Raw genomic sequence first — 114,718 nt, forward strand, 5'->3', positions numbered from 1 at the left:
ACGCCTACGCCCATTTTTTTGAGAATGATAATAAGCCGAGTCATTATTACAACCAGAAAGTTCCAGGCGATTATTACCCATACGGCGGCGAACTGAGCGCATCACAATGGCTTGGCTTATTACTGGATGCTGAATTTTCGCCCGGGTTATCCATCGCCAGTTATTTCAAGCAACAACACATCACCCTGGCCCTGGAGCCGGGCCGTAGTCTTGTCGATCAAGCGGCGATTTCAATATTTCGCGTCACCCGCACCAAGAAACTTGCCGACAACAAAGCCGTTATTTTTGTTGAGGGCAGCAGCTTCAGTGCGTGTGAAACCTGGTTCGGCTCCGAGTATCTGGTTGATCCTTTATTAATCAGCTCACCGCGCCTGCCATGCACTGCGACGCAAGCTTACATCGCCGGCCACAGTTGTCTTGATGATGATGTCATCACCCATCGCCTAATCAACTTTTCCACTACACCACAGCCCGGTGATTTATTGGTTTACGTCAATACCGCCGGTTATCAAATGGACTTGCTGGAGAACGAATTTCATCGCCACCCCCTGCCCCGCCGGTTGACGGCGACCTGTTGTACGCAAGGTAACTATAGGTTTTCACCTGACTACTAAAGGGAATGACTGTAATGATATTGAATAAAGTCTCGGACCTTATTGGTAATACGCCCATCTTAGGCATTGATGTTCCCGGCACTAACGCGCGGTTGCTGCTCAAGATTGAAAAGAACAACCCTGGGGGCAGTATCAAAGACCGCATGGCGCGCAATATGGTGCTGGCTGCACTCAAGTCCGGGCGCCTCAAACCGGGTGGCGTGGTCGTCGAGTCGTCCTCTGGCAACACCGGGATCGGCCTGGCCATGGCTGCCGTCGAGTTCGGCCTGCATTTCATTGCGGTGGTGGATCACCACGCCGCCCAGGACAAGATCGCGGTCATGAAGGCCCTCGGTGCCGACATTCGCTTCGTCAAAGGCACCTACCGCGAAGATGAAGTGGCGGTGGTCGAGCGCCAACGACTTGCCGCAGAACTGGCCAGCCAGATTCCCGGTGCCGTGTTCATGAATCAATCCGACAACGCGGCCAATGCTGGCGGCTACAGTGATTTCGTGCGCGAGACCATTGGCCAGGCCCAAGGCGTTATCGGTGCCTACGTCGGTTGTGTCGGCACCGGCGGTTCGATGACCGGCATCGCTCGCGGCCTGAAGCTACACAACCCCGACACGGTGACCGTTGCGGTGGAGCCTGCCGGCTCGATTGTCTTTGGTCATCCTGGCTACCCCTACTACCAGTCGGGTACCGGCACGCCGGCCGGGGACACCGTCGGCTTGGTGCTCGACTACAGCTGTATCGACCTGGGCGTGCAAGTCACCGACTCCCAAGCGTTCGAAACTGCGCGCTATATCGCCCGCAACCTCGCCTTACTGGTTGGCGGCTCAACCGGCGGGGCGATTTTCAAGGCGCTGGAACTGATCCACAAAGGTGTGTTGAGCGGCAACGTGGTGGTGCCGATTGCCGACGGTGGGGAAAAGTACCTGCACACCGTGTTCGACGATAAATGGCTGCAGGAACGCGACCTGATCGACCCCAGCATCGCCCCCCAACTGGATGCCTGGCTGGGCAAGACCCAATGGCTGGACGCCGTTTCCGCGCCGCTGCAACTGAGCGTCGCATGACCCTACCCTTCACACAGGAACGCCTCTCGATGAATCTGTTGAAAGTTGCCATTTGTGGGGGTGGCAGGACTGGCCACCTCAACGCCATCCTGTTCAAGCAGCTGCCCCATGTTCAGGTTTCGATGCTCACTCGTAATCGCAGCATCATCGAACAACACGCCCTGCAGGTGCCGATGCAGGCGCTGTTGCCCGACGGCTCCACTGTGCAGGCCCGACTGGACCGGGTGAGCACCGATGCAAGGGCGGCCGTTGAAGATGCCGACATCGTCATCATCACCGTGCCGGCCCATGCCCGAGCGCAAACACTGAAAGACATCGCGCCTCACCTCACTACCAGCAAACCGGTTTATATCGGCGCGATTCCGGGCTTCTGCGGTTTCGACTGGCTGGCCGAAGCCACCCTGCCCGACCGCCCGAACCTGGTGATCTGGGGCATGAAGGATGTCCCGCATACCGCGTTCGAGCTGACGCCGGGGCGGTCGATCAAAATGGGCGGCGGCAAGAGCCGGCTGTATGTGGCCACACATGCCAGGGAGCCGCAGTCGGCACAACGACAGCTGGAAAAAATTCTCACCCGACTGTACGGGCCTTGCGTGACGATGCTGGATGATTACCTGGAGATTACGCTGACGCCAGGCAACCCGATCATGCACAGCTCGGTCATTTATGGGCTGATCGGCCCCTACGGCCAATGGCATCGCAAGATCTTTGCGCAGCCCCTGTGTTGGTGGAGCGAGTGCCCGGAGCTGGGCGCCTATTTCCTCGAACGCATGGATCAGGAAAGCCAGGGGTTGTGCGCGGCCATCAGCCAGCGCATGGGCATTAACTTGTCATCGGTCAAGTCGCTGAAACAGGAAATCGTCGAAGCCTACGGCGAGCAGATCCGCGACCCGAGCAGCATGCTCTCAATCCTGCGCACCAATCAGGCCTACAACAATATCCTCGCGCCGATGGTGCCCGCTCCCGGCAACCGCGCCGGCTATGTGATCGAGCGCCAGAGCCGTGCCTTCAACGAAGACGTTGCTTACGGTTTGGTGCTGCTGGTGGAAATGGCCAGGCGCTTGGACTTCAAGGTGCCCTATATGGAAGAAGTCCTGAACTGGAGCATTGGCTACATGCAAGGCCTGGGCGATTGCGCGCTCGACTACTTCCCACACCAATGGCCACGCCCCGCAACCGCTGCGGCCTGAACCCTTTATTCAGATTTTTCGACGAGCAGACCGCAGATATGGATGACTTCAAGACACTGATCGCCTACTCCCGCAAAAACGCCCTGCGACGCCTGATTCGCTGCCTTTTTGCCGAAAACATCCTCGACCGTTCGGCCCTGAGCTTCACCGCTGAGGGCAACCAGGCCACTTACCCACTCAAGGGTGGCCGCGCTCATCTGGTGTTTTGCGAGATCGCCAAAGGCCCGGCGGACACCCTGGTCAACGACGGTGAGGTGGTACTGCTCACCCACGAAGGTACACGCCAGGTCATCACTCACCATCAAGACATGCTGGATGTGCTGCGCGACAGTTTCGACTTCGAGCCTACCGATGAAGGTGTGGCCGGGCTTAAGTCAGACATGGAAAACAGCCTGACCAACGATGCCCACGCCCGCCTGCATCGCCAGCAATGGAACGCCCGCCTGCAACAGGCCGCCCGGGATCAGGGCCTCGACAGCTTTACCGACTACCTACGCCAACATGCAAAAACCAAGGACGCCGCGATCCTGCTCGACCAGTGGGGCTCGCTGGAAGGGCATCCGTACTACCCGACGTGGAAATCGCGCCCGGGGCTGACCGATGCCGAAGTCGAGGAACTGTCTCCCGAGTTCAACGCCCAAGTGCCGCTGCGTATCGCCTCCCTGCGTGCCGACCACGCGATAAGCGAAAGCATGCCCCACGTGCACAGCTACCCCGACTGGTTCGCCAGTAACTTCCCGGCGCAATGGGCACAGTGGAAAGCCTCGCTCAACAGCAAAGGCCTGGACGAGAGCCAGTGGCTGCCGCTGCCGATTCACACCTGGCACCTGCAAGCCTACGTTCTGAAGACGTTCGCAGTGGAAATCGAAGAAGGCATCCTGATTACCGACGGCCCGGACATTACCACCCTGCCAACCATGTCCTATCGCACCATGATGCCGGTGCTGGACCACTGCGCGCCGCTGATAAAACTGCCGATTGCCGTATGGATGACCAGTGAACTGCGCAGCCTGCAAGCCAAGTCGATTCACATGGGGCCGCGCATCAGCACGGTGATAAGCAGCATTCTTGAAGAGGAAAACGGCTTCGCTCAACGCCTGGAGATCTTTGCCGAAGAAATCGGTGTGCGTTACAAGAACGCGGTAACTCAGGACGATCATCCAGGCCGCCATTTGTCGGTGGTCTATCGCGCCAGCAAAGCGGCATTCGAGCGCCACGACGATCGCCTGCCCATTACTGTGGCCTCATTGTTTACCCGTTTGCCGGGCAATGGCCGTCCGTTGTTCACGGACTTGATCGAGCGTGACGGCGTGCGGGCCCAAGCGGGCCAGGTGGAAAACTGGTACCGCGAATACGCAAGAGTCGTGACCCAACCGGTGGTGGCGATCTACCTGTTGTATGGCATCGGCCTTGAAGCGCATCAACAGAACACCATGGTGCTGTTCTCCCCGGACGGCCAGGCACGCAGCCTGCTGATTCGTGATTTTGGCGATGGCCGCACCTACGCGCCGTTGCTGCAAGCGCGCGGCTATAGCCTGCAACCACACGTGCAGCCGGGTATCCTGCCGACGGTTTTTTCGGGTGATATCGAGCCGGTGCGCATGTTTGTGCTGGATGCCACGTACCTCACCCACCTGCACGAGATGGCGCTGTGGCTGACCAAGGAGTACGGGTTGAACAACACCAGGTTGTGGCAAGTATTGCGCGAAGAAACCGACCTGGCCTTCGAGGCCGTGCGCGACCGCGTTGAGCCGGCGTTGTGGGAGGCCGAACACAACGCGTTCGTCGAAGACCCATGGCCGACCCGGTCGTTGCTGCGCATGCACTTGATGCAATACAGCAACTATCGTTTGCAACACACCCTGACCAACCCGCTCGCTAGCGTTTAACCGAGGCTGACTCATGTCCCATGCAGGCGTCATCCAGGGTTCGAGAGTACGAATCCTGATTTATCTTCTATTTGCGATCCAGCTGGTATCGATGGGTGCAATGGAAATGAGCGGGCCGTTCTGGCCTGTCCACCTGCGTGGGCTGACCCCTTCAGAGTCGGTTTTCAGCTTCGCCAGCGTCGCCGTGTATGTCGGGCCGATGCTGGGCATTATTCTGACCAGCGCATTTTGGGGCCGTATCGGCGACCGTTATGGCCACAAGTTGATGATGATCCGCGCGCTCGCCGGGTTGTCGTTGACCCAACTTGGGCTGGCCTTGTGCAGTGATATCTGGGTCATTCTGATCCTGCGCTTCTTGCAAGGCGCGTTCGCCGGTTACATCGCCCCGGCGCAAGCTTATGGCGTGAGCATCGAGGCCCCTTCGCGGCGGGCGCGATTGTTCGCCATTTTGCAGATCTCGACCAATGTCGGTTCGTTGCTGGGCGCTGTGGTCGGGGGGTTGATCCTCGATTACGCGACATTCTTCTGGATCAACATCATTGCCGCGGCATTGTGTGCGGTGTGTACCGTGATCGCCGCCGTGACCTTGCCGGACGTACCGCCGGTGAAGAAAGCCCCGGCCGCCGCCGGCAAGCCGATGCCTGCCGAGCGCCCAGGCAGTCTCTGGCAAGGCTCGCCCCTGCTGTCGCTGCTCGGTGTGATGGGCATTCTGTTGCTGGCGCGGATGCTGCCGCAAACGTCGTTCTCGCTGTATGTCAGCTCGGTGTTCGAGGTCAGCAACACGGTGGTCGGCCTGTGCTACGGGTTGCTGGCACTGGGGTTCATTCTTTCGGCCACGGCGTGGTCGCGCTATTTCGAGCACCGCAGCCAGCAGGACACCCTGCATCGCATGACCTACGTGGTGCTTGGCTGCATCGCCCTGACGGCTGTGGCGGGTGTCACACGTAATCCAGTGGTGTTCGTTGCCGCCTACTTCATCTGGGGCGTGCTGCTCGGCGCGACGACACCGGTGCTGATGGCGCTGGTCTCGAAAACCGCCGATAGCTCGCAACAAGGTCACGTGCTGGGGATTGCCCAAGGCACGGCGCAATTTGCCTCCATCGCGGGGATTTCGGCGGGTGGCTTGCTCAGCCAGGTTTACGGCTTGCAATACACCTACCTGTTCGTTTGCCTGGCCTACGGGGTGGCGTTGCTCCCGATTATCGCGCTGCGCTACTGGCCGGCAGCCATGCAACCCAGCCATGCCCCGCCCGGGGATTGATCCAGGAGCCTGTGCTTTGAACATTGAACAACTGCGCGCCGATACGCCCGCTGTCGCGCAACTGATCCACTTCAACAATGCCGGCGCCGCACTGATGCCGGCGCCGGTGATCGAAACCATGACCCGCCACATTCAGCTCGAAGCCAGCCTGGGCGGGTATGAAGCGGCCGGGCAATGCGCCGCCGAACTGGAGAACGTGTATGGCGCCATAGGGCGGCTTATCAACGCCCAGCCGGACGAAATTGCCGTGATCGAGAACGCGACTCGGGCTTGGGACATGGCCTTCTATTCATTGCCGTTGCAACCCGGTGATGTAGTGCTGACCTCGTCCACCGAGTATGCCGGTAACTACATTCCTTACCTGCAAATGCAGCAGCAGCGCGGTATTAAAGTGCGCGTCATTGCCAACGACGAACACGGCCAGGTGTCATTGCCGGCCTTGAAGACCCTGCTTGAGGAGGAGCGTGTCGCATTGATCTCCTTGCCGGTCATCGCCACCAACGGCGGGCCGGTACAACCGATCGAACAGATCGGCGCCCTCGCCCGCGCTGCCGGTGTGCTGTTTCTACTGGATGCCTGCCAGGCTGTCGGGCAGATGCCGATCGATGTACACAAAATCGGTTGCCACATGCTCGCCGCCACCAGCCGCAAGTACCTGCGCGGACCGCGCGGCATGGGTTTTTTGTATGTGGAACGATCGTTGTGCCAGAACTTGGAGCCGGTGTTTCTCGACCTGCATGCCGCCTCGCTGCAAACCAGCAATACCTACATGATCCGCGCCGATGCCCGCCGCTTCGAGAACTGGGAGTGCAACGTCGCCGCCAAGCTGGGGCTTGGTTGCGCCGTGGAATACGCCTTGGCTCAAGGCATTGAGCCAATGTGGCTACGGATTCAACACCTGGCCGGCTACCTGCGCCAATGCCTGGCGGATCTTGCGGGCGTGACACTGCGCGACACTGGCAGCCTCACCTCGGGCATCGTCACATTCACTCATCAGCGCAACAGCGCCACGCAGATACAGCAGTGGCTGGCGGCACAGGACAAGCGCATCAACGTGACGACCTCGACGTTCCGTTCGACCTTGCTCGATATGCAGCACAGGGGCTTGCGGGAGGTCAGTCGCGCGTCCCTTCATGCCTATAACACCGAAACGGAAATCGACACGATGATCGCGGCACTTGACGGTCTGCCGAGCGTCTGATGGCGACACCAATCCGCGCTTGCGTCGCAGCCGGTTTGTAAACTAGCATTGGGAATACTTCTCAATTGCATAAAAATCTGCAGCCATGAGCCAAACCCTTCCCGCGAATAACGACAATCACCTGCGCGCGATCGAAGCCCTGTACAGCGGCCATCATGGCTGGCTGTACGCGACGCTGAGAAAAAAATTGGGTAACGCCATGGATGCGGCGGATCTGGCGCAGGATACCTTCACCCGCATCCTCGCCTCCCGCGTCACTGTCATCGAGCAGCCCCGGGCATACCTGAGCTGCGTGGCCAAGGGCATCCTGGTCAATTGGTATCAACGCAAGGCTCTGGAACGCGCCTACCTGGACGCCCTCGCGCATCTGCCTGCACCCCAGGTGCCTTCGCCGGAAATGCGCTTCATGGTGCTGGAGACCCTGCACGAAATCGACGCAATGCTCGACGCGTTGCCGCCGCCGGTCAAACGTGCGTTCCTGCTGTCGCAGATCAGCGGCCTGAAATACGACGACATTGCCGAGCAACTGGGTGTCTCGCTGATTACGGTCAAACGCTACATGAAACAAGCCTTCGTCCAGTGCCTGTTGCTGGTGGAGTGAATGCTCACCCAGCGCAATACGTCGCCCCCCGTTCAGCAGGCCCTCGAAGAAGCCGCCGACTGGCTGATCCGCCTGAGTGAGGGCGAACTCAGTGACACGGAACGCGGTGAGTGGGAACACTGGAAAACCAGCACCCCCGAGCGTAGTCGTGCCTGGGCGCGGGCGCAGGTGCTGCAGAGCAAGCTAGGCGGGCTTCCGCCGTCGTTGGCGATGTCCGCGCTCGACCGCCCAAACAGCCCGCAACGCCGGGCCGCGCTGGGCAAATTGGCAATGATCCTGGCGATCCTGCCCGCTGGCTGGGGCAGTTGGAAGCTGGCGCAGTCCCAGCAATGGTCGGCAGACTATCGCACCGCTGTCGGCCAGCGCCGCGAGCTGGCCTTGGCGGACGGTTCGACAATCACCCTCAACACCGACAGCGCCATCGACGTGCTGTTCGACACCCGCCAACGCCTCATCCATTTGCGCGAAGGCGAAATACTGGTGCAGACCGCACCGGACCCCTCACCCTCGCCGCGGCCCTTTCTGGTCAGCACCCGCCAGGGTCGAATGCAAGCGCTAGGTACGCGCTTCACGGTTCGCGAACGGCAACCGCACACTCACCTTGCCGTACTCGAAGGTGCGGTAAAGGTGCACCTGGCAGACAAGCGCCAGGGAACACCCCTGATCGTCAACGCCGGGCAGCGTACCGATTTTTCTGCCCACACCTTTGGCCAGGTCACCGCCGCCGACCGCTATGTCGGCGCCTGGACGCAAGGCATGTTGATGGCCGACAAGATGCGCCTGGCGGATTTCGTCGACGAATTGGCGCGCTATCACCGTGGCTTTGTGCGCCTCGACCCGGCAATCGCTGGCCTGCGTATTTCCGGCGCCTACCCCATCGGTGATACCCAGCGCACCTTGAGCATGCTCGCGCAAACCTACCCGATCCTGGTCAGCGGCCGTCTGGACGGCTTCTGGGTCATGCTGTCTCCCGCCTGAACCGGCGAAAAAGAGCTGGCGAAAAATAACGCCGCAGCGCTGATACTTTTTTTGCTCTCGGCTGGCTACTAGGAAGAAGACCTTTAACCGTCCTGTTCATAGGTTCACCCATTCATGCCTGCTGCACGCCCTCTGCGTCCGGATCGCCAGCTCAAACCAGTCATTTGCAGTGCGTTGCTCAGCCTTGTCCTGATCGCAAGCGTCAGCCCGTTTGCCCTGGCCAACGGGCCGATGCAGCTGGACGCTTTGGCGGTGCGTACCTACAACATTCCTTTAGGGCCGCTCGGCGCGACCCTGTCGAGTTTCGCCGTGGGCGCCGGCATTGCCTTGTCATTTCAGCCCTCGCTGACCGACGGCCTGAGCAGCCCTGCGCTGGTTGGCAGGTTCTCGACCCAGGAGGCTGTCGATCGGCTGCTGCAAGGCAGCGGCCTGGCCATGGTTTTGCGCAGCGATGGCAGCTACACCCTGGTCCAGCACCGGCTGACACTGGGTGAAACGGCGGTGATTGGCACCGATAAACGCAGCGATGCCTTGCCGCCGGTGTATGCCAGTGGCCAAGTGGCCAGCGGCGCGCGCCTGGGCGTCCTCGGCAATACCGATGTGATGGATGCCCCCTTCAGCGTCAGTACCTACACCTCGGCGCTGATAAAGGATCAACAGGCCGTCACTGTCGCCGATGTACTGGAGCGTGACTCCTCGGTGCGCTCCACGGGGCAGACCGGGGGCATCGTCGACTCCTTTTTTGTGCGTGGGTTTCCCGTCGGCGAGGGCAATCTGGGTGAGTTGGCGTTCGACGGCGTCTACGGGGTGGCGCCCAACTACCGGGTGTTCACCGAGTACGCCGAGCGCATCGAACTGGTCAAGGGCCCCGGTGCCCTGCTCTATGGCATGTCGCCCAATAGCGCGGTCGGCGGTGTGATTAACGTGGTGCCCAAGCGCCCCCTGGAGCAAGACCTGACCCGTTTCACCGCCAGCTACGCCATGGACGCGCAACTGGGCGGCCACCTCGACGTCAGCCGACGCTTTGGCCAGGAACGCCGGTTCGGTATACGCCTCAATGGCAGCACACAGGTGGGCGATACCGTGATCGACGATCAATCGCGCCATGTCGATATCGGTGCCCTGGCCCTGGATTATCAGGGTGAACGCCTGCGCATCCACTTCGACTGGCTCAACCAGGAAGAACGGTTCGACGCTGCCTCGCGGCCCTTTCTGATCGCCCCGGACATGGACATTCCCTCGGCGGCCAACGGCCATATCAATGTCAGTCAGCAATGGGGCTGGTCGCGTACTCGGGACAAGTCCGCCCTGCTCAGTGGCGAATACGACGTGAACGACGCCCTGACGGTCTTCGCCCATGCCGGCGGTGGCAAATCGGATGTCGCGCGGATGTCCGACCAGACACCGACCATCGTCAATGCTGCGGGCGATACCTCGTCGATTCCCGGCTATTACAAGTTTGAAGTCGCGCGCTACACCCTCGACGCGGGCGCACGGCTGCGATTCGACACCGGGCCGGTCAGTCATAGCGCGGCCCTGCAAGCCAGCCGTTATCACGACGTGCTGTCGCGCGGGATCAACTCCGGCGCACCGATCCTGTCGAATATCTATCGCCCGGTGGACCGCCCAAAGCCCTCTATCCCCGAGCCGGCCACACCGAAAGTCTCCGAGAGCGAACTGACGGGCGTGGCGCTAAGTGACACGCTGTCGGTGCTCGATGATCGGGTGCTACTGACCTTGGGCCTGCGCCAGCAGAACATCAAGTCCGATAACTACAGCGCCGCCGGTGTGGTCACCAGCGCCTACGACGATGGCCGCATCACGCCGCTGTATGGCGCGGTGTTAAAGCCCTGGGACCACATTTCCTTCTATTACAACTACATCGAAGGCCTGAGCAAGGGCGAGATTGCGCCGTCCACGGCATCGAATGCCGGGCAGATCTTTGCCCCTTACGTTTCCCGTCAGCACGAACTCGGGGTCAAGGCCGACTATGGCACTTTCAGTGCCACCCTCTCCCTGTTCCAGATCACCAAGCCCAGCGGTGAACTGGCCCGCGGGGTGTTTTCGGTACAGGGCGAACAGCGCAACCGTGGCCTGGAATTGAGCCTGTTTGGCGACGTCGCTCCCGGTACTCGCCTGCTCGGTGGCGTCACCCTGCTCGATGCACAACTGAGCAAAACCTCGGTGGCGGGTAACCGGGGCAATAAACCGGTCGGTGTTCCCGACGTGCAAGCCAACCTGTGGGCCGAATGGGACACCTCATGGGTCGAGGGGCTGACGCTGACCGGTGGTGCGATCCACACCGCCAGCCAGTACGTCAACCAAGCCAACACGCAGCAACTCGACAACTGGACTCGCTTCGATGTCGGCGCGCGTTACACCACGCGCATCGACGAACGGGCGACCACGTTTCGCGCCACCGTGCAGAACGTGTTGGACCACGAGTACTGGTCGGGCGTCGCTTCCTATGGCGCGTTCTCTCAAGGCTCACCGCGCACTTTATTACTGTCGGCAACTGTCGATTTCTAAAACGTTCAGCCCGGTGGCGGTGTGGACTGCTGGCCGATCTGACTCTACAAAGGCTTTGACCATGGTGATTTTTAATCGACGCAGCTACGCCTTGGCTGCGCTGCTACTGGTAGGGCTGCTAGGTCTAGCGCGCACCGCTCACGCCACCGAGGTGGACACGGCACGCACCGAGGTGACCGACCTACTGGGGCGCAAGGTCAAGGTTCACCTGCCGGTCAGGCGGGTGATTTTGGGCGAAGGTCGCCAGTTGTACCTGGTGGCGGCCCTGGACACCCATAACCCCATTGAGCGGATCGTGGGCTGGCGCAAGGATTTGATTCAGTCCGACCCGGATACCTACAACGCCTACCTGCGCAAATTCCCCGACATCGCCAAAATCCCCACCTTCGGCGGTTTTGAAGACGGCACCTTCGACCTCGAGCAGGCAATCTCCCAGCGCCCTGACGTCATCATCCTCAACGTCGAGGCGCAACACGCCACTGAAGATGCCCGCTACATCGAAAAGCTCGACGCGCTGGGCATCCCGGTGGTGTACGTCGACTTTCGCAACAACCCGATGCAGAACACCGAGCCGACCATGCGCCTGTTCGGCCAACTGTTGGGCAAGGAACAACGGGCGCAGGCTTTCATCGACTTTCGCAACCAACAGATCCACCGCGTCACCGACGTCATCGAAAAACACCACCCGCCGCGCCCCAGCGTGTTCATCGAGCGTATCGGCGGCTATACCGATGATTGCTGCCTGAGTTTCGGTAACGAGAACTTCGGGCTGTTCGTCGATATGGCCGGTGGTAACAACATCGCCCGGCGCATCATTGCAACCACGTTCGGCCAGTTGAACCCCGAGCAAGTGATCGTCGCCAACCCGGCTCACGTGGTGGTCACCACCGCCAACTGGGAAGCCTTTGCCCCTGGCGGCCACTGGGTCGGTGTCGGTCCGGGCGCGGACATGGATCAGGCACGCAGGAAGCTCGCCTGGTACACCCAGCGTCCTGCCTACGCCGGTATCAAGGCCCAGGAGCCTCAAGCTTTTCACGCCATCTGGCATCAGTTCTACAACAGCCCCTATCAGTTCGTGGCCATCCAGCAGTTGGCGAAATGGTTCCACCCCGAGCTGTTTGCCGATCTCGACCCGGATGCGTCATTTCGCGAACTGCATGAGCGCTTCCTGCCAGTGCCGTATGCGGGCGGCTACTTTGTCAGCTTGCGCGAACCGGGGGGCAAACCATGAGCTCGTTGACTGAGGCCGTGGTTGTCCAGCGCGAGGCTTATCGTCGCCTGGTGACGCGCAAGCGCTTGATCCTGGCTGGGCTGGTGCTCTTGTTGTTATGCAGCGTACTACTCGATTTGGCGCTGGGGCCGGCCAGTTATGGCCTGGGCGAAGTCGTCGGGGCACTGATTTCCCCGGACAGCGCCTCGCCCCAGGTGCGCGTGGTGATGTGGGATATTCGCCTGCCGGTCGCGCTGATGGCCGTCGCCGTCGGTGCGGCACTGTCCTTGGCCGGCGCGCAGATGCAGACCATCCTCAACAACCCGTTGGCCAGCCCCTTCACCCTGGGCATCTCTGCCGCGGCCAGTTTCGGCGCCGCGTTGGGGCTGGCGTTTGGTGTGGCGTTGTTCCCACTGGCGGCGCAGTTCATGGTGCCGCTCAATGCCTTCATCATGGCCATGCTTTCGGCGCTGTTGATCCATTTCCTCAGCATGCGGCGCGGCGTCACGGCCGAAACCATTGTGCTGCTTGGCATTGCGCTGGTGTTCACCTTTAACGCGCTGTTAGCCCTGGTGCAATTCTTCGCCACCGAGCAAGCCGTGGCTGCGGTGGTCTTCTGGACCATGGGCAGCCTGACCAAAGCCACTTGGCCGAAACTGGGGGTAATCTGCGTGGTGATCCTGATTACGCTGCCGATTTTTGCCAAACGCGCCTGGGCCTTGACGGCCTTGCGCCTTGGCGATGACAAGGCGGCCAGTTTCGGCATCAATGTGCGCAGCCTACGCTTTCAGACGCTGATTATGGTCAGCCTGCTCGCTTCGTTTCCCGTGGCGTTCGTGGGCACCATCGGCTTCATCGGCCTGGTCGGCCCTCACATCGCGCGCATGCTTATCGGTGAAGACCAACGCTTCTTTCTACCCGCCTCGTTGCTGACCGGCGCGCTGATTCTGTCGGCCAGCTCCGTGGTCAGCAAAACCTTGATTCCAGGGGCGATCTTCCCCATTGGCGTGGTCACGTCATTGATCGGCGTGCCGTTCTTCATCTCTTTAATCCTCGGCGGGAAGAAAAACTCATGGTGACGCTGCAACTGGAGAACCTCGGTGCCGGTTACGGCCAGCGCGAAATCATTCGCGAGGTATCGACGGCGATGTTTTTCGGCGGTCAGGTCGTCGCGGTAGTCGGGCCTAACGCCGCAGGGAAATCGACGCTGTTCAAACGCATGGCCGGTTTGATCGACGGCCCCGGGCAGGTCATTTTGCAGGGCTCGAAAAAGGGCCCGGCCGCCATCAGCTACATGCCGCAGGGCCTGAATGCCAGTGCGCGGTTGACGGTCTACGAGTCGGTGTTACTGGCGCGCAAACAGTTGACGTCGGGATGGGCGGTTGACGATGACGAGTTGAAGCGGGTGGATGAGATTCTGGCTGCGCTGGGCATCAGTAGCCTGTCCTTTCGCAACCTGGGTGAACTCAGTGGCGGACAACAGCAATTGGTGTCCATCGCGCAAACCCTGGTGCGCGAGCCAGAAATCCTATTGATGGATGAACCCACCAGCGCCCTCGACATGCATCGCCAAGTGCAGGTTCTGAGCTTTATGCGCACACTCGCGCGCCAACAGGAAGCTATTGTGTTCATTGCCATCCATGACCTGAACCAAGCGCTGCGCTTTGCAGACCAAGTGCTGGTCATCGCTGATGGCACCAGCCCAGGTAGCGGGCCCTGCTACGAGGTCATCACCGAGCACATGCTACGCAGCGTCTATAAGGTCCAGGCGCGTATCGAGCAATGCAGCCGGGGGACGTACCACATACTCATCGACGACGTTGTTTAAGCACCCAAACCGGACCCGAAGGCCAAGCTCAATACCTGCGTCTGTGCCGCCCGTCGGATGCAGGGCGTGTCCAGTGGGGCAACAACATTTTCACATCGATAGGATGTTTTCACGACACGCCAAGGTCTACAGTGATATTGAATCGCCATTATCTGGCGATGCTATAAAAAAGAGGCCTACACATGAACATCAGGACATTGAACCTTGCCCCAAGGTCAGCCGTATTTTTCTCTCTCATTGTCCTGGTGGTTTTTGCCCTGGGGATCGTTGCCGTGCTGCAAATGGGCAAGCTGCGAGAGACCGAACAGGATGTCGAAAACAATTGGATGCCCAGCATGCGCGAGATTGGAAAGATGGAGGCCGGTACTCTGCGCCTGCGTCTGGAAAGCCTGCGGATCACCGCCACGGTGGATGAGCAACAGCGCCAAGCCCGCATGGCTGCATTGAGTGGCTATCGCAAGGCACTGGCCAGCAGCGTCAGCGATTATTTACCTCTGATTACGGGGCCGCAGGAGCGTGAGCTGTATGACGCGGTGGCGGCGGATACGCAGGAATATTTCAAACTGCTGGACGTCCTGGAGCCACTGCTGCAAAGCGGCGACAACGCCGCCGCTGTCACGTTGATAAATACCCGTATCAGCCCGTTCACCAACTCCCTGCAAGAGAAGATGATTAAACTGTCGGACTTCAACTCCGAGGGCGCCAAGGCTGCTGGGGTCAATGCCACGTCTATCTATACCAGTGGCGTGACGCTGGTGGGCGCCCTCCTCGCGCTGACCGTGCTGCTGACCGTCGTACTTGCCACGCTGCTGACCCGCAGCATCACCTCACCTATCAGCGTTGCCCTGGCGGTCGCCGAGCGCATCGCGAGCAGCGATTTGTCCAAGGACATTCAAGTCGACGGCGGTGACGAAGCCGGCCGTTTGTTGGCCGCGCTGTCGAAAATGCAGGCGAACTTGCGCCTGACCATCTCGCAGATCGCCGACTCTTCCACGCAACTGGCTTCGGCCTCGGAGGAAATGACCGCCGTGACCGAGGATGCCAGCCGAGGCCTGGTGCGCCAGAACGATGAGGTCAACCAGGCCGCCACCGCGGTCACCCAGATGAGTGCTGCGGTAGACGAGGTGGCGCGCAATGCTGAAGCCGCCGCGCAATCGTCGCGAGAATCCATGGCTTTCACCCATTCCGGCATCGAGAACGTGGCGCAAACCTTGAAGGCCATCGAAGGCTTGGCTGAAAACGTGGCCAGCACCGGTGAGCAGGTCAAGGCGTTGTCCAGCAGGGCTCAAGACATCAGCAAAGTGGTGGAAGTGATCCGCGCGATTGCCGAACAAACCAACTTGTTGGCCCTCAACGCCGCCATCGAAGCCGCCCGCGCCGGTGAGCAAGGCCGTGGTTTTGCCGTGGTGGCCGATGAAGTTCGGGCATTGGCCCACCGCACCCAGCAATCGACCCAGGAAATCGAGCAGATGATTACCGCCATTCAGGTGGACTCATCCCAAGCGGTCAGCGCGATGAGCACCAGTGCGGGGATGGCCAACAACTCTATTACGGTGGCGCAGAGTGCGGATGCGTCGCTCAAACAGATCGCCCAGGCTATTGGCCAGATCAACGAGCGCAACCTGCTGATCGCCACCGCCTCTGAAGAGCAGGCCCAGGTTGCCCGTGAAGCCGACCAGAACCTGACCAGTATTCGCGAGTTGTCTATCCAGAGTGCGGCGGGCGCCAGTCAGACCGCCAGCGCCTGTGGCGAGATGTCCAACTTGGCTATTGAACTGAACCGGTTGGTCGGGCGGTTCAAGGTCTGACCTGGGTTATCCAACAGTGGATGGCGTATGACACAGGTGTCTTGCGCCATCCTCAGCTTGTCGTCGCCGAAGCCGCCGTGCCTTGACACATGACGCGGTTCCTGCCGCTCTGCTTCGCTCGGTAAAGAAGCTCATCAGCCTCTTTAAGCGTGGCATGAACATCCTGCTGATTCGGTACCCAACACGAGACGCCCAGTGAGAGCGTGACATGGCCTGCGGGAGGGAACACCGTTTCTGCCATCGAACGCCTGATCCGTTCCGCGACCTCCGTAGCCTCAGCCAGCGTGGCCGATGGCAGCAGCAGGATGAACTCTTCGCCGCCCACGCGACAGGGAACGTCATGGTCGCGACAGTTCTGGCGCAGCAGGCTGGCGAATGCCTGCAACACCTTGTCGCCGGCATCGTGGCCAAACTCATCGTTGACCCGCTTGAAGTGGTCAATATCCATGCTGATAACCGCGAAGCTTTTATCCAGCAGCTCCCAATCGCGCAGGCAGTCTTCCAGCACCCGCCGGTTCGCCAACCCCGTCAAGGGGTCGCTCAACGCCTGGTGATTGAGCTTACCGATGCGATCCTGGGTGAGCAGCCTGCCCATTATCATGGCCCGGCGGATGCGCCACGCCTCGAAATACCAGGCCCGCACCTTGCGGATGTCCTGGATGTTATCCATGTTCTCTGCCAAGTCCGCCAGCCGCTTCAGGGGTTGGCTGATGCATGCCGCGGCCCACCAGAGCAGGAAAATACCCACCAGGCTCATCGGGATAACCCTCAATACCACTTGGTACATCAGCTCGCGCAACGCGGCGGCCGGGACGCTCATGGGCTGTTGCGAGACCACGCCCCACCCGCTTTTAGGCACCGCCGCATAACCGGCGAGCATCTCCACGCCCTTGGAGTCGACAATGTGCGCGGCGCTACTTTCACCCCGGAGCAAGGCATCGATGGCGGGGTTGGCGCCCACGACCTCGCCAATCCTGCTCGCGTCCGGGTGAAACAGCAGGTGACGCTTATCGTCCACCAGATACACCTGGGAGTTGTCCCATTGGAAATGTCGGCTCGCGACCTCGCTGAGGGCATTGGCCTCACGCAGGTAAATGGTCCCGCCGACCAGCCCCAGGTACTCCCCGCCCGGCCCCCAGATTGGCTGGGAGATAAACACGATCAAATTGCCGGCGAGGGAATTGAAGGCCGGGCTAATCATGCCTTGCCTGCGGGTCAGCGCTTCCTTGAAACGGATGGTTTGGCCTTTGACATTGAGCAATTTTGGAAAGGCGGCCAACACCTCGCCCTGGGCGTTAGCAACGACCGTCGTATTGAAGCTTTGATCCTGTTCGATCAGCCGCCGCACTTCCTCGCTGCGAATCGTTTCGGATGAGAACTGTTGGCCTAAAACCTTGGCGCTGTAATTCAACCGGTCGAGGTCGGCGCCCAGGTTTTGGCCAATGGACAGGGCCACCTTGGCCGCATAAGCCCGGTTGGCTTCCAGGGAGTTACGAACCAGAGCCTCGCGCTGGATGCGGTAGGTGGCGTAGAGGTCATTGAACAGGGTGACAAAACTGGCCAGTAACGAGAACAGTAGGATCAGGGTGCGCAAATTGCACTTAGGGACGGGCCGGGACGACATTTGGGGCATTTCCAATAGAGCGCAAGAAATAGCGGCCCAAGTAATCTCTGGCTCGCAGGTAGGGTGACGAAAACACCGGCCCGACAAAGGCGCCTCCCTGGGTGATGGCTAACCTGCATCCCTGCGCAAGCTATTTTATGTGAGAACGCATGTGGCAGATAGCCATTATTTTCTAAGGTGACGCCCAGCGTTCCAGGCCGTTGTACATCGCCATTCCCGCCATCATCGCCAGGACGAAGAGCAGGATTTGCCAGTGGCCGCTCAATAGCAGCGCTATCGCTGGCCCGGGGCAGATACCGGCGATGCCCCAGCCGATGCCAAAGACGAGGCTGCCGCCGATCAAACGCCGATCAAGGGTTCGTGCCAAAGGCATGCGCATCGGTGAACCCAGCAGCGATCGGGTTTGCCGGGCACTCCATTGCAGCGGCACCAGGGCCGCCCCGATCGCGCCGACCATGACCAGCCCAAGGGAGGGATCCCACGGCCCCGCCAGGTTCAAAAAACCGAGCACCTTGGCCGGGTTGACCATGCCCGACAGCAGCAACCCCAGGCCGAACAGAACCCCGGCACACAACGCCATCAACCCACGCATGCTCAGGCTCCTATCCAGTGACGGGTAATGAACACCACGGCGAAACCGGCGCCCATAAAACACAGCGTCGCGGCAAAGGAGCGTTTGGACAGGCGCGCCAAGCCGCACACGCCATGGCCACTTGTACAGCCTGAGGCATAGCGGGTTCCCACGCCCACCAGCAAGCCGGCCAGCAACAGCCCGGCCCAACCGCTTTGAAACTGCACCAGTGGGCGCCCGGCAATGCTCCACCACAGCACGGCCGACAGCATCAAGCCAAGGAGAAACAGTGCTTTTTCGCCGCGCCCTTCTCCCCGCTTTTCCAGCACGGCACCCAGCAGCCCACTGATGCCGGCGATGCGGCCATTCATCATGGCGAACAGGCTGGCGCCAAGCCCAATCAACGCGCCCCCCGCCAGTGACGTCCAGGGGGTGAAGCTGGCCCAATCGATCATCATTGAGGCTCCTGCGCACAAAACAGTTGGTACAGCGTATTGATAACCGCCAAAGCGGCCGGGCTGTCGATGCGATAAAAAATGTGCTTGCCCTCACGCCGCGTGGCCACCAGCCCTTCACGCCTCAAAACCCCCAGTTGCTGGGACAGGGTCGGTTGCTGGATATCAAGCAAACGCTCCAGCTCGCTGACGCTGCGCTCACCCTCGCTCAACTGGCATAACAACAGCAGCCGCTCGGGATTGCCCAGGGCCTTGAGCAGTTGCCCCGCGGCTTCGGCATTGCTGCGCAGTTGCTGTATATCCATGGCCAAGCCCTCGATCCCATCACCTTGGCGGCGATCCTAATACAAAAACACATTATATGAAAATAAATAATGATTGATCGTTACAGCCCCTCAAATCCATCGCCCCTGTTCCGAATCATTTGGACGATCTTCAGACTCCATTAAGAATCGCCTCCAATACTGCCCCCAACACATTCCTTGGGAGGCACCGTCCAATGCCCGATTTTGACTGGAACATCCCTCTGCCCTTGCACCTGGGCCAGGCAGAGGCTTCACCCCTGAGCCTGGCCAGCGCCATGCCGGGCGACAGCCTGCGGCCTGTCTACGAAGCGTTTATCCAGCAGCGTTTTCACAAAGCCCATGGCGCGCAGATCCAGCACTTCATGCCGCACCTGTTCGGTGTCAGCAGCCCATCGGATGGGCTGTGTGCCGTGGCCGGCGTACGCCTGGCCGGCACCGAGGCGTTGTTTTTGGAGCGCTACCTGGACGCCCCCATAGAACAGCTCATCAGCGCCGCAGACGGGCAGCCGGTCGGCCGCCAGTCCATTGTGGAAGTCGGCAACCTCGCCGCCGCCGATACCGGTAGCGCGCGCCTGAGCATCATCGCAATCACGTATCTGCTGGCGATGGGAGGCCTGGAGTGGGTCGCGTTCACCGGCAGCATTGGCCTGGTGAACAGTTTTCTACGCCTGGGCCTCAAGCCCATCACCCTCTGTGCCGCCGACCCGATGCGTCTGGGCGATGAGCGCCACGCCTGGGGCAGCTACTACGAGAGCCAGCCACAGGTGCATGTTGGCAATATCCGCGCCGGTTTTGCGCACTTGCGCAGCACTGGCCTGTTCAACCGCCTCGGCTTGCCGACCGCCACAGCGCAGGCCTCTCATGTCGCTTGAACTGGAACGCTTCAAACAGGTGCTGCGCAACCATGCCGAGCACAGGCCCAACACGACGGCACTGTGGGGGGATGACTTGAAACTGGACTACGCCACCCTGTACGCCGAAGTCGTCTCGCGCCAACAGCAGTTACGCGCGCAGCAGGCCAACGTGGTCGCACTGGCGCTGGACAATGGCGTGGACGCGCTGCTTTGGGACCTCGCGCTACTGTTCGAGGGGCTGACGTGCCTGCCCCTGCCGCCCTTTTTCAGCCCCGCCCAACGCAGCCATTGCCTGCACCAAAGCCAGGCCGATACGGTGATCGGCGAACCGGCACTCGATGCCGAACTGCAGGCTGCGGGCTACGTCAACCTTGGCGGGTTGTGGCGCAAGCATCGCGCCGGCCCCGGGCGGGTCCCCGCCGGCACGGCAAAGCTGACGTTCACCTCTGGCACCACCGGCACGCCCAAGGGCGTGTGCCTAAGCGCCCACAGCCTGCTGCGTGTGGTGCGTGAGCTGGAACAGGCCAGCCAACCCACCGCACCCCAGCATCACCTGACCCTGCTGCCACTGGCCATCCTCCTGGAAAACCTCGGTTGCTACGCAGCGCTGCTGGCCGGCGCCACGGTGAGCGTGCCCGGCCTCAAAACCCTGGGCATCCAGGGCGCCAGTGGCGTCGATGTGCCTCGCCTGCTCGGTGTCCTGGCCGCCCGCGCACCGCACAGCATGATCCTGGTGCCGCAGTTGCTGTTGTTGCTGGTCAGCGCCGCCGAACAAAACGCCTTCAACCCTCGCTCGTTGCGTTTTGTCGCGGTCGGTGGCGCGCGGGTATCCACGCAACTCCTGGCCCGTGCCCAGCAAGTCGGCCTGCCGGTATATGAAGGCTACGGTTTGTCGGAGTGCGCATCCGTGGTTTGCCTGAATCGACCCCAGGCTTGCCGGCCCGGCAGCGTCGGGCGGCCATTACCGCACCTGCACGTCAAACTGGCCGAAGACGGTGAAGTGCTCATCAAGGGTTCGGCGCTGCTCGGCTACCTGGGCCAGCCTCCCCATACCGACGAATGGTGGCCCAGTGGCGATCTTGGCGAGTTCGACGCCGAGGGTTTTCTCTACCTCAAAGGGCGCAAGAAGCACCAGTTTGTCACCAGTTTCGGGCGCAACGTCAACCCCGAGTGGGTCGAGGCCGAACTGACTCAGGGCCGCCATATCGCGCAAGCCTTCGTCTACGGCGAAGCCATGCCCCACAACCACGCCCTGCTCTGGCCCCATCGTCCCGATTGCAGCGATGCCCAGATGGACGCCGCCGTGGCTCGGGCCAATCAGGGGTTACCCGATTACGCCCAAGTCCACCGCTGGACGCGCCTGGATCAACCGCTCACCGCAAGCAACGGCCTGCTCACTGCCAATGGGCGGCCACGCCGCGACGCCATCGTGGCGCGTTACCACGCCCAACTCACTTGTTTGACCCTCAACGAGGAATTTCCATCATGAGTTTTTTTGAAACCCTGCAAGAAGCCACCCACCACGAACGCCATGAGCTGTTCAACCTGCCCATCATCCGCGACGCCCTGGAGGGCAAGGTCAGCCTGCACAGCTATCGGGCGTTTCTGGCCCAGGCCTACTACCACGTGCGTCATACCGTCCCGTTGATGATGGCCTGTGGCGCGCGCCTGCCCTCGCACCTGGAATGGCTGCGCAAAGCGGTATGCGACTACATCGAGGACGAATACGGCCATGAGCAATGGATCCTCGATGACATCGTCGTGTGCGGCGGTGACCGCAATGCCGTGCGCTATGGCCGCCCGTCACTGCCGATCGAGCTGATGGTCAGCTTCCTTTACGACCTCATCGCCCGGGACAACCCCGTGGGCCTGTTTGGCATGGTCAATGTGCTCGAAGGCACCAGTATCGCCCTGGCCACCCACGCGGCAGGCAGCATCGCCAAACACCTGGATTTGCCGCCCACCGCGTTCAGCTACCTCAGCTCCCATGGCTCGTTGGATATCGAGCATATGCAGACCTACCGCCGTCTGATGGACAGGCTCGAGGACCCGGATGACCAGGCCGCCGTGATCCATGCCAGCAAAGTGGTGTACCGGTTGTACGCCGATATGTTCCGTGGCCTGCCGCACGATGGGGAGCACCACCATGCGCCTGTGTGAAGCCCGAGTCATCCTGACCGGCGCCAGCGGCGGCATCGGTGTGGCCATTGCCGCCGCCCTGTGTGCCAGTGGTGCCCGCGTGCTGGCGGTGGCGCGGCGCGGGGAAGCGCTGGCGCCGTTGATCGAGCAGTACCCACAGCACTTGTGCTGGGTCAGCGCCGACCTGACCCAGCTTACCGATCGACGCAAGGTACTGAGCGCGGCCCAGGCCGTTGGCGGCATCAACCTGCTGATTAATGCCGCTGGGGTCAACCATTTCGCCATGCTCGAACAGCTGGAGGACAGCGAGATCAACACCCTGCTGGCGGTGAACGTCAGCGCCCCGATCTGCCTCACCCGGCTCCTGCTGCCGCTGCTCAAAGAGGCCGATAGCGCCATGGTGGTCAATGTCGGTTCCACCTATGGCTCCATCGGCTATCCCGGCTACGCCACCTACTGCGCCACCAAATTCGCCCTGCGCGGGTTTTCCGAGGCGTTGCGCCGAGAGCTGGCCGATACCCGGGTCAATGTGCTCTATGTCGCCCCGCGCGCCACTCGTACCAGCATGAACGGCGCGGCGGCCCGGGCTTTGAACGAAGCCCTCAAAGCCAATGTCGACGACCCGCACACCGTGGCCAACGCCGTGATCCATGCCATCAGCGGTGATCGTCGCGAACTGTACCTGGGCTGGCCGGAACGGTTCTTTGTGCGCCTGAACAGTTTGCTACCCCAGTTGGTGGACCGCGGCTTGCGCAAGCAATTGCCGCTCATCCGCCACCTGAGCCATAAAACCGACCCTGAGAACCTCAAGCCATGAAAAAACGTGTCGCGTGTTTACTGCTGGGGGCGCTGAGCCAGGGCGCTTGGGCCCTGGACAGCGCCTGTCAACAGCGCCTGGACAACATCCAGCAACGCTGGGCGCACATCCAATACCAATTGCCCGCCGAGCAGCGAGCCCAGGCCTTCGAGCAACTGTCCGGCCAAGCCTTGGCATTTACCCAGGAGCGCCAGTGCGCCGCGCCAGCGTGGATCTGGTCGGGCATTGTTCGCAGTAGCTGGGCCGGCGCCCAGGGCGGCTTGGGCGCGCTGAGCAACGTCAAGGCGGCCAGGGCCGACCTGGAGCACGCTCTGGCCTTGGACCCAAAAGCCCTGCAAGGTTCGGCTTACACCAGCCTGGGCGCGCTGTACGACCGCGTACCCGGTTGGCCCATCGGTTTTGGGGACGCCGACAAAGCCGAGCAGTTGCTCAAGCAAGCGTTGCAACTCAACCCCGATGGCATCGACAGCCTGTACTTCTGGGGCGATCACCTCTACCGTCAAAAGCGCTACAGCGAGGCCAAGGCGGCCCTACTCAAGGCGTTGCAAGCAGCGCCACGCCCCGGCCGGGAAACCGCCGACAACGGGCGGCGCAAGGAGATCGAGGCGTTGCTGGTGGACGTCAACGCAAAACTCAACTGACGGGAGCTGCTGTGCGCGTATTACTGATCGAAGACGACGTAGCCCTGGGCGAAGGCCTGCATCAGGCCCTGGGGCGCGAGGGCTACACCGTTGACTGGCTCAAGGACGGCAGCAGCGCCCTGCACGCGCTGCTCAGTGAAACCTTCGACCTGGCGGTGCTCGACCTCGGCTTGCCACGCATGGGCGGCTTGGAGGTACTGCGCCGCTTGCGCCAGAGCGGTTCCAACTTACCGGTGCTGATCCTCACCGCCCGCGATGCGACCGATGACCGCATCGCCGGGCTGGATGCCGGCGCCGATGATTACCTGATAAAACCCTTTGACCTCGCCGAGCTCAAAGCCCGCCTACGGGCGCTGCTGCGGCGCAGTGCCGGGCGAGCACGGGTGCTCATCGAACATCGGGGCATCAGCCTGGACCCCAGCACCCAGCAGGTCACCTACCAGGGTGAGGCCGTGGTCCTGACCCCCAAGGAATATCAACTGCTGTACGAATTACTGTCGCCGCCGGGGCGGGTAATGACCCGCGAGCGCTTGATGCAACTGCTGTATGGCTGGAATGAAGAGGCGCAAAGCAACACCCTGGAAGTGCACATCCACAACCTGCGCAAAAAATTCGCCAGTGATCTGATCCGCACTGTGCGCGGTGTTGGCTACTTGGTGGAGGAGCGCCCGTGACCTCCATTCGGCGCCGCACCTTGACGCTGATGATTGGCCTGATGCTCACCGGCCTGCTGATCCTCAGCGTGTTCAACCTGCACGACAGCAATCACGAAATCGCCGAAGTGTATGACGCCCAATTGGCGCAGAACGCCCGTTTGCTGCAAGGGGTGATGCGCATGCCGCTGGCCGGCAAGGAGCACGCCGAACTGTATCAGGCGTTCAATAAAGCGCTGAGCGAGGCGGCGCCTAAGGTCAACGGCCACCCCTACGAGAGCAAAATCGCCTTCCAGGTCTGGAACCTGCAAGGCGAAGTCCTCGTGCATACCGCCAGCGCCCCCACCTTCACTTCGCCCCCGGCGACAGCGGGCTTCAGCGACATTGTGGATTTACACCAGCGCCAATGGCGCGCATTCATGCTGCAAGACAGCAGCAACAACCTGCGCATCTGGGTCGGTGAGCGTGAGGATGTGCGCTCGGACCTGGTGGGCCGGATCGTGCGCCATACCCTGTGGCCCAACATACTCGGCAGCCTGATTCTGGCGGCGATGGTCTGGCTGGCCATCGGCTGGGGCCTCAAGCCCCTGGAGGATATGGCGGCCACCTTGCGCGCCCGTCACTCGGGTTCGTTGGAGCCATTGCACCTGATGCCCTTGCCGACAGAACTTGAACCCATGCAAGCGGCCCTGAACCGGATGCTCGCGCAAATCCAGGAAGTGCTGGGCCGCGAGCATCGCTTCATCGCTGACGCGGCCCATGAGATGCGCACGCCACTGGCGGTGCTGAGGGTTCATGCGCAGAACCTTTTGGAAGCAGGCACCGAGCAAGAACGCCGCGAGTCATTGCAGCACCTAATCAGTGGCGTGGATCGTACCAGTCGCCTGGTCAACCAATTACTGACCATGGCCCGCCTCGAACCACAAGCCGCGAGTGCCACCTCCCTGCCCTGCATCGACCTTAAGGCCTCCATACGCGACAGCCTGGTGCAAATGACCCCTTGGCTGTTGAGCAAAGGGTTGGAGCTGGAGTTCGAGTCCCAGGACGGCACCTATCTGACCCACGTCGATGCAGCCGCCATCGACATCGCACTGAACAACCTGCTGACCAACGCCGCTAACTTCTCGCCTGAACAAGGGGTGGTCACCGTCACGCTCAAGCAGGACAACGACCACTTTGAACTTACGGTCGAGGACCAGGGACCGGGCATCGATGAATCGAAAAGCGAACGCTTGTTCGAGCGGTTTTATAGCCGGGGCAATGACGAAGGCGCGGGCTTGGGGCTGACGATAGTGCAGGCCATTGCCGACCGCATGGGGGGCCAGGTCACGTTGGAAAACCGCTCTGGCACGGGCCTGCGCGCGACCCTGGCCTTTCCTCGGGCCTAGATCGAGCTTAATGGCGCCAGGCGTTTATTTACCCGGCGGCCATTAAAAAACATTAGGTAAGTTAGCTAGCTACACAATAATTAGTCCTGATCGTTACCCGCTTACTTAAACGACCAAAGGTACTCGAAGAAGAAAATGTAAAAATTTACTTCACGGCGTTTTCACATCTCGCTTACTATGATTTCAATGTGCCATGTATGTTGGCTACCTAAAGCGAGGGGAACATATGACTGGGGTGATGGCGTCAATCGACAGTCGTACACAACTGGTAGGCCAGAACCGCCTGGAACTCCTGCTTTTCCGGTTTAATGCGAATCAGTTATATGGAATCAATGTATTCAAAGTTCGCGAAGTTATTCGCTGCCCTCGCCTGTCCATACTACCTAAGTCGAACCCCAACATATGTGGCGTAGCCAATATACGGGGAACTTCGATACCGATCATGGACTTGGCCATGGCCACCGGGTTACCGGGCGTAGAACACCCTGAATCGGCGTTCGTCATCATTACCGAGTACAACACCCGTACCCAGGGCTTTTTGGTGTATGCGGTAGAACATATCGTTAACTTGAACTGGGAGGATATCCATCCGCCACCCAAGGGCAGTGGCGACGACAACTACCTAACGGCGGTGACCCGCTGCGGCGATCAATTGGTCGAGATCATCGATGTCGAAAAAGTGCTGGCCCAGATCTCCCCTACCAGCGAAGAAATTTCAGAAGGCGTGGTCAATACCGCCGTGACCGAACTGGCGCGCACACTGCGGGTGCTGACCGTGGACGATTCATCGGTGGCCCGTAAGCAGGTCACCCGTTGCCTGGAAACCGTCGGGGTTGAGGTCGTCGCATTAAATGATGGTCGACAGGCTCTGAACTACCTGCGGGCGATGCTGGATGAGGGGCGCAAACCCGAAGAAGAGTTTCTGATGATGATCTCGGACATCGAAATGCCCGAAATGGACGGTTACACGCTCACCGCAGAGATTCGCAGCGACCCGCGCATGGCGGGTTTGCACATCGTCTTGCACACTTCGCTGTCGGGCAGCTTCAACCAATCGATGGTCAAGAAAGTGGGGGCCAGCGACTTTCTCGCCAAGTTCCGCCCCGACGATCTGGCCGGCCGGGTCGTTGCCCGCATCCGCGAAACCACTCAGCCGTAAATACTCAACTTCAATTGAAACCAAGGACGTTTTAAAGGGGAACAGGGACGCGAACACACCGGGGGTGTGCCATGTTGAAACTCAAAGAGCTCAGTGACCCATGCCAAGGGATACCCAAGGGTGAACGGTGCGACTCGTGTTCCGAATCGCCCTATTGGCAGGGCCAACAGCGCCCTACCCCTGAATCGAGCACCGCTGCGGGCGAGGCGCCTGAGCCGTGCCACATAGCGCCGGTAACACTGGAAGAAGAGTTGGCCACGGCCAAAAAGCTCTATGTGCAATCGCGCTCGGCCATGCTGGAAATGTTCAGCCATGCGCGCATGGGCCGCGCGATAACGGTAGATAAAGCAGACACCTTGGTCGATGACATACGCCAGTCCATTGCCCGTCATCCCAATGCGTTCATCAGCCTGGTGCGGCTCAAAAACGCCAATGAATACACCTACATGCATTGCGTTGCGGTCTGCGCCCTGATGATTGCCGTGGCCCAACAACTGGAACTTTCCCCAGAACTGGTGCACCAGGCCGGCCTCGCCGGCTTGCTGCACGACGTGGGCAAGTTGGCGGTTTCCGCCACATTGCTGAACAAACCCGGCAAGTTGACGGCCGATGAATTCGCCATCATTCGTCAGCATCCCGAGTTAGGCGCACAACTGTTGCGTACCTCGGTTCCTGTGTGCGAGTTGGTGCTGGACGTGTGCCTGCATCATCACGAAAAGGTCGATGGTTCCGGCTATCCCGATCAATTGGCCGGTGAGCAGATCAGCCTGTTCGCGCGCATTGCAGCCGTTTGCGATGTGTATGACGCGGTCACCTCGGACCGCCCCTACAACGAAGCCTGGGACCCTGCCATCGCCCTGCAAAAAATGTCGGAATGGAAGCATCACTTTGACACCGTGGTATTTCAGGCGTTTGTAAAGTCGGTGGGTATTTACCCCGTAGGTTCGCTGGTTCGTTTGGGCAGCGGGCTGATTGGCGTGGTCACCGAACAAGTTCCGGGGTTGTTGTTGGCACCCAAAGTCAAAGTGTTTTTCTCAACCCACCTGAATGCCTACATCACCCCGACAATCATCAACATCAGCGAGCATCCGCAGACTGAAAAAATCGTCGAGCGCGTGTTGGCAAAACAATATGGCTTCATCAATACCCAAGCGCTCTGGCACGGCGATTGCGCCAAGTTATGAGCCCTTGGAATAAATAGCGGTATCGCCCTCTGCCTGGCCAGAGGGCGTAAACAGCAAACGATTTGATAAGCATTCGCCGTGTCGTGCAAAAAAATAAGATACCGCCCTTTAAGTTGGGCAAAAGAATAGTGGGCAGGGGGTTATATGAAATTTAAGTCATTACAAGCACGCATTTGCGTGACCGCAGGTATATGCCTGTTTGTCTCCTCGGCCAGCCTGGTGATTTACGGGTTGTTCAGCACGCGGGCCAATGAGCAATACGTCTCCGCCGAAGTTGCAAAATTAGTTGAACAATCAACTATCCGCGAAATTCAAAACTTGGCTGAATCCCGCGCCAACGCTATTCAGGCCAAGTTGCAAAATGCCCTGGATGCGGCACGGACCATGGCCAACACCTTTGCTGCGAGTAAAACCCCACAAAGCCCCTTGGCCATGGGCCGCGAGCAAATCAACAACGTGCTACTCAGCGTGCTCAAGGACAACCCGGACTTCAACGGCACCTATTCATGCTGGGAGCCAGAGGCGTTGGATGGCCAAGATGGGGCCTCTCGCAACGCCTCGGATGGCAGCAACCCGACCACCGGGCGCTTCACGCCTTACTGGACGCGCAGTGCCGGCAACCACATCGCGGTGCAGCCACTGGTGGAATACGACTCCCCCGACCGCCACCCCAACGGCGTGCCCAAGGGCGGTTGGTACAGCGGGCCACGCACCACCCTCAAGGAAAGCGTGCTCGACCCGATCCCGTACATCGTCCAAGGCAAGCAGGTGTGGCTCACCACCCTCTCGGTGCCGATCGTGGCCGATGGCAAGTTCTATGGCGTGGTCGGGGCTGATTTCGATATTGCCTTCATCCAGAAGCTCAGCGAGCAAATGTCTGCCGACCTTTACGGTGGCAAGGGGTCGGTGTCGATCCTGAGTAACCAGGGGCTGGTGGTGGCGGACAGTCAGCGTACCGACCTGATCGGCCAGCCCATCAAGGCGCTGTTGCCGCAATCCTGGGAAAAAGTGCTCGGCAATATCCAAAGCGGGCGCGGCGACAGCCTGCTCAACCCCCAGACCCAAGACATTGAAGTGCTGATGCCCATCCAGTTGGGGCGCACCGGCAAGCCCTGGGCGGTGATGATTCGCTTGCCCAAAGCGGTGGTCATGGCCCAAGCCATTGCCCTGGAACATGAGCTGCAACAGCGCAGCTTGCACAACAGCATCTGGCAGGTGTGCGTAGGGTTGGCCATTTCGTTGCTGGCCCTGGTGGCCCTGTGGTTTGCCGCGGCCAAAATCGTCGGCCCGATCCGCGAAGCCGCGGCGTTGGCGGCCAGCATCAGCCTGGGGGATTTCTCCCGGCGCCTGGTCCAGCAATCGGAGGACGAAGTCGGCCAACTGTCCCTGGCCCTCAACGACATGTCTGAAAGCCTGCAACGCCAAGTGCGCGTAGCCGAGCGCATTTCCGAAGGTGACCTGGATCTGCAAGTGCAGTTATCGTCACCCCAGGACACCCTCGGCAAAGCCTTGGAGAAAATGGTCAGCAACCTCAACAACCTGATGACCCAGGTGCAGCTCAGCGCCACTCAGATCACCGGCAGTTCGGCCCAGGTGACCGACCTGAGCCAGTCGTTGTCGGACGGTGCGTCCAACTCGGCCTCTTCCATTACCCAGATCAGCGCCGTGATGACGCAAATGGCGGCCCAGACCACCGATAACGCGGCCAATGCCAAGAAAGCCGATGAGCAATCCCTCGCCTCGCGGGCCGATGCCGGAGAAAGCGACAAACTGATGAGCGAGTTGATCGCCGCCATGGCCGAGATCGACAACGCGGGCAAGGACATCACCGCCATCATCACCACCATCGACAACATCGCTGCGCAAACCAACCTCCTGGCCCTGAACGCCGCCATCGAGGCCGCCCGGGCCGGCGAGTTGGGCCGCGGCTTTGCCGTGGTGGCCGACGAAGTCCGCAGCCTGGCCGCCCGCAGCGCCGAAGCCGCACAGCAAACCGCCGCACTGATCGCCGACTCTTCGACCAAGACCCAACGGGGCATGATTATCGCGGGCCGCACCGCCGAGTCGCTCAAAAGCATCGTCAGCGGCACCAGTTCGGTCTCCAGCCTGGTGTCGCTGATCTACCAGGCATCCAGCGAGCAGGCATCAGGGTTGCAACAGGCAAGCATCGGCCTGGAGCAAATCGATGCGGTGACCCAGCAGAACCAGGCCAACTCACAAGATTGCGCGGTAGCGGCGCGGGACCTTTCGGCGCGGGCGGCCTTGATGCAACAGGAACTGAGCCGCTTCAAGGTTAAAAAAACCTAGGATGGCGCGTTTGCGGTTGCTCTTGAGAGTCGTCACCCATACAGCAAGGTGAAATCATGCCTAGGTTTACCGACTTTAAAATCAGCTACACCTATTGCGGGCAGCAGTGCACCCTCAATATCGCCGCCCCCGAAATGCACGAGGCCGATGCCTGGAAGTACCTGGCCGACAGCCTGGGGCTTTGCTACATCGATGCGCAGGGTTACACCATGCTCTGCCACGCCGTGAGGAACATGGTGGAGGCCCATGGCGTCAGCGATGTTCAAGTGCAAGCGCTGGCGCCTCACGAAACACCCCTACCCTCGGGGGCCCTGGTCCATTAGCCGTTCCCCCGGCGCCCTGGAGCCCTGATTAATCAGGGCTCTTTCATGTGCAGGCAAAGGTTCAACGCAGCTTCAGCGGGTCCACCAGTTGCGCCGCAATGGCCATGCCCACCAGGTCAGGCAAGGTGTTGGCCTGCATGCGCTTCATCACCCGCGAGCGATAAAGGTCGACGGTCTTGGCGCTGACCCCCAACTGCTCGGCAATTTCCCGGGTGGTGTAGCCCTGCACCAGGGGTAGCAACACATCCCGTTCACGGGGGGTCAGGGTGAGCAAGCGTGCCCGCAAGGCGTCGTGGCCCAGGCTGCCCGAACGGCTGGCCGCGCTATGGCTGAGGGCCTGTTGCACGCTGTCGAGCAGCAACTGCTCGTTGTAGGGTTTTTCAATGAAGTCATGGGCGCCGGCCTTGAACGCACGCACCACGATCGGCACATCGGCGTGGCCGCTGACAAAAATGATCGGCAGGTCGAGTTCGCGCACGCGCATTTCTTCCTGCACGTTCAACCCGCCCATGCCGGGCATGCGTACATCGAGCAGCACGCAAGCCTCGAGGCTGGCATCGCAGGCCTCGAGAAACGCCACGCCACTGGTAAAGGGCAAGGCCTTGAGGCCCACCGATTCCAGCAGCCAGACCGTTGAATCGAGCATGCCTGGGTCATCATCGACCACATACACCACGTGTTCCGCGACACCCGCCATTGCATTATTCCTGTTGTTGTTTTGTGGGGCCGGCAAGCGGCAAGCGACAGCCCATCGTGAGCCCGACCGGTTCGCGCCGGGCCTGCAGTTGCCCACCGAAGCCTTCGATGATGCTGCGGCTCATGGACAACCCAAGCCCCAGGCCATCGGCCTTGCTGGTATAGAACGGGGTAAACATTTGCTCCAGTTCAGCTTCGCTCACGCCCGGGCCCTGGTCGCGTACATGGATTTCCACGGCAGCGGCGCCGCCCTGCCCTGCGCTCAGCACGATCGACGAGGGTTGGCCGGGGTGTTGTTCGCGATTGGCGTCGATGGCATTGCGCAGCAGGTTGAGCAGGACCTGCTCCAGCAGCACCCGGTCGGCATAAACCGGCGGCAGATTATCGGGCAGCCGGTCCTCGATTGTCACTTGCCACGTGCCCGCCTCCCAGGCGCACAAACGCACGGCTTCGCGGGCCACCTCGGCGAAGTCCAGGGCCTGGGTGCGCCGCTGCCCCTTGCGCAAAAAGGCCCGCAGGCGCCGGATCACTTGCGAGGCGTGCGTGGCCTGATGGGTGATGCGCTCCAGACCCTGGGCCACCCGAGCGGCGGCCTGGGGGTTGGAGTCCAGCGTCTGTAAATAGCGCTGGCTGGCATTGGCATAGTTGACCACGGCCGCCAGGGGTTGATTGATCTCGTGAGCGATGCCGGAGGCCAGTTCGCCCAGGGTTACCAGGCGCGCCGTGTGCGCCAGTTCGTCCTGATGGCGGCGCTGTTGCGCTTCGCGCAATTCCCGTTCGGTCATGTCCCGCGCCACCAGCGAGTAGTAGCGTTCGCCCCCCGCCGAGCGGTGCGCCAGCAGCACCAGCGACACCGCCACCGAAGCGCCCGTGCCCAGGGGTTGCAGCCGCGCATCGCTGCTCCACACCCCATCGCGCTCGGCACCGCTCCAACCGTCGCGCTGCAGCCGCGCCAGGTCGGCGCTGGCGAACAACTGCGCCAGGGTGGGCATGGGTTGTTGCTCGTCGATGCCCAGCACCCGCCGCGCCGCGGGGTTGAGGTAGGTGACCTGGCCCTCGGGGTCGATGAACAGCACCGGGTCGGTGTTGGCCTCGACCACCGCCGCCAGGCGTCGCTTGTTCTCTTCGGCCTGCACCCGGGCGGTCACGTCGCGGGACACGCTGACCACCTCGACCACCGCTCCGGTGTAGGTTTCACGGATCGCCCGGCAAGCGGTCTCGAACCACAGGTAATGCCCCTGCCGATGGCGGATGCGGTACGTCATCGTGTGGTAACCCTCCTGCTCCAACGCATCGCGGGCGCTGTGGACCAGGCTGGCCAGGTCCTGGCCATGGAACAAGCCCTGGGCCATTTGCCCGCGCAACTCTTCGGGCCAGTAGCCGAGCAACGTCCAGGAGGCCGGCGAAGCATCGAGAAAGCAGCCTTGGGGGGTGTGCCGGGAAATCAGGTCGGTGGTGTTCTCAATGATGAGCCGGTACAGCCGCCGCGCCTTGGCGGCTTCGCGTTCGGCCAACACTTGCGTGGTGGCGTCGCGGCAACGGGCAAGCACGCGGTTGTCTTGAGGGGCGGGGATGAACGTCCAGATCAGGATGCGGCCGTGGAACGGGGCTTCGACCTCTTCGATGGCCCGCTGCTGGTCCAGGCACGCATGCACCAGCATCCGATGGTTGATCGGTAGAAAGTCCAGCGCCTCGCTCAGCGGTTGCTCCGCCAGTAGCGCCAACAAGGCCGCATTGAACTCCTGGGGCCGACCTTGCGCGTCGAGCAGCAGGCTCGGCTGCGGGTCGTGCCCCAGCAGCGGCGACCCGCGCAGCATGTCGTTGACGCTGTGGAGCAAGGTCGCCAGCCAGTCCTGCACCCCGCCCAGCCAGGCGCCATCGACGCCTTCGCGCAAGTGCACCAGCAGCAACCCGTCCTGGCCCGGTTGCAAGGCCAAGTCCATGACCTGGCCATGGCTGATGGCGGCGCGGCGCAAGCGGCCGGCCAACCAGCAATCGAGTTGCCGGACTTGGTCTAGGTCCAAACGCCCGGCCTCAAGCAAGCGCTCGAACAACACTTGGTCGCTGGCCTGCGAGGGATCACCCTGGCCCGGCGGAAAATGCTGGGCGGCGCCTTCATGGCTGTAGATCCCGGCCTGGGGTTGCCAGCTCAAATACACCGCGCGGCGCACTTGCGGGCAATCCTGCAACGCACGGCACAAGGCATCGGCCCGCGCAGCCAACGGCACGCCCTCACGCTGCAGGCGCAACCAGCTGTGCAATCGAACGGGGGTCAGGGTCATTACGGGTCCGCTTCGTGGGGGGCGCCAAGGATATATCGGCCCTGGCGCGCTGGCTGCAATCATTTGGCCTCAGACGAGCCGCATATAGCACATATACTATACGCCATAGGTTGTACTTCCATATCAAGAGGCGCTTGTTATATAAAGCACCCCGGATATCAACGGTGGCCACGGCAACGATGCTCAAGCGCCACCGAATAGAGCTAACAATCAGCCATCGAGTACCCGCATATGTCCATCTATGAACAAGGGCTAAGCCCTTCGGTTGTCAATCATATCGCCTTGTCTCCGCTCAGCTTCCTGGAGCGTACCGCCAGCGTTTACCCCAACTACCCCGCCGTGATCCACGGTTCGATCCGCCGCTCCTGGGCACAAACCTACGAGCGCTGCCGCCGCCTCGCATCGGCGTTGGCCGGGCGCGGCATCGGCAAGAACGACACCGTGGCCTTGATGCTGCCCAACATTCCCGAAATGCTTGAAGCTCATTTTGGCGTGCCGATGATCGGTGCCGTGCTCAACCCACTCAACGTGCGCCTGGATGCCGAAGCCATCGCCTTCATGCTGCAGCACGGCGAAGCCAAGGTGCTTATCACCGACCGGGAATTCCACGACGTGATCCACGCCGCCATTGGCATGCTCGATCACCCGCCGCTGGTCATCGACGTCAACGACCCGGAGTACGGTGAGGGCCAGGCTGTCAGTGACCTGGACTACGAAGCGCTGCTGGCAGAAGGCGACCCGGCGTTCGCCTGGCAATGGCCGCTCGACGAGTGGCAAGCCATCTCGCTGAACTACACCTCGGGCACCACCGGCAACCCCAAAGGCGTGGTCTATCACCACCGCGGCGCCTACCTCAATGCCCTGGGCAACCAGATGACCTGGGCCATGGGCAATCACCCGGTGTACCTCTGGACCCTGCCGATGTTCCACTGCAACGGCTGGTGCTACCCCTGGACAATCACCGCTCTGGCCGGGGTGCATGTGTTCCTGCGGCGGGTCGACCCGCAAAAAATTCTTACCCTGATCCGCGAACACCAGGTCACGCACCTGTGTGGTGCCCCGATCGTGCTCAATGCCCTGGTGAACATGCCGGAATCGGCAAAAGCGGCCATCGACCACCCAGTCAGCGCCATGGTGGCCGGCGCGGCGCCACCAGCCAAGGTCATTGGTGCCGTGGAAGAGATGGGCATCAAGGTCACCCACGTCTATGGCCTGACCGAGACGTATGGCCCCGTGACCCTCTGTGCCTGGCATGCCGAATGGGATGCGCTGCCGTTGCACGAGCGCGCCCAGATCAAATCCCGCCAGGGGGTGCGCTACCCCACGCTGGAAGGCGTGATGGTCGGCGACTCCAAGACCCTGGAGCCAACCCCTCGCGACGGCCAGACCATCGGCGAAGTGTTCATGCGCGGCAATACGGTGATGAAGGGCTACCTCAAGAACCCCACGGCCACCGCCGAGGCTTTCGAGGGTGGCTGGTTCCACACCGGCGACCTAGCGGTGTGCCACCCCGATGGCTATGTCGAGATCAAGGACCGCCTCAAAGACATCATCATTTCCGGTGGCGAGAACATTTCCACCATCGAGCTCGAAGGCGTGCTTTACCGCCACCCCGGCGTGATGGAAGCCGCCGTGGTCGCCCGCCCTGATGAAAAGTGGGGCGAAACGCCGTGCGCCTTCATCACCCTCAAGGCCGATCATCAGGATGTTCGCGAAGCCGACATCCTCCATTTCTGCCGCGAGCACCTGGCGGGTTTCAAAGTCCCGCGCACGGTGGTGTTCACCCAGTTGCCCAAAACCTCCACCGGCAAGATCCAGAAGTACATGCTGCGCGACTGGGCCAAGGCCCTGTAACCCGCCCCCTCTGTCAACTGGCCGGCGGCGGCATCTGCCCCGCCGCTGCCACCGCACAACCGTTCTGTCGAGGTTCACCTATGCCCCCGTTCAACGCCCCTCTGCGCGACCTGCGCTTCGTCCTCCATGAAGTCTTCGACGCCCCGGCCCTGTGGGCGCGCCTGCCGGCCCTGGCCGAGAACATCGATGCGGGTATCGCCGACGCCATCCTGGAAGAGGCGGGTAAAGTCACTTCGCACCTGATCGCGCCCCTGAACCGTAGCGGCGACGAAGAAGGCGCCCAATGGCAGGAAGGCCAAGTCACCACCCCCATCGGTTTCAAGCAAGCCTATGCCACGTACATCGAAGGTGGCTGGGTGGGCCTGTCGGGGAACACCCAATACGGCGGCATGGGCATGCCCAAGATGCTTGCCGTGCAGTTTGAAGAAATGCTCTACGCCGCCAACTCCAGCTTCGCGCTGTACTCGGCCTTGAGCTCAGGTGCCTGCCTGGCCCTGGACGCCCACGCCAGCGAGACGTTGAAAAACCTCTACCTGCCGCCCATGTACGAAGGCCGCTGGGCCGGTTCCATGTGCCTGACCGAAGCCCATGCCGGCACCGACCTGGGGCTTATCCGCAGCCGCGCCGAGCCCCGCGCCGACGGCAGTTTCAGCATCACCGGCAGCAAGATCTTCATCACCGGCGGCGATCATGACCTGACGGAAAACATCGTGCACCTGGTGCTGGCCAAGCTGCCCGACGCCCCGCCCGGGCCCAAAGGCATCTCGCTGTTCGTGGTGCCCAAGGTTCTGGTCAATGCCGACGGAACCCTGGGCCAGCCCAACGCGGTGAGCTGCGGTTCCATCGAGCACAAGATGGGTATCAAGGCGTCCGCCACCTGCGTGATGAACTTCGACGGCGCCAGTGGCTGGCTGGTGGGCGAAGCCAACAAAGGCTTGGCGGCGATGTTCACCATGATGAACTACGAACGCCTGTCCATCGGCATTCAAGGCATTGGCTGCGCCGAAGCCTCCTATCAAAGCGCCGTGGCCTACGCCCGCGAGCGCCTGCAAAGCCGCGCGCCGAGCGGCGCCGTCGCGGCCGATAAGGTGGCCGATCCGATCATCGTGCACCCCGATGTTCGGCGCATGTTGCTCACCATGAAGGCCATGACCGAGGGCGGGCGCGCCTTCGCCAGCTATGTCGGGCAACAACTGGACCTGGCGAAATTCTCCGACGATGCCCAGGAGCGCGATATCGCCCAGGGCCAGGTCGCGCTGCTGACACCCATCGCCAAGGCGTTTTTCACCGACACCGGCCTGGACAGCTGCATCCACGGCCAGCAAGTGTTCGGTGGCCATGGCTACATCCGCGAATGGGGCCAGGAACAATTGGTGCGCGACGTGCGCATCGCGCAAATCTACGAAGGCACCAACGGCATCCAGGCGCTGGACCTGCTGGGGCGCAAGGTGCTGCCTGACAACGGCGCCGCGTTGCGCCAGTTCACGGCCCAAATCCGTCAGTTCGCCCAGCAACCCAACGCCCCCTATGCCGCGCAGTTGCTCGACGCGGTACAGCGCCTGGAGGACCTGAGCGACTGGTTGCACACCCAGGCCGCGAGCAACCGCAACGAAGTCGGCGCGGCGTCGGTGGAGTACCTGCACCTGTTCGGGTATGTCGCTTACGCCTGGCTGTGGGCGCGCATGGCGCAGGTCGCCGAGCAGAAGCTGGCCCAAGACCCAGGCTTTTATGGCGCCAAAGTCGCCACCGCGAACTTCTACATCCAGCGCCTGCTGCCGCGCATCTTGAGCCTGGAGCAATCCATTCGTGCCGGCAGCGCCTCACTGTTCGGCCTGGACGCCGCGCAGTTTTGAGAGCGCAGCCGCAGGCGGGCTACGTCAATCGTAGCCCTAGGCCGCGTGATGACCGCGCAAAAAAAGGCGTCAAAGCGCGGATCACAATCGTTCAGTGTCGTTACATCCGGTAGTGACACTGGCCTAAGCCAGGCTTTTGGCTGTGCTAGCGTGCCCGCGTTATCACTCAGACAGAGGCCCGACCATGCCCCATTCCACTGAAAAAGGCGCCGCCGTTTATTCCCCTTTGATGCTCAAACTCTATGACGCATGGGTACTGGGCCTGTCCAACCGGTTTGCCTGGCGCTGCCCTACACCCACCGTGCTCCTACCTTTCTTCAGGCAGCACATGGGCCCGCGGCATCTGGATGTGGGCGTCGGCACCGGTTACTACCTGCGCCACGCCGCATCCAGCGCGCAGGGGCCTCTCACTTTGCTGGACCTGAACGCCAACAGCCTGCACGCCGCCAGTCATCGACTGGGGCGCGCAGACACGCGGTTGATTCAGCACGATGTAATGACGCCATTGCCTCCCCAGCCCGAGGGGGCCTTCGATTCGATTTCCCTCTTTTACCTGCTGCATTGCTTGCCCGGCACCCTGATGGACAAGGGGGTGGTGTTCCAACACCTCAAGACGCACCTTGCGCCTGACGGCGTGATCTATGGTGCGACCATCTTGGGCGACAGCACGAACCATAACGCCCTGGGCCGAAAACTGATGGCGCTGTACAACCGCAAGGGCATCTTCGGCAATCGCAATGACACCCAGCAGGCGCTTGAGCAGCAACTGTGCTTGCACTTTCGTGAGGTGCAGGTCGTGCTTTGCGGCAAGGTGGCGTTGTTTCAGGCGCGCGGTGCGCAGGGGTGAGCAGCCCTACCCCAGCAACTGGCTGAGCACCGCGCGTAATTTGCCGGGCTTGACCGGTTTGTTGAGCAGCGGCGCACCAAGTTTTTTCAGGGCGCGGCGGCACGGGTCGCTGCGGTCGGCGGTGACGATGACCGCCGGGATGCGCAGGCCAAAGTGCTCGCGCAGGTGGCGCACCACGTCACAGCCGACGATGCCGTGATCCAAGTGGAAATCGGCAAGGATCAGTTCCGGCGCCCGTTCGTTCAGGGCCAGCAGCGCCGCCACTTCATCGGTGGCGGTCACTACCTCGCAGCCCCATTGCTCCAGCAGCGCGCTCATGCTCTGCAGGATGCTGACTTCATTGTCCAACACCAGCAAACGCCGCCCCGGCAGTGGGTTGCCGGTGCCTGCCTGGGGCGCTGCCAGGTTTAGGGCCATGGGTACTTCGCGGGAGATGGGCACATCGATGCTGAACATCGAGCCGCGCCCCGGCCAGGAGCGCACCCGCACCCGGTAGTCGAGGATCTTGGCGATACGCTCGACGATGGCCAGGCCCAGGCCCACGCCCTTGCGGTCGGCGGCGCGGCCGACGTCGAGTTGGTTGAACTCCAGGAAGATCGACTGCAAACGCTCGGCCTCGATGCCGCGCCCGGTGTCCCAGACCTCCACCCGCAACACATCGCCCCGGCGCCGGGCGCCCAACAGGATGGTGCCGTGTTCGGTGTAACGGCAGGCATTGCTGAGAAAGTTGCGCAGGATGCGGGTCATCAGGCGCAGGTCGGTAAGGATGGCGAAGTCGCCGACCCGGCCACGCAGCTCCAGGCCCGAGGCCTGGGCCACGGACTGGAACTCCGAGAGCAGCGGCGCGAGCAGTTCATCGAGGCGATACAGGGCGATATCCGGCTTGACCGCCGCTTGATCGAGTTTGGAGATGTCCAGCAGATCGGTGAGCAGGTCTTCGGCACCTTCCAACGCCTGATGGGTGCGCTCCACCAGTGTGTGCTCCGCCTCCGGCAGCGCCCGTTCGCGCAAAGTGGCAATCAGCAAACGCGCGGCGTTGAGGGGTTGCAGCAGGTCGTGGCTGGCAGCGGCGAGGTATTTGTCCTTGCTGCGGTTGGCCGCTTGGGCGGCGTCGCGGGCATCGCGCAGGGCCCGTTCGATCTGCTCGCGGCGTTCGATCTGCTGTTGCAGGTTGCGGTTGGCTTCGAGCAATTCATCGGTGCGCGCCGTGACCCGTTGCTCCAGCTCATCGTTGAGCTGCTGCAAACGCTGCTGGGCCAGTTTGCGTTCGGTGATGTCGGTGACGAAGCCTTCCACCAGGCCATCCTGGTCGGGCTTGAGCAACAGGTTCATCAGCACGTCGAGCTGGCTACCGTCCTTGCGCCGCAACTGGGTTTCGTAGCCCAGCAGGCTGCGTTGCAGTTGCAGACGCGCGCCGATGGCCTGCAACTCCTCGGCACCGCCGACAAACAGGTGGCTGGCCAGGTCGGTCAGGGAAAACAGCACGTCCTGGGGCGTCTCGTAGCCGAGCATCCAGGCCAGGGCCGGGTTGGCGGCGCGCATGCCGTCTTGCAGGCTGGCCTGGAAGATCCCGTGTACCGCATGCTCGAACAGCCATTTATAGCGGTTGCGTTCGGTTTCCAGGTCATCGAGGCGTGCCGCCAGTTCCGGGTAGTGGCTCTTGCGCGCCGAATGGCTGCCCAGGCCCAGCAGCCCGGCCAAGGCCCGTTGCTGTTCCTCAGAGGGCTTCGCCATAGACGACCTCGACGTCACGCTGGCTCGATTCGCGCGGGTTGGTGAGGATGCACGGGTCGTGCATGGCGTGCTGGGACAGGAACGGAATGTCGGCGGTGCGCACGCCATGCAGGCCCAGGGTTTCGTGAAAGCCAATGGAATGCTTGAGGGCAATCAGGTGCTCCACCAGGCGCGCGCAGACCTGCCGGTGGTTGAGGCCACGGCAGTCGATGCCGAAGGTCTGGGCAATGACCTTGAAACGATCCGGCGCCGAGTTGTAATTGAACGCCACCACATGCTCCACCAGCACCGCATTGCACAAGCCATGGGGCAGGTCCAGAAAGCCCCCCAGGCTATGGGACATGGCGTGCACTGCGCCAAGGATCGCATTGGAAAACGCCAACCCGGCCTGCATGCTGCCGAGCATGATCTTCTCGCGCAGTTCGATATCCGTGGGGTTGGCGATCATCTGCACCAAATTGCCGTTAATCAGGCGCATGGCCTCCAGCGCATGGGGGTCGGTGAGCGGGCCGTGGCCGGTGGAGACGAACGCCTCGATGGCGTGCACCAACGCATCGATGCCGGTACAGGCGGCCAGGAACGGGTCCATGCTCAGGGTGGTTTGCGGGTCGATCAGCGACACATCGGGCACCACGGCCTTGCTGACGATGGAGAACTTCATGCGCTCCTGCTGGTTGGAGATGATGACGAACTGCGAGACGTCCGCCGACGTGCCAGCGGTGGTCGGGATCAGGATCAGCGGCGGGCTCGGCACGCGGATGGTGTCCACGCCTTCGAACTCAAGGATGCTGCGCCCGTGGGCGACCACAATGCCGATGGCCTTGCCGCAATCCATCGGGCTGCCTCCGCCCACGGCGACGATCACGTCGCAATGGTTCTCGCGGTAGGTTTCGGCGCCCAGCATCACCTCCTCCACCCGTGGGTTGGGCGATACCGCGCTGTACAGGCAATAGTCGATGCCCTGGGCTTGCAGGCTGGCCTCGACATCCGCGACCCAGCCGGCGGCGATCACGCCCGGGTCGCTGACCACCAGCACCTTGCGTGCGCCGAAGGTTTTGGCGTAGTTGCCTACGTTATGCCGGCAACCGGCGCCGAAGATGATTTCAGGGGAAACGAACTTACGCAGTTGGCTGAGGTGCTGGCTCATGGAAAGCCTTTTTATTGTTTTGAAGATACCGGCCAGCCTAAAGCATCTTGTTACGAATGCAATCAGACCAAAGGGTTGGGCTGCGCGGCCCCGTGTGGCCGGTGTGGCTGCTCTGTGGGAGCCCTGCTCACGATAGCTACATTGCAACCGCCATAGATGCGGTGGCTGTACCGGCCTCATCGCGGGCAAGCCCCGCGCCACACAGGTTCGCCTCCACAGCCCTCTCCCGCCCACTACGGGGCTACAGGTGAATATCCATCCCATCGAACGCCACTTCGATACCGCGCTGGGTCAACAGGGCGCGTTCGCTGGAGTCTTCGTCCAAGATCGGGTTGGTGTTGTTGATGTGGATCAGCACCTTGCGCTGCGCGCCGAAGCCTTCCAGCACCTCAAGCATGCCGCCGGGGCCGCTTTGCGGCAGGTGGCCCATGTCGCTGCCCAGTTTGTCGCCCACCCCGCAGCGGCGCATTTCGTCGTCGCGCCACAGGGTGCCGTCCAGCAGCAGGCAATCGGCCCGGCCCATCCAGCCCAGCAAGGCTTCATCCACCTGGCCCAGGCCCGGGGCGTAGAACAGGCTAGCGCCGCTGCGCAGGTCTTCGATAAACAGGCCGATGTTGTCACCCGGGTGCGGGTTGCCGCGATGGGGCGAGTACGGCGGCGCACTGCTGCGCAAGGGAATGGCGCGCAACTGCAGATGACCGCATGCGGGAACAGTAAACGGCGCGCCGTCCAAGGCGATAGGCTGCCACTGCAGGCCGCCGTTCCAGTGGCTGAGCATGGGGAACAGCGGGAAACCGCGGGTCAAGTCCTGATGCACCATCTCGGTACACCACACCGCGTGCGGGCAGCCCTCGCGCAGGCTCAGCAGGCCGGTGCAGTGATCGATCTGGCTGTCCAGCAGGATGATGCCGGCAATCGCGCTGTCGCGCAGGCGGCGGGCCGGTTGCAGGGCCGGGAACGAGGCCAGTTGCACACGAATGTCCGGCGAGGCGTTGCACAAAATCCAATCGACGCCGTTGTCGCTCAGGGCAATCGAGGACTGGGTGCGCGGCTGCGCGCGCAGGCTGCCATTGCGTACCCCGGCGCAGTTGCGGCAATTGCAGTTCCACTGCGGAAAACCGCCACCGGCGGCAGAACCGAGAATCCTGATATGCATGGTTGCAGGCTCCGCGAAACAAGCCCGACCAAGCCCACGGCTGGCCGGGCGGTCCCTTAGCGATTGGCGAAATACATGGTCACTTCAAAGCCAATGCGCAGGTCGGTAAACGCGGGTTTAGTCCACATGGGGCAGTCCTCTTCTTGTGCCGGGCGATTCCGGTAGAGGCATTAACACACGGGCCGCGGCGGGGCCGAATGCTACTTTGGAAGGAGCTTGGGCGGTGCGTTGGTAGGAGATACCAAAAGGCGGGGCTAACAGGGTACGGCGTAGCAAGCGGGCTCGCCCGCGCGGGGGCGCGCAGCGGCCCTGGTCGGTGGCAAGGCAGGCCCACCCCAGGGGAGCGCTTCGCACTCCAGCGCGGGCGAGCCCGCTGCTACACCCGTTGGCACCCCGAGGTGGGGTGACTCAGAAGAACCCCAGCGGGTTGATGTCGTAGCTCACCAGCAGGTTTTTGGTCTGCTGATAGTGGTCGAGCATCATCTTGTGGTTTTCCCGGCCGACGCCAGACTTCTTGTAGCCACCGAACGCGGCGTGGGCCGGGTACAGGTGGTAGCAGTTGGTCCACACGCGCCCGGCCTTGATCGCCCGGCCCATGCGGTAGGCGCGGTTGATGTCGCGGGTCCACAGGCCGGCGCCCAGGCCGAACTCACTGTCGTTGGCAATCGCCAGGGCTTCGGCTTCGTCCTTGAACGTGGTGACACCCACCACCGGGCCGAAGATTTCTTCCTGGAACACGCGCATTTTGTTGTGGCCCTTGAGCAGCGTGGGCTGGATGTAGTAACCGCTGGCCAGGTCGCCTTCCAGGCGTTCCGCCGCGCCGCCGGTGAGCAGTTCGGCGCCCTCTTCCTGGGCGATTTTCAGGTACGAGAGGATCTTGTCGTACTGCTGCTCAGAGGCTTGGGCGCCGACCATGGTGTCGGTGTCCAGCGGGTTGCCGCGCTTGATCTTGACGATCTTCTTCATCACCTCGGCCATGAACGGCTCGTAGATGGATTCCTGCACCAGGGCGCGGGACGGGCAGGTGCACACTTCACCCTGGTTGAAGAACGCCAGCACCAGGCCTTCGGCGGCTTTTTCGATGAACGCGGGCTCAGCGTTCATGATGTCTTCGAAGAAGATGTTCGGCGATTTGCCGCCCAGCTCCACGGTGCTGGGAATGATGTTCTCGGCGGCGCAATGCATGATGTGCGCGCCCACTGGGGTGGAACCGGTGAAGGCGATCTTGGCGATGCGTTTGCTGGTGGCCAGGGCCTCGCCCGCCTCGCGGCCAAAGCCCTGGACGATGTTGAGCACGCCCGGTGGCAGCAGGTCGGCGATCAATTCGGCGAACACCATGATCGACAGCGGCGTCTGTTCGGCGGGTTTGAGCACGATGCAGTTACCCGCGGCCAGGGCCGGGGCGAGTTTCCATGCGGCCATCAGCAGCGGGAAGTTCCACGGGATGATCTGCCCCACCACGCCCAGCGGCTCGTGAAAGTGGTAGGCGGTGGTCAGTTCGTTGATTTCGGCGGCGCCGCCCTCTTGGGCGCGGATGCACCCGGCAAAGTAGCGAAAATGGTCGGCGGCCAGGGGCACGTCGGCATTGAGGGTTTCGCGCACGGCTTTGCCGTTGTCCCAGGTTTCGCTGACGGCGAGGATTTCCAGGTTTTGCTCGATCCGGTCGGCGATTTTCAGCAGCACCAGGGAGCGGTCCTGGGCGCTGGTCTTGCCCCAGGCATCGGCGGCGGCATGGGCGGCGTCCAGGGCTTTCTCGACATCGGCGGCACTGGAACGGGGGAACTCGGCGATCACCTCGCCGTTGACCGGTGAAGTGTTGGTGAAGTATTCGCCGTTGACCGGGGCGACAAACTCACCGCCGATGAAGTTGCCGTAGCGTGGCTTGAAGGTCACAACGGCGCCAGGTGTTCCAGGTTGGGCGTAGATCATGTAGGGCCTCGGTTGGGTCGATGCCTGCCGGGTGGGCAAGCGATGAATCGATGGTAGAGAGCCCCGCCCTCCAGACGAATGCGCCGTTGGCAGGGGGGCTCCTCGTTATTTAGTAGTAAGCGGGCAAGCCCACTTACTACAGGCGATGGCTGTGCAACATCCAACCTAAATGTCGGCCGCTCGATCGCCAGCGCCGGATCGCCACCCGGGCGAACTGCGCGGCCACCGTCCTCACGGCCGCTGGTCGTCCACCCGCTGCATCCGCTCGCGCTCGTAGCGCGGGTACAGGTGGCTGACACTGCGGATCAGTTCGTAGCGGCTCAGGCTGATGGCGGCGAAGCGTTCGGGGATGGGGCTGCGGATCATCTCGGCCATGTCGCTGCCCTGGGCGGCGCCGTCGCGCATGAGACGGTCGAGCCAGCTCAGGTAGTCGTCCATCTGCACGAACGGCTTGGAGTCTGTGGCCAGCGGGCCGTGGCCGGGGACGATGGTTTTCCAGGGCAGTGCCTGCAAGGTGGCGATGTCCGCCCGCCACACCTCCAGGCCCGGTGTGTTGGGGGTGGTCAGGGCGCGTTCGTAGAACACTAGGTCGCCGGCGAACAGCACGCCGGTGCGCTCGTCCAGGATCGCCAGGTCCGCGCCGGTATGCCCATGCAGCCCCAGCAGGCGCAGGCGATGGCCGCCCACCGTGCGCACGCCAGGTTCCACCGAGCGGTTGGGCAGCACCACTTCGGTACCGCGCATCCAATCGCCCACCATGCGGTACAGGTTCTCGGCCATAGCATCGCCTTGTTGCTGCAACAGCTCGGCGGTGCCCGGCAAGGCACTGATGGGCACGCCGGCGAAGGCCTGGTTGCCCAATACGTGGTCCGGGTGGTGGTGGGTCAGCAGCACTTCGACCACCGGTTTGTCGGTGACCGTCGCGATCGCCGCGCGCAGGGCTTCGCCGTAGCGCTTGGAGGGCCCGGTGTCGATCACCACCACGCCCGCCTCGGTGACGATAAACCCGGTGTTGACGATATTGCCGCCGTTGTCCTTGGCGAAGTTGGCGGTGCTGCCCTCCAGCAGCCAGGTGTGCTCGGCGATCTGCCGGGGTTTGAGGTGGTAGTCCAGGTCCGCCGTGGCCGCACAACTGACGGCCAGGCACAACAGCAGCATCCAGCGCATGGCGCGCTCCTTATATCGTCAGGGAATCGCCGCATCGAATTGATTGCCGCTGTTATCGCGCAGGACCAGCCGCGTCTGCCCGGCCCCCGCCACGTCAAAGCCCAGGCTGGGGTTTTCGCTCACCGCCGGGTACAGCGCCAGGTTGGCCAGGACCTTGCCGGCGCTGTCCTGCAACTGGGCGTGGTTAAGGAAGAATTCCGGGATGCCGCCGACCATGCCGTTGTCCATCGGGTGCGCCACTTGCAGGCGCAAGCGGCTGAACTCGCCGCGCGGATAACGCCCGCCCAGCACTTCGCCGATGTGGTCTTCCCAGCCGGGCTGGCTGCGCACCACGCTGGGCGCGGTGCAACCGCCACCCGCGGCGTCGATCAGGGTCGAACCCACGTGCCACAGGCCATCGCGGGTCAGCACGGCAGCACGCAAGGGCGTGGCCTGCTCGATGCGGATACGGATCGACAACCAGGGCAACACGCCCTCCCCGGGCTCGAAATCGACGATCCGGGGCAAAGGGTTGAGTTCGGCCCAGGCGAGGATCTTCACCACTTCACCCTGCAAGGCCCGAGCGTCGATTTCCAGGGGCACTTGCCGCGCGTCTTCAGCGAAGGGCGGCGCCAACAACTTGACCCGCTCATCGAAAACGAAGGGCGCGTCATTGAGAATCTGCTTGTGATAGAAGGCCCACATCACCGAGGGCACCGGGTCCTTGCCCGGCGTCACGGGTTCGGCCACGGCCGCCAAAGGCAGCCAGCAGGCCAACAGGCAATACGCTCGCCAGTTCATCGACCACTCCTGTGGGTTCGTGCAGCGTTTAAGACGGCGAGCGGGTTCAGGGTTTATTCCTCGACGTGCACGCTGTCCAGGTAGGTGCGCACTGCCCACAAGGCTTCCTGGCTCAAGTAGTCGGCCATCTTGGGCATGTACACGCGGCCATCACGCACCGCGCCGTGGCGCACCCGTTCGACGAACCACTCATCCCCGACCTCGCCGGCGTCGAGCATGCGCAGGTCTGGGGCGATACCGCCGGATTTGGCTTCCAGGCCATGGCACGCGGCGCAGTTCTGGTTGTAGGCCGAGGAGCCGATTTCCACGGCTTTCTCGCGCTCGCCTGTGGTGCGGTAAGGGTTGACCGCCGCCCAACCGTCGCCATCGAGCGCCACACCGGCATCCTTGATCGGCGTAAGGCCTTTGGTTTCTACCGCCTGGGGCACCACATTGCCGTGGGCCATCACCGAACCTGCGCCCATCAGGCCGGCCAACAGGCTGGCGAGGAGCAAGGCATTACGTGGGGTTGTTGTCATTATTAGGTCCTCAAGAGTGCACGCTACCCCTGGCTACAGAGGTCGTGGCTCATCTTAGGAACCGCTTGCGCAGGCCCGTATGCTGCTTTGGTGGCCGCGTTCTACTCCCTTGGTAGCAGGCCTTGTGGCGAGGGCCTAAATCAGGTCCCGCCCGGGAAGTTTTCCCGGCAAGGGCGGGACTTTTTCCGTATCTGCCCAGGCGTTGGCGTTCCATCTTAGTCGGGCCAAAACCTCCACTGGGAACCGCAACCATGACAATAAGATCGTTACCCGCCCTCTCCCCGCTGACCCTCGCCGTGCAGGCCTTCCTGCTAGTGAGCAGTCTGTCGCTGTCGGCCGGTGCCACTGCCGCCACTACCGCTGCCCCTGCCACCAAGAACGTCACCTGGGAAGACATCGCCAACGACCACCTGACCACCAAGGATGTGCTGCAGTACGGCATGGGCACCAACGCCCAGCGCTGGAGCCCCCTGGCCCAGGTCAACGACAAGAACGTATTCAAGCTGACCCCGGCCTGGTCGTACTCCTTCGGTGATGAAAAGCAGCGCGGCCAGGAGTCCCAGGCCATCGTCAACGACGGCGTGGTGTACGTCACCGGTTCCTACTCGCGGGTATTTGCCCTTGACGCCAAAACCGGCAAGCGCCTGTGGACCTACAACCATCGCCTGCCGGACAACATTCGCCCCTGCTGTGACGTGGTCAACCGGGGCGCGGCGATCTTTGGCGACAAAATCTACTTCGGCACCCTGGATGCGCGCCTGATCGCCCTGGACAAAAACACCGGCAAAGTGGTGTGGAACAAGAAATTCGGCGACCACGCCGCCGGCTACACCATGACCGGCGCCCCGGTGCTGATTAAAGACAAGACCAGCGGCAAGGTGCTGCTGATCCACGGCAGCTCCGGCGATGAATTCGGCGTGGTCGGCCAGCTCTACGCCCGCGACCCGGACACCGGCGAAGAAGTGTGGATGCGGCCCTTCGTCGAAGGCCACATGGGCCGCCTCAACGGCAAGGACAGCACCCCCACCGGCGACGTGAAGGCGCCATCCTGGCCGAACGACCCGACCACCGAAACCGGCAAGGTCGAAGCCTGGAGCCACGGTGGCGGTGCCCCTTGGCAGAGCGCCAGCTTCGACCCCGAAACCAACACCATCATCGTTGGCGCGGGCAACCCAGGGCCGTGGAACACCTGGGCGCGCACCGCCAAGGACGGCAACCCCCACGACTACGACAGCCTCTACACCTCCGGCCAGGTCGGCGTCGACCCAAGCACCGGCGAAGTGAAGTGGTTCTACCAGCACACCCCCAACGATGCCTGGGACTTCTCCGGCAACAACGAACTGGTGCTGTTCGACTACAAGGACAAGGACGGCAAGGTCGTCAAGGCCACCGGCCACGCCGACCGCAACGGCTTCTTCTATGTGGTGGACCGCAACAACGGCAAATTGCAGAACGCCTTCCCGTTCGTGGACAACATCACCTGGGCCAGCCACATCGACCTGAAAACCGGCCGCCCCGTAGAGAACGAAGGCCAGCGCCCGGCCAAGCCATTGCCTGGGGAAACCAAGGGCAAACCGGTCGAGGTCTCGCCACCGTTCCTGGGCGGCAAGAACTGGAACCCCATGGCCTACAGCCAGGACACCGGCCTGTTCTACATCCCGGGCAACCAGTGGAAAGAGGAATACTGGACCGAAGAGGTCAACTACAAAAAAGGCTCGGCCTACCTGGGCATGGGGTTCCGCATCAAACGCATGTACGACGACCACGTCGGCACCCTGCGCGCCATGAACCCCACCACCGGCAAGGTGGTCTGGGAGCATAAAGAGCAACTGCCACTGTGGGCTGGCGTACTGGCCACCAAGGGCAACCTGGTGTTCACCGGCACCGGCGACGGCTTCTTCAAGGCCTTCGACGCGAAAACCGGCAAGGAACTGTGGAAGTTCCAGACCGGCAGCGGCATCGTCTCCCCGCCGATCACCTGGGAACAGGATGGCGAGCAGTACATCGGTGTCACCGTCGGCTACGGCGGCGCGGTACCGCTGTGGGGCGGCGACATGGCCGAGCTGACCAAACCGGTGGCACAGGGCGGCTCGTTCTGGGTCTTCAAGATCCCGAGCTGGGACAGCAAGGTCGCCCAGAAGTAAGCCGATACCCACGGCCGCCACGAGGTGGCCGTGGGTCTGTTTCACTTATGGGAGCGGGCTTGCCCGCCCCCATACAGGCACAGCCCAACGGCCCCAAGCCTTCACCCCAGGAGTCCTGCGTCATGAACTACCTGCCTCTGATCCTCGCCCTCACCGCCCCCCTGGCCCTCGCCGCCACGGACGATGACGGTGGCGACAGCGCACTGACCATCAACGGTTGCGTGATCGCCGAATCCAGCCAATGCCCTGGCGCCGACCTGCGCAACGCCAAACTGAGCAACCAGGACCTGCGCAAAATGAACCTCAGCGGCGCCGACCTGCGCGGTGCCGACCTGCGCCACGCGCGCCTGGACCTGGCCAACCTGGAAAAAGCCCAATTGCAAGGCGCCAACCTGACCCGCGCCAGCCTGCAACAGACCAACCTGCGCCTGGCCGACTTCAGCGGCGCCAAGCTGCTGGCCGTGCAGGGCTGGGGCATGTTTGCCCAGGGCGCCCAATTCAAGGACGCCAACCTCACCGGCGCCTACCTGGAATTCGCCCGCCTCTCCGGGGCGAAAATGCACAACGCCAACCTGCAAGCCGCCGACCTGGAAATGACCTGGCTGAGCAAAGCCGACCTCAAAGGCGCCAACCTCAGCGACGCCAACCTGCAAGAAGCCAAGTTTGGCGAAAGCAACCTGGAACACGCCACCCTCACCGGCACCCGCCAGCACTACGCCAACTTCCAGGACAGCAACATGCAAGGCTGTACCGATTGCCCGGCCACCTGGGACAAATAATGGGCATCAGCGCCCAAGTAAGCCTGTTTGTGTAGCAAGCCGATTTCGCTAGGCGCATTGTGCGATGCGAAGCAGTGCCATTAATATGGCATCACTCTTCGAATAGCCAATGGAAATGCTATGAGCATCATGCAGTTACGGTCGTCGCGGTTGCTTCGGGCCAGCGCGGCGATCACCCTGTGCAGTTTTCTCGTCGGCTGTTTGCCCGGCAACCTCAAATCCAACGACACCACACCCGGTTCCGCCAGCGACCTGAGCAATGCCTCCGGTTCGCTGTTGGCTTCGCTGTCTTCTGTCACCGGCATGGCCAACGACACCGCCGCCAGCCTGGGCCTGAGCAGCAACGGGCGCACAGGCATGGACTTTCGCAGCTGGAGCGAGCAGGACCAGCAGCGCGCCCTGGCCGCCAAGAAACTGATCGAGCACCAACCCCTGGACGACTTGCCAGTGTACGACCCGACCAAACCCGGCGAAGTGCAGCGCTACGGCGACCAGGTCAAGGCCCTGTTGGCCAAGTACGGGCAAAAGACCGAACTGAGCGCCGACGAACTGCGCGAAGTCAGCCGTACCGTGGTGCCGATGGTGCGCTACATCGCTAAAAGCCGCGCCTACCGCGAAGGCAAGCAAGCCGCGCTGAAAATGACCCGCAACAAGAACGGCATGGACAGCATCGTCATCCCGCCCGGTATGACTGTCGGCGCGGCGATCCTCACCTACTGCAACGACCACGGTTTGGCCGCCCCGTGGCGCGGCTCGAAAATGAGCCTGCGCCCGGCCGCCAACTACATGCCGCCGGCGCTGCTACCCCTGTCCCAGGACCTACACAAGTACGCTGCCGTCAACCCGCAGGCCCACTACGCCATGCAAGGGTTGGTCTGGTGGCTGCGCGACACCCCGTGCGAGCCGGACCGTTTGAGCGACACCCAGAGAAAACTCATCGAAGCCGCCCACCCCGGTGGCCTGGCCGAGCTGTCGTCGTTCTGCGTGGGCGACAAGTTCAAGAAGCAGGCCCTGGCGCACGCCAAGAACTACCTGCCTGGCAACGCCGCCTCGATGCTGAGCAAGGCCAACAGCGTGATGGCCCAGGCCAACGGCCTGCAGCAGAAAGCCGAAGCCTTCCTTGAAGCCGACCTGAGCGACCCACGCAGCGCTCTGGAGCTGGCCCAGACCGCCGGGCTGAAGCTGGGTGGCGGCAAATCCGACCTGCTCAACAACCCGTACTTCAAGTCCGCGGTGCCGCTGCTCAAGGACTCCAACATCAGCCGTGCGCTGATTCCGGCCAGCATCGACGACAAAGCGGTGGACGCCTCCCTGGCGGCGATGAACGCCCTGGGCGAGCGCATGGCTGCCGAGGCGGGCGACAACAGCCAGAGCCTGGCTGACTACAGCCTGACCGAGAACGGTTTGGCGGTGAAAAACAACCACGACGGCGGCGCCAGCAACTCCCAGGTGGTGATCCACAACCCCACCGGCCAGCCCTTGGAGTTCGTCGGCCGCGACTACGTGCTCAGCACCGTGGACGATGGCAAATCCAGCAAAGGCTACCGGCCGAGCCAGCGCCTGAGTATCGGCCCATTGGTGCCGACCACGATTTATCCAGACCCGGACGCCAGCAAATACAGCGAGAAACTCGAAGACGCCACCAAAAAAGCCCTCGAGCCCCTGAGCACGCTGCCCGATACCGCATGGGGCCTGGCCAGCGAGGCCAAGGGCGAAAAACTGCCCTGTGAACCCAAGGGCGGTTTCGACTGGAAAGTCATTGGCCTGAGCGCCCTCAAGGACGTGGTGGAAACCATCCCGGTGATCTCCAACATCGTCAACGGCTACAGCGCCCTCACCGGCCGCGACTGGATGACCGGCAAGGAACTCGACGGCAAGGAGCGCATGCTGGCGATCCTCAGCGCGGCCCTGCCGGCCTCCGGGGCGATCGTCAACATCGTCGGCAAGCGCGGGCGCTCGATCTTCAACTTTGCGAAAAAGGGTTGGGAGTACGGCGACCGCGCGCAAAGCACCGCGAGCACGGTCAACACCTCGGGCGAATTGATCGCCGCCGCCTACGACGACAACAAGTGCAAGGTGTTCAGCAGCGCCATGAAACTGGCCGCCACCCACGTCTGCAAAGGCGCGCAGCGGGCCAGTTGCATGAAGTCCACCGCCGCCCTGTCGGTGGCGGCCAACACCGCCGACCAGACCGAAATCGGCAAGGTCAAGTACGAGGAAAACATCCTCTCCGCACCGGGCAAGGTCGGTGATGCGGTCAAAGGCATGGGCGACGCCCTGGGCAATGGCTTCAACAGCCTGACCAAGGGCATGGGCGGGTTGCTCAACTAACCCGCCCGTTCCACCCCCCATTGCTGTGGGAGCTTGCTCGCGATGGCGGTCTCAAGGCCGCCATCACCGGCAAGCCAGGCGCCCCCAGGCGTTTGTGCGCTAGCGGCTAACAGGCCACGCGCATGATCCCGGTATCGATGGCCAGGTGCACCAGCTCGGCGTGGGAGCTGACCGACAATTTGCTCTTAAGTAAGGTCAGGTGGTTGGACACCGTCTTGGCGCTAATACACAACTGCTCGGCAATCGAGCGGGTGGGCGTGCCCTTGGCCAACATCACAAAAATCTCGAATTCGCGCTGGGTCATGCTTTGCAGGCGTGGGTCCTGGGCGTTGTGGGCTTGCGGGTTACAGGCCAACTGTGTGGCCAAGGGCTGCTCGATGTACGCGTGCCCGGCGAGGATGCGCCGCACCGCCTCGATCAGCACTTCGGGGTCGGCGTTTTTCGTCAGGTAGCCCGAGGCACCGGCATCCAGGGCCTGGCGCACCAGCGGCAACTCATCGTGCAGGCTGAAAAACAGCACCCGCAATTGCGGCAAGCGCTGGCGCAGGCGCCGGGTGGTTTCCAGGCCGCTGATCCCCGGCAGGCCGAAATCCATAATCACCAGGTGCGGGATCTCCTCCTGCACCCGCGCCAGCGCCTCCTCGCCGTTGGCTGCTTCGCGCACCTGCATCGTCGGCAGCACCGCCCGCAGCAGGCTGGCGTAGCCTTGGCGCACCACGGCGTGGTCATCCACCAGCAAAATATTCATCGGCCCTCCCCCGCAATACTCAAAATCAGCGCCCAACCGCCGCCCGCGGGGCTGACAATGCGCAACCCGCCGCCGAGGCTGTGTGCCCGTTGCGCCAACGAACGCAGCCCTATGCCTGGGGATTGTGGCGGTGCCGCGCCACGGCCGTTATCGCGGATCAACAAGCGCAACCCAGTGCCTCGGGCTTGCAGGCGTACACGCACGCCGGTGGCGCAAGCATGGCGTGCCACGTTGGTCAGGGCTTCCTGGATGAACCGGTAGAGGTGGGTTTGGCTGGCCACGGGCAACACCGGCAGCCGTGGGCTGACCTGTAGGCGGCAGTCGATGCCGTGGGTACCTTGCCACTGGCCAACCAGCGACGCCAACGCCTGGGGCAAGGGCTGCGGCACCTCGGGATACAAGTCGCGCACCAAGGCGCGAAAGCCTTGCTGCAACTGCTGGCAATTGTGCTCCAGGGCCAGGGCCGTTTGCGTCACGGTTTCGGGCTGCCCTGCCACCACCCGCAGCAAGCACGCCTGGGCGCGGATGCCCGCCAGGTATTGGCCCAGGTCGTCGTGCAGGGCCTGGCCCAGGCGCGTGCGCTCTTGCTCACGGGCGCTCAGCAGGCTGTGGCGCAACTGGTGGTTCTCGGCACGCAATTGCTCAAGGGCCGCGTCGCGGCCAGCCCAGCGCCGCCACGCCGTGGCCCAGAGGTGCAGCGGCCATCCGGCAAACACGGCTCAATGCCCCGCCAGCGTAGGCAACGGCAAGCTCACCGGGGTGTGCAGCTTGTCCACCCCCACCAGGCTCAGGATCAACAGCAAGGGCAACAGCAAGGCTTTGAGAATACGCATGGCTGGGTTTCTCTTTTTTATAGGTAGGCCGAGCGTCCATCCTAAGACCGCTGCCCACCGCGCGGTTTACTACCTTGGTACTGGCTGATCGGTACTTTGTGCAGGGTTTACCGACCCCATTGGCCCAAGGGGGGCGGTTTGTGTGGGAACGGCTCGCCCCATCGCGGGCAAGGCCCGCACCCACCGTTGAACGGTGGCGTGGGTGGGGTTTTCATTTTCCTCTGTGGGAGCGAGCCTGCTCGCGATGGCGGTGACCAATGGCAGAGGGTAAGACCGTTGCTCCCATAGGGGGAATGGCTTTTAGCCCTTGAAACTACGACTTTAGTAGCGGTTTTGCTGTCTATCGTCGCATTCACAAAGCAGCGCCCCTGGCATGTAATGGGCTTATAACAAGAAGGATTGCCCCCTATGCCCCTTGCACCGCGCCACCTGCCGCTGCCCTTTGCTGCTGCCTTGTGCCTGAGCCTCTGGCTGGGCGCGGCGCAGGCCCAGGAGCCACTGTTCTCCGCCGAAGGCTACCGCATCAGCCTGTACCGCAGCCCGACACCGGCCCAGGTGGAGGGCGGCAGGATCGTCGATACCGCGCAATTGCAGCAGCTACTGGCCCAATCGCCCGCGCCGGTACTGGTGGACGTTTACCGCCGCCAGTGGCTGCACGGGCGTTTCATCGAAGACCAGCCCCACGCCAACCTGCCCGGCAGCTTGTGGCTGGCCAACACTGGCGATGGCGACCTGACGCCACCCTGGCAAACCTATTTCGCCCGCCACCTAAGCGCTGCCAGCGCCGGCCAAGCTGTGCGCCCACTGGTGTTCTACTGCCGTTCCGATTGCTGGTTGAGCTGGAACGCGGTAAAACGCGCCACGGCGCTAGGCTATACCCAGGTGTACTGGTATCGCGATGGCCTGGACGCCTGGGAAGCGGCGCACCTGCCCCTGGCGCCGGCACAGCCCGAACCCTTTCCCTGACCGCGACACCCTGCGTGCCACCGCCCACCCAACCCATAAAAACCGAGGTGAAAGGCCATGTACAAGATTCTGATTGCCGACGATCACCCCCTGTTTCGCGAAGCGATCTGCAACGTCATCAGCGACGGTTTTGCCGGTAGCCAAGTGCTGGAAACCGCCGACCTGGACAGCGCCATGGCCCTGACCCAGGAACACGACGACCTGGACCTGATCCTGCTGGACCTGAACATGCCCGGCATGCACGGCCTCAATGGCTTGATAAACCTGCGCAACGAGGCGCCCACCATCCCGGTGGTGATCGTCTCCGCCGAGCAGGACAAGCAGATCGTGCTGCAAGCCATCACCTATGGCGCGGTGGGCTTTATCACCAAATCCTCGCCCCGGGCACAAATGACCGAGGCCATCCAGCAGATCCTCAACGGCAACGTGTACTTGCCTTCGGACATCATCCGCACGCAAAAAACCGGCACCCGCCGAACGATGAACGACACCCCCAACTTCCCGCCTGAACTGCTCCAGGCCCTGACCCGCAAGCAATTGCTGGTGCTCGAACGCATGACCAAGGGCGAATCCAACAAGCAGATCGCCTACACCCTGGAAATCGCCGAAACCACGGTCAAGGCCCACGTTTCCGCGATCCTGCGCAAGCTCAACGTGCACAACCGGGTGCAGGCGATCCTCAGTGCCGGGGATATTGATTTCGCGGCGTACCTGCGCCGCTGACTGGCGGGCCCACTGTGGGAGCGGGCCGGGCGGCGCTCCGCTCGCCCGCCATTGCCTCTAGAGGCTGCAAGCCCGCTTACAGCGCGGGCTGCCTAACCCTGCACTTGCCCAAGCAAATGACTGATGGCCGTCTTCAGTTTCATCGGCCGCACCGGTTTGTGCATCAGGGTGTGGCCCAGTTCGCGCATTTGCAGTTTCAGTTCATTGCTGTAGTTGGCGGTAATCATCAGCGCCGGCAAGGCACTGGCGCGGCGGGCGTTGATCTGGGCCACGGCGTCCACGCCATTCTTGCCCTGGTCCAGGTGATAGTCGGCGATCAGCAGGTCAGCCTCGCTGTGGTAGTTGTCCACCTGGCGCGCCAGGTCTTCTTCCGACAGTGCGGTGACCACTTGGCAGCCCCAACTCTCGAGCAAGGTGCGCATGCCGGCGCAGATCGCCGCGTCGTTATCGAGTACCCAGATCCGCGCCCCGCGCAAGCGTTCCACCAGCAGTTCACTCAGGGCCAGGCGCGGCGCCGGTTTCGGCGCCGTGGCCGACAGCGGCACCTCCACGGCGAACACCGAACCCTTGCCCGGCCATGAGCGCACGCTGATGCGGTGGCCAAGAATGCCGGCGATTTTTTCCACGATGGCCAGGCCCAAACCCAGGCCACGGTCCTGGTTGGGCCGCTGCACGTCGCCGCGTTTGAACTCCTGGAAAATCTCTTGCAGCTTGTGGGCCTCGATGCCCATGCCGCTGTCCCAGACCTCGATGGACAAGCGCTGGCGATGGCGTCGGCAACCCAGCATCACACGGCCGCTGGGGGTGTAGCGGATGGCATTGCTGAGCAGGTTGCGCAGGATCCGCGCCAGCAGCTGCACGTCACTGCGCACCAGCGCCGAGCAGGCGACAAAGTGCAGTTGCAGGCCTTCGCTGCGGGCCACGTGGGCGTACTCGGCGGCCAGGTTTTCCAATAATTCGCTGAGGGCGAATGGCGCGATATCGGCCTTTATCACCCCGGCATCGAGCTTGGAAATGTCCACCAGGGTGCCCAGCAGGTTTTCCACGTCTTCCAGGGAGTTGCTGACGTTGCGCACCAGCACCGCGTTGGCCAGCGGCTCGCGGCGCTCCAGCAGGGCACTGGTGAACAGCCGCGCGGCGTTGAGCGGTTGCAGCAGGTCATGGCTGACCGCCGCGAGGAACTTGGTCTTGGACAGGTTGGCCTGTTCGGCCTCCAGCTTGGCTTCGCGCAAGCGCGATTCGACGCGGCTGCGTTCGTCGATCTCGCGCAGCAACTGGTCGTTGAGGCTGGTCAGCTCGGCCGTGCGCTCGCGCACCCGCAGTTCCAGGTTCTGGTAGGCCTGGTGCAAGGCTTCGGCGGTGCGCCGCCGTTCGGTGATGTCGCGGATCAGCACGAAAATCCCCACCACCTCGCCGCTGGCCAGGCGATTGGGCACATAGGAGCGCAGCATGTAGCGCTCCTGGCCATTGATATTGGTTTCGGGGAACTCGAACGTCACGCTCTCGCCGTCCAGCGCCCGCGCCACGTAGGCCTCCAGGCGCCGGTAGTGTTCTTCGCTGTGCACCTGGCGCAGGCTTTGGCCGAGCATCACGCCCCGGGGCCAGCAGTACCATTCTTCGTAGACCTTGTTGGTGAACTCATACACCAGGTCAGCGTTGAGGTAGGCGATCAGCGCGGGCACGTGGTCGGTAATCAGGCGGATCCAGCGTTCGCTTTCGCTCAGGGCTTCGGCGTGCTGGTAGCGCTCGGTGATGTCGGTGAAGGTGTTGACGAACCCACCCGTGGGCAACGGATGGGTGCGGATCTCCAGCACCCGGCCATCGTACAGGCGTTGCTCGCACTCACGCACCACACGGCCATTGAGGTCGCGGCTGGCCGGGGTGAGCAGGCTCAGTTCGCTGTCGCCGATGACCTCGGCGAACGGCCGGTGGGCCGCCACCGGCGCCAGGCCACTGAGTTCCAGGAAGCGCCGGTTCCACAGCTCCAGGATGCCCTCGGCGTTGACCATGGCCACGCCCTGGGACAGGTTGTCCACGGCCCGTTGCAGCAGATGCGATTTTTGCGCCACCGCTTGTTCGCGGCGCACGGTTTCGCTGAGCTTGACCTCGGTGATGTCGGTGAACAGGATCACCCGCCCGCCCTCTTGGGTCGGCCGCTCGCTGACCTGCAACCAGCGCCCGTCCTGCAAGCGGTACAGCAGGTGTTCGTCGGCGTGGCCGCGCGGCTCTTCGCTGAACAGCCCGGTGCCGGTCATTAGGCGTTTGACTTCGCTCAGGCGCATACCGGCGATGATGCGCACCCGGCTGTTGGCCCAGAACGCCTTGAAGCGGCTGTTGAACAACACGATGCGCTGTTCTTCGTCGAACAGCACGAAGGCGTCGGAAATGCTCTCGATGGCGTCGATCAGGTGCCGGTGCGCGGTTTCGGCGCGCAGCCTCGCTTCGCTAAGCAAGTGGTTGCCGGCCTTGAGTTCGGCCATTGCCTGGTTCAACGCATCGGTGCGTTCGCGCACCTGTTCGGCCAGCACCACCGAGTGCTGGAACGCCGAGTAAGGGTCGTTGCCACGGGTGCCGCCGGATTCGATGCGCTCGATCAGCGCGCCATTGATGCGTTGCAGCTTGCGGTTCTGCTCGCGCAGGGCATCGACCTGCCCTTGCAGGTCAACGGCCGTGGCGGGTGCGGTTGCGGGCAATGGCGACGCCGGTGAAGGTCTGGTTGATGTGCATGCCATTGAACTGTTCTCCGTAGGTGTTGAAACCCAGCACCCGTTGTTCGCGCAAAAAAGCGCCGATCTGCTCCAGGCTGCCGTCGTCTTCCAGTTCCAGGCGCCGCAGGAAGCAGTCGCAGCCGATGGTCAGCAGCAACTCCCCCAGGCGCGCCTGCAAACCATCGAACAAGGTATGCAGGTTGGGCAGCAGCGGCCCGGGGGTCATGGCCGTAAGGACGATGCCGTTCTCCACCGCGCAGTAGAAACTCAGGCTCAAGTCCTCGTGCACCTGTTGGATAGCGCGCACGTAGTACTGCTCATTGATGCGCACGGCCAAGGGGTGGGCGGCGAACACCCGGTGGTCCAACTGGGCCACCGGCACGCCGATATGCCGCGCGTATTCTTGGGCGGCGGGCTCGGCGTTGAGCTCGTAAACCCGGCGCTGCGGGCTGTCGGCGTGGGTCACCACCAGTTTTTCCGCCCGCGGCAGGATGTGATGGGTGGTGAACACCTCGAAATCCAGCCAGGTATTGACCAGCACCACCACCGCCGCGCCGCTGTGGAATTCACCGTTGAAGTAGACGTGGGTATGGGTCAGGTAATTGTCGTCCCCGGCCGAACCGCCAAAGTGCGGGATATCGCCCAGGGCGGCACTCAAGGCGGCGAGGACCATTTCCTCGCGGCTGGACAAACCGTCGAGCAAGGTCAGGGCAAAACTGTTGCCCTTGATCGGCGCCAGGCTGTTGCTGCGGCAATCGCCGGCCAGGCGCTCGACCATCTGCTGGGCGTCGATCAGGCTGAAGTGCTCCATCTGGTCGATCAGTTCGAGGGCGATGGAAAAATGCCGATGGTCAAACCCCACCGCCGTGATGCAGCCGCGCCCGTAGCCGTTGGGGGTGATCTCGCCGGCGCTGGTGCAACCCGCCAGGCGAATACCGCCAAAACTCTGTGCCAGGGCACGGCCCAGGGCCTGCAAGTCGTACTCGGCGGAGCAGAAAAACAACACGAAGCCCAGATGCGGGTGCAACAACTGCCGCGCCAGATCCTGGGCCGCTTGCTCCGCATCGGTCGCTTGGGACATGGCACTGACGACACCTTCGGCCTGGCCTTGCTGCATGTTCGCCTCCCGCGGGTGCGCTGTCTTGAGCGCTGAGTGTACGAAGCCCCGGGGCGGCACCCTATGCTACTTGGGTACTGGGTGAGGGGTTCGATGGGAGGACATGGGCTGGCGGTCAGTACCGCCCTTTGCAGCGGACGTGCGAGAGGCTTGAGCCAATGACACCGCGACGTGCGAGGAGCCTGCTAAGACGCAGGGGCCAGCGCAGTGGCCTTCGGCCTTGTGTTCGACTAGCAAGCGGGCGACCCCGCTTGCTATCGACGAGAGGAAGGGTTTAACGGTCAGTGAACTGTGGCGCTCGCTTGGCGATGAAGGCGGCCATGCCTTCTTTCTGGTCCTGGGTGGCGAAGGCGGCATGGAACACACGACGCTCGAAGCGCACGCCCTCGGCCAGGTTCACTTCGAAGGCGCGGTTGACGCTTTCCTTGACCATCATCGACACCGGCAGCGACTTGGCGGCGATCACCGCGGCGACTTTCAGGGCTTCTTCCACCAATTCATCGGCGGGCACGATGCGCGCCACGATGCCGGCACGCTCGGCTTCCACCGCATCGATCAAGCGCCCGGTCAGGCACATTTCCATGGCCTTGGCCTTGCCCACGGCGCGGGTCAGGCGTTGGGTGCCGCCCATGCCTGGCAGCACGCCGAGGTTGACTTCCGGTTGGCCGAACTTGGCGTTGTCGCCGGCCAGGATGAAGTCGCACATCAGCGCCAGTTCACAACCGCCGCCCAAAGCGAAGCCGGCCACCGCCGCGATGATCGGCTTGCGGCGGTTGGCGATGCGGTCGCTGTCGCTGAACAGGTCGTCGAGGTAGATCTGCGGGTAGGTCAGCTCGGCCATTTCCTTGATGTCGGCGCCGGCGGCGAAGGCTTTCTTCGAGCCGGTGATGACGATGCAGCCGATGCGCGGGTCGGCTTCCAGGCTGTCGAGGGCCTGGTTCACTTCGCTGACGATTTGCGCGTTCAGCGCATTGAGCGCCTGCGGGCGGTTGAGGGTGATAAGGCCGACGCGGTCGTGAATGTCCAACACAATGGTTTCGTAGCTCACAGATAAACTCCTGTTCAAAGATTGCGCGAAATGACCATGCGCTGAATGTCGCTGGTGCCTTCGTAGATCTGGCACACCCGCACATCGCGGTAGATGCGCTCCAGCGGGAAGTCGTTCAAATAGCCATAACCGCCCAGGGTTTGCAACGCTTGCGAGCAAACCTTCTCGGCCATTTCCGAGGCGAACAGCTTGGCCATCGAGGCCTCCACCAGGGCTGGTTTGCCGCTGTCGCGCAGGGCGGCGGCGTAATGCACCATCTGCCGTGCCACGGCGATCTGGGTGGCCATGTCCGCCAGGCGAAAAGCCACGGCTTGATGCTCGATGATCGCCTTGCCGAAGCTCTGCCGCTCGCGGGCGTAGTCCCGGGCGGCCTCGAATGCGGCGCGGGCCATGCCCACCGATTGCGAGGCGATGCCCACCCGCCCGCCTTCGAGGTTGGCCAGGGCGATGCGGTAGCCTTCGCCCTCCTCGCCCAAGCGGTTGGCCACCGGTACTTGGACGTCCTCGAAAAGGATCTGGCAGGTGTCGGAGGCGTGCTGGCCGAGCTTGTCTTCCACCCGCGCCACGCTGTAGCCCGGGGCGTCGGTGGGCACGATAAAGGCACTGATGCCGCGCTTGCCGGCGCTGGGGTCGGTGACGGCGAAGACGATCACCACCCCGGCGTTCTTGCCCGAGGTGATGAATTGCTTGCAGCCGTTGAGCACGTAGTGGTCGCCCTCACGGCGCGCGCGGGTTGTCAGGCCGCTGGCGTCAGAGCCGGCCTGGGGTTCGGTGAGCGCAAAGGCACCGAGCATCGCGCCGCTGGCCAGGGGCTTGAGGAAGCGTTCTTTCTGCTCGTCGCTGCCGTAGTTGAGGATCGGCACGCAACCCACCGAGTTGTGCACGCTCATGATGGTCGAGCAGGCACCGTCGCCGGCGGCGATTTCTTCCAGGGCCATAGCGTAGGCCAGGTAACCGGTGTCGCAACCGCCCCACTGCTCCGGCACCAGCATGCCGAAAAAACCCAGCTCGGCCATTTCTCCCACGGCCTCGTGGGGGAAGCGGTGTTCCCGGTCCCACTCGGCAGCGAAGGGCTTGAGCCGCTCCTGGGCGAATTGCCGGGCGGCGTCGCTGATTTGTCGTTGTTCGTCATTGGGCAGCATGGGGGTTTCCTCAGTACAACACTTCAACGGCCATGGCCGTGGCTTCACCGCCGCCGATGCAGATGGCCGCGACACCGCGTTTCAGACCTTTTTGGCGCAGGGCCCAGAGCAGGGTCACCAGGATCCGCGCCCCAGAGGCACCGATCGGATGGCCCAGGGCACAGGCGCCGCCGTGGACGTTGATTTTTTCGTGGGGGATGTGCAGTTGGCTCATGGTCACCAGGCTGACCACCGCAAACGCTTCGTTGACCTCGAACAGTTCGACCTCGTCCAGGGCCCAACCGGTCTTGCTCATCAGCTTGCGGATCGCGCCCACCGGGGCCACCGGGAACAGGCTCGGCGTATCGGCAAACGCCGCGTGGCCGTGGATCACTGCCAGCGGCGTGAGGCCGCGCTTTTGCGCTTCACTGCGGCGCATCATCAGCAACGCCGCCGCGCCATCGGAGATGGAACTGGAGTTGGCCGCGGTAACGGTGCCGCCCTCGCGAAACGCCGGTTTGAGCCCGGCGATCTTGTCCAGCTTGGCCTTGGGCGGCTGTTCGTCGTCGCGGATGGTTTTTTGTTCTTTGCCCACGGTCACGTGCAGCGGCACGATTTCGGTGTGGAACAAACCGTCGGCGATGGCTTGCTGGGCGCGGGTGGTGGACGCGATGGCGAAGGCGTCCTGGGTTTCACGGCTGAAACCGTGTTCCTCGGCGCAGTCTTCGGCGAAGGTGCCCATCAGGCGGCCCTTGTCGTAGGCGTCTTCGAGGCCGTCGAGGAACATGTGATCGAGCACCCGGCCGTGGCCCATGCGGTAGCCGCTGCGGGCGCGGTCCAGCAGGTACGGCGCGTTGGACATGCTTTCCATGCCGCCGGCCACCACCGCGTCGGCGCTGCCGGCCAGGAGCATGTCGTGGGCCAGGATGGCCGCTTCCATGCCCGAGCCGCACATTTTGTTCAGGGTGGTGCAGCGAGTGCCCTTGTCCAGGCCGGCGCCGAGGGCGGCCTGGCGTGCCGGAGCCTGGCCCAGGCCCGCGGGCAGCACACAGCCGAACAACACTTCATCGACGCCATCGGCACCAACACCCGCCCGCTCCACGGCGGCGCGGATAGCTGCCGCGCCCAGTTGCGGCGCGGTCAGGCTTTTCAAATCGCCCTGGAAGCCGCCCATGGGCGTGCGTACAGCGCTGACAATCACAATCGGGTCGTGGGCAATAGTCATGGCAAATCCTCCTTATTTCGCGGCCATACGCAAGGCACCGTCGAGACGGATCACCTCGCCGTTGAGCATGCTGTTTTCAATGATATGCCGGGCCAGCGCGGCGTACTCGGCCGGTTTGCCCAGGCGCGGCGGGAACGGCACGCCAGCGGCCAGGGAGGCGCGCACTTCTTCGGTCATGCCGGCCATCATCGGCGTCTCGAAAATACCGGGGGCGATGGTCATTACGCGGATGCCAAAACGTGCCAGTTCGCGGGCCGCCGGCAGCGTCAGGCTGGCGATGGCGCCCTTGGACGCCGCGTAGGCAGCCTGGCCGATCTGGCCGTCGAATGCCGCCACCGACGCAGTGTTGATAATCACCCCGCGCTCGCCGTCGGCGTTGGCCTCGCCCTGGGCGATGACCTCGGCGGCCAGGCGCATCAGGTTGAAGCTGCCGATCAGGTTGACGTTGATGACCTGGCTGAAACTGGCCAGGGCATGGGGGCCGTTCTTGCCCAGGATCTTCTCGCCGCGTACCACACCGGCGCAGTTGACCAAGCCGTGCAAACCGCCGAACGCCGCCACCGTGGCCTCGACCGCTGCCTGCGCCGCCGCTTCCTGGCTGATGTCTGCCACCACGCTCTGCGCCTGCGGGCCGAGGGCCTCGGCCTGGGCGGCGACCGCCTCGGCGTTCAAATCCACCAGCATCACTTTGGCGCCGGCCTTGACCAGCATCTGTGCGGTGGCCGCGCCCAGGCCCGAGGCGCCGCCGCTGACCATAAATACCTTGTTTTCAATCTGCATCGTCGTGTCCTTGGGTTCAGACCTTGTGGGCCGCGGCCTCTTGAGCCTTGGCGATTTCCTGGTTGCGCAGGATGAAGCGCTGCAACTTGCCGCTCGGGGTTTTCGGCAGCTCGCTGACAAATTCGATTTCACGGGGGTAGGCATGGGCGGCCAGGCGTTTGCGCACGTGTTGGCGCAGTTCTTCGGCCAATTGCGGGTGGCCCTCGAAACGGGCGCCGAGCACGACGAAGGCCTTGACCAGTTCGGTGCGCTCCGGGTCGGGTTTGCCCACCACGGCGGCCTCGACCACGGCCGGGTGTTCGATCAGGGCACTTTCCACGTCGAAGGGGCCGACCCGGTAGCCGGAGGTGGTAATCACGTCGTCGCTGCGCCCGACGAAACTGATGCTGGCGTCGGGGTTGAGTTCCACGGTGTCGCCGCTCAGGTAGTAGTCGCCGACGAAGGCCTTGGTCGGCGCGCCTTGGTAACCGGCGAACCAGCACATCGGCGACTGGCGGCGGTCGATGGCCAGAATCCCCGGTTGCCCGGCCGCCAGTTCCTGATGGTTGTCGTCCAGCACCACGATGCGGTGCCCCGGCGAGGCGAAACCCGCCGCGCCCAGGTGCACCGGGTGCGCCAGGCCGTGGTGGTTGCACAGCACCATGCCCAGTTCGGTCTGGCCGTAGTGATCGTGGATCACCACCCCCAGGTTGTCGGCGAACCAGCGGATCACCTCTGGGTTCAAAGGCTCGCCGGCGCTGCTGACGATGCGCAAACGGCCCTTGATGGCGCGGGCGAACTCGTCGCCCCCGGCGATCAGCATGCGGTAGGCGGTGGGCGAACCGGTGAGGTTGCTGATGGCGTATTTGTTGATGACCCGGCAGGTGCTTTCCACGGTGAACGGGCCATCGTAGAAGGTGATCGGGTGGCCCATGGACAAGGGCCCCGCCACGCCGAAGTAAATACCGTAGGCCCAGCCCGGGTCGGCGAGGTTCCAGAAGGCGTCTTCGGGGCGCAGGTCCACGGCATCGCGGGTGTAAGCCTGGAACGCCACCAGTGCCTTGAGTGGCACGGCCAGGGCCTTGGCCGGGCCGGTGGTGCCGGAGGTGAACATCATCAGGAACGGGTCTTCGCCGCTCAGCAACACCGGTTCGCAGTCGGCGCTGTGGTTGCCCAGTTCGGCCCAGAAACTCCAATCGCCGCGCACGATGCCCTGGCCCTTGGGGCCGCCGACGGTGACGATGGCTGGGCAATCCGCCACTTCGCTGAGTTTGGGCCGGTTCACCGCGTCAGTGACCACCACGGTGGCGCCGGAGCTGACGAGGCGATGTTCGATAGCCTTGGGCCCGAACGCGGTGAACAGCGGTTGGTACACCGCCCCCAGGCGCCAGGTGGCGAGCACGGTAATCAGCAACTCGACATTGCGCGGGAGCAGGCCTGCGACCCGGTCGCCCTGCTTGACCCCTTGGGCACGCAGAAAATTGGCGAAACGCGCGGCTTTGTCCTGCAAGTCGCTGAAGGTATAGGTCGCGCTGCTGGCGTCGCGGCCCTCCCAGAACAGCGCAATGCGCCCAGGTAAGGCATGCCGGTCGCAGCACTCCACGCAGGCATTAAGTGCCTGCAGATTGCCCGCCAGGGTGGCGTTTACAGTGTGGTGGTAATCGAATTGCGCCGCGGCCGTCAGGTAATCGCGCATCAGCAGAATCCCTCGCTGTTGTTATTAGGATGGGAGCTACACAAAAGCCTGCAAATACTGGCGCCCTGGGCCTGGGGGGACAATGGTCAAAGCCACCAAGTTACTTGACTGGTTTGGCCATGGTTGATCGACATCGCGTTTGTAGCCAGCAGGCTCGCCTGCGCAGCGCCCCTCGACGGGGTTGTGCCGTGGCGATGTTGCGGCCGCTGCACGCGCGAGCGCTTGCTACGGTTCGTCGAGGATCAGGCTGCGGTAGTGGCCGGGGTTGGAGCCCGACCACTTGCGAAAGGCCTTGTAGAACGAGCTGACGTCGGCAAAGCCCAGGCGCGTGGCGATCTCGGCGAAGCTGATCTGCGGTTCGGCCAACCAGACAATCGCCAGCTCCTTGCGCACGCTGTCCTTGAGGCCCTGGTAGGTCTGGCCCTCCTGCGCCAGGCGCCGGCGCAGGGTCGAGGCGGACATGCACAGGCGCTGGGCCTGGGCTTGGGTTTCCGGCCAGTGGGCAGCGGGGAGTTGGCGCAGCTCGTGCTTGATGCGGCTGGCCAGGCTTTGCGGGTCGCGGTACTTGACCAGGATGTTGGCCGGGGCCTGGGCCAGAAAACGCTTGAGTTCATCGAGGCTGCGCTTGATCGGCAGGTCCAGGTATTCGGCCGAGATAATCATCCGCGTGCGCGGGCGATCAAAGCGCAGGTTGTCGGAAAACATCACCTGGTAGTCGTGGCAAAAGTCCGGTGCCGCGCAGCGCAGTTCGATGGCCAGGATCGGGATGCGCCGCCCGGCCAGCCAACAGGCTACGCCATGGACGATCATCCAGTAGGTGAAATAGGTGAAGGCCCGGCGTGGTTCGGCGCTGTCCTCCAACAGCACGATCTCGGCCAGGCTTTGCTGGCGCACCAGTTGCGCCGGCAGGTGTTCGAGCATCAGCGACAGAAACTCCAGCCCCGTGGCCAGCCCCGCGGCCAGGCTGGGCTGGGCCATGGCGCTGCGGCAGAGGAACGCCAGGCTGCCGGACTTGAGCTTGCGTGGGTCCATGGCGAAGAACTCGTCGTCCAAACGCCGGGCCAGCAAGCGCCACAACCGCGCATAGGCAGTGGCGGGCACGCGGGCAGTGGGGTCGGCCAGCAGAAGCGGGTCGATGCCCACTTTGCCCAGCACCTCGGCAGCGCCATCGGGCTCGCAGCTCTGGAGCAGCGCTTCGCGGACCAGGTGGATGGAGATGCTGTCTTTTTCCGCCATTTGACCGAATTGAGCCTTGATCGGGTTGAGGTGACGGCCATCTTAGGCGGGGACGGCAAAAAAACCAGTAGCCATTGGTTGAAGGCTGGCGCTCAGAGGATGCGATAGAGCAGCCGCTCGATACGCACCCGGCTGACCCGGCGCAGGAACTTGCCGACGGCGGCCGGGTACTCGGCCAGGGTTTCCAGTTGCTGGTAGCGCTCGATGCGCTGGGTGTGGCGGAAAATCGCCTGCAACTCCTGCTCCCGTGGTGCCAACAACTCGCCCTTGGGGTCGTCCAGCAGCAAGGCGTTTTCCAGGTCCAGGCGAAACGCCCGGGGGTTGAGGTTGTTGCCGGTGAGCAAGGTGTAGCGCTGATCGACCCACATGCCCTTGAGGTGGTAGGTGTTGTCGCCGTCGCGCCACAGGTGCAGGTTGAGCTTGCCGCTGTCGATCATGTGCTGATGGCGCTTGGCAAAGCGGCGCAGGCTGATTTCGTAGAGGTACGGCAGCGCCGCGATCACGCGAAACGGCTCGCAGGGCGGGATATAGAAATCGTTGGCGGTCTTGTCGCCGACCACGATGTCGATTTTCACCCCGCGCGCCAGGGCGCGGTTGATCTCCCGGGTCACCGCCAGGGGCAGGTTGAAGTACGGCGTGCAGATGGTCAGTTGCTGCTGGGCACTGGCGATCAACTCGCAGATCACCCGGCTCAGCGGGTTGTTCTTGCCCACGCCGAGCAGCGGGCTGACCGACAATTCACCCATCACCACACGCCCGGCACTGGTGTCGTAGGCGGCGTGCTTGAGGCGGCTACGCAAATCGCCGATGTCGTTACGCAGGCTGCGGGTGGTGGGCAGGTTCGGCAGGTCGAGGCGATGCACCGCCCGCGACGCCACCAGGCCATGTTCCACCAGGTGCTGCATGGAGTCGGCCAGGGCCGGGCATTGCAGCAGGTGATAACGGTCGAAGCGGTACTTGTCGAATTTGTGCAGGTAGACGTTGTTCAGGCTCGCGCCGCTGTACAGCACGCAGTCGTCGATCACGAAACCCTTGAGGTGCAGCACACCGAACAGCTCGCGGGTCTGCACCGGCACGCCGTAGATCGGCACTTCGCTGCTGTGCAGGCGCGTCTGTTCCTGGTACCAGGCACTGTTGCCCGGTTGCTTGCCGGCGCCGATCAGGCCCCGTTGGGCGCGCAGCCAGTCGACCATGACCACGATATCCAGCTGCGGCCGGGCGGCCTTGGCGGCGTGTAGGGCGTCGAGGATTTCCTGGCCGGCCTCATCGTGTTGCAGGTACAGGGCGACGATGTAGATGCGCCGCGTGGCCTGGGCGATTTTCTCCAGCAGGCAACGCCGGTAGTCGGCGGCACTGTCGAGGATGGTCACGGCGTCGGCGGTCAGCGGGAAACCGCGCAGCTTGGGCAACAGGGAGCGTTTGAAAAGCAACGGCATAAGGCTCGCAAAAAGGTCTATTCCGAAGAGCGCAAGAGCTTACACCAAGGAAAGGTTTGGGTCTTGTGGCGCGAATGTCTATCGCCTGGCAGGAACGCCTGAGGGAGCGGGTTCCCACAGGTAGAGGGCTTATGGGTAAGATAGCGCCCTGCCCTTGCCCTCCTGCCCCGCCGAATAAGTCGATCCCATGCCTTTGGAACTCAGCGTAGACCTCACCACCCTCGCCATTCTTGCCCTCGTGGCCTTTGTCGCCGGTTTCATCGATGCCATTGCCGGAGGTGGTGGTTTGCTCACCACTCCCGCCCTGCTCACCGCCGGGTTGCCGCCGCATCTGGTGCTGGGCACCAACAAGTTGAGTTCCACCTTCGGCTCAGCCACCGCCAGCTTCACGTTCTACCGGCGCAAACTGTTCCACCCGCGCCAGTGGCTGCACGCGATTGTCGGCACCCTGGTGGGGGCGCTGACCGGCGCCATCGTCGCCCATTACCTGCCCGCCGAGTGGCTGAACAAGATGCTGCCGGTGATTGTCTTCGGCTGTGGCCTGTACCTGTTATTCGGCGGCACGCCCAAGGCGCCGCTGGACGCCGACGCGCCGATCAAGAAAAAGTGGCAATCGACCCAAGGCTTCGGCCTGGGTTTCTACGATGGCGTGGCCGGCCCCGGCACCGGGGCGTTCTGGACCGTCAGCAGCCTGCTGCTCTACCCCATCGACCTGGTCAAGGCCAGCGGGGTGGCACGCAGCATGAACTTCGTCAGCAACATCGCGGCGCTGTCGGTGTTCATCTTTTCCGGGCAGGTGGACTGGATCATCGGCCTGAGCATGGGCCTGGCGGTGATGGTCGGCGCGTTCTTCGGGGCGCGCTCGGCCATCAGTGGTGGGGCGAAGTTCATTCGCCCGGTGTTCATTACCGTGGTGCTGGGCCTGACCGTGCGCCTAGCCTGGCAGCACTGGTTCGCTGTGGCCTAGGCGCCGCGCCACATACAGGTCGATCAGGTAGCGGGCGATCGAGCGTGACGCCGGCAATGGCGGCAGCGCATGGATGTTGAACCACTGGGCATCCTCGATCTCGTCTGCTTGCGGCACGATCTCACCGCCCGCGTACTCGGCGTGGAAACCCAACATCATCGAATGGGGAAACGGCCAGCACTGGCTGCCCACGTACTGGATGTTGCGCACCTGCACCTGCACTTCTTCGCGCACTTCGCGCACCAGGCAGTCTTCGGCCGATTCCCCTGGCTCGGCGAACCCAGCCAGGGTGCTGTAGACGCCGCTGACAAAACGTGGCGAACGGGCCAATAGCACCTCGTCGCCACGGGTAACCAGCACAATCATGCTCGGCGAGATGCGCGGGTAATGGCGCAGGTCACAGGGTTGGCAGTACATCGCCCGCTCCCAGTGGATCTGCGCCATCGCCTGGCCGCAGTTACCGCAGAAGCGGTGTTCGCGGGCCCAGGTGCCGATTTGCGCGGCGTAGCCCAGCACCTTGTAGAGGGTGTGGTCGCCGTCGAGCATGAAACCGCGCAGCCCCTGCCAACGGCAACCCGCCACGTCGGCGGGGGCATTGAGCTCCAGCAGGTACACCGGCTCGCCATCGAGGTGGCCGATGCCGTGCTCGCCCAGGATCGACAGATCCTGGCGCTTGAGCCATTCGCGCGGGAACAGCGCGCCATTGTCATCGAGCAAAAAGCCATCGCGGCTGCGGGCCACGGCCCAGCCTCCCGGCACATCGGTATCCAGTACGGCGGTGGTCCAGCGTGAAGTCATAGGTGCTCAGTCCGCGAATTCAGGTTTCTGCTTGCTCATATGGGCGGCCATGGCCACGCGCAGGTCGGCCGATTGCAACATCGCGGCGTTCCAGGTGGCTACGTATTCCAGGCCATCGTTGATGCTGTGGTCACGCATGTAGCTAATCATTTGCTTGGTGCCGGCGACGGCGATCGGCGACTTGGCGGCGATTTCCCGGGCAATGCCCAGTACGCCGTCGAGCAGGCCGGCGGCATCGCTCCAGGTGCGGTTGACCAGGCCGATGCGCAGCGCTTCTTCGGCGCCAAAGGTGCGCCCAGTGTAAGCCAGTTCGCGCAGCATGCCGTCACCGATGATGCGCGGCAGGCGTTGCAGGGTGCCAACGTCGGCGGCCATGCCGATGTCGATTTCCTTGATGGAGAACTGCGCGTCATCAGCGGCGTAGCGCATGTCGCAGGCCGAAATCAGGTCGATGGCGCCCCCCAGGCAATAGCCCTGAATTGCCGCCAGCACCGGTTTGCGGCATTGGTCCACGGCGTTGAAGGAGGCTTGCAGTTGCAGGATCTTGCGCCGCAGCAAGCGCGCGTTGCGGCCCACGTCCTTGCCGAACTCGTTGGCCACGCTGGCCAGCATCATCAGGTCGATGCCCGAAGAAAAATGCTTGCCGGCGCCACTGAGTACCACCACGCGCACGGCGTCGGTGTCCTCGACCCACTGGAAGATCTCGATGATCTCGGTCCAGAACGCGGCGTTCATGGCGTTGATTTTTTCCGGGCGGTTTATCTGCACATGGGCGATGTTGTCTGTCAGTTCGACGCTGAACGCTTGGTATTGCGACATGGCAGTGATCCTTTACCGGAGAAAAAAGAAGGCCGAACTATAACGCGCCATCCCCCGGCGGAGTAAGGCAGCGCATCGGCCAAAAGCGGGACTGCCCAGCAAACCCCAGTGGGGCGGGCCTGACCGCGCCGTGCTCACTCCTGCACCGGCAGCCACAGCACAAACCGCGCGCCGCCCAGGGGCGAGGCTTCTACGGTGAGGCTGCCGCCCTGCACTTGCAGGGCCCGGCGGCTGAGGGCCAGGCCCAGGCCGAAGCCTCCGGTGGCACGGTCGCGGCTGCGGTCCAGGCGATAGAACGGCTCGAATATCCGTTCGCGTTCGTCGTCCGGGATGCCAATGCCGTCGTCGTCCACCCATACCTCGCAACCGTCGGCCAGCACCTGGACGCTGACCTGGATGCGCTTTTCGCAGTAGCGCATGGCATTGCGCAGCAGGTTTTGCAGGGCCCGGGCGGTGAGGCGCGGGTCGAGGGTGAAACGGTCGAGTTCGCCGTATAGGAGCACGTCGATCACCACTTCCGGGGAGATCTGCTCGTCGTCAACGCTACCCAGGATGCTGTCGATGAACTCGTCGAGGGACACCTGCACCCGTTCGGTCAACTGCGCCGGGTGCTGCAAACGGCTGTAGGACAGCAGTTCCAGGACCAACTCGTCCAATTCGCGGATGTGCGCCACCAGCCCTTGCAGGCGTTGGCGGCTGGCGGCGGGCATTTCGTCGGAGAGGGCCAGGGCCAGGCCGAAATCCAGGCGTGTGAGGGGCGTGCGCAGTTCGTGGGACACGGCATTGAGCAGGTCGCGCTGCTGGTTGAGCAGGTTTTCGATGTCATCGGCCATGGTGTCGAACACGTGGGCCAAGGCGCCGATGTTGGAGCTGGGCGGAATATGGGTGCGCTCGCTCAGGTGGCCCTTGCCCAGGCGTTCGGCGGTGCTGCGCAGGCGCTCCAGGTCGCGCCAGTGGGGGCGCAGCCACAGCAGCAGGCACGCCAACAGCGCGGCGCCGATCAGCACGTTGATGCTCCAGTACAGCAAGTTGACATCCAACGGGTCGGGCGGCACCACCAGTTTCACCGCCACCTGGTCGTCCAGTGGTGCCACCGCCAGGGTGCGCCACCCCCAGGCGCCCAGGCGCACGACCTTCTCGCCCCGTTGCAGGCGTTCGGTTTCATACAGGCTGAAGTCTGGGTCGTCGTTGCGCACCAGGGCGATTTGCAGTGGGTGGAACTCGCCGTCCATGCGGGCGGCCAGGGCCGGCCACTGCTCGGCGGGCAGCGTGCGAAACTGCTGCACGATGAGGTTTTGCAGGCCTCGGGACTGGTCCAGGTTGTAGCTCAGGAAACGCTCGTTGAAGACCTTTATCACCAGGTCCGGCACCAGGTAGAGCGCCGCGCTGAAGGTGACGATGGTTATCAGGTACAGGCGCACCAGAATCCGCAACATGGCTTCAGTATTCCCATTCCGAACGGCTGAACAGGTAGCCCTTGCCCCACACGGTCTTGATCTTGCGCGCCTCGCCGGCATGGTCGTCGAACTTGCGCCGCAGCTTGGAGATGGCCACGTCCACCGAGCGGTCGGTGCCGTTGAACTCGATGCCGCGCAGGCGTTGCAGGATCTGGTCGCGGCTCAACACTTCACCGGCATGGCGGGCGAGCACCACCAGCAGGTTGTATTCGCCGCTGGACAGCTCCACCGGTTGCTCGCGCCAGGTCACCGTGCGTTCGGACAGGTCGATGCACAGGTTGCCCATCAGGATACGGTCGCTGGCCGACTGCGGTTCGCCCAGGCTGCTGCGGCGCAGCAAGGTGCGCACCCGCGCCAGCAATACCCGCGGCTCGCAGGGCTTGGTCACGTAATCGTCGGCGCCCATTTCCAGGCCCAGCACCTGGTCGTGGCTGTCGTCACGGGCAGTGAGCATGAGGATCGGCAGGCTCGCCGAGTCGGCGCGCAGCAAGCGACACACTTGCAGGCCATCGAGGCCCGGCAGCATCAGGTCGAGGATCACCAGGTCCGGCGGCGTACTGCGGGCGCGCTCGCGTACCTGGTCGCCGCGGCTGATGACGTTGACGTGATAACCGTTGCGCTCCAGGTAACTGGCGATCAGCTCGGAGAGCGCGGGGTCGTCTTCGACCAGGAGAATGTTGGGCATGGGGGGCGTCCGGGCAGTGCGGTGGCGGTATCCGGTTGTGGCAGCGAGCCTGTTCGCGATGGTGTGACCCAAGCCAGCCTCTTATCGGCTGATAGGCCACTATCGCGAGCAGGCTCGCTCCCACGGGCCGAACACAAGGTTCAAGCCGCGCAGGATATACGCCTTGCGCCCTGTGGGAATCCCGCCTTCACACTTTTTCACACAGGCACTACATAGCTTCACAGCAGCCCTTGACCGCTGCCCGTAGCATGCCGGGGTCATTATTGGGGTATCCGCATGTCGAGAAAACTGGTTGCGCCGCTGTGCCTGTTGGCCATGGCCTTGTTATTGAGCGCTTGCGAGAAAACGTCCACCGCCGAAGCTCCGCCCCCCCTGGCTAGCGTGCGGATCGAGACGGTGCAGGCCCGGCCGCTGTCCATCAGCAGTGAATTGAGTGGGCGCATTGCCGCGCCACGCATGGCCGAGGTGCGTGCCCGGGTCGCGGGCGTGGTGCTGCAACGCACCTTCGCCGAGGGCAGCGATGTGAAAAAAGGCGACGTACTGTTTCGCATCGACCCGGCGCCGTTCAAGGCTGACCTGGACAGTGCCGAGGCGAACCTGCGCAAGGCTCAGGCCAATGCGTTTCAGGCGCGCCTGCAAGAGCAGCGCTATAGCCAGTTGATCGAAGAAAAAGCCATCAGCGCCCAGGACTACGACAACGCCCGCGCCGCCGCCCGGCAAACCGCTGCCGACGTCGCCGGCAATGAGGCCGCGGTGCAGCGGGCGCGGTTGAACCTGGGCTATGCCACGGTGACGGCGCCGATTTCCGGGCGCATTGGCCGTGCGTTGGTCACCGAGGGTGCCCTGGTGGGCCAGAACGAAGCCACGCCCCTGGCACTGATCCAGCAACTGAACCCGATCCACGCCGACCTGACCCAGTCGACCCGTGAACTCAACGACCTGCGTCGCGCCCTGCGCGCCGGGCAGTTGCAGCAGGTCGGCCAGGGCCAGGCCAAGGCGACGCTGATCCAGGACGACGGCAGCCTCTACCCCTTGCCGGGCAAGTTGCTGTTCACCGACATCACCGTCGACCCCAGCACCGGGCAGATCATCCTGCGCAGCGAGTTCCCCAACCCGGACCTGGACCTGCTCCCGGGCAGTTTCGTGCGGGTGCGCGTCGAGCAAGCCGTCGATCGCCAGGGCATCAGCGTGCCGCAACGGGCGATCCTGCGGGACAGCGCCGGCCAGGCCCAGGTGTTGGTGCTGGACGGCGAAGAGCGGGTCAGCCAGCGGAACGTGCAACTGGCCTCGGTGCAACAGGACCGCTGGATTGTGACCGAAGGCCTGAAGCCCGGTGACCGCATCGTCACCGAGGGCCTGCAACACGCACGCCCCGGCGAGAAAGTACAGATCGACAGCAGCCCTCTGCCACTTGCCCAGACGTCTGGCCAGTAATCGGGAAGCCTTTTCATGCCGCAATTCTTTATTGACCGCCCGATTTTCGCCTGGGTGGTCGCCCTGTTCATCCTGCTCGCCGGTGCCCTGGCCATCCCGCAGTTGCCGGTGGCCCAGTACCCCAACGTCGCGCCGCCCCAGGTGGAGATCTACGCCACCTACCCCGGCGCCTCGGCGCAAACGGTGGACGAGAGCGTGGTCAGCCTCATCGAACAGGAGCTCAACGGCGCCGATCACTTGCTGTACTTCTCTTCCCAGAGCAGCCTGGGCAGCGCCACCATCACCGCCACCTTCCAACCCGGCACCAATCCGGAAATGGCCCAGGTAGATGTGCAGAACCGCCTCAAAGCCGTGGAGCCGCGCCTGCCCCAGGCTGTGATCCAGCAAGGTTTGCAGGTAGAAAAGGTGTCGGCGGGCTTCCTCTTGCTCATCACCCTCACCTCCAGCGACGGCAAGCTCGACGACGTGGCCCTGAGCGACTACCTGGCGCGCAACGTGATGAACGAGATCCGCCGCCTCGATGGCGTCGGCAAGGCCCAGTTGTACGGCGCCGAGCGCGCGATGCGGGTGTGGATCGACCCCCAGAAGCTACAGGGCTTCAACCTCACCCCAGCGGACGTGAATGCCGCCATCGCCGCGCAGAACGCCCAGGTTTCGGCGGGCAGCATCGGCGATTTGCCGAGCCGCCCGGGCCAGGAAATCACTGCCACTGTGCTGGTCAAGGGCCAACTGTCCACACCTGAAGAGTTCGCCGACATCGTCCTGCGGGCCAACCCGGACGGCTCCACTGTGCGCCTGGCGGACGTGGCGCGGGTGGAAGTGGGCAGCCAGGAATACCAGTTCGGCACACGCCTGAACGGCAAGCCGTCCACCGCTGTGGGCGTGCAACTGTCGCCGGGGGCCAACGCCCTGAGCACCGCCAACGCGGTACGGGCGAAGATGGACGACTTGGCGCGCTATTTCCCGGCCGGCGTGGAGTACAAGATCCCCTACGACACCTCGCCCTTCGTCAAAGTCTCGATTACCAAGGTGGTGTACACCCTGGTGGAGGCGATGGTGCTGGTATTCGCAGTGATGTTTCTGTTCCTGCAGAACATCCGCTACACCCTGATCCCCACACTGGTGGTGCCGGTGGCGCTGATGGGCACCTTTGCGGTGATGCTGACCCTGGGTTTTTCGGTGAACGTGCTGACCATGTTCGGCATGGTGCTGGCCATCGGCATCCTGGTGGACGACGCCATTGTGGTGGTGGAGAACGTCGAGCGGATCATGGTCAACGAGGGTCTCTCGCCACGGGAGGCCACGCGCAAGGCGATGACCCAGATCACCGGGGCGATCATCGGCATCACCCTGGTGCTGGTGGCGGTGTTTATCCCCATGGCATTCATGCAGGGCTCGGTGGGGGTGATCTACCAGCAGTTCTCGCTGTCGATGGCCACGTCGATCCTGTTCTCGGCATTCCTGGCGTTGTCCCTGACCCCTGCCCTGTGCGCGACCCTGCTCAAGCCGATTGCCAAGGGCGAACACCACGCCAAGGGCGGGTTCTTCGGCTGGTTCAACCGCCGTTTCGAGCAGTTGAGCGACGGCTACGAGCGTTCGGTGGCCTATGCGCTCAAGCGCACCGGGCGCTACTTGCTGATCTACGGCGTGCTGCTGGTGGGCCTGGGGCTGTTGTTCAGCCGCCTGCCCTCCTCCTTCCTGCCGGTGGAAGACCAGGGCTACACCATCACCGATATCCAGTTGCCGCCAGGCGCCAGCCAGCCGCGCACCATCGAGGTGGCCAAGCAGATCGAGGCGCACAACGCCGGCGAGCCGGGCGTGGGCGACACCACGATGATCCTGGGCTTCAGCTTTTCCGGCAGCGGGCAGAATGCGGCGCTGGCCTTCACCACGCTCAAGGATTGGGCCGACCGTGGCAGCGACGACTCGGCGGCCTCGATTGCCGACCGCGCCAACGCCGCCCTGAGCCAGATCAAGGACGCCGTGGCCTACGCCATCCTGCCGCCGCCCGTGGATGGCCTCGGCACCTCCAGCGGTTTCGAGTTCCGCTTGCAGGACCGTGGCGGCCTCGGCCACGCAGCGCTGATGGCGGCGCGCACCGAACTGCTGGCCGCCGCGGAAAAGAGCCCGGTGCTGGTCAACGTGCGTGAAAGCGCGTTGGCCGAAGCGCCACAGGTGCAGTTGGAGGTAGACCGCAAGCAGGCCAACGCCTTGGGCGTGTCCTTTGCCGAGATCGGCAACATCCTGTCCACGGCGGTGGGTTCGGCCTACATCAACGACTTCCCCAACCAGGGCCGCATGCAGCGGGTGATCGTGCAGGCCGAAGGCGATCAGCGCAGCCAGGTGGCGGATTTGCTCAACATCCACGTGCGTAACAGCAGCGGCAAAATGGTGCCACTGTCGGCGTTCGTCCAGGCCAAGTGGATCCAGGGCCCGGCGCAGTTGACCCGCTACAACGGCTACCCGGCCATCGCCATTTCCGGCGAACCGGCGCCGGGCCACAGCACCGGTGAAGCCATGGCGGAAGTCGAACGCCTGGTGGCACTGCTGCCCACCGGGCTGGGCCAGGAATGGACCGGGTTGTCGTTGCAGGAACGCTTGTCCGGCGCCCAGGCGCCGATCCTGCTGGGGCTGTCGTTGCTGGTGGTGTTCCTCTGTTTGGCGGCGCTGTACGAGAGTTGGTCGATCCCCACTTCGGTGTTGCTGGTGGTGCCGCTGGGCGTGCTGGGCGCGGTGCTGGCGGTGACGTTGCGGGGCATGCCCAACGATGTGTTCTTCAAAGTGGGCCTGATTACCATCATTGGCCTGTCGGCGAAGAACGCGATCCTCATCATCGAGTTCGCCAAGAGCCTCTACGACGAAGGCCACGACCTGCTGGACGCCACGGTGCAAGCCGCGCGCCTGCGCTTGCGGCCGATCGTAATGACCTCCCTGGCCTTCATCCTCGGCGTGGTGCCCCTGGCGCTGGCCACCGGCGCCAGTTCCGCGAGCCAGCAAGCCATCGGCACGGGTGTGATTGGCGGGATGATAACTGCCACCCTGGCCGTGCTGTTCGTACCGGTGTTCTTTGTGGTGGTGATGAAACTGGTGCGTAAGCGCCCGGGCAAGGATTGACCGATGGCAGGGGGCAAAACCCTGTGGGAGTGGGCTCGCCCGCGATGGCAGCGTGACTGCTGATAGGCCTGTGTCGGCGGTACGGGCCTCATCGCGGGCAAAGCCCGCTCCCACGCAAGCCCGCGCCCGTAGCGCGGGAGCGTACATTTGCAGCAATCTCCCTTCCAACTGGGCTATGGTGTTTTGACATCAATGCCGTCGAGCCACCATGCCCCATCTCATCCGCACCCACCCTCGCCTCACCGCCGCCGCCCTGTTGGGTGTGGCGGTGGGGGTGTTGGCACCCGCCGACACCCTGCTCAATAAAATCCTCATCGGCTGGAACAGCGGTGTCTGGACCTACCTGGTACTGATGCTGTGGCTGACCCTGCGGGCCAACGCCGACCGGGTGCGGCGCATTGCCGAGGTGGAGGACGAAAACGCCGCCCTGGTGCTGTTTATCGTGTGCCTGGCGGCGATTGCCAGCCTGGCCACCATCGGCCTGGAACTGAGCGGCAGCCGCGAACTGGCCAGCGCCGAGCGCTGGCAGCACTACGGGTTTACCGGGTTGACGGTGGTCGGCTCGTGGCTGTTGATCGGCATGATCTTCAGCGTGCATTACGCCCGGCTGTACTACACCTGGGACGGCAAAGGCCCGGCCCTGCGCTTTGCCGAAGGCGAGGTCACGCCGGATTATTGGGACTTCCTTTATTTCTCCTTCACCATCGGCGTCGCCGTGCAGACCTCCGATGTCGGCGTTGCCACCCGGGGCATGCGCAAGGTGGTGCTGGCACAGTCGCTGATCGGGTTCCTGTTCAACACCGCCATCCTGGGGTTTTCCATCAACATCGCCGCCGGTTTGATTAACTGACCGGCACCGCCAACAACTGCGCGGCACAGCGCGTGATCCGCCGGCATGCCTCAGCCAGCCGCGCCTGATCCACCACCAACCCTATGCGGATATGCCCCGCGGCGCTGGGCCCGAACGCTTCGCCAGCCAGCACCGCGACGCCGTGATCTTCCAGCAACCGCTCGGCGAACGCCTGGGCACCCAGGCCGGTGGCACGAACATCGACCATCACGAACAGGCCGCCGTCGGGCTTGACCGGGTTAAGCCCCGGGCAGCCGAGCAGCGCGGCACATACCAGGTCGCGGCGTTGGCGGTATTCCTCGTGCATGCGCCCCAACTCCGGCAAATCGGCCTCCAACGCGACCTGGGCGGCTTTTTGCACAAACTCCGGGGTGCCGAACAGCATGCACAGCGACAGATGCTCCAGATGAGCGGCCAGGGCCGGCGGGCCAATCACCCAGCCCAGGCGCCAGCCGCTCATGGCGTGGGACTTGGACAGGCTGTTGATGGTCGCGGTGCGCCCAGCCATGCCCGGCAGGCTCGCCGGGCTGACGTGCTCACCCTCGTAGAGCAAGTCGCTGTACACCTCATCGCTGATAAGCCACAGGTCGTGGGCAATGCACAGGTGCGCCAGGGCCTGCCAGGTCGCAAGGGACAGGCTGGCGCCGGACGGGTTGTTGGGGCTATTGAGCAACAGCGCGCGAGTGTTGCCGGTGATGCGCGCGGCGACGTCGGCGGGGTCGATATGGAAACCGTTGGCCGAACGCACCGGCACCGGCACCACCGTGGCGGCGCAGGCGCCGAATACGCCTTCATAGGTCACGTACATGGGCTCGGCGACAAGCACCTCATCCCCTGGGTCCAGCAGGCAGCGTGCCACCGCGTACACCGCGCATTGCGCCCCGGGCAGCACAAGCACTTGGTCGATACCCACCGCTTGGCCGCTGCGTTGCTGCTGGCGGCGCGCAATGGCGGCGCGTAGCCCAGGCCTGCCGCGAGTGTCCGAGTAATGGGTATCGCCTGCGCGCAGGCTATCGATGGCTGCTTGGACAATGGGCGCCGGGGTGTCGAAATCCGGGTCACCCACCGACAGCAGCAGGACGTCCACGCCCTGCCCTATCAGTTCTATAGCGCGGTAATGAATCCGCCAGGCTGCCGCTCCCTCGCCGGCGATTCGTTGAGTCAGGGCCGAATAGCGCATGCACTTCTCCTTGAGTGGCGCGAATGGGACCCTGAACCTTAGATCACAAAACGCGCCACCATCGCATTCAAATCCACCGCCAAGCGCGACAGTTCGTGGCTGGCGGCGCTGGTCTGGTTGGCGCCCGCCGCCGACTGGGTGGCCAGGTCGCGGATGTTGACCAGGTTGCGGTCCACTTCGCGGGACACTTGCGCCTGTTCTTCCGAGGCGCTGGCGATCACCAGGTTGCGCTCGTTAATCATGTGGATCGAGCTGGTGATCTGTTCCAGGGCCACGCCTGCGGCACGGGCCATTTCCAGGGTGGTCTGGGTGCGCTGGTTGCTCTGCTGCATGGAGTTGACCGCTTCGCCGGTGCCGTTCTGGATACCGGCGACCATTTTTTCGATTTCCTGGGTCGATTGCGCCGTGCGGTGGGCCAAGGCCCGCACTTCATCGGCCACCACCGCAAAGCCACGGCCCGCTTCACCGGCGCGCGCCGCTTCGATGGCCGCGTTGAGGGCCAGCAGGTTGGTCTGCTCGGCAATGGCGCGGATCACGTCCAGCACCTTGCCGATATCCCGGCCTTGGGCCGCCAGGCCTTCGATCATCACCGAGGTGTTTTGCACGTCCTGGGTCATGGTCTGGATCGCGCCGACGGTTTCCACCACACGGTCGCGGCCTTCACGAGCCGCCTGGGTCGATTGGTTGGACGCCTCGGAGGTGGACACCGCGTTGCGCGCCACTTCTTCTACCGCAGCGGTCATTTCGTTGACGGCGGTGGCGGCCTGTTCGATTTCGTTGTTTTGCTGTTGCAGACCACGGGAGGCTTCTTCAGTGACGGCACTGAGCTCCTCGGCCGCTGAGCCCAACTGGGTGGCGGAGCCGGCGATCTGCTCGATGGTGCGGCGCAGGCTGCTTTGCATGTCGGAAAGGGCCTTGAGCAGTTGGGCCGGTTCGTCTTTGCCGTCCACTTCGATGGCTTTGGTCAGATCGCCCCCGGCGATGGTTTGCGCGGCGTACAGCGCCTTGTTCAACGGCGCGACGATGCTGCGGGTGAGCAGCCAGGCCAGCAGCACGGTAAGCAGCGCAGCAATCACCGCGACACCGACGATCCCGCTGATGGCTTCGCTGTAATGCTCGCCAGCCACTGCCGAGGCAGCCTTGGCACCTGCATTGTTGATGTTCACCAACTGGCTGAGCTGCTCGCCCATTTTGTCGGTGCCGTCCTTGATTCGGGTGTTAATCAGGGCCTGCATCTCGTCGAGCTTGTTCTGGCGCGAGAGCGCTAGCATCTGCTCCTGGGCTTGCAGGTAGTTGTCCAGGGTAGCGACGAAGGTTTTGTACAACGCGGCCTCGTCCACTTCGGCCGGCAGCGCGGCATAACTGTTTTGCGCCTGTTTGAGTTTGCCTACCAAATCACCGACGCGAGTCTGGGCCTCTTGCAGCGCCGCGGGGTCGCGGTTGACCAGGATACGGAACGACATAATGCGCAAGCGCAACACGTTATCGGTGATGTTGCCCAGGTAAGCGACGCTGGGCAGTTGTACCTGTTCCATATCGATTGAAGCCTGGCGGATCACCGCCATGCGGTTCACCGCAAATACCCCCAGGATGACGACGAGCAATGCGATGAACGCAAAACCCAGGAAAGCTCTTGGCGCAATGTTCAGTTGACGAAGGGACATAGGACGACTCTCGGTGATGTAGGGCGGCGAGCTTCCGTGCCGTTCACACTGTCAGGCCGGGAATGTTCCCCCTCACAGGCTGGCGCCACTGTTGTAGTTAGTGTGTGGGCCTGATTGGGATATCGGCCAGGCTTGAGGCTTTATGTAGGGGATTTCGGAAAAATATTTCTAATTGTGACTATCGTGCCAGGTTGGGTTGTTGACCCAGGGCAACGGGCCACAAACCTTACCCCGCCTTGGCGCAATGCATGGGGCTTGGTGGGAGCGAGCCTTGCTCGCGATGACAGTGCTACATCCAGTACTGAGGTAGGGGATAGATCGCTATCGCGAGCAGGCTTGTCCCCACATAAGGCCTACCCCTGCCGCGCTATCAAGCCAACGGCACATCCAGGCTGACCTTGACCCGGTCCATCACCACGATGCTGCGAAACCACTTGATGTTGCGATTTTCGTAGAACAGTTGGCGGGCGAGGATTTCATAGGCCTTCATCGTCTCCACCACAATCACCAGCATGAAATCGGCTTCGCCGGTGACGTAGTAGCACTGCTGGACTTGCGGCACCGACATTTGCGCCTTGAGCACGTCGAGGTCTTCGATGTGGGTGCGTTCGGCGTGCACTTCCACCAGCAAGGTGATGGGTTTGCCCACCGATTGCGGGTCGATCACTGCGGTATTGGCGGTGATGACCCCTTTGTTTTGCAGGCGTTTGATGCGCCGCTGTACCGCTGCCGTGGACAGGCTGACCTGCTCGCCGATGATGCGCAGCGCCATGCTGTTGTCGCGCTGCAAGTGCTCAAGGATCGCCAGGTCGAAGGCGTCGAGGTCGGGGTAGGACATGGCCAAATCCAGATGCGAGAAAATTTCCCATATTAAGCCCGGAAACAGAGTAAACGTCTCACAGCAAAAGCAATATATTCCCACCCCAGAACAACCACCCTTCATCTGCGTAAAACGCCAAGGTCTCGCGAGGACACTGTGTCTAAAGGTATTGCTTTATCGGTTCTGGCCTCGGTGTTGTTCGCCGTCATGTACTTCTACACCACGTTGCTGGGGCCACTGGACGGGATGGAGATTTTCGGCTGGCGCATGCTGCTGACGGTGCCGTGCATGACCCTGTTCATGTTGGCCCTGGGCGAACTCAAGCAGGTTACGCAACTGCTGAGGCGGGTGTTGGACGCTCCGCGGCTGATCCCGGTGCTGCTGCTGTCATCGGCGATGGTGGGGGTGCAGTTGTGGTTGTTTTTGTGGGCGCCGGTCAATGGCCACGGCTTGGACGTGTCCCTGGGCTATTTCCTGCTGCCACTGACCATGGTGCTGACCGGGCGCGTGGTGTACGGCGAGCGCCTGTCGCGCCCACAGAAAATCGCCGCGGTGCTGGCCCTGCTCGGGGTGGCCAATGCGCTGTACCAAGTGGGCAGCGTGAACTGGACCACCTTGCTGGTGGCCCTGGGCTACCCCGGTTACTTCGTGCTGCGCCGGCGCATCGGCACCGACAACATGGGCGGCCTGTGGTTGGATATGACGCTGCTGCTGCCCATTGCCTGGTGGTTTGTGCACAGCGGCGCCCAGGGTTTTGCCGTGGGCACCACCCACCCGGCCATGTACGGGTTGATTCCACTGCTGGGGCTGCTCAGTGCTTCGGCGTTGGCGTGCTATGTGATCGCCAGCCGCTTGTTGGCCTTTGGCTTGTTCGGTTTGCTCAGCTATGTCGAGCCGGTATTGCTGCTGGCCGTGGCGCTGATGCTGGGCGACGGCATCAAGCCCGAGGAATGGCTGACCTACCTCCCGATCTGGCTCGCGGTGCTGGTGCTGGCGGGCGAAGGCGCCAAGCACGTGATGCGCCAGCGGCGCTGACGGGCAGGCGAAAAAAATCCCGGACGGCATCGCAGCCGCCCGGGATTTTTTATGGCCTTATTCGGCGTTCAACACACCACGGCGCACCTGGTCGCGCTCGATGGACTCGAACAATGCCTTGAAGTTGCCCTCGCCGAAACCATCGTCGCCCTTGCGCTGGATGAACTCGAAGAACACCGGGCCCATCAGGGTTTCCGAGAAAATCTGCAGCAGCAGGCGTTTGTCTCCGGATTCCGAGGCGCCGTCAAGCAGGATGCCCCGCGATTGCAGTTGGTCTACCGGCTCGCCGTGGTTGGGCAAGCGGCCTTCGAGCATTTCGTAGTAGGTGTCGGGCGGCGCGGTCATAAAGCGCATGCCGATGCTTTTCAGTTGATCCCAGGTCTTGACCAGGTCATCGGTGAGGAAGGCCACGTGTTGGATGCCTTCGCCGTTGAACTGCATCAGGAACTCTTCGATCTGCCCCGCGCCCTTGGACGACTCTTCATTGAGGGGGATGCGGATCATGCCATCGGGGGCGGTCATGGCCTTAGAGGCCAGGCCGGTGTATTCACCCTTGATGTCGAAGTAGCGGAGCTCGCGGAAGTTGAACAGCTTCTCGTAGAACCCGGCCCAGTAGGCCATGCGGCCGCGGTACACGTTGTGGGTCAGGTGGTCGATGATCTTCAGGCCCGCACCCGGTGGGTTGCGATCGACGCCCTCGAGGTAGACGAAGTCGATGTCGTAGATGGAGCTGCCTTCGCCGTAACGGTCGATCAGGTACAGCGGCGCGCCGCCGATGCCCTTGATGGCCGGCAGGTTCAGCTCCATCGGGCCGGTGGCGATGTGGATCGGCTGGGCGCCGAGTTCCAGTGCGCGGGAGTAGGCCAATTGGGCATTCTTGACGCGAAACGCCATGCCACACACCGACGGGCCGTGCTCGGCGGCAAAATACGAGGCCACGCTGTTGGGCTCGTTATTGAGAATCAGGTTGATACTGCCCTGGCGGTACAGATGCACGGCTTTGGAGCGATGGGTCGCGACTTTGGTGAAACCCATGATCTCGAAGATCGGTTCCAGGGTGTTGGGCACAGGCGATGCGAATTCAATGAATTCAAAGCCCATCAGGCCCATTGGGTTTTCGTATAAATCTGCCATGGTTGGCGCCTCATCATTATTAGAGTTAACGGAACGTTAGTTGCTCAATAACCGATGGGCGCGGGTGGCGCGCAGGAGATGCCACGCACGCTGCGGGCAAGAAAATCACCGTAGATCAGTTGGAACCCGAGTAGCTTCATTGTCGACCCACTCTCGTACGGGCGAGGCCTCTGCACAGGAGGCTTTATTATTGTATGCGTAACCCGATTCTACACAGCGTAAATGGCTTTGTCCGCATTCTGTATCAAATCCCTTTCTCTGCCCTAGAGACAAGGGGTTTGTTGCACCTGTAGAGCCCCAGCAGAACCAACGCATCGGGGCACGCCGGGTGTTTACCGCCTTATAGAGTGGCCTCGTGTTGTTGGGTGTTGCCGTAATCGTCCAGGGTGCTAAAGCGCAACTTGACGTTGGGCGGCCATGTGTCGGGCAAGCCATCAAGCGGGAGGGTCGCCGAGGCCCCCGGGGCGATCATCGGCGGGTCTTCATTGCGATACTCCACCCCACCCAGGCTCACGACCACCGAAGACAAGGTGACGTGATAGCTGCCAGGGTTGTGCACCTGCACCACCGTGCCCTCCCCTCGACGCCACTGCAGTTGAGCAGGGGCGTCGCGGGCCTGCCCCTGCAGATCAACGGGGCGCAAAAACAACTTGATGCGGGTGCGGAAGGCAAACTGCAGGCTGCTGGCCTGTTCGTCGGCCTGGGCAGGTTTGGGCCGGATACCCAGCACATTGAGCCAGTACACCGACTCTTTGTCCGTCGGCACCCCTAGCCCTTGCGCTGCCTGGTAAGCCACGCGCAGGGCCGCGCTCTTGCCGGCCTCCATGCGCAGGATCGGCGGGCTGATGGTGAACGGCACATCGCTGTATTCGGCTTGCACCTGGGGGTCGCCTTCATCGATCCAGACTTGCACCAGCCGTGGATCCGGGGCTTCGTTTTTCAACTTGAGGGTGACCTCGCGCCGCTCCATGGGGAAGATCACCCGGGTGCTGTCGATCACGATTTCCCCCCGGGCACTGCCCACCAGCAACGCCGCCACCCACCCCCAGAGCAAACGGCGCTTCATCGGTAGCTCATCGTGAATGTGACCAGGCCATTGGCGCTGCCAGGCTTGACCACCGCTTCGGTCTGGATGTAGCGCACCGCCAGGGGAATGTTGAATACACCATTTCCGGCAGCGCCGGCCTGCCACTGATTGGGGTTGCCCTCGGCCGCGGAGTCCGGGCCATAGCGCAGCAGTGTTCCGTTGTGGAGCAATTGCAGGGCGATGCCTTGGGCGGTGGAGGTTGGGGTCAGGGACAGTTGATCGCCACGGTTGGCGGTGTTGGTCTGGTCGGTCAGGGTCACCCATACGTCCCGGGTCGGTCCTTCGCCGCCGCTGCATTGCAGTGCAATAGTGTCGCTGGCCGAGCCGGCGACGCTGCCCACCCCGGTAAACTCCCGCGCCGCGACTTTGCCCAGGTTGATCGCTATAGCCGGGGTGGATACCGAGCACGTGGGTTTGCGCGGAGGGTTAACGATAATGTTGCCGAAGTGGAACTGGTGATGCTGGTAGTAGCCGGCGCTCAGGTGTGCGTAGTAACGCGACGGTATCGCGCCGCCCTGGATAGGCCCCGTGGCGATGAAGATCACCCGCCCCTCCATTCCCCAGACCGGCAGCCCCGGCCTCTCGGGCCCGCGCAGAATGGTCACCCCGGTAGTAACACGTTTCATAGGCCCCATGTCGCGATCCTTAGCCATCATCACAAAGCCAACGCCGGGCAAGCCCGTTGCATAGACCGGCAAGGCCAGGCCGGAATGACCGAACTCCAAGCCTGTCCATGGTGTGTTGGCCGGCATGCCCATATGCGAGTAACGGTCAATCACAACGGTGGGGTCGTAAGTGCAGCGCAAGCCGTTGGGGGCGTTGATGACATAACCGTCGGGCTCGCCAATCGGGCGCCCCACAACCGGGTTGGCCGGCACGCTGATTGGCGGCACCGACAGTACGGTTGGCGGGTTTCCGTCACAGCTAATGCCCAAGCCGTGGGCCACAGGGATGTTCAAGACGGCGCAGGCGAACAGCCCTGCTGCGCCCAGGAGTGTTTTCGCAGTGCACTGCTTCATCGGGTACTCACTTCTTGACGTACGGGCGTGGAGACACAACGGCTGTGCAGCAGGTCGGCGCTCTGCTGCCGTTGCCCGCGCGGTTGCAGCGGCAGTTGATAGTGGATGTAGCAGCGGCCATCGGCGCCGTCCCTCCATTTCACGGTGAGGGTGCCCTGCTCGGCGATCCCCCGCACAAACGCCTTGCTGGCCTGGCCGATCACCCCCACTTCAGTGCCCTGTTCATTGAACACCTGGGCGGCAAATGGCAGGGGTTGGCCGTTTTCCTGCGCGGCCTTGACCACCACGGCGCGGCCGCTGACTGTCTCGAACTTGAGCAACGCCACCGCGCCCAAGGTCGGCACCACGGTTTGGGTCGCTTCCTTGAGTTCCACATCCTGGGCCGTGCCATGGGGGTCGATGCCCACATTGTTGGTCTGATAGGCCCGCAGGGATGACACCACCGCATAGCCAGCCTTGTTCACCTTGACGTTGTAGCTATTGCTCAACAACGCCCCTTCGGCGTTGGGCACATGCACCAGGGCCGAAGCTTCGCCCAGGTATTGAGAGAAGGTCAGGCCCCCCGCGTGGGCAATCAGCCCACCGTTGGCGCTAAAGGACACCTGGCTGTCGTCGTTGGCATGGCTGTAGCCAGCGCGCATGTTGGCCATGCCGCCGTTGTAGTTGCCATACGCATTGAAGTTGCCCTGGGGGTTGCCGGCGCCCGTGGCCCGGCTGCCCGAGAGGCCGTAGCTGAGGGACGCCTCGTCATCGAGGATTCCGTCGATGCCCACTTGCTCTTGCAGGGTGCTGCCCGTTTGCCCGGTATTGCGTACCAGGGTGGTGCTGATGTTCGGAGCGCGCACACCGCCGCCCAGAGGCATGGACAGGGTCAACATCAATCGGTTGTCGACCCTGCCGAGAGCGCTGGTGCGGCTGAAGAAAACGTCATCACTCAATTGTTGTTGGCTGGGCTCGCCACTGTCTTCGACGCGCGAGCGTTGGGCCGAGAGGTTCCAATTGATGCGGCGCCAGGCTGCGCCGTAGCTAATGCTGTAGGACGTTTCGCGACCCTGCTGGCGGCCCCAGTAATCGGACGAACTGGCATAGAAACTCAGCGAACCACTGCCGACTTTCTGGCTAACCGTCAGGTCGATACGGCTTTTGCGCCGGGCATAGGTGTCGATATCCCTGCCCAGGCTGTTCAACTGCCGCACGCTGACCGCGTCGCTCAGGCTCAAGTAGCCCGGCGTGGAGAAACGGTAGGCACCCAGCACGAAATTGGTCCCCGACTGGGGCAGGTTCTTGTTGTAGCTGATACCCAGGTTGCGCCCCGACACCACGCCATCGCCATACCCCGGTACTTGGGTGCGCGAATCGGTGGCATCGAGGGAAAACGCCCCCAGCGGCGTGTTCACCGCCACGCCCACCTTGCCCTGCAGGTAACCCTCGGAATAGGTGGTGCCGCCATACAGTGTCAGGTCATCGAGCAGGCCATATTGCAACGTGCCCTGGAAGGTGATCGGGTTAGCGCCCTTGAAACCGCTCTGGCGTACCTGGCCGAAGGTGGCGCTGTAGCGGCTGGTACCGGAGCGCAGCAACTGCGGCGCCACCGAGTAAGGAATGATGTTGCTGGTGATGCGCCCGTTGGCCTCGGTGACACGGACGGTCAGGTCACCGCCATACCCGGTCGGGAACAGGTCGTCGATTACAAAGGGGCCAGGGGCCACTGTGGTTTCGTAAATGGTGTAGCCATTCTGGCTGACGGTCACGGTGGCATTGCTGTCGGCGACACCGCGTACCACCGGCGCATAGCCCTGCTGCGACTGCGGCAACATGCGATCGTCGGTGGCCAGGCTGATACCGCGCATCCGCGTGCTTTCCAGCACCTGGCCGCTGCTGAAACTGTCGCCGATGGTCAGGCGCGACTGCCAGGTATTGAAGTTGCGTTGCAGGTAAGTGGCCGTGTTCTGGTAGGTCTGTATGCCGGTTTTCGAGTTCCAGGCCTGCGCGCCCTGGTGGCGCAAGCGCCAGCTGCCCAGGTTCAGGCCGCTGTTGACCCCCAGATAGGCCCGGTCGTCACCCTCACCGCGGGTGGCGCTGGAGGCGGCGAAGTGATAACTCGCCAGCCCCGCATCAATGCCGTCATCCCACAGCGAGGGATCGACATAACCGCGTACCGAACTCTTCATGTACACCTGGGGCACGCTGAGGGACAACTCCAGAGCTCCGGCGTCGAAGTTGGCGACGGCTTGGGGGATCCATTGGCCAATATCCCCGCACATCGCAGTGGGTGCCGGGGCGGCTGGGGGCTGGGCATTGTCTTTGGGCTTTTCGGCGTCGATCTTTTCCTCGGAGATGCCCAGGCGCGTGAGCAGCGCCCAATCCAGGCACGGCACAGCGCCGGTTTCGCCGGGCAATCTGCTAAACGGCAACTCATGGCGCCCGGCCTGATGGCCATTGACCAGGATATCGATGCGGTACTTACCCGGGCTCAGGTTATTACCCTGGTTGAACCGGGTAATGTCTACCGCTGAGGCAACACCACTGCTAAAGGCGTCCAGGTCGAACAGCAAAGGCGCCGCCAGCGCATCGGTGCGGGCGAAGGCGGCACACATCAAACCGCCGGTCATGACACCGGCCAGGCGCAAGGTCGACGGGCCCAAATGGCGGCCCGCCCGTATAGGTCGTTGAAATGGCATAGTCATGGCTTCAGCTAACGCGTAAAGAGTCGACCCCTGTGGCTAGATGGGGCGCATCAGGGGTTCAGGGGGGCCTGCTGCATGGCAGAGAACCCACCAAAATCGTCGATGTACTTGAACTGCACCCGCGCCTGGGCAGGTGGCGCACCTAATGCACTGGTCAGGGCAAATTCCAGGCTGGTGAAGGGAGCGACCATGCCCTGCTGGGCGGTCTGGATTACCTTGGCGCCCTCGTGGGTGCCAAGCGCCACGGCCACTTCATTGAAACTCACGTGGTACGCCGACGGGTTGTGCACTTTCAGTGTCGAGCCCTGCACACTCCAGCGCAGTTGCGCGGGGGCTTCTTCGGGCTTGCCCGGCAGGCTCTGAGGCCGGAAGAACACCTTGGTGCGGATGCGAAAAGCGAAACGCAGATGGTTGAGGTTGTCCTCCTCGTCTTGCGCGGCCCCTGGAGGTGGCGATACAAGCGGCGGTACTTCCAGCACGTTCAGCCAGAACACCGACTCCTTGTCCTTGGGTAATGGTTCACGTGTGTAAGCCAGGCGCATGGCCTGGCTCTTGCCAGGATCAACGCGAAAAACCGGTGGAGTGAGGCTGAACGGCACGTCGCTTTGCTCAGCGGTCACGCTGGCATCACCGGCATCGAGCCACGCCTGCACCAGACGCGGTGCGTGTTTGTCATCGTTCGTCACGCGTACGGTGATCTCGCGTCGCTGTTCGGGATAAACCTGGCGGGTCCCACTGATAATCACGCCCGCCTGGGCAGGCAGCAGAGGCGCGCCAATAGCCAGGCCCAGTGCGGCGTAAACCAGGCAACGGGGCAAACGGCTGGAAAAACGAAACATGTTCACTTCCCTCAACATCAAGGCTGCGCCCGGCCGGTTGGGGCGGGCGCCTGCTTGGAACAAACGAATCCGGGGGATTCGATCAGGGGAAGGTCACGGAGTACTGCACGGCGGTGCTGACAATACCGGCGCCGGCAGCGCCACCGGTGGCGATGTACTGGGCAGCAAATGGCAAGGTTGCCAGGCCAGCGTTGACCGTCGCCGTCGTGGAGTTCTGGCCGGTCCGCAGGTCCATTGGGGTTTTGGTGGCTTCATCGACGATCTGCACTTCGACGTTGGCCGCAGGCGACGTCGCAGCGGTATTGCGCAAGTTGCCGGTGGCCGGGTTGATGGCCGGGCTGGTGGTTTCATACATCACCGCGACGATGGTGCCATCCGGGCAGGTGGCCGAGCCGCCGACGTAGATGAAATAAGGCTTGGCGCCTGCGGTCACGCCGTCGGCCGCCAGGGAGCTGGTCTGAACCTTGTTCAGCACCACCGGGAAGTTGGCGCCGCTACCCGGCGCGCCTCCGGTGCCGCCGCTGATGGTGCAGGTGGTGCCACCAATCTCCCCAGTGATGGTGATGGTTCCGTCTGCGGCAAACGCGGAGGTTGCAGCAAGACTGGAAGCGGCCAGCAAGGCAATGGCCTGTACGCACTTTTTCATAAATGAATTTCTCTCATGGTTAGGTATCACGCTTTATCGCTGTGCAATCAACGGACAAGGCTGGCTCATCCCGTCAGAGTCAGGCCCAAGGGCGTGAACCTCACGGTAGGGCACACGTCGCCAGGCAGTGGAAATCCATCTCCGGGGTGCGCGCCAAAGCAACCCCGACTTTTCCAACAGTGCCCGTTAAATAAGGAGCATTAGCCCCTTGGCGATGGCGCGCACTTTGCCAAAGTGCACATTTTCTAACCACTGACCGAACGGATAGGCGGTCGCAATCAGGAAAGAAAATGTTCAGATTGCGCCACTGGCAAAACGAGATCAGGGGCGCAAAACAGGCGAAGCAACATGAGATATGTTCATAGATCCAGGCGATGATGCTGGGTTGCACCATGGTCGTCGATGCTGCTGAAACTCAGCCTGGCCGTGCCCTTGGCCTTGAGCGCTGCGCCCGAAAGAGGAATGCGCAGTACCTGCCCAGGGCCGACCATCGGCGGGTCGGCGGCGGTGTAGGCGCTGTCGGTCATCAACGACAGCCGAGACAGGGTCACGTGGTAAGCCGTCGGGTTGTACACCTCCAACTCTGCCCGGCCCGGGTCGGGCAAACGCCATTGCAGCGCGGCCGGCGCCTCTTCCACCTTCCCGGGTAACCCGGGCGGGCGCACAAACAGCTTGATCCGGGTGCGAAAGGCAAAGCTCACCGAGCCTGCCTGGGCATGCTGGGCCTGCGGCCCAACACTCAACACATTCACCCAGAACACCGACTCCTGATGAACCGGCAATGCCTGCTCCTGGGGAACCCAGGCAATGCGTAACGCGGTGCTTTTTCCACCTTCGATCCGCAGAACCGGCGGCACGACCGTAAAAGGTGCTTCGGCCTGCCCCGGGCCTGCCTGTGGGTCACCCCGGTCAATCCAGGCCTGCACCAGGCGCGGACCGCGTGCGGTGTTACTCAGTGCCAGGGTGATATCGCGGTTCTCGGTGTGGTAGACGGCCCGGGTGTGCCCCAGCACTATTTCGGCGCAGGCCGAAGCGGCGTGGAAACTGGCTGCCAGGCCCACCACCGGCAGCCACAGGCGCCTTGATCGACTCATGAACGCGGGCACAGTCAGCGGTAACTCAGGGTGAAGGTCGCCACCCCATTGGCCTTGCCCGGGATAATGCGGGTGTCCGTTTGCACGTACCGCGCGGTCAGGGGAATGCGGAAAACGCCGTTGCCCGTGCTGCCAGCCAGCCATTGGTTAGGATTGCCGATAGCCGACGAGTCCGGGCCATAGCGCACCAGTGTCGTGCCATGCAGCAGTTGAAGGGCCACGCCTTGCGCCGTCGAAGTATTACTCAGGGACAGCACGTCGCTGCGGTTGGCCGGTTGGCTCTGGTCCGTGAGGGTAATCAGGACGTCGGTCTTCGAGCCTGTGCCTGCCGCGCAGTCGAGTGCAATTGATTCGGTAACAGACCCCGCCGTACTGCCCGGGCCCTGGAAGTCATGGGTGGCGATAGTGCCCAGGGCCATGTTCACCCCGGGGGTCGAAACCGTGCAGGTCGGTTTTCTCGGTGGGTGGATAACGGTCGCATTGAAGTTGATGGCATGGTAGCCGGGGCTATTGATGTCGGACTTGTCGAGCGTGAAGCGGCCCACATTGAACCCATTGATTGTCCCGCCCGTCACCGGCCCCGTGGCCACCAGAAAGACGCGCCCGTGAACGCCCCAATAGCGGATTTCGTCGGGTGTGCCATAGAGGCCGACGTTCTCCAGGCCAATGGCACGCAATGGGCGATTGGGGTCTTGCGCCATCATGGCAAAGCCCACGCCCGGCACGTTAGTGGCGAACACCGGCATCGTCAGGCCCATGGCGCTGAAGGTCAGTGCGGTGGGCTGGCTGTTAACCACCCGCGCCCAAGACGTGTGGAACTCTCGATGCCCGTAGTAGTAACAAATCAACCCGGCATCGGCACCAAAGAAGTACCCGTCAGCATTCCCAATCACCTCCCCCACGACGGGCGGGGCAGCCAGGGTGACGGGAGGAATACTGATATGGGCCGCTGGCTGCGGCGTGCACTTGCCATAACCATAAGTCTCTTGGGCCATCAGGCACCCACCCAGTAAAAATCCGCAGAAATAACGATAATCAAACACGTGCGTACCTTTTCAATTCATAACGAGTCGAGCGCCCGCCACCGACCAGCAGGCAGGCCCCGTATCTTTCACAGTCCGATGGCGCCGGTTAAGGGGCCGCGCGCGCCAGGCATTGCCCTTGCAGCCAATCCGCCGAAACCTGGCGCTGGCGCTTGTCCTGCACTGGTAGCTGGTAGGCGATATGACATTGCTCGCTCTGCCCTTCCCCCCAGCGGACAGTGAGGGTTCCCTTCTCGGCAATCCCTCGTACAAAGGCCTTGCTGCCCTGCCCGACCACACCCACTTCGACCCCTTGCTCATCGAATACCTGCGCCGCGAATGGCAGGTTGCGTCCTCCTTCCTGCTGGCTCTTGAGAACCACGGCGCGGCCGCTGACGGTGGCGAACTCCAGTAACGACACCGCCCCCAGGGTGGGTGCCACCGTTCTTGAGGTTTCGCTCAACTCAACATCGAAAGAGGTGCCACTAGGGTCGAGGCTCACCCTGTTTTGCTGGAACGGCAGCAACGATGGCGCCACGGCGTAACCGCGCCCGTCCACCCGCACATTGCCAGCACTGCTCAACAAGGCCCCCTGCGCATCCGGCACATGCACCAGTGCAACGGCTTCCCCCAGAGACTGAGAGAGGGTCACACCCTCGCGATGCGCCACGAGCCCGCCATCGGCACTGAACGACAATTGGCTGTTATGCCCCGAGCGCCCGTAGCCGGCCCGCAGGTTGGCGGCGCTGGTGCGGTAGCCACCATAGGCATTGAGACTGTCGTGGGTCGCCCCGTCATCGGCATTGCGGCTTCCCGACAGGTCGTAACTGAGTTCGTTCTGCTCCCCGGCCAGGCCGGAAAGGCCGACCTGATAGTGACTGGAGTCAGTTCTGCCACTGTTGCGCGAAAGCGAACTATTGAGGCTGGGTGCTCGCGAACTCCCACCCAAAGGCAACGACAGGCTCAGCACAAAGCGGTTGTCGGCCCGCCCCGCGTTGCTTTGCCGGCCAAAGAACACGTCATCGCTAGACTCCTGCGAAGACAGCTGCCGTCCATCGTCAATGCGCGATCGCTGCCAGGACAGGTTCCAATTGACCTTTTGCCAGGACGCGCCATAGCCGAGGGTGAATGAGGTCTGGCGCCCTTGGCTGCGCCCCCAATAGTCCGCCGAACTGCCGTACAAGCTGAGCGTGCCGCTCCCCAGTTTTTGGCTGAGGGTCAGGTCGACCCGGCTTTTCTGCCGGGCATAGGAGGACGGATCCGTGCCTTTGCGCGCCCACTCCCGGATGTTGATCGCATCGATCAGGCTCAGGTAGCCCTCGGAGGTGAAACGGTACGCGCCCAGGACTACGTTGGTGCCCGAGTCCACAAGGTTTTTGTTATAGGCGATACCGAAGTTGGTCCCCGTGGACGTACCCTGGCCGGGGATCGCGGTACGCGCGCCACCCGCCTCCAAGGAAAACGCCCCTAACCAAGTGTTGAATGCCGTACCCAACTTGGCCTGGGCATAGCCTTCGGAAACCAGGCTGCCGCCATACAGCGTCACCGCGTTGCTCAACCCGCGCGATAAAGTGCCCTGCACCACCGCGGGGGAGCTGCGGGAGCTGCTGTTCTGGCGGACCTGGCCGAGCGCGGCGCTGTACTTCATGGCGTCGGCGCGCAGCAGTTGCGGGGTAACGGAAAACGGCACGACAAAACTGCGTTGGCGCCCCCCCACTTCGGTCACGCTGACCGACAGGTCACCGCCATAGCCTGTAGCGAACAAGTCATCGATCACGAATGGGCCCGGCGCCACGGTGGTTTCATAGATGCGGTAACCGTTCTGGCTGATGCTCACCGTCGCATTGCTGTCGGCAATCCCCCGCACCACCGGCGCATAGCCACGCTGCGACTGGGCAAGCATGCGCTCATCCGTGGCCAGGCTGATGCCGCGCAGGCCGACATTGTCCAGGATCTGCCCGCCAGTGAAGCTGTCGCCGATTGTCAGCAACGACTGAAGCGGCGCGACGGACCGCTGCACATAGGTGGCCGTGCTCTGGTATGGCGAACGCCCACGATTACTCCAGGCCTGCGCGCCCTGGTGCCGCAGGCGCCATTGACCCAGGTTGACGCCACCGTTGAGGCCTAGGTAGGTGCGGTCATTGCGCTCGCCCTCAGTGGTGAGGGAGGTGCTGAAGTTGTAGTTCAACAGACCGGCAGTGATGCCGCTGTCCCACTGCGACGGGTCGACATAAGCGCGGGCTGAAGGCTTCATGTACAGCTGCGGGATACTGAGGGTCAGTGCCAGGGAGCCAGGATCGAACAGGACGTCGGCGGCCAACAGCCAACTGCCGATCTCGGCACATTCAAGCGCATTCGGCGCCTGGCTGTTGCGAGGCGGGATTTTTTCCAAGGCAATACCCAACTTGGTCAGCAGCACCTGGTTAAAACAGGGAACCAGTTCAGAGCTATTGACCTTGTCGACAAAATCAATGTCCCAGCGGCCCGTGGAATAACCGTTGATGTATACGTCCACACGGTAAGTACCTGGTGCCAGGGGCGTACTCTTTTCAAAACGCGATAAATCAACTTTTGGCCCGATAGTCTGGGTAAAAGCGTCAAGATCAAAAGTGAGCGGCGTTAGGGGTTGCGCCATTAATTGCACACTCGGCCCTGCAGTGAAAAACAAACAACCGACCAGCGGAAATACACGGGCGAACCCATTACAAATAACGCCGACAGCAGGACGACGGCGCGACAACAGTTGCTTTTCGACAGGCATGATTATCGCTTCATATAAACAATTCGCAGGACGAACTGAACACCTACACAAAGAGCAGGCTGTAGTTATCACACTGACCTAACCCTTCAAACACTACCTGTGCAGCGGGGCTCGCTGTGGCAGTGAAAAACCGCCGTAATCATTGATGTATTTAAATTCAACATGCATCTGCTGAGGAAACAAACTTGGAATATTGGCCTGTGCAAAACGCATTACCTGGCCTGGTGCAACCATCGCATCGCCAGCGATCAAGGCCAACGGTACTTGTGTGCCGTCCGGCGCAGTAAGTGCCACTTCATTGAACGTGACGTGGAAAGCCGAAGGATTGAATACTTCCAGGGTGCCATTTTTATTGCCTGGCCTCAGCGTCCAACGCAGCTGAGCGGGAGCCTGCTCTGAATTACCCGGCAGGGAATTTGGGCGGAAAAACAACTTGGTGCGAATGCGGAAGGCGAATGTCAGCTGATTGCTGCCCTCATCGGACTCTTGGTTTTTAATGTCAACTTTTGGCGGAACTTCCAGGACATTGAGCCAGAATACCGACTCTTTATCGACAGGCAACGGCTCCTTTGTATAAGTCACGCGCAATGCCTGGCTTTTCCCCGCATCCAGGCGAAATACCGGGGGCGTTATATTAAAAGGCGCATCAGCGGCATCGGCGTCTTGTTCGGCCCCACTTAACCAGACTTGCACCAGGCGAGATTGCTGACGATCATCATTTGTCAGCCTTACCGTTATTTCCCGGCGCAGCTCTGGATAAATCTGGCGGGACCCTTCAATAACCACGCCGGCGCTCGCGTGCCAAGACGCTATTGCGGTCGACAGGCAAACCACACCCACCGCAAGTTGGCGAAATGATTCGCTAAGTAAATACGACATTGCATTGATCTCTACAGATTAGGAAGTAGCGCCCAACCGCGAAAGTTGGGCGCCAAGCCTATCAATCAGGTTACTGAGCCCGAACGAACTCAGAACTTATCAGGGGAAGGTCACGGAATACTGGACACTGGTTTCCACCTTGCCTGGGCTGGCCGCCCCACCTACTGCCACATAGCGTGCGGCGAAAGGCAGGGTGGCCAGGCCGGAAGTGACCTGAGCCGCCGTGGTGCTCTGGCCTTTACGCAGATCGATGACTGCATCGTTGGCCAGCGCTCTATCAATGATCTGCACTTCTACGTTGCTTGCCGGGCTGCTCGTGGCACGGTTACGCAGGTTACCGGTAGTCGGGCTGATCGCCGGGCTGCCGATTTCATACAGCACGGCAACGTTGGTGCCGTCCGGGCAATGCTGACCACCGACATAGATAGCGAAAGGCTTGGCACCGGCGGATTCACCTTCTGCCGACAACGCGGTGTTCTGGATGGTATCGAGCACCACCGGGAAGTTTGCACCCGAACCCGGCGCACCGCCGGTACCGCCGCTGATGGTGCAAGTAATGCCCCTGATCTCGCCCGTGATGTTAATAGTACCGTCGGCTGCGAGAGCAGCTCCTGCGAATACACTGGAGGCCGCCAGAAAACCCAAAGCAATTACATTTTTTTTCATGATGAAAATTTCACTCACGAGAGAAGAACAATAAAAAGAGGCCTTTACCAACAGTAGGGACTTACTGCCTTTCAAGACGCCAATTAATCCATCGACGTTCCGACGACCTGCGCCAGAACACGAAAAATATCCCACAAGTGGGGAGCATGCAGATACGAGACAAGTCCCAAAATCTACTGCGCTTTATATTTTTTGATGCACTCGCAGTTGCCTATACAACTAGCGAATATGACGCAATAATCATTCTCAGTTAGCCGAGTGGTTATATCACGCCGCTCGCCTGCATTTTGAAAAGTTCTATATCCGTACGAATACTTAGTTTTCTGAAGGCTGCTTGTTTTTGTCCGCTAATGGTTTTACGGCTTTTCATAAATTTTGTTGCAATTTGCGATACCGACATCCCGAGTAAACAGCAACGGATAACTTCTATTTCTTTCGGGCTCAGCAACGGGCACTCCATCGGGCTTTTGGTTCTTGCCTTGGGCATATCTAACCCGGACATGGCCATGCCGGAGAACGCGTTGAGTTCAGCCAATAAGGGCGGGGGTAAATAACGGCGCCCCGAGGCCACTGCGCGCACTGCTGGAATCAACTGATCGGTAGCTTGGCTCTTCCCAAAGTAGCCGCTGGCGCCTGCCCGCAGAGCCATTTTTATCGTTGATGGCATCTCCAGCGCGGAATATATGAGAATCCGCAGGTGCGGGTAGCGATTATGCAGTAGTTGTAGAAGGCTCACCCCGTCAAGGTCTTCCTCACCCAACTGATAGTCCACGATGAGCACATCGCTGGCCGATCGGCGCAGGGCCTCTATTAGCTGCGCACTACAGGCATAAACGCCCACTACTTGGAAATCGCTTTCCCGCGACAATCTGGCCTCGAGCGCCTCTCGGATCAAGGCCTGTTTATCCAGCACGATAATGGTTAACAATGCAGCTGTAGACACGCTCATATCACCTGAAACTTTTTCTGATTATTCAAAATATGTCTGACACGCACCTGAAAAATACAAGGCATATCAGGCTCCTACTCTCCCTGCCGGCAAAAAGACACAGACCTCAAAATGAATCAACTTAAACAATGTTTTATTTATTGTCGCAATACAATTCCTGCCCCCGCCGACCATTTATTTATTTGCGGTGAACATAAATAACGAGAAACATAAAAGTTGCCCTCGCGACCATTTACTGACCCGCCCCTGACGGTGCATTCACTCGCCAAGCCCTTTCAGACAAGCGCACTTCCCGGTTGCCATCTATCATGCGTTGATCTGCTGATAGCGCTTTCATTGGCGGCTTCTTCCCTTTAACGAAGATCCTCAAGCTCCCCACAGGTTTTGCCAATGCCATTGACTGTCAAAGGTCGCCGGTCGCGATCAGCCCGTTTGGTCATCACCCTGCTGATTGGCACCGTGCCCATCGCCCTGGGCTTCGCCATTCTTTATCTGCAGGCGCAGCGCAGCCTAGAGGACTCCACGGCCCGCACCGCACAGGAGGCGGTACGTCAATTCGACCTGATGCTCGACAACACCGAACAAGCCGCACGCGCACTACTGCCGTTGGCCGGACAAGCATGCGACCGTGACAGGCAACTGGCGTTGCGTGAACAAGTGACTCGGCGCCCGTTCGTGCGCTCTACCAATCTGATTTTCGATAGCGTCAACTATTGCAGCTCGCTTTTTGGCGACCGCTTCGTGGCCGAACTCAAGGCCGAGGATTACGTCGCGGGCCAGTTGCTGCTAATGCCTGGCAATCCCGTCACCCCTGACACGGCACTGTTGGTCTATCGCCAAAGCGAAGGCCGCCGTGGGGCGCTGGCTACGGTCGATGGCTATCACCTGACCAATGCGCTGCGCCTCATCAGTCCTTACAGCGATTTGCTATTGCAAGTTGGGCCAAACTGGTTGTCTTCACAGGGCAAGGTGCTCGATTCCACGCCGCCCTCTTACCCGGTGGCGCCGAGTCACCTCAGTTCCTCGCGTTATCCCTACAGCGTCGCCGCGGGCATGCCGCAAGGTGAGGTCTGGCGCTACATGAAGGCCCGCTACCCTGCACTGTTCAGCCTGCTGATTTTTTTCGGGGCATTGTCCGCCGTCCTCGGCCATTGGCTGCAAAAACGCACGTCCTGGCCCGGGCATGAATTGCACCGCGCGCTGGAGGCCGGCGAGTTCATTCCATATTTCCAGCCAGTGGTGCGCGGCGACACCCTGCAGTGGGCCGGGATTGAAGTGTTGATGCGCTGGCAGCACCCCAAGCAAGGCCTGGTGCGCCCCGACATGTTCATCCCGTTCGCCGAACACTGCGGGTTGATCGTGCCGATGACCCGCTCGCTGATGCGCCAAACCTCCACCGTGCTCGCCCCCCATGCCGCGCAACTGGTCGATGGCTTCCATGTGGGCGTGAACATCACCGCCAGCCACTGCCTGGATTTGGCATTGGTGGACGATTGCCGCGAGTTTCTGGCGGCTTTCCCACCGGGCAAGGTTTCCCTGGTACTGGAACTGACTGAACGCGAGCTGATTCAGCCCACCGAGATCACCCATCAACTGTTTGAACAATTGCACGGCTTGGGCGTGCTGATCGCCATCGATGACTTCGGCACGGGGCATTCCAGCCTGGGTTATTTGCGCCAGTTCAAGGTGGATTTCTTGAAAATCGACCAGAGTTTTGTGGCAATGATCGGTATTGACGCCCTCTCCCGGCACATACTCGACAGCATTATCGAACTCTCGGCCAAGCTGGACCTGGGGATTGTCGCCGAGGGGGTGGAGACAGTGCTCCAGAGTGAGTATCTGGCCGCCCAGGGCGTGGACTATCTGCAAGGCTATCTGTTCGGCCGCCCGATGCCAGGCGATGAGTTCCTTGTTGCATTAAGCAAACATTAACCAGGCTGTACATACAAGCGTACTAAACCGCTCGAAGTAGATAAGCGCCACGCCGTGATTTACTCCGGCGTCTTTAACTACTACAATTTTTCCTGTCTGCGCAAAATCGCAGGCACGCCATTTACACCAGGTCATTTCAAGATTTTGGCTTAGAGCCAGGTTCTCGGTTGGTATCAGCCAAATACATTATTGGAGTAAAGATATTGTCCAGACTCGCTGAATTTCGTGCCGCTGAAAAGGCCCTTCAAGAACAGCTCGCGCAGCTGGAATCGTTGAAGAATGACGCCGGACTCAAAAAAGAAATCGAGTTCGAGGAAAAACTCCAGGGCCTGATGAAAACCTACGGTAAAAGCCTGCGCGATATTATCGCGATCCTTGATCCGCACCCGAGCAAATCGAGCCCGCTGGCAGTCACGCCGAAAACCCGCCGCGCCCGTGTGGTCAAGGTTTATCAGAACCCACACACCGGCGAACTGATCGAGACCAAGGGTGGCAACCACCGTGGCCTCAAGGCCTGGAAGGAGCAATACGGCGCCACGACCGTTGATTCCTGGCTACGTGGGTAAGCGATACCTGCTCATCAAAAGCCCTGCCTGTGCAGGGCTTTTTTAGTTATGCCGAAAGTTGCGGGGCGGTTCAAATAGGCCTGCGCCGTAGTCCCCCATGTATACCCATCGCAGATCCGCGGAAATTCACCGGATCAACCTGTCGCACAACTTTTTACATAGCGCCTTATGATTAGTTTTTAGCCACGAAGGCACGCTTTTGAACATCGACTTTTAAACTAGAGCTGCAAGCTATTGCGCGTAGCGAGTATCTGCGCCTGATTCAAGGAAAACTCGGCAGCCTGTCCAGCATAGGAAAAAACAAAAGCCCGGCGGGCATCCACGGCCGTGACTAAGGTTTGCGACAGCACATGTTCACCGTTGCGAGTAACTGTGCAGGTGGTCTCGAATGCTGTTAACTGCGCCAACTTGGATGGGTGTATTCGATTGCAAACGCTTTGATATCCACCTGCGGAAAAATCCTTTTGGACCCTTTTGCGCATTTCCAATAACACCCCCTGCACATTGACTACATGGTCGGGGGCCACCTCAGTCATGGTCAATTCCATCACCATCACCGGCGTGCCCGTGGCGTCATACTTGACCGCACGTTGCCGGGATAGAGAGGAAGCTGCCGCGTGGGCATCCACCGTCACCTCCTCGGGTTGCCAGCCAGCAGGCCAGTTGACGACCGGGGCGGCAGCCAAGGCATTAGCGGTGGCCGGCAGGGCCAGGGCACAGAGTAAAGCGCGCAGCACGCGGGGGATCATCAAGGTACTCAAGGCTCACGGGCGAAGCGGTAAAGTCTGGGCCCACGCGGGCAGCGAGGCAATAGCCCGTTGGCCTTGGCACCAGCCGTTGCGTATCATGCCAGCGGTTGACCGCAAGCCACGCCGTTTGCCCACTTCTCTATTTTCCGGAGGGCTCATGAGCCTGCACGAACTGAACACCTTCCCGGGCGTGACCGCCCAACCTGACGCCGCCACCGCCCAATTCGTGTTTAACCACACCATGTTGCGCGTCAAGGACATCACCAAATCCCTGGACTTCTACACCCGCATCCTCGGCTTTTCGCTGGTGGAAAAACGCGACTTCCCTGAAGCCGAGTTCAGCCTGTACTTCCTCGCGCTCGTCGATAAAAACAGCATCCCCGCCGACTCTGGGGCCCGTACCGAGTGGATGAAATCCATCCCCGGCATTCTCGAGTTGACCCACAACCACGGCACCGAGAACGACCCCACCTTCAGCTACCACAACGGCAACACCGACCCACGCGGCTTTGGCCATATCTGCATTTCGGTGCCGGACATCCGCGCCGCGTGCGAGCGCTTTGAAGCCTTGGGCTGCGACTTCCAGAAACGCCTCAACGACGGGCGCATGAAAAGCCTGGCCTTTATCAAAGACCCTGACGCCTATTGGGTGGAAATCATCCAGCCTGCGGCCTTGTAAACGCCGCGCATACAAAAAAAACCCCAGGATCGCTCCTGGGGTTTGTCGTTTACGGGCCCTGCAATCGGGCAATCAGGCCGGTGCCGACGTCCGGATGAGGTGGTCGAACGCACTGAGGGAAGCCTTGGCGCCCTCGCCCACCGCGATCACGATCTGCTTGTACGGCACGGTGGTCACGTCGCCTGCGGCAAACACGCCCGGAATCGAGGTTTCGCCGCGGGCATCGACGATGATCTCGCCACGGGGCGACAACTCGACGGTGCCTTTGAGCCAATCAGTGTTGGGCAACAAACCGATCTGCACGAAAATCCCCTCCAATTCAACGCTGCGTATTTCGTCGCTCTGGCGATCCTTGTAGCGCAAACCGTTGACCTTCTGCCCATCGCCGGTGACTTCAGTGGTTTGCGCATGGGTAATCACCGTCACGTTCGTCAGGCTGTGCAGCTTGCGTTGCAGAACCGCATCGGCGCGCAATTGCACGTCGAACTCCAACAGGGTGACGTGGGCGACGATGCCGGCCAAGTCGATGGCGGCCTCGACACCCGAGTTGCCGCCACCAATCACCGCGACGCGCTTGCCTTTGAACAGCGGGCCATCGCAATGCGGGCAGTAAGCCACACCCTTGTTGCGGTATTCCTGCTCGCCGGGCACATTCATTTCGCGCCAGCGGGCGCCGGTGGCCAGGATCACCGTCTTGGCCTTGAGACTCGCGCCACTGGCAAAACGCACTTCGTGCAGCACGCCGTGCTGCCCAGGCACCAAGGCATTGGCCCGTTGCAGGTTCATGATGTCCACATCGTATTGCTTGACGTGTTCTTCCAACGCCATGGCCAGTTTCGGCCCTTCAGTTTCTTGCACCGAAATAAAGTTCTCGATCGCCATGGTGTCGAGCACCTGGCCACCAAAGCGTTCCGCCGCAACGCCCGTGCGGATGCCTTTGCGCGCTGCGTAGATCGCCGCCGCCGCGCCGGCCGGGCCGCCACCCACCACCAGCACATCAAAAGCATCTTTGGCGCTGATTTTCTGCGCCTGTTTCTCGATGGCACTGGTGTCGACTTTGGCGAGGATTTCTTCCAGGCCCATGCGGCCCTGGCCAAAGTTCACGCCGTTGAGGTAGATGCTGGGCACCGCCATGATCTGGCGCTCGTCCACTTCAGCCTGGAACAGTGCGCCGTCGATGGCGACATGGCGCACGTTGGGGTTGAGTACCGCCATCAGGTTCAGGGCCTGGACGACGTCCGGGCAGTTCTGGCAAGACAATGAAAAATAGGTCTCGAAGTTCAGTTCGCCTTTGAGCGAGCGGATTTGCTCGATCACTTCGGCGCTGGCCTTCGATGGATGGCCGCCGACTTGCAGCAGGGCCAATACCAGGGAGGTGAATTCGTGGCCCATGGGGATGCCGGCGAAACGCAGGCTGATATCGGCACCCGGGCGGTTCAACGAGAACGAGGGCTTGCGCGCATCGGTGCCGTTGTCGAGCAATGTGATGAGGCTGCAAAGACTGGCGACGTCTTTGAGCAGCGCGAGCATTTCCTGGGATTTCGCACCGTCGTCGAGTGAGGCAACGATCTCGATCGGCTGTGTGACCCGCTCCAGGTACGACTTCAATTGAGCTTTAAGATTGGCGTCCAACATACGGGCGATCTCCATGTTTGGTTCGGTAGAAAAAACAACGCCCGGGCAGATTCGCCCAGGCGTTTTGTGGGGCGATGCGGTTTACATGCTCAAGTGCTCATCGCCCTCGACCTGAACGCAGTGTCAGATCTTGCCGACCAGGTCCAGAGACGGCGCCAAAGTGGCCTCGCCTTCTTTCCACTTGGCTGGGCAGACTTCGCCCGGGTGCGCGGCCACATACTGAGCGGCCTTGATTTTGCGCAGCAGCTCGGAAGCATCGCGACCGACGCCGCCATCGTTGATTTCAACGATTTTGATCTGGCCTTCAGGGTTGATGACGAAGGTGCCGCGGTCTGCCAGGCCTGCTTCTTCGATCAGCACATCGAAGTTGCGCGAGATGGTCAGGGTCGGGTCGCCGATCATGGTGTACTGGATCTTGCCAATGGCTGGCGAAGTGTTGTGCCAGGCCGCGTGGGCGAAGTGGGTGTCGGTGGAGACGCTGTAGATTTCGACGCCCAGTTTCTGGAATTCGGCGTAGTTGTCGGCCAGGTCTTCCAACTCGGTTGGGCAAACGAAGGTGAAGTCAGCCGGGTAGAAGAACACCACAGACCACTTGCCTTTCAGGTCGGCGTCGGACACTTCGACGAATGCGCCGTTTTTGAATGCGGTGGCTTTGAACGGTTTAACTTGGCTGTTGATGATAGGCATCGTTGATTCTCCGTCAGGGTTGAAAAGTTGATGGGGAGAATCTTAGCCATTCATCGGCGTACTGGCTCATTGCCAAAGCTGATGCTACCGATTGGTTTTGACTATCAGCGCAGCTTATTAATAGAAGAAACCTTGAGTCAGTCGCCCACGCTGCGCTCGCTCAGTTGCGTCATGCCCACAAAGGGGCTGGCTTCTATGTAGCGCATCGCGGACTTCATGTCCTTCCAGCCCACATAGCTCATCAGCGACTTCAAATCCCAGCCACTGCGGTGTGCCCACGTGGCAAAGCCGCGGCGCAAGGAATGGCTGGTGTAGTGCTCGGCAGCAATCCCGGCGCGCGACAACGCCTGGCGCAGCAGCGGGATCACACTGTTGGCGTGCAACGGCTCGTCCCCCAGGTTGCCCCAGCGGTCAATGCTGCGAAACACCGGCCCGCGCACCAACGCCGCGGCGTTGATCCATTCGATATAGGCCTGCACCGGGCACAATCGCGCCAAAGCCGGGGTTTGATAGGTTTTGCCCTGGTACTCCCGGTCACTTTTGCTGCGGGGCAAGTAGAGGGTGATGCCTGCGCCGGCGACAGCTTGCACCTGCTCGACCTCCAAGCGGCATAGCTCATCACTGCGAAAGCCACGCCAGAAACCCAGCAGAATCAGCGCCGTATCGCGCCGGGCACGCAGTAGACGGGGCTGATCGTGCCCAGCCAATGCTTGCTCGGCCTCCAACGCCAGGTAAGCGATGACGTGCTCCAGGTGTTGCAACTGCAAGGGTTCGGCCTGTTTTTCCCGGGCCGGATGCAGCGCGCGGATGCCCTTGAACACCTTGCGTACCACTGGGGCCTTGGTCGGGTCGGCGAACCCTTGGCTGTTGTGCCATTGCGCCAGCGCCGAAAGCCGCAGCTTGAGGGTGTTTATCGACAGCACGCCAGCGTGTGCCACCAGATAGCGCGCCACACTGTCGCTGGTGGCGGGCAGGAAGCCGCCCCAGGTCACCTCGAAGTGCTCGATGGCCGCCCGATAGCTACGGCGCGTGTTGTCGCGGGTGGCCGCTTGTAAATAGCGATCCAGATCACTCATGGGCAAATCCCGGGCGGGTGTACGGCATAAAGGGACCAAATCTCGCGAAAAAGACTCTGGCACGGGGTAATACCAGTATATCCCATGCCAGTTATTGCCTTGATATCAATATTGTTGGGTTATGATATGGTATGTAATTACAGGGTACATACCACAGTACGAAATCGTAGGAGATGACATGGCGCGCGGCGGTATAAACAAAGCGGTGGTGCAAACGGCACGCCTGGCCCTGCTGGCCCGGGGTGAGCACCCGAGCATCGACGCGGTACGTATCGAGATGGGCAATACCGGCTCCAAAACCACCATCCACCGCTATTTAAAAGAGCTGGAGGGCAGCGATCCGAAGCCCACCGGTGCAACGGCCTCTCTGAATGAAGAACTGACAGAACTGGTCGCGCGTCTGGCCCAGCGCCTGGAGGAGCAGGCCCAAGCGCCGCTTGCCGAGGCCGCAACGGCGTTTGAAGCACAGCGCGCCAGCCTGCAACAAACCCTCACCCAGGCAACGGCCGAACAGGCTCGCTTGCAGCAGCAACTGAACGTCCAAGGCGTGGCACTGAGCGAGGAAAGCGCCCGCTTGCGGGAAACCCACTCGATGCTGCAAAGCGAGCAAACCCGCAACGCCGGCCTCAGCCAGGCGTTGAGCGACGCACAGGTGCGCCTAAAGGACAAGCAAGCGCAGATCAGCTCATTGGAGGAAAAACACCTGCACGCCCGCGATGCACTGGAGCATTACCGCAGTGCAATCAAGGAACAGCGCGAACAGGAACAGCGTCGGCATGAGGGGCAGTTGCAGCAACTGCAAATGGAGGTGCGTCAGGCGCAGCAAAGCGCCATGGTGCGCCAGGATGAAATCACCCAGTTGCACCGCGATAACGAACGTTTACTCACGGAAAACCGCGCCACGCTGCGGGAACTGAGCCTGACCCGGGAGCAACTGAGCGAGATTCGCCAGCAGCATGAACAACACATGGCGCATTCCCGTCACAGCGACAGCGAGCGCACCCTCCTCCAGGAACGCCTGCGGGTGGCGAGCCTGGAGTGCGAGACCCTGCAGCGCAGCAGCGCGGAACATCAGCAGGCCGGGCAGCAATTGCAACTGCGCCTGGCCAACACCGAGGCCCAGCTACAGGCTTTGCAAGCCGCCGCGCTAGAGGCGGCGACGCAAAGCGATAGCTAACGCTCGACAGGTGTACGCATGGTGACGAATTCTTCAGCGGCTGTAGGATGTACGCCAATGGTTTCGTCGAAATCACGCTTGGTCGCGCCCGCCCTTACCGCGATGGCCAGGCCCTGAATGATCTCCCCAGCGTCCGGGCCGACCATGTGGCAACCCAGAACCTTATCGGTCTTGGCGTCCACCACCAGCTTCATCAAGGTGCGCTCCTGGCAGTCGGTGAGGGTCAGTTTCATCGGGCGGAAGCGGCTCTCGAACACCTGCACCGTATGGCCCTCTTCCCGGGCCTGCTCTTCGCTCAAGCCGACAGTGCCGATGGTGGGCAAGCTGAACACTGCCGTCGGGATCATCTTGTAATCCACCGGGCGGTACTGCTCAGGCTTGAACAACCGCCGCGCCACCGCCATGCCCTCGGCCAGCGCCACCGGCGTCAGTTGCACGCGGCCGATCACATCGCCAATGGCCAGGATCGACGGCTCGGCGCTCTGGTACAGGTCATCGACCTCGATGAAGCCACGCTTATCCAACGTGACCCCGGTGTTTTCCAGGCCCAGGTTGTCGAGCATCGGCCGCCTACCGGTGGCGTAGAACACGCAATCGGCGGCCAACTGGCGGCCATCCTTGAGGGTGACATTCAGGCTGCCATCGGCCTGCTTCTCAATGCGCTCGATGTCGGCATTGAACTGCAGATCCATCCCGCGCTTGACCAACTCTTCCTGCAAGTGCTGACGCACCGCGCCATCAAAGCCTCGCAGGAACAAATCGCCGCGATACACCAGCGTGGTCTGCGCGCCCAGGCCATGGAAAATGCCAGCGAATTCCACCGCAATATACCCACCGCCCACCACCAGCACCCGCTTGGGCAGCGCTTTAAGGAAGAAGGCTTCATTGGAACTGATGGCGTGTTCACGGCCCGGAATATCCGGAATCTGCGGCCAGCCACCGGTGGCGATCAGGATGTGCTCGGCAGTGAAGCGCTGGCCGTCGACCTCCACTTCGTGTGGCCCCAGCACCTTGGCGTGGCTTTCATGCAGAGTCACGCCGCTATTGACCAGCAGATTGCGGTAGATGCCGTTCAACCGGTTGATTTCCCGGTCTTTGTTAGCGATCAGGGTCGCCCAGTCGAACTTCGCTTCGCCCAACGACCAGCCAAACCCGCTCGCCTGCTCAAAGTCCTCGGCAAAGTGCGCCCCGTACACCAGCAGTTTTTTCGGCACGCAGCCCACGTTAACGCAGGTGCCGCCCAGGTAGCGGCTTTCGGCCACTGCCACCTTCGCGCCAAAACCGGCCGCAAAGCGCGCAGCCCGAACACCACCGGAACCGGCGCCAATCACATAAAGGTCAAAATCGTAGGCCATTTCATTCTCCTCGGCAGGCAAGCAGCATACCCGCTGTGTTTTTTTCGGCCAGCGCCGTAAGGGGCCTGGTGATCAAAAATGAAAAAGCCACCCGAAGGTGGCTTTTCCTGACAGCACAGCCTGAACGTATCAGTAGGCCTTGCCAGTCTTGTAGAAGTGTTCGAAGCAGAAGTTGGTCGCTTCGATGTAGCCTTCTGCGCCGCCGCAGTCAAAGCGCGTGCCTTTGAACTTGTAGGCAATGACGCAACCGTCCTGCGCCTGCTTCATCAGGGCATCGGTGATCTGGATTTCACCGCCCTTGCCCGGCTCGGTTTCTTCGATCAGCTTGAAGATGTCCGGGGTCAGGATGTAACGGCCGATGATCGCCAGGTTCGACGGCGCATCTTCGGGTTTTGGTTTCTCGACCATGTTGCGTACGCGGTACAGGTCATCACCGATCAGGTCGCCGGCGATCACGCCGTACTTGTGGGTTTCCTGCGGATCGACTTCCTGGATCGCCACGATGGTGCAACGGTACTGTTTGTACAGTTTGACCATCTGGGTCAGCACGCCGTCGCCTTCCAGGTTGACGCACAGGTCGTCCGCCAGTACCACGGCGAAAGGCTCGTCGCCAATCAGTGGGCGGCCGGTCAGAATCGCGTGGCCAAGGCCTTTCATTTCGGTTTGGCGGGTGTAGGAAAAAGAACACTCGTCCAGCAGTTTGCGGATGCCGACCAGGTACTTCTCTTTATCCGTGCCCTTGATCTGGTTTTCCAGCTCATAGCTGATATCGAAATGGTCTTCCAGCGCCCGCTTGCCGCGACCGGTGACGATGGAGATCTCGGTCAGGCCGGCATCCAGCGCTTCTTCGACGCCATACTGGATCAGTGGCTTGTTGACCACCGGCAGCATTTCCTTGGGCATGGCTTTGGTCGCTGGCAAGAAGCGAGTGCCGTAGCCGGCTGCTGGGAACAAGCATTTCTTAATCATATGAGTCCTTGAAAGGGCTGTATGGACGAATTTTGGCGCAGTCTAATCAGGCGCGGTAGAGCTTACAATGGCCTGCGATGGCGAACCGATGTCAACATAGAGAAATAATCCGCCCGTAAGTTCCTGCCGTACCGCTATAAAGGGCCGCACACCTGCGACGAAATGCCATGAGCGCGAATTTGGGGCTATCATTGCGCCCCTGATTCAACCAACGAGACAGATTAGATGTCGGCAACAAAAAGTGTTAACGGTTACCAGATCAACCAGGCCAAAGACGGCCAATGGTGGGTAGACAGCGTTGGCGGCGAAAACATAGCCGGCCCCTTCCCCACCCAGGAACTGGCCATCGAAGTGGCCAGCGTGCTGCAAGACCAGCCCACTGCGTTCACCCGCAAACGCAAGAACCCACAGTCCTGATGCCCGCGCCAGGGCCTTGCTCCCCGCAACGCCCCGGCGTATTTGCCTGTACGTAAATGGCCTTTGGCTATAGCCTGCGCAAAGGTATTTGCCGCGCCCGCGGCGACTTCAGCATCCGGATGAATCGACACATGAAAAAAGCCCTGTTTATCTGCGCCTTCGCGGTCGCATTGAGCGGTTGCGCCACGGCCGAAAAAACCTACCTGAACAACGGCCAGCAGGGGCTGACGATTGATTGCTCAGGCGAAGCCAATTCCTGGGCCACCTGCTATGAGAAGGCCGATGCGTCTTGCGCCGGGACCGGCTACAACATCATCGGCACCGACGGCACCCCATCGGTGCCGGAAAGCGACAAGACCCTGGGCGTGGACGTGGGCAACTTCAAGGGCCGTAGCGTGGTGGTCGTTTGCAAGTAAAAGGCCCTGGGCCTTCTACATATGGATTTCCGCGAACTTGATCCCCAACCCGCGCACCACTTCGATCAAGTCGTCGAGGCGAGCGAAGGACTCGACCTCATCGTTGTCGTCCACCAGGAAAAAACTGCGCCCAGCGCTTTTCTTGAAGAATACGATCCATTCCCCGGAGTTCGCCGGATTTTGAATCACATGGGTCGCCGAGATATGACCCTCGGCATGCCGTTGCGTGACGTGTTCACGTTTCATGTTGGCTGCTCCAAAAACAATGCCGCCCAAAGCAGGCCTTGGGCGGCATTGATGCAAATTTGCCACAGTTTATCGGATGCCAGCGTTCACCGTCAGCCAGAAATACAGGCTGTAGCGGCCTCGCGCACATCCTGCGGGCGTAGCGGCATGTTGGACATGCGCTCGTAGAGCTTGATGCTGCTACCGCCAGAGCGGTCGTCGATTTCCAGGATGGCTGCCGGCCCCATGGACAGTTTCTGCGCCACGATAATCCGGATGCCGCCCTTGTACGGCTCCATTTGCATGGCCCCGCGGCTATCTGCCAGGCGGTCGACCACGCATTGGCCGTAGGCTTTGGGCTCCTTCCCTGAAATCACCGCCAGGGTCGGTGGCGCCTGGCGGATATCCGACACCGTCGCGCAACCGCCCATGGCCAAGGCCAGAATCCACACAAGCCGCTTCATACAAAACCTCCGATAAAGACGCTCGGACAGCGTAAAGCCTGCTTTTCTCCGCATAAACCTTCGCAACCGGCGCTTATTTTCTTCAGGCCACTGCTGCTGGCCAGATAATCCGCCGTCTGTGCTGATAAACTGCGGGCCATTGTTTTGACTGCAAAAAGAGCCCTTCTGGAGGCGCCCATGAAATTTATCCACCAGCGCGAGCACCTCAACGAAGACGATATCGTCATCATCGAGTGCTCCCAGACCTGCAATATCCGCCTGATGAACGACGCCAACTTCCGCAGCTTCAAGAACGGCGGCCGCCACACCTACCACGGTGGCGCCTTCGACCAGTTCCCGGCCAAGATCACCGCACCGAGCACCGGTTTCTGGAACATCACCATCGACACCGTGACCAACCGCGCCATCAGCGTGACGCGCAAGCCCACCCTGACCCATTCGATCCGCATCGTGCGCCGCTCCAGCTCGAAACTGCGCTAAACCGAACCAGAGGAACGACCATGGCCCAGACCACCAAGTACGTCATCAAGTACAAACTCAATGGCGAGCGGCGCTTCGAGTTCGCCCAACTGGCCACCGGCAGCCAGGAAGAAGCCGAGGCAGCGCTCAAGGCCATTCACGGCGACGGTGACGATGTGCTCAGCGATATCAGCGTCAGCAAAGCGCTGTAACCCGCCACATCGCTGGCTTTATGCCAGCCACTCCTGCTACAAACGCTCCGTCGTCCTCTTCAATTTGACCTCGGAGCCCTCCCCCGATATGAGCCAGTGGCCGGACACCCGCATTCTCGACCTGCTCGGCATTGACCTGCCGATCATCCAGGCGCCCATGGCGGGCGCAACCACCCAGGCGATGGTTATTGCGGCCGGCCAGGCGGGGGCCTTGGGCTCGCTGCCGGCGGCGATGTTGAGCGTCGAGCAATTGCGCCAAGAACTGACCAGCCTGGGCCAGCAGCACGCCAAACCGCTGAACCTGAACTTCTTCTGCCATCAGAACGCCCCCGCCGACCCTCAGCGCGCAGCGCAATGGAAACAACTGCTGGCGCCCTACTACCGGGAACTGGGCCTGGACCCTGACGCCCCGACGCCTGTGTCCAACCGTGCGCCTTTCGATAATGCGGCGTGCGAGGTGGTGGAAGAATTCCGCCCGGCCGTCGTCAGTTTCCACTTCGGCCTGCCGGAAAAATCCCTGCTGGAGCGGGTCAAGGCCACCGGCGCCAAGGTGCTGTCCTCGGCCACCACCGTCGCCGAGGCCACCTGGCTGGAGCAGCAGGGCTGTGACGCGATCATCGCCATGGGCTACGAGGCGGGCGGGCATCGCGGGATGTTCTTGAGCGACGATCTCAACACCCAGGTCGGCACCCTGGCGCTGGTGCCGCAAATCGTCGACGCCGTGAGTGTGCCCGTGATCGCTGCGGGCGGGATCGCCGATGGCCGGGGCATCGCGGCGGCGTTCATGCTGGGCGCCTCGGCGGTGCAAGTGGGCACCGCCTACCTGTTCACCCCCGAAGCCAAGGTCAATGCGAGCCACCGCCATGCCCTGCGCAGCGCCCCCGAGAGTGCGACCGCGCTGACCAACCTGTTCACCGGGCGCCCGGCCCGGGGCATTGTCAACCGCGTCATGCGTGAATTGGGGCCGATGAACCCCAAGGCGCCGGCCTTCCCCCTCGCTGGCGGCGCACTGATGCCACTGCGGGCCGAACGCGAAGGCGAATTCGGCAACCTCTGGTCCGGCCAGGCCTTGCGCCTGGGTGTGGAGCAATCGAGCGCCGAGTTGACCCGGCGCCTGGCCGCCGAAGCCCTAGCGCTGCTGATACGGCGCTGAAAACCCACCGCCGCGCCCACGGGTGCGGCAATCCATGCGGTTCCGTTTAGCGGCCATTCGCTATATATTCGACTACATAGCGTTAATCCCCCAGTCCGGTGCGGCCTACCTCTAATAAATCGCTGCCCGCCTACCCTCGCCACGGAGCTGTACATGACTATTCGCGTCTCTGGTTTTGCCCCCACATGCCTGGCTTCGCTGCTGGCCCTCTGCGCCTTTGGCCCGGCCCAGGCCGACGAAGTGCAAGTGGCAGTCGCGGCCAACTTCACCGCCCCGGTGCAGGCGATTGCGGCAGATTTTGAAAAAGACACCGGACACAAACTGGTGATTGCCTACGGCGCCACCGGCCAGTTCTACGCCCAGATCAAAAACGGTGCGCCGTTCGAGGTGTTCCTCAGCGCCGATGACACCACACCGCAAAAACTCGAAAGCGAGGGCGACACGGTCAAGGGCTCGCGCTTCACCTACGCCATCGGCACATTGGCCCTGTGGTCGGCCAAGGACGGCTATGTCGACGGCGAGGGCAAGGTGCTGCAAAAAAACCAGTTCAAACACCTGTCCATCGCCAACCCCAAGGCTGCGCCCTACGGCCTTGCCGCTACCCAGGTGCTGGCCAAGTTGAACCTGACGGAGCAGCTCAAGGCCAAGCTCGTCGAAGGCCAGAGCATCACCCAGGCCTACCAATTCGTCTCCACCGGCAACGCTGAGCTGGGTTTCGTGGCGCTGTCGCAGATCTACAAGGATGGCAAAGTCACCAGCGGTTCGGCGTGGATCGTGCCGGCAGCCATGCACGAGCCGATCAAACAGGACGCGGTGATCCTCAACAAAGGCAAGGACAACCCCGCCGCCCAGGCCCTGGTCGACTACCTCAAAGGCCCGAAAGCCGCCACCGTCATCAAGTCCTACGGCTACCAGCTCTAAATGCCGCTCTCGAGTGCTGACATTGCCGCCATCTGGTTGACCCTGAAACTGGCGTCGCTGACCACGGTGATCCTGCTGATAATCGGCACTCCGATTGCCCTGTGGCTGTCGCGCACCCGTTCCTGGCTGCGCGGCCCCATCGGTGCGATTGTCGCCCTGCCCCTGGTGCTGCCGCCGACCGTGATCGGCTTCTACCTGCTGCTGACGCTGGGGCCCAACGGCGTTCTCGGCCAATTCACCCAGTCCTTGGGCCTGGGCACCCTGACGTTCAGTTTCACCGGGTTGGTGATCGGCTCGGTGGTGTACTCCATGCCGTTTGTCGTGCAGCCGCTGCAAAACGCCTTCTCGGCCATCGGTACCCGGCCGCTGGAAGTGGCAGCGACTCTGCGCGCCAACCCCTGGGACACTTTTTTCAGCGTAACCCTGCCCCTGGCTCGCCCCGGGTTCATCACCGCTGCCATCCTCGGGTTTGCCCACACCGTGGGCGAATTCGGCGTGGTGCTGATGATCGGCGGCAATATCCCGGAAAAAACCCGCGTGGTCTCGGTGCAAATCTACGACCACGTCGAGGCCATGGAGTATGCCCAAGCCCACTGGCTGGCCGGCGCGATGCTGGTGTTCTCGTTCCTGATCCTGCTGGCGCTCTACTCAAGCCGCCAGACCAAAGCCGGCTGGAGCTGAGCGATGACCACCCTGATTCACGCCCGCCTGAAGGTGAGCTACCCCGATTTTTCCCTGGATGTCGACCTGCAATTGCCCGGGCGCGGCATCACCGCGCTGTACGGCCACTCCGGGTCCGGCAAAACCACCTGCCTGCGCTGCATCGCCGGCCTGGAAAAAGCCCAGCAAGGCTTTGTCCAGGTCAACGATGAAATCTGGCAGGACAGCGCCAACCAGCGTTTCGTGCCGCCGCACAAACGGGCCCTGGGCTATGTGTTCCAGGAAGCGAGCCTGTTCACCCACCTGTCGGTGCGGGCCAACCTGGCGTTCGGCCTGCGCCGCATTCCCCGCGCCCAGCGCCGGGTGGACATGGCCCAGGCCACTCAGTTGCTGGGCATCGGCCACCTACTGGAGCGCCACCCGCAGCATTTGTCCGGCGGTGAACGCCAGCGCGTGGGCATCGCCCGCGCCTTGCTCACCAGCCCGCGGATTTTGCTGATGGACGAGCCCCTCGCGGCCCTGGACAGCCAGCGTAAAAGCGAAATCCTGCCGTACCTGGAACGCCTGCACGACGAGTTGGACATCCCGATCCTATACGTCAGCCATTCCCAGGACGAAGTGGCGCGCCTGGCCGACCATATCGTCCTGCTGGAACAGGGCAAGGCCCTGGCCAGCGGCCCTATCGCCCAGACCCTGGCGCGCCTGGACTTGCCCTTGGCCCTGGGCGATGACGCCGGGGTCATTATCGAAGGCCAGGTACACACCTACGACCCGGCTTACCAACTGCTGACCCTGCAGCTTCCCGGCAGCGTGTCGAGCATCCGCGTCACCCACGGCCCAGTGGCCAATGGCCGCACCCTGCGGGTCAAAATCCAGGCCCGAGACGTCAGCCTGAGCCTGCAGGACAGTGGGCAGAGCAGCATCCTCAATCGCCTGCCGGTCACGGTGGTCGAAGAGACCCCTGCTGACAACAGCGCCCATGTGCTGGTACGCCTGGACGCCGCCGGCACCGCGTTACTGGCGCGGATCACCCGCTATTCCCGCGATCAGTTGCAGTTGCACCCGGGGCAAGCGCTGTGGGCGCAGATCAAGGCGGTAGCGGTGCTGGCTTAAGCCCCCGACGCTTGCAGGCCTATTGCCAGCCAGGTTAGGCTGGCCCCCTTTTCCCGCCCGCTGGATGAACGCCGACGTGAACTTCTAAGCCTTCCAAAATGTATTCGCAACAAGCCGCCCCAGGCGCTTGTTGGCCTTTTGCGCATTTTATGGAGGTGCTGATGACTGACGTCACGCGGCTGCCCACCCTCGTTTCCCTGCATCGGGTCTGTTTCCAGTTCGCCCATGGCCAGACCCTGTTCGATGACCTGTCCCTGACCCTCGACTCTCGCCCCACCGCCCTGGTCGGGCGCAATGGCGTGGGCAAAAGCCTGCTCGCACGCTTGATCGCCGGGCAGTTGACGCCCTCTGGCGGCGCCATCAGCCGCTTCGCAGCGGTGGCCTATGTGCCGCAACTCCCCGCCCAGGCGCAGGACCAGAGCGTGGCGCAACTGATGGGTGTTGCCGATGTGCTGCACGCGTTGGCACGCATGGCCGCAGGCCAAGCGAATCCTGAAGACCTGGAACGGGTCGACGACCGTTGGGACCTGGCGCAACGGGTGCGTGCGGGCCTGGACGCGGCCGGTCTGGAACAGATCAGCCCCGAGCAGCACGCCGATGGCCTCAGTGGCGGGCAATTGGCGCGGATCGGCCTGCTCGGCGCATTCCTTGGCAACACCGCGCTATTGATCCTCGATGAGCCCAGCAACCACCTCGACCGCGCTGGCCGGGCCTGGCTGTTGCAGATGATGGCGCAGTGGCGCGGCGGCTTGCTGGTTATCAGCCATGACCGCCAACTGCTGCGCCAAGTGCAGCGGATTGTCGAGCTCACGCCCCGTGGCCTGCGC

At 62.2% G+C, this 114,718-nt stretch carries 102 protein-coding genes and 2 pseudogenes (2 of these 104 running past the window's edge); 51 read left to right on the forward strand and 53 right to left on the reverse strand.

What is annotated here, in order from left to right:
• The 13 genes from CKW13_RS09730 to CKW13_RS09790 form a co-directional block, all read left to right on the forward strand.
• Positions 1–614, forward strand: partial view of a Y4yA family PLP-dependent enzyme gene (locus tag CKW13_RS09730; RefSeq protein ID WP_256576559.1) — the final stretch only. It extends 763 nt beyond the left edge of the window; 614 of the gene's 1,377 nt are visible here — the last part of the coding sequence; its start codon lies off the left edge, out of view; it ends in the stop codon at positions 612–614.
• 14 nt (positions 615–628) lie between these two features.
• On the forward strand, positions 629–1,672 hold the full coding sequence (locus tag CKW13_RS09735; RefSeq protein ID WP_095108376.1) for a PLP-dependent cysteine synthase family protein: 1,044 nt from the start codon (positions 629–631) through the stop codon (positions 1,670–1,672).
• A 29-nt stretch (positions 1,673–1,701) separates the two neighbouring features.
• Complete coding sequence (locus CKW13_RS09740) at positions 1,702–2,862, forward strand: NAD/NADP-dependent octopine/nopaline dehydrogenase family protein (RefSeq protein ID WP_095108377.1); 1,161 nt, start codon at positions 1,702–1,704, stop codon at positions 2,860–2,862.
• Between the two features lie 38 nt (positions 2,863–2,900).
• Positions 2,901–4,751, forward strand: a complete 1,851-nt coding sequence (locus CKW13_RS09745) for an IucA/IucC family siderophore biosynthesis protein (protein ID WP_095108606.1) — start codon at positions 2,901–2,903, stop codon at positions 4,749–4,751.
• Positions 4,752–4,764: 13 nt separating this feature from the next.
• Positions 4,765–6,012, forward strand: coding sequence for an MFS transporter (locus CKW13_RS09750; RefSeq protein ID WP_095108378.1), 1,248 nt, complete (start codon positions 4,765–4,767; stop codon positions 6,010–6,012).
• A 16-nt stretch (positions 6,013–6,028) separates the two neighbouring features.
• Positions 6,029–7,213, forward strand: coding sequence for an aminotransferase class V-fold PLP-dependent enzyme (locus CKW13_RS09755; protein WP_095108379.1), 1,185 nt, complete (start codon positions 6,029–6,031; stop codon positions 7,211–7,213).
• Between the two features lie 85 nt (positions 7,214–7,298).
• Positions 7,299–7,814 carry a sigma-70 family RNA polymerase sigma factor gene (locus CKW13_RS09760; protein ID WP_095108380.1) on the forward strand — a complete coding sequence of 172 codons (516 nt, stop codon included), beginning with the start codon at positions 7,299–7,301 and terminating at the stop codon, positions 7,812–7,814.
• Positions 7,815–8,792 carry a FecR domain-containing protein gene (locus CKW13_RS09765; protein ID WP_095108381.1) on the forward strand — a complete coding sequence of 326 codons (978 nt, stop codon included), beginning with the start codon at positions 7,815–7,817 and terminating at the stop codon, positions 8,790–8,792.
• Positions 8,793–8,906: 114 nt separating this feature from the next.
• Positions 8,907–11,321, forward strand: a complete 2,415-nt coding sequence (locus tag CKW13_RS09770) for a TonB-dependent receptor (RefSeq protein WP_095108382.1) — start codon at positions 8,907–8,909, stop codon at positions 11,319–11,321.
• A gap of 61 nt (positions 11,322–11,382) precedes the next feature.
• On the forward strand, positions 11,383–12,552 hold the full coding sequence (locus tag CKW13_RS09775) for an ABC transporter substrate-binding protein (protein ID WP_095108383.1): 1,170 nt from the start codon (positions 11,383–11,385) through the stop codon (positions 12,550–12,552).
• Positions 12,549–13,610 carry an iron ABC transporter permease gene (locus tag CKW13_RS09780; RefSeq protein WP_095108384.1) on the forward strand — a complete coding sequence of 354 codons (1,062 nt, stop codon included), beginning with the start codon at positions 12,549–12,551 and terminating at the stop codon, positions 13,608–13,610. The genes CKW13_RS09775 and CKW13_RS09780 overlap by 4 nt, the downstream gene beginning before the upstream one ends.
• On the forward strand, positions 13,604–14,359 hold the full coding sequence (locus tag CKW13_RS09785) for an ABC transporter ATP-binding protein (RefSeq protein WP_095108385.1): 756 nt from the start codon (positions 13,604–13,606) through the stop codon (positions 14,357–14,359). Before CKW13_RS09780 ends, CKW13_RS09785 begins: the two co-directional genes overlap by 7 nt.
• A gap of 182 nt (positions 14,360–14,541) precedes the next feature.
• Positions 14,542–16,167, forward strand: coding sequence for a methyl-accepting chemotaxis protein (locus CKW13_RS09790; protein WP_095108386.1), 1,626 nt, complete (start codon positions 14,542–14,544; stop codon positions 16,165–16,167).
• Between the two features lie 52 nt (positions 16,168–16,219).
• On the opposite strand, the gene CKW13_RS09795 is transcribed toward CKW13_RS09790, so the two are convergent.
• The 4 genes from CKW13_RS09795 to CKW13_RS09810 all read right to left on the reverse strand — a co-directional run bounded on the left by CKW13_RS09795 (position 16,220) and on the right by CKW13_RS09810 (position 19,122).
• Entirely contained in the window at positions 16,220–17,761 is a 1,542-nt protein-coding gene (locus CKW13_RS09795) for a diguanylate cyclase (protein ID WP_256576560.1), read from the reverse strand.
• 202 nt (positions 17,762–17,963) lie between these two features.
• On the reverse strand, positions 17,964–18,383 hold the full coding sequence (locus CKW13_RS09800; protein WP_095108388.1) for a DUF6691 family protein: 420 nt from the start codon (positions 18,381–18,383) through the stop codon (positions 17,964–17,966).
• A 2-nt stretch (positions 18,384–18,385) separates the two neighbouring features.
• Positions 18,386–18,820 carry a YeeE/YedE family protein gene (locus CKW13_RS09805; protein WP_095108389.1) on the reverse strand — a complete coding sequence of 145 codons (435 nt, stop codon included), beginning with the start codon at positions 18,818–18,820 and terminating at the stop codon, positions 18,386–18,388.
• Entirely contained in the window at positions 18,817–19,122 is a 306-nt protein-coding gene (locus CKW13_RS09810) for a metalloregulator ArsR/SmtB family transcription factor (protein ID WP_095108390.1), read from the reverse strand. The genes CKW13_RS09805 and CKW13_RS09810 overlap by 4 nt, the downstream gene beginning before the upstream one ends.
• A 194-nt stretch (positions 19,123–19,316) precedes the next feature.
• On the opposite strand from CKW13_RS09810, the gene CKW13_RS09815 reads away from it, so the two are divergent.
• The 12 genes and pseudogenes from CKW13_RS09815 to CKW13_RS09865 all read left to right on the forward strand — a co-directional run bounded on the left by CKW13_RS09815 (position 19,317) and on the right by CKW13_RS09865 (position 30,587).
• Positions 19,317–19,994, forward strand: coding sequence for a thermostable hemolysin (locus CKW13_RS09815; RefSeq protein ID WP_095108391.1), 678 nt, complete (start codon positions 19,317–19,319; stop codon positions 19,992–19,994).
• A complete protein-coding gene (locus tag CKW13_RS09820) occupies positions 19,984–21,465 on the forward strand; it encodes an AMP-binding protein (RefSeq protein ID WP_095108392.1) in 1,482 nt (493 codons plus the stop codon). Before CKW13_RS09815 ends, CKW13_RS09820 begins: the two co-directional genes overlap by 11 nt.
• On the forward strand, positions 21,462–22,136 hold the full coding sequence (locus tag CKW13_RS09825) for a TenA family transcriptional regulator (RefSeq protein ID WP_095108393.1): 675 nt from the start codon (positions 21,462–21,464) through the stop codon (positions 22,134–22,136). Before CKW13_RS09820 ends, CKW13_RS09825 begins: the two co-directional genes overlap by 4 nt.
• On the forward strand, positions 22,123–22,932 hold the full coding sequence (locus CKW13_RS09830) for an SDR family oxidoreductase (RefSeq protein WP_095108394.1): 810 nt from the start codon (positions 22,123–22,125) through the stop codon (positions 22,930–22,932). Before CKW13_RS09825 ends, CKW13_RS09830 begins: the two co-directional genes overlap by 14 nt.
• Positions 22,929–23,573, forward strand: a complete 645-nt coding sequence (locus CKW13_RS09835; RefSeq protein ID WP_095108395.1) for a tetratricopeptide repeat protein — start codon at positions 22,929–22,931, stop codon at positions 23,571–23,573. The genes CKW13_RS09830 and CKW13_RS09835 overlap by 4 nt, the downstream gene beginning before the upstream one ends.
• A gap of 11 nt (positions 23,574–23,584) precedes the next feature.
• A complete protein-coding gene (locus tag CKW13_RS09840; protein ID WP_095108396.1) occupies positions 23,585–24,247 on the forward strand; it encodes a response regulator in 663 nt (220 codons plus the stop codon).
• Entirely contained in the window at positions 24,244–25,614 is a 1,371-nt protein-coding gene (locus CKW13_RS09845; RefSeq protein ID WP_095108397.1) for a sensor histidine kinase, read from the forward strand. The genes CKW13_RS09840 and CKW13_RS09845 overlap by 4 nt, the downstream gene beginning before the upstream one ends.
• A gap of 226 nt (positions 25,615–25,840) precedes the next feature.
• On the forward strand, positions 25,841–26,773 hold the full coding sequence (locus tag CKW13_RS09850) for a chemotaxis protein CheV (RefSeq protein WP_095108398.1): 933 nt from the start codon (positions 25,841–25,843) through the stop codon (positions 26,771–26,773).
• 71 nt (positions 26,774–26,844) lie between these two features.
• Positions 26,845–27,957 carry an HD-GYP domain-containing protein gene (locus CKW13_RS09855; protein WP_095108399.1) on the forward strand — a complete coding sequence of 371 codons (1,113 nt, stop codon included), beginning with the start codon at positions 26,845–26,847 and terminating at the stop codon, positions 27,955–27,957.
• 432 nt (positions 27,958–28,389) lie between these two features.
• Positions 28,390–29,364 (forward strand): annotated as a pseudogene (locus CKW13_RS24990) (HAMP domain-containing protein); the annotation flags it as partial.
• Between the two features lie 135 nt (positions 29,365–29,499).
• Positions 29,500–30,264 carry a methyl-accepting chemotaxis protein gene (locus CKW13_RS24995; protein ID WP_371856231.1) on the forward strand — a complete coding sequence of 255 codons (765 nt, stop codon included), beginning with the start codon at positions 29,500–29,502 and terminating at the stop codon, positions 30,262–30,264.
• 56 nt (positions 30,265–30,320) lie between these two features.
• Positions 30,321–30,587 (forward strand): hypothetical protein, encoded by a 267-nt coding sequence (locus CKW13_RS09865; protein ID WP_095108401.1) that lies wholly within the window; start codon positions 30,321–30,323, stop codon positions 30,585–30,587.
• Between the two features lie 61 nt (positions 30,588–30,648).
• Here the strand turns inward: CKW13_RS09865 and CKW13_RS09870 are convergent, their stop codons facing one another.
• Positions 30,649–31,284: a response regulator transcription factor gene (locus CKW13_RS09870; RefSeq protein ID WP_095108402.1), complete on the reverse strand. Its 636-nt coding sequence runs from the start codon at positions 31,282–31,284 to the stop codon at positions 30,649–30,651.
• A gap of 4 nt (positions 31,285–31,288) precedes the next feature.
• On the reverse strand, positions 31,289–33,565 hold the full coding sequence (locus tag CKW13_RS09875) for a PAS domain S-box protein (protein WP_095108403.1): 2,277 nt from the start codon (positions 33,563–33,565) through the stop codon (positions 31,289–31,291).
• A gap of 231 nt (positions 33,566–33,796) precedes the next feature.
• Between CKW13_RS09875 and CKW13_RS09880 the strand changes: the two genes are divergently transcribed.
• The 3 genes from CKW13_RS09880 to CKW13_RS09890 all read left to right on the forward strand — a co-directional run bounded on the left by CKW13_RS09880 (position 33,797) and on the right by CKW13_RS09890 (position 38,119).
• Positions 33,797–35,419: an acyl-CoA synthetase gene (locus CKW13_RS09880; RefSeq protein ID WP_095108404.1), complete on the forward strand. Its 1,623-nt coding sequence runs from the start codon at positions 33,797–33,799 to the stop codon at positions 35,417–35,419.
• 80 nt (positions 35,420–35,499) lie between these two features.
• Entirely contained in the window at positions 35,500–37,272 is a 1,773-nt protein-coding gene (locus tag CKW13_RS09885; protein ID WP_095108405.1) for an acyl-CoA dehydrogenase C-terminal domain-containing protein, read from the forward strand.
• Between the two features lie 184 nt (positions 37,273–37,456).
• Positions 37,457–38,119 carry a class I SAM-dependent methyltransferase gene (locus CKW13_RS09890; protein WP_095108406.1) on the forward strand — a complete coding sequence of 221 codons (663 nt, stop codon included), beginning with the start codon at positions 37,457–37,459 and terminating at the stop codon, positions 38,117–38,119.
• A gap of 6 nt (positions 38,120–38,125) precedes the next feature.
• On the opposite strand, the gene CKW13_RS09895 is transcribed toward CKW13_RS09890, so the two are convergent.
• The 8 genes from CKW13_RS09895 to pedF all read right to left on the reverse strand — a co-directional run bounded on the left by CKW13_RS09895 (position 38,126) and on the right by pedF (position 46,550).
• Positions 38,126–39,853 carry a NahK/ErcS family hybrid sensor histidine kinase/response regulator gene (locus CKW13_RS09895; RefSeq protein WP_095108407.1) on the reverse strand — a complete coding sequence of 576 codons (1,728 nt, stop codon included), beginning with the start codon at positions 39,851–39,853 and terminating at the stop codon, positions 38,126–38,128.
• On the reverse strand, positions 39,837–41,000 hold the full coding sequence (gene ercA / locus CKW13_RS09900; RefSeq protein WP_095108408.1) for an alcohol dehydrogenase-like regulatory protein ErcA: 1,164 nt from the start codon (positions 40,998–41,000) through the stop codon (positions 39,837–39,839). The genes CKW13_RS09895 and ercA overlap by 17 nt, the downstream gene beginning before the upstream one ends.
• 241 nt (positions 41,001–41,241) lie before the next feature.
• Positions 41,242–42,156: a pyrroloquinoline quinone biosynthesis protein PqqB gene (gene pqqB, locus CKW13_RS09905; RefSeq protein ID WP_095108409.1), complete on the reverse strand. Its 915-nt coding sequence runs from the start codon at positions 42,154–42,156 to the stop codon at positions 41,242–41,244.
• 56 nt (positions 42,157–42,212) lie between these two features.
• Positions 42,213–42,284, reverse strand: coding sequence for a pyrroloquinoline quinone precursor peptide PqqA (pqqA, locus tag CKW13_RS09910; RefSeq protein ID WP_003253598.1), 72 nt, complete (start codon positions 42,282–42,284; stop codon positions 42,213–42,215).
• 280 nt (positions 42,285–42,564) lie between these two features.
• Positions 42,565–44,085, reverse strand: coding sequence for an aldehyde dehydrogenase family protein (locus CKW13_RS09915; RefSeq protein ID WP_095108410.1), 1,521 nt, complete (start codon positions 44,083–44,085; stop codon positions 42,565–42,567).
• Between the two features lie 231 nt (positions 44,086–44,316).
• Positions 44,317–45,252, reverse strand: coding sequence for a quinoprotein relay system zinc metallohydrolase 1 (locus CKW13_RS09920; RefSeq protein WP_095108411.1), 936 nt, complete (start codon positions 45,250–45,252; stop codon positions 44,317–44,319).
• Positions 45,253–45,270: 18 nt separating this feature from the next.
• The gene (locus tag CKW13_RS09925) at positions 45,271–46,032 is read right to left on the reverse strand and encodes a quinoprotein dehydrogenase-associated SoxYZ-like carrier (RefSeq protein WP_095108412.1); all 762 of its coding nucleotides are present in this window, start codon (positions 46,030–46,032) and stop codon (positions 45,271–45,273) included.
• Positions 46,033–46,085: 53 nt separating this feature from the next.
• A complete protein-coding gene (pedF, locus tag CKW13_RS09930) occupies positions 46,086–46,550 on the reverse strand; it encodes a cytochrome c-550 PedF (protein ID WP_095108413.1) in 465 nt (154 codons plus the stop codon).
• A 251-nt stretch (positions 46,551–46,801) separates the two neighbouring features.
• On the opposite strand from pedF, the gene exaA reads away from it, so the two are divergent.
• The 3 genes from exaA (at position 46,802) to CKW13_RS09945 (ending at position 51,804) form a co-directional block, all read left to right on the forward strand.
• Entirely contained in the window at positions 46,802–48,694 is a 1,893-nt protein-coding gene (gene exaA, locus CKW13_RS09935; protein WP_095108414.1) for a quinoprotein ethanol dehydrogenase, read from the forward strand.
• A 122-nt stretch (positions 48,695–48,816) separates the two neighbouring features.
• Entirely contained in the window at positions 48,817–49,473 is a 657-nt protein-coding gene (locus CKW13_RS09940; RefSeq protein WP_095108415.1) for a pentapeptide repeat-containing protein, read from the forward strand.
• A 120-nt stretch (positions 49,474–49,593) separates the two neighbouring features.
• A complete protein-coding gene (locus tag CKW13_RS09945; RefSeq protein WP_095108416.1) occupies positions 49,594–51,804 on the forward strand; it encodes a pre-toxin TG domain-containing protein in 2,211 nt (736 codons plus the stop codon).
• 106 nt (positions 51,805–51,910) lie between these two features.
• Here the strand turns inward: CKW13_RS09945 and CKW13_RS09950 are convergent, their stop codons facing one another.
• Together CKW13_RS09950 and CKW13_RS09955 are read right to left on the reverse strand one after the other, a co-directional pair.
• Positions 51,911–52,552 carry a response regulator transcription factor gene (locus CKW13_RS09950; protein WP_095108417.1) on the reverse strand — a complete coding sequence of 214 codons (642 nt, stop codon included), beginning with the start codon at positions 52,550–52,552 and terminating at the stop codon, positions 51,911–51,913.
• Positions 52,549–53,205, reverse strand: a pseudogene (locus CKW13_RS09955) (sensor histidine kinase); the annotation flags it as partial. The gene CKW13_RS09950 and the pseudogene CKW13_RS09955, both read right to left, overlap by 4 nt.
• Before the next feature lie 588 nt (positions 53,206–53,793).
• Here CKW13_RS09955 and CKW13_RS09960 point away from each other — a divergent pair.
• Positions 53,794–54,351, forward strand: coding sequence for a PQQ-dependent catabolism-associated CXXCW motif protein (locus tag CKW13_RS09960; RefSeq protein ID WP_095108419.1), 558 nt, complete (start codon positions 53,794–53,796; stop codon positions 54,349–54,351).
• Positions 54,352–54,408: 57 nt separating this feature from the next.
• Entirely contained in the window at positions 54,409–55,074 is a 666-nt protein-coding gene (locus CKW13_RS09965) for a response regulator transcription factor (RefSeq protein WP_095108420.1), read from the forward strand.
• Between the two features lie 92 nt (positions 55,075–55,166).
• Here CKW13_RS09965 and nahK read toward each other — a convergent pair whose 3' ends face one another.
• From nahK to pssA, 9 genes are all read right to left on the reverse strand, one after another.
• Positions 55,167–57,806 carry a hybrid sensor histidine kinase/response regulator NahK/ErcS' gene (gene nahK / locus CKW13_RS09970; RefSeq protein ID WP_176465086.1) on the reverse strand — a complete coding sequence of 880 codons (2,640 nt, stop codon included), beginning with the start codon at positions 57,804–57,806 and terminating at the stop codon, positions 55,167–55,169.
• Positions 57,736–58,899, reverse strand: a complete 1,164-nt coding sequence (nosP, locus tag CKW13_RS09975) for a nitric oxide-sensing protein NosP (protein WP_095108422.1) — start codon at positions 58,897–58,899, stop codon at positions 57,736–57,738. The genes nahK and nosP overlap by 71 nt, the downstream gene beginning before the upstream one ends.
• Before the next feature lie 274 nt (positions 58,900–59,173).
• Positions 59,174–59,947 carry an enoyl-CoA hydratase gene (locus CKW13_RS09980; protein WP_095108423.1) on the reverse strand — a complete coding sequence of 258 codons (774 nt, stop codon included), beginning with the start codon at positions 59,945–59,947 and terminating at the stop codon, positions 59,174–59,176.
• 14 nt (positions 59,948–59,961) lie between these two features.
• Positions 59,962–61,089 (reverse strand): acyl-CoA dehydrogenase, encoded by a 1,128-nt coding sequence (locus CKW13_RS09985; protein WP_095108424.1) that lies wholly within the window; start codon positions 61,087–61,089, stop codon positions 59,962–59,964.
• Positions 61,090–61,099: 10 nt separating this feature from the next.
• Positions 61,100–62,293, reverse strand: a complete 1,194-nt coding sequence (locus tag CKW13_RS09990; protein WP_095108425.1) for an acetyl-CoA C-acyltransferase — start codon at positions 62,291–62,293, stop codon at positions 61,100–61,102.
• Between the two features lie 12 nt (positions 62,294–62,305).
• Positions 62,306–63,073 carry an SDR family NAD(P)-dependent oxidoreductase gene (locus CKW13_RS09995; RefSeq protein WP_095108426.1) on the reverse strand — a complete coding sequence of 256 codons (768 nt, stop codon included), beginning with the start codon at positions 63,071–63,073 and terminating at the stop codon, positions 62,306–62,308.
• A gap of 16 nt (positions 63,074–63,089) precedes the next feature.
• Positions 63,090–64,748 carry an AMP-binding protein gene (locus tag CKW13_RS10000; protein ID WP_095108427.1) on the reverse strand — a complete coding sequence of 553 codons (1,659 nt, stop codon included), beginning with the start codon at positions 64,746–64,748 and terminating at the stop codon, positions 63,090–63,092.
• 225 nt (positions 64,749–64,973) lie between these two features.
• Complete coding sequence (locus tag CKW13_RS10005; protein ID WP_095108428.1) at positions 64,974–65,984, reverse strand: AraC family transcriptional regulator; 1,011 nt, start codon at positions 65,982–65,984, stop codon at positions 64,974–64,976.
• Positions 65,985–66,076: 92 nt separating this feature from the next.
• Positions 66,077–67,420 (reverse strand): CDP-diacylglycerol--serine O-phosphatidyltransferase, encoded by a 1,344-nt coding sequence (gene pssA / locus CKW13_RS10010; RefSeq protein ID WP_095108429.1) that lies wholly within the window; start codon positions 67,418–67,420, stop codon positions 66,077–66,079.
• A 187-nt stretch (positions 67,421–67,607) separates the two neighbouring features.
• Here pssA and CKW13_RS10015 point away from each other — a divergent pair, with 187 nt between their 5' ends.
• Positions 67,608–68,387: a TSUP family transporter gene (locus CKW13_RS10015; RefSeq protein ID WP_095108430.1), complete on the forward strand. Its 780-nt coding sequence runs from the start codon at positions 67,608–67,610 to the stop codon at positions 68,385–68,387.
• Here CKW13_RS10015 and nudC read toward each other — a convergent pair.
• The 4 genes from nudC to CKW13_RS10035 form a co-directional block, all read right to left on the reverse strand.
• Complete coding sequence (nudC, locus tag CKW13_RS10020; protein WP_095108431.1) at positions 68,355–69,185, reverse strand: NAD(+) diphosphatase; 831 nt, start codon at positions 69,183–69,185, stop codon at positions 68,355–68,357. The two genes, CKW13_RS10015 and nudC, sit on opposite strands and share 33 nt — an antisense overlap.
• A gap of 6 nt (positions 69,186–69,191) precedes the next feature.
• Complete coding sequence (locus CKW13_RS10025) at positions 69,192–70,004, reverse strand: crotonase/enoyl-CoA hydratase family protein (protein ID WP_095108432.1); 813 nt, start codon at positions 70,002–70,004, stop codon at positions 69,192–69,194.
• A gap of 134 nt (positions 70,005–70,138) precedes the next feature.
• Positions 70,139–71,440: an ATP-binding protein gene (locus tag CKW13_RS10030; RefSeq protein ID WP_095108433.1), complete on the reverse strand. Its 1,302-nt coding sequence runs from the start codon at positions 71,438–71,440 to the stop codon at positions 70,139–70,141.
• Between the two features lie 4 nt (positions 71,441–71,444).
• Positions 71,445–72,146 (reverse strand): response regulator transcription factor, encoded by a 702-nt coding sequence (locus CKW13_RS10035; protein WP_095108434.1) that lies wholly within the window; start codon positions 72,144–72,146, stop codon positions 71,445–71,447.
• 276 nt (positions 72,147–72,422) lie between these two features.
• On the opposite strand from CKW13_RS10035, the gene CKW13_RS10040 reads away from it, so the two are divergent.
• The 3 genes from CKW13_RS10040 (at position 72,423) to CKW13_RS10050 (ending at position 77,544) form a co-directional block, all read left to right on the forward strand.
• A complete protein-coding gene (locus tag CKW13_RS10040) occupies positions 72,423–73,580 on the forward strand; it encodes an efflux RND transporter periplasmic adaptor subunit (protein WP_095108435.1) in 1,158 nt (385 codons plus the stop codon).
• 15 nt (positions 73,581–73,595) lie between these two features.
• Positions 73,596–76,694 (forward strand): efflux RND transporter permease subunit, encoded by a 3,099-nt coding sequence (locus CKW13_RS10045; RefSeq protein ID WP_095108436.1) that lies wholly within the window; start codon positions 73,596–73,598, stop codon positions 76,692–76,694.
• A 208-nt stretch (positions 76,695–76,902) separates the two neighbouring features.
• On the forward strand, positions 76,903–77,544 hold the full coding sequence (locus tag CKW13_RS10050) for a DUF1345 domain-containing protein (RefSeq protein ID WP_095108437.1): 642 nt from the start codon (positions 76,903–76,905) through the stop codon (positions 77,542–77,544).
• Here CKW13_RS10050 and CKW13_RS10055 read toward each other — a convergent pair.
• The 3 genes from CKW13_RS10055 to CKW13_RS10065 all read right to left on the reverse strand — a co-directional run bounded on the left by CKW13_RS10055 (position 77,537) and on the right by CKW13_RS10065 (position 81,226).
• A complete protein-coding gene (locus tag CKW13_RS10055) occupies positions 77,537–78,724 on the reverse strand; it encodes a pyridoxal phosphate-dependent aminotransferase (protein WP_095108438.1) in 1,188 nt (395 codons plus the stop codon). The genes CKW13_RS10050 and CKW13_RS10055 overlap by 8 nt on opposite strands.
• A gap of 38 nt (positions 78,725–78,762) precedes the next feature.
• Positions 78,763–80,388, reverse strand: coding sequence for a methyl-accepting chemotaxis protein (locus CKW13_RS10060; RefSeq protein WP_095108439.1), 1,626 nt, complete (start codon positions 80,386–80,388; stop codon positions 78,763–78,765).
• A 370-nt stretch (positions 80,389–80,758) separates the two neighbouring features.
• Entirely contained in the window at positions 80,759–81,226 is a 468-nt protein-coding gene (locus CKW13_RS10065) for an Lrp/AsnC family transcriptional regulator (protein ID WP_095108440.1), read from the reverse strand.
• A gap of 138 nt (positions 81,227–81,364) precedes the next feature.
• Here CKW13_RS10065 and rarD point away from each other — a divergent pair, with 138 nt between their 5' ends.
• On the forward strand, positions 81,365–82,243 hold the full coding sequence (gene rarD, locus CKW13_RS10070) for an EamA family transporter RarD (RefSeq protein ID WP_095108441.1): 879 nt from the start codon (positions 81,365–81,367) through the stop codon (positions 82,241–82,243).
• Positions 82,244–82,300: 57 nt separating this feature from the next.
• Here rarD and hppD read toward each other — a convergent pair whose 3' ends face one another.
• The 12 genes from hppD to CKW13_RS10125 form a co-directional block, all read right to left on the reverse strand.
• Complete coding sequence (gene hppD / locus CKW13_RS10075) at positions 82,301–83,377, reverse strand: 4-hydroxyphenylpyruvate dioxygenase (protein WP_095108442.1); 1,077 nt, start codon at positions 83,375–83,377, stop codon at positions 82,301–82,303.
• 340 nt (positions 83,378–83,717) lie between these two features.
• A complete protein-coding gene (locus CKW13_RS10080; protein WP_095108443.1) occupies positions 83,718–84,443 on the reverse strand; it encodes a molecular chaperone in 726 nt (241 codons plus the stop codon).
• Complete coding sequence (locus CKW13_RS24430; protein WP_176465087.1) at positions 84,440–85,483, reverse strand: fimbrial protein; 1,044 nt, start codon at positions 85,481–85,483, stop codon at positions 84,440–84,442. Before CKW13_RS24430 ends, CKW13_RS10080 begins: the two co-directional genes overlap by 4 nt.
• Positions 85,480–88,170, reverse strand: coding sequence for a fimbria/pilus outer membrane usher protein (locus CKW13_RS10090; RefSeq protein ID WP_095108444.1), 2,691 nt, complete (start codon positions 88,168–88,170; stop codon positions 85,480–85,482). Before CKW13_RS10090 ends, CKW13_RS24430 begins: the two co-directional genes overlap by 4 nt.
• A gap of 50 nt (positions 88,171–88,220) precedes the next feature.
• Complete coding sequence (locus CKW13_RS10095; RefSeq protein WP_095108445.1) at positions 88,221–89,009, reverse strand: molecular chaperone; 789 nt, start codon at positions 89,007–89,009, stop codon at positions 88,221–88,223.
• Positions 89,010–89,091: 82 nt separating this feature from the next.
• Positions 89,092–89,655: a fimbrial protein gene (locus tag CKW13_RS10100; RefSeq protein ID WP_095108446.1), complete on the reverse strand. Its 564-nt coding sequence runs from the start codon at positions 89,653–89,655 to the stop codon at positions 89,092–89,094.
• 359 nt (positions 89,656–90,014) lie between these two features.
• Positions 90,015–90,749, reverse strand: coding sequence for a molecular chaperone (locus CKW13_RS10105; RefSeq protein WP_176465088.1), 735 nt, complete (start codon positions 90,747–90,749; stop codon positions 90,015–90,017).
• 14 nt (positions 90,750–90,763) lie between these two features.
• Positions 90,764–91,744 (reverse strand): fimbrial protein, encoded by a 981-nt coding sequence (locus tag CKW13_RS24435; protein WP_176465089.1) that lies wholly within the window; start codon positions 91,742–91,744, stop codon positions 90,764–90,766.
• A gap of 136 nt (positions 91,745–91,880) precedes the next feature.
• Complete coding sequence (locus CKW13_RS10110; RefSeq protein ID WP_095108448.1) at positions 91,881–94,532, reverse strand: fimbria/pilus outer membrane usher protein; 2,652 nt, start codon at positions 94,530–94,532, stop codon at positions 91,881–91,883.
• Positions 94,533–94,625: 93 nt separating this feature from the next.
• A complete protein-coding gene (locus CKW13_RS10115) occupies positions 94,626–95,411 on the reverse strand; it encodes a molecular chaperone (protein ID WP_095108449.1) in 786 nt (261 codons plus the stop codon).
• A gap of 99 nt (positions 95,412–95,510) precedes the next feature.
• Positions 95,511–96,152 (reverse strand): fimbrial protein, encoded by a 642-nt coding sequence (locus CKW13_RS10120; RefSeq protein WP_176465090.1) that lies wholly within the window; start codon positions 96,150–96,152, stop codon positions 95,511–95,513.
• Between the two features lie 187 nt (positions 96,153–96,339).
• Positions 96,340–97,026, reverse strand: a complete 687-nt coding sequence (locus tag CKW13_RS10125; protein ID WP_095108451.1) for a response regulator transcription factor — start codon at positions 97,024–97,026, stop codon at positions 96,340–96,342.
• A 390-nt stretch (positions 97,027–97,416) separates the two neighbouring features.
• Between CKW13_RS10125 and CKW13_RS10130 the strand changes: the two genes are divergently transcribed.
• Both CKW13_RS10130 and CKW13_RS10135 read left to right on the forward strand, forming a co-directional pair.
• Entirely contained in the window at positions 97,417–98,958 is a 1,542-nt protein-coding gene (locus CKW13_RS10130) for an EAL domain-containing protein (RefSeq protein WP_095108452.1), read from the forward strand.
• A gap of 203 nt (positions 98,959–99,161) precedes the next feature.
• Complete coding sequence (locus CKW13_RS10135) at positions 99,162–99,524, forward strand: histone-like nucleoid-structuring protein, MvaT/MvaU family (protein WP_095108453.1); 363 nt, start codon at positions 99,162–99,164, stop codon at positions 99,522–99,524.
• 218 nt (positions 99,525–99,742) lie between these two features.
• Here CKW13_RS10135 and CKW13_RS10140 read toward each other — a convergent pair whose 3' ends face one another.
• Entirely contained in the window at positions 99,743–100,273 is a 531-nt protein-coding gene (locus CKW13_RS10140) for a DUF4946 domain-containing protein (protein WP_095108454.1), read from the reverse strand.
• A 157-nt stretch (positions 100,274–100,430) separates the two neighbouring features.
• Between CKW13_RS10140 and gloA the strand changes: the two genes are divergently transcribed.
• A complete protein-coding gene (gene gloA / locus CKW13_RS10145; protein WP_095108455.1) occupies positions 100,431–100,952 on the forward strand; it encodes a lactoylglutathione lyase in 522 nt (173 codons plus the stop codon).
• A 72-nt stretch (positions 100,953–101,024) separates the two neighbouring features.
• Here gloA and ahpF read toward each other — a convergent pair whose 3' ends face one another.
• From ahpF to CKW13_RS10160, 3 genes are all read right to left on the reverse strand, one after another.
• Positions 101,025–102,587: an alkyl hydroperoxide reductase subunit F gene (gene ahpF, locus CKW13_RS10150; RefSeq protein ID WP_095108456.1), complete on the reverse strand. Its 1,563-nt coding sequence runs from the start codon at positions 102,585–102,587 to the stop codon at positions 101,025–101,027.
• A 123-nt stretch (positions 102,588–102,710) separates the two neighbouring features.
• Positions 102,711–103,274: an alkyl hydroperoxide reductase subunit C gene (ahpC, locus tag CKW13_RS10155; protein WP_020294651.1), complete on the reverse strand. Its 564-nt coding sequence runs from the start codon at positions 103,272–103,274 to the stop codon at positions 102,711–102,713.
• Positions 103,275–103,411: 137 nt separating this feature from the next.
• Positions 103,412–104,350 (reverse strand): site-specific integrase, encoded by a 939-nt coding sequence (locus CKW13_RS10160; RefSeq protein WP_095108457.1) that lies wholly within the window; start codon positions 104,348–104,350, stop codon positions 103,412–103,414.
• Positions 104,351–104,528: 178 nt separating this feature from the next.
• On the opposite strand from CKW13_RS10160, the gene CKW13_RS10165 reads away from it, so the two are divergent.
• Complete coding sequence (locus tag CKW13_RS10165) at positions 104,529–105,527, forward strand: DNA-binding protein (RefSeq protein ID WP_095108458.1); 999 nt, start codon at positions 104,529–104,531, stop codon at positions 105,525–105,527.
• Here CKW13_RS10165 and gorA read toward each other — a convergent pair.
• Positions 105,524–106,882: a glutathione-disulfide reductase gene (gene gorA, locus CKW13_RS10170; RefSeq protein WP_095108459.1), complete on the reverse strand. Its 1,359-nt coding sequence runs from the start codon at positions 106,880–106,882 to the stop codon at positions 105,524–105,526. The genes CKW13_RS10165 and gorA overlap by 4 nt on opposite strands.
• Before the next feature lie 129 nt (positions 106,883–107,011).
• Complete coding sequence (gene galU / locus CKW13_RS10175; RefSeq protein ID WP_095108460.1) at positions 107,012–107,851, reverse strand: UTP--glucose-1-phosphate uridylyltransferase GalU; 840 nt, start codon at positions 107,849–107,851, stop codon at positions 107,012–107,014.
• 225 nt (positions 107,852–108,076) lie between these two features.
• Between galU and CKW13_RS10180 the strand changes: the two genes are divergently transcribed.
• On the forward strand, positions 108,077–108,268 hold the full coding sequence (locus CKW13_RS10180) for a hypothetical protein (protein WP_095108461.1): 192 nt from the start codon (positions 108,077–108,079) through the stop codon (positions 108,266–108,268).
• A gap of 131 nt (positions 108,269–108,399) precedes the next feature.
• Complete coding sequence (locus CKW13_RS10185) at positions 108,400–108,684, forward strand: hypothetical protein (RefSeq protein ID WP_095108462.1); 285 nt, start codon at positions 108,400–108,402, stop codon at positions 108,682–108,684.
• Between the two features lie 15 nt (positions 108,685–108,699).
• On the opposite strand, the gene CKW13_RS10190 is transcribed toward CKW13_RS10185, so the two are convergent.
• The 3 genes from CKW13_RS10190 to CKW13_RS24210 all read right to left on the reverse strand — a co-directional run bounded on the left by CKW13_RS10190 (position 108,700) and on the right by CKW13_RS24210 (position 109,552).
• Positions 108,700–108,930 (reverse strand): hypothetical protein, encoded by a 231-nt coding sequence (locus CKW13_RS10190; protein ID WP_095108463.1) that lies wholly within the window; start codon positions 108,928–108,930, stop codon positions 108,700–108,702.
• 92 nt (positions 108,931–109,022) lie between these two features.
• The gene (locus CKW13_RS10195) at positions 109,023–109,373 is read right to left on the reverse strand and encodes a hypothetical protein (protein WP_095108464.1); all 351 of its coding nucleotides are present in this window, start codon (positions 109,371–109,373) and stop codon (positions 109,023–109,025) included.
• The gene (locus CKW13_RS24210; RefSeq protein ID WP_141233968.1) at positions 109,370–109,552 is read right to left on the reverse strand and encodes a hypothetical protein; all 183 of its coding nucleotides are present in this window, start codon (positions 109,550–109,552) and stop codon (positions 109,370–109,372) included. The genes CKW13_RS10195 and CKW13_RS24210 overlap by 4 nt, the downstream gene beginning before the upstream one ends.
• Here CKW13_RS24210 and CKW13_RS10200 point away from each other — a divergent pair.
• From CKW13_RS10200 to CKW13_RS10230, 7 genes are all read left to right on the forward strand, one after another.
• The gene (locus CKW13_RS10200) at positions 109,551–109,853 is read left to right on the forward strand and encodes a DUF1883 domain-containing protein (RefSeq protein WP_095108465.1); all 303 of its coding nucleotides are present in this window, start codon (positions 109,551–109,553) and stop codon (positions 109,851–109,853) included. The two genes, CKW13_RS24210 and CKW13_RS10200, sit on opposite strands and share 2 nt — an antisense overlap.
• A 20-nt stretch (positions 109,854–109,873) precedes the next feature.
• Positions 109,874–110,044 (forward strand): hypothetical protein, encoded by a 171-nt coding sequence (locus tag CKW13_RS24440; RefSeq protein ID WP_095108466.1) that lies wholly within the window; start codon positions 109,874–109,876, stop codon positions 110,042–110,044.
• Between the two features lie 88 nt (positions 110,045–110,132).
• Entirely contained in the window at positions 110,133–111,197 is a 1,065-nt protein-coding gene (locus CKW13_RS10210) for a nitronate monooxygenase family protein (protein ID WP_095108467.1), read from the forward strand.
• 153 nt (positions 111,198–111,350) lie between these two features.
• Complete coding sequence (modA, locus tag CKW13_RS10215; protein WP_095108468.1) at positions 111,351–112,118, forward strand: molybdate ABC transporter substrate-binding protein; 768 nt, start codon at positions 111,351–111,353, stop codon at positions 112,116–112,118.
• Positions 112,119–112,799: a molybdate ABC transporter permease subunit gene (gene modB, locus CKW13_RS10220; RefSeq protein ID WP_095108469.1), complete on the forward strand. Its 681-nt coding sequence runs from the start codon at positions 112,119–112,121 to the stop codon at positions 112,797–112,799.
• Between the two features lie 3 nt (positions 112,800–112,802).
• Positions 112,803–113,891, forward strand: a complete 1,089-nt coding sequence (gene modC, locus CKW13_RS10225) for a molybdenum ABC transporter ATP-binding protein (protein ID WP_095108470.1) — start codon at positions 112,803–112,805, stop codon at positions 113,889–113,891.
• A 161-nt stretch (positions 113,892–114,052) separates the two neighbouring features.
• On the forward strand, positions 114,053–114,718 hold the beginning of the coding sequence (locus CKW13_RS10230) for an ABC-F family ATP-binding cassette domain-containing protein (RefSeq protein ID WP_095108471.1). The gene runs 978 nt beyond the window's last position; only the first 666 of its 1,644 coding nucleotides appear in the window; it begins with the start codon at positions 114,053–114,055; its stop codon lies off the right edge, out of view.

The organism is Pseudomonas sp. Irchel 3E20, from assembly GCF_900187645.1.
Classification (GTDB): domain Bacteria; phylum Pseudomonadota; class Gammaproteobacteria; order Pseudomonadales; family Pseudomonadaceae; genus Aquipseudomonas.

Excerpts from the sequence above, each read along its gene's own strand:
- CKW13_RS09735 (WP_095108376.1), top strand. The coding sequence starts at position 629 with ATGATATTGAATAAAGTCTCGGACCTTATTGGTAATACGCCCATCTTA.
- CKW13_RS09740 (WP_095108377.1), top strand. The coding sequence starts at position 1,702 with ATGAATCTGTTGAAAGTTGCCATTTGTGGGGGTGGCAGGACTGGCCAC.
- CKW13_RS09745 (WP_095108606.1), top strand. The coding sequence starts at position 2,901 with ATGGATGACTTCAAGACACTGATCGCCTACTCCCGCAAAAACGCCCTG.
- CKW13_RS09750 (WP_095108378.1), top strand. The coding sequence starts at position 4,765 with ATGTCCCATGCAGGCGTCATCCAGGGTTCGAGAGTACGAATCCTGATT.
- CKW13_RS09760 (WP_095108380.1), top strand. The coding sequence starts at position 7,299 with ATGAGCCAAACCCTTCCCGCGAATAACGACAATCACCTGCGCGCGATC.
- CKW13_RS09765 (WP_095108381.1), top strand. The coding sequence starts at position 7,815 with ATGCTCACCCAGCGCAATACGTCGCCCCCCGTTCAGCAGGCCCTCGAA.
- CKW13_RS09770 (WP_095108382.1), top strand. The coding sequence starts at position 8,907 with ATGCCTGCTGCACGCCCTCTGCGTCCGGATCGCCAGCTCAAACCAGTC.
- CKW13_RS09775 (WP_095108383.1), top strand. The coding sequence starts at position 11,383 with ATGGTGATTTTTAATCGACGCAGCTACGCCTTGGCTGCGCTGCTACTG.
- CKW13_RS09780 (WP_095108384.1), top strand. The coding sequence starts at position 12,549 with ATGAGCTCGTTGACTGAGGCCGTGGTTGTCCAGCGCGAGGCTTATCGT.
- CKW13_RS09785 (WP_095108385.1), top strand. The coding sequence starts at position 13,604 with ATGGTGACGCTGCAACTGGAGAACCTCGGTGCCGGTTACGGCCAGCGC.
- CKW13_RS09790 (WP_095108386.1), top strand. The coding sequence starts at position 14,542 with ATGAACATCAGGACATTGAACCTTGCCCCAAGGTCAGCCGTATTTTTC.
- CKW13_RS09800 (WP_095108388.1), bottom strand. The coding sequence starts at position 18,383 with ATGCGTGGGTTGATGGCGTTGTGTGCCGGGGTTCTGTTCGGCCTGGGG.
- CKW13_RS09805 (WP_095108389.1), bottom strand. The coding sequence starts at position 18,820 with ATGATGATCGATTGGGCCAGCTTCACCCCCTGGACGTCACTGGCGGGG.
- CKW13_RS09810 (WP_095108390.1), bottom strand. The coding sequence starts at position 19,122 with ATGGATATACAGCAACTGCGCAGCAATGCCGAAGCCGCGGGGCAACTG.
- CKW13_RS09815 (WP_095108391.1), top strand. The coding sequence starts at position 19,317 with ATGCCCGATTTTGACTGGAACATCCCTCTGCCCTTGCACCTGGGCCAG.
- CKW13_RS09820 (WP_095108392.1), top strand. The coding sequence starts at position 19,984 with ATGTCGCTTGAACTGGAACGCTTCAAACAGGTGCTGCGCAACCATGCC.
- CKW13_RS09825 (WP_095108393.1), top strand. The coding sequence starts at position 21,462 with ATGAGTTTTTTTGAAACCCTGCAAGAAGCCACCCACCACGAACGCCAT.
- CKW13_RS09830 (WP_095108394.1), top strand. The coding sequence starts at position 22,123 with ATGCGCCTGTGTGAAGCCCGAGTCATCCTGACCGGCGCCAGCGGCGGC.
- CKW13_RS09835 (WP_095108395.1), top strand. The coding sequence starts at position 22,929 with ATGAAAAAACGTGTCGCGTGTTTACTGCTGGGGGCGCTGAGCCAGGGC.
- CKW13_RS09850 (WP_095108398.1), top strand. The coding sequence starts at position 25,841 with ATGACTGGGGTGATGGCGTCAATCGACAGTCGTACACAACTGGTAGGC.
- CKW13_RS09855 (WP_095108399.1), top strand. The coding sequence starts at position 26,845 with ATGTTGAAACTCAAAGAGCTCAGTGACCCATGCCAAGGGATACCCAAG.
- CKW13_RS24995 (WP_371856231.1), top strand. The coding sequence starts at position 29,500 with ATGACCCAGGTGCAGCTCAGCGCCACTCAGATCACCGGCAGTTCGGCC.
- CKW13_RS09865 (WP_095108401.1), top strand. The coding sequence starts at position 30,321 with ATGCCTAGGTTTACCGACTTTAAAATCAGCTACACCTATTGCGGGCAG.
- CKW13_RS09870 (WP_095108402.1), bottom strand. The coding sequence starts at position 31,284 with ATGGCGGGTGTCGCGGAACACGTGGTGTATGTGGTCGATGATGACCCA.
- CKW13_RS09875 (WP_095108403.1), bottom strand. The coding sequence starts at position 33,565 with ATGACCCTGACCCCCGTTCGATTGCACAGCTGGTTGCGCCTGCAGCGT.
- CKW13_RS09880 (WP_095108404.1), top strand. The coding sequence starts at position 33,797 with ATGTCCATCTATGAACAAGGGCTAAGCCCTTCGGTTGTCAATCATATC.
- CKW13_RS09885 (WP_095108405.1), top strand. The coding sequence starts at position 35,500 with ATGCCCCCGTTCAACGCCCCTCTGCGCGACCTGCGCTTCGTCCTCCAT.
- CKW13_RS09890 (WP_095108406.1), top strand. The coding sequence starts at position 37,457 with ATGCCCCATTCCACTGAAAAAGGCGCCGCCGTTTATTCCCCTTTGATG.
- CKW13_RS09895 (WP_095108407.1), bottom strand. The coding sequence starts at position 39,853 with ATGGCGAAGCCCTCTGAGGAACAGCAACGGGCCTTGGCCGGGCTGCTG.
- ercA (WP_095108408.1), bottom strand. The coding sequence starts at position 41,000 with ATGAGCCAGCACCTCAGCCAACTGCGTAAGTTCGTTTCCCCTGAAATC.
- pqqB (WP_095108409.1), bottom strand. The coding sequence starts at position 42,156 with ATGCATATCAGGATTCTCGGTTCTGCCGCCGGTGGCGGTTTTCCGCAG.
- CKW13_RS09915 (WP_095108410.1), bottom strand. The coding sequence starts at position 44,085 with ATGATCTACGCCCAACCTGGAACACCTGGCGCCGTTGTGACCTTCAAG.
- CKW13_RS09920 (WP_095108411.1), bottom strand. The coding sequence starts at position 45,252 with ATGCGCTGGATGCTGCTGTTGTGCCTGGCCGTCAGTTGTGCGGCCACG.
- CKW13_RS09925 (WP_095108412.1), bottom strand. The coding sequence starts at position 46,032 with ATGAACTGGCGAGCGTATTGCCTGTTGGCCTGCTGGCTGCCTTTGGCG.
- pedF (WP_095108413.1), bottom strand. The coding sequence starts at position 46,550 with ATGACAACAACCCCACGTAATGCCTTGCTCCTCGCCAGCCTGTTGGCC.
- exaA (WP_095108414.1), top strand. The coding sequence starts at position 46,802 with ATGACAATAAGATCGTTACCCGCCCTCTCCCCGCTGACCCTCGCCGTG.
- CKW13_RS09940 (WP_095108415.1), top strand. The coding sequence starts at position 48,817 with ATGAACTACCTGCCTCTGATCCTCGCCCTCACCGCCCCCCTGGCCCTC.
- CKW13_RS09945 (WP_095108416.1), top strand. The coding sequence starts at position 49,594 with ATGAGCATCATGCAGTTACGGTCGTCGCGGTTGCTTCGGGCCAGCGCG.
- CKW13_RS09950 (WP_095108417.1), bottom strand. The coding sequence starts at position 52,552 with ATGAATATTTTGCTGGTGGATGACCACGCCGTGGTGCGCCAAGGCTAC.
- CKW13_RS09960 (WP_095108419.1), top strand. The coding sequence starts at position 53,794 with ATGCCCCTTGCACCGCGCCACCTGCCGCTGCCCTTTGCTGCTGCCTTG.
- CKW13_RS09965 (WP_095108420.1), top strand. The coding sequence starts at position 54,409 with ATGTACAAGATTCTGATTGCCGACGATCACCCCCTGTTTCGCGAAGCG.
- nahK (WP_176465086.1), bottom strand. The coding sequence starts at position 57,806 with ATGGCATGCACATCAACCAGACCTTCACCGGCGTCGCCATTGCCCGCA.
- nosP (WP_095108422.1), bottom strand. The coding sequence starts at position 58,899 with ATGCAGCAAGGCCAGGCCGAAGGTGTCGTCAGTGCCATGTCCCAAGCG.
- CKW13_RS09985 (WP_095108424.1), bottom strand. The coding sequence starts at position 61,089 with ATGCTGCCCAATGACGAACAACGACAAATCAGCGACGCCGCCCGGCAA.
- CKW13_RS09990 (WP_095108425.1), bottom strand. The coding sequence starts at position 62,293 with ATGACTATTGCCCACGACCCGATTGTGATTGTCAGCGCTGTACGCACG.
- CKW13_RS09995 (WP_095108426.1), bottom strand. The coding sequence starts at position 63,073 with ATGCAGATTGAAAACAAGGTATTTATGGTCAGCGGCGGCGCCTCGGGC.
- CKW13_RS10000 (WP_095108427.1), bottom strand. The coding sequence starts at position 64,748 with ATGCGCGATTACCTGACGGCCGCGGCGCAATTCGATTACCACCACACT.
- CKW13_RS10005 (WP_095108428.1), bottom strand. The coding sequence starts at position 65,984 with ATGGCGGAAAAAGACAGCATCTCCATCCACCTGGTCCGCGAAGCGCTG.
- pssA (WP_095108429.1), bottom strand. The coding sequence starts at position 67,420 with ATGCCGTTGCTTTTCAAACGCTCCCTGTTGCCCAAGCTGCGCGGTTTC.
- CKW13_RS10015 (WP_095108430.1), top strand. The coding sequence starts at position 67,608 with ATGCCTTTGGAACTCAGCGTAGACCTCACCACCCTCGCCATTCTTGCC.
- nudC (WP_095108431.1), bottom strand. The coding sequence starts at position 69,185 with ATGACTTCACGCTGGACCACCGCCGTACTGGATACCGATGTGCCGGGA.
- CKW13_RS10025 (WP_095108432.1), bottom strand. The coding sequence starts at position 70,004 with ATGTCGCAATACCAAGCGTTCAGCGTCGAACTGACAGACAACATCGCC.
- CKW13_RS10030 (WP_095108433.1), bottom strand. The coding sequence starts at position 71,440 with ATGTTGCGGATTCTGGTGCGCCTGTACCTGATAACCATCGTCACCTTC.
- CKW13_RS10035 (WP_095108434.1), bottom strand. The coding sequence starts at position 72,146 with ATGCCCAACATTCTCCTGGTCGAAGACGACCCCGCGCTCTCCGAGCTG.
- CKW13_RS10040 (WP_095108435.1), top strand. The coding sequence starts at position 72,423 with ATGTCGAGAAAACTGGTTGCGCCGCTGTGCCTGTTGGCCATGGCCTTG.
- CKW13_RS10045 (WP_095108436.1), top strand. The coding sequence starts at position 73,596 with ATGCCGCAATTCTTTATTGACCGCCCGATTTTCGCCTGGGTGGTCGCC.
- CKW13_RS10050 (WP_095108437.1), top strand. The coding sequence starts at position 76,903 with ATGCCCCATCTCATCCGCACCCACCCTCGCCTCACCGCCGCCGCCCTG.
- CKW13_RS10055 (WP_095108438.1), bottom strand. The coding sequence starts at position 78,724 with ATGCGCTATTCGGCCCTGACTCAACGAATCGCCGGCGAGGGAGCGGCA.
- CKW13_RS10060 (WP_095108439.1), bottom strand. The coding sequence starts at position 80,388 with ATGTCCCTTCGTCAACTGAACATTGCGCCAAGAGCTTTCCTGGGTTTT.
- CKW13_RS10065 (WP_095108440.1), bottom strand. The coding sequence starts at position 81,226 with ATGTCCTACCCCGACCTCGACGCCTTCGACCTGGCGATCCTTGAGCAC.
- hppD (WP_095108442.1), bottom strand. The coding sequence starts at position 83,377 with ATGGCAGATTTATACGAAAACCCAATGGGCCTGATGGGCTTTGAATTC.
- CKW13_RS10080 (WP_095108443.1), bottom strand. The coding sequence starts at position 84,443 with ATGAAGCGCCGTTTGCTCTGGGGGTGGGTGGCGGCGTTGCTGGTGGGC.
- CKW13_RS24430 (WP_176465087.1), bottom strand. The coding sequence starts at position 85,483 with ATGAAGCAGTGCACTGCGAAAACACTCCTGGGCGCAGCAGGGCTGTTC.
- CKW13_RS10090 (WP_095108444.1), bottom strand. The coding sequence starts at position 88,170 with ATGACTATGCCATTTCAACGACCTATACGGGCGGGCCGCCATTTGGGC.
- CKW13_RS10095 (WP_095108445.1), bottom strand. The coding sequence starts at position 89,009 with ATGTTTCGTTTTTCCAGCCGTTTGCCCCGTTGCCTGGTTTACGCCGCA.
- CKW13_RS10100 (WP_095108446.1), bottom strand. The coding sequence starts at position 89,655 with ATGAAAAAGTGCGTACAGGCCATTGCCTTGCTGGCCGCTTCCAGTCTT.
- CKW13_RS10105 (WP_176465088.1), bottom strand. The coding sequence starts at position 90,749 with ATGAGTCGATCAAGGCGCCTGTGGCTGCCGGTGGTGGGCCTGGCAGCC.
- CKW13_RS24435 (WP_176465089.1), bottom strand. The coding sequence starts at position 91,744 with ATGGCCCAAGAGACTTATGGTTATGGCAAGTGCACGCCGCAGCCAGCG.
- CKW13_RS10110 (WP_095108448.1), bottom strand. The coding sequence starts at position 94,532 with ATGCCTGTCGAAAAGCAACTGTTGTCGCGCCGTCGTCCTGCTGTCGGC.
- CKW13_RS10115 (WP_095108449.1), bottom strand. The coding sequence starts at position 95,411 with ATGTCGTATTTACTTAGCGAATCATTTCGCCAACTTGCGGTGGGTGTG.
- CKW13_RS10125 (WP_095108451.1), bottom strand. The coding sequence starts at position 97,026 with ATGAGCGTGTCTACAGCTGCATTGTTAACCATTATCGTGCTGGATAAA.
- CKW13_RS10130 (WP_095108452.1), top strand. The coding sequence starts at position 97,417 with ATGCCATTGACTGTCAAAGGTCGCCGGTCGCGATCAGCCCGTTTGGTC.
- CKW13_RS10140 (WP_095108454.1), bottom strand. The coding sequence starts at position 100,273 with ATGATCCCCCGCGTGCTGCGCGCTTTACTCTGTGCCCTGGCCCTGCCG.
- gloA (WP_095108455.1), top strand. The coding sequence starts at position 100,431 with ATGAGCCTGCACGAACTGAACACCTTCCCGGGCGTGACCGCCCAACCT.
- ahpF (WP_095108456.1), bottom strand. The coding sequence starts at position 102,587 with ATGTTGGACGCCAATCTTAAAGCTCAATTGAAGTCGTACCTGGAGCGG.
- ahpC (WP_020294651.1), bottom strand. The coding sequence starts at position 103,274 with ATGCCTATCATCAACAGCCAAGTTAAACCGTTCAAAGCCACCGCATTC.
- CKW13_RS10160 (WP_095108457.1), bottom strand. The coding sequence starts at position 104,350 with ATGAGTGATCTGGATCGCTATTTACAAGCGGCCACCCGCGACAACACG.
- CKW13_RS10165 (WP_095108458.1), top strand. The coding sequence starts at position 104,529 with ATGGCGCGCGGCGGTATAAACAAAGCGGTGGTGCAAACGGCACGCCTG.
- gorA (WP_095108459.1), bottom strand. The coding sequence starts at position 106,882 with ATGGCCTACGATTTTGACCTTTATGTGATTGGCGCCGGTTCCGGTGGT.
- galU (WP_095108460.1), bottom strand. The coding sequence starts at position 107,851 with ATGATTAAGAAATGCTTGTTCCCAGCAGCCGGCTACGGCACTCGCTTC.
- CKW13_RS10180 (WP_095108461.1), top strand. The coding sequence starts at position 108,077 with ATGTCGGCAACAAAAAGTGTTAACGGTTACCAGATCAACCAGGCCAAA.
- CKW13_RS10185 (WP_095108462.1), top strand. The coding sequence starts at position 108,400 with ATGAAAAAAGCCCTGTTTATCTGCGCCTTCGCGGTCGCATTGAGCGGT.
- CKW13_RS10190 (WP_095108463.1), bottom strand. The coding sequence starts at position 108,930 with ATGAAACGTGAACACGTCACGCAACGGCATGCCGAGGGTCATATCTCG.
- CKW13_RS10195 (WP_095108464.1), bottom strand. The coding sequence starts at position 109,373 with ATGAAGCGGCTTGTGTGGATTCTGGCCTTGGCCATGGGCGGTTGCGCG.
- CKW13_RS10200 (WP_095108465.1), top strand. The coding sequence starts at position 109,551 with ATGAAATTTATCCACCAGCGCGAGCACCTCAACGAAGACGATATCGTC.
- CKW13_RS24210 (WP_141233968.1), bottom strand. The coding sequence starts at position 109,552 with ATGGGCGCCTCCAGAAGGGCTCTTTTTGCAGTCAAAACAATGGCCCGC.
- CKW13_RS24440 (WP_095108466.1), top strand. The coding sequence starts at position 109,874 with ATGGCCCAGACCACCAAGTACGTCATCAAGTACAAACTCAATGGCGAG.
- CKW13_RS10210 (WP_095108467.1), top strand. The coding sequence starts at position 110,133 with ATGAGCCAGTGGCCGGACACCCGCATTCTCGACCTGCTCGGCATTGAC.
- modA (WP_095108468.1), top strand. The coding sequence starts at position 111,351 with ATGACTATTCGCGTCTCTGGTTTTGCCCCCACATGCCTGGCTTCGCTG.
- modB (WP_095108469.1), top strand. The coding sequence starts at position 112,119 with ATGCCGCTCTCGAGTGCTGACATTGCCGCCATCTGGTTGACCCTGAAA.
- modC (WP_095108470.1), top strand. The coding sequence starts at position 112,803 with ATGACCACCCTGATTCACGCCCGCCTGAAGGTGAGCTACCCCGATTTT.